General features: G+C 38.2%; 102 protein-coding genes, 3 tRNA genes, 2 pseudogenes and 2 riboswitches (2 of these 109 cut by a window edge). Of the genes and pseudogenes, 89 read left to right on the top strand and 18 right to left on the bottom strand.

The window, feature by feature from the left end; all coding sequences use genetic code 11:
• Both LQE94_RS06960 and LQE94_RS06955 read left to right on the top strand, forming a co-directional pair.
• Window positions 1-346: the end of a sensor histidine kinase gene (locus tag LQE94_RS06960; RefSeq protein WP_240577315.1), read on the top strand. It extends 2,354 nt beyond the left edge of the window; 346 of the gene's 2,700 nt are visible here — the last part of the coding sequence; its start codon lies off the left edge, out of view; it ends in the stop codon at window positions 344-346.
• On the top strand, window positions 339-1,040 hold the full coding sequence (locus LQE94_RS06955; RefSeq protein ID WP_240577314.1) for a response regulator: 702 nt from the start codon (window positions 339-341) through the stop codon (window positions 1,038-1,040). Before LQE94_RS06960 ends, LQE94_RS06955 begins: the two co-directional genes overlap by 8 nt.
• Before the next feature lie 298 nt (window positions 1,041-1,338).
• On the opposite strand, the gene LQE94_RS06950 is transcribed toward LQE94_RS06955, so the two are convergent.
• Window positions 1,339-2,094 carry an ABC transporter ATP-binding protein gene (locus LQE94_RS06950; RefSeq protein ID WP_240577313.1) on the bottom strand — a complete coding sequence of 252 codons (756 nt, stop codon included), beginning with the start codon at window positions 2,092-2,094 and terminating at the stop codon, window positions 1,339-1,341.
• Between the two features lie 31 nt (window positions 2,095-2,125).
• Window positions 2,126-2,596, bottom strand: a complete 471-nt coding sequence (locus tag LQE94_RS06945) for a helix-turn-helix domain-containing protein (RefSeq protein ID WP_240577312.1) — start codon at window positions 2,594-2,596, stop codon at window positions 2,126-2,128.
• A gap of 309 nt (window positions 2,597-2,905) precedes the next feature.
• Here LQE94_RS06945 and LQE94_RS06940 point away from each other — a divergent pair, with 309 nt between their 5' ends.
• The 11 genes and pseudogenes from LQE94_RS06940 (at window position 2,906) to LQE94_RS06890 (ending at window position 12,338) form a co-directional block, all read left to right on the top strand.
• A complete protein-coding gene (locus tag LQE94_RS06940) occupies window positions 2,906-3,100 on the top strand; it encodes a ribbon-helix-helix domain-containing protein (RefSeq protein WP_240577311.1) in 195 nt (64 codons plus the stop codon).
• 36 nt (window positions 3,101-3,136) lie between these two features.
• A complete protein-coding gene (locus LQE94_RS16200; RefSeq protein ID WP_276312709.1) occupies window positions 3,137-3,259 on the top strand; it encodes a hypothetical protein in 123 nt (40 codons plus the stop codon).
• Window positions 3,249-3,506 carry a hypothetical protein gene (locus LQE94_RS06935; protein ID WP_240577310.1) on the top strand — a complete coding sequence of 86 codons (258 nt, stop codon included), beginning with the start codon at window positions 3,249-3,251 and terminating at the stop codon, window positions 3,504-3,506. Before LQE94_RS16200 ends, LQE94_RS06935 begins: the two co-directional genes overlap by 11 nt.
• A 69-nt stretch (window positions 3,507-3,575) precedes the next feature.
• Window positions 3,576-3,866 (top strand): hypothetical protein, encoded by a 291-nt coding sequence (locus LQE94_RS06930; RefSeq protein ID WP_240577309.1) that lies wholly within the window; start codon window positions 3,576-3,578, stop codon window positions 3,864-3,866.
• Window positions 3,867-4,088: 222 nt separating this feature from the next.
• Complete coding sequence (locus LQE94_RS06925; protein ID WP_118724459.1) at window positions 4,089-4,601, top strand: CarD family transcriptional regulator; 513 nt, start codon at window positions 4,089-4,091, stop codon at window positions 4,599-4,601.
• Between the two features lie 774 nt (window positions 4,602-5,375).
• On the top strand, window positions 5,376-6,896 hold the full coding sequence (locus tag LQE94_RS06915) for a DUF5060 domain-containing protein (RefSeq protein WP_240577308.1): 1,521 nt from the start codon (window positions 5,376-5,378) through the stop codon (window positions 6,894-6,896).
• A 685-nt stretch (window positions 6,897-7,581) separates the two neighbouring features.
• Window positions 7,582-8,748: an MFS transporter gene (locus LQE94_RS06910; RefSeq protein WP_240577307.1), complete on the top strand. Its 1,167-nt coding sequence runs from the start codon at window positions 7,582-7,584 to the stop codon at window positions 8,746-8,748.
• A 293-nt stretch (window positions 8,749-9,041) separates the two neighbouring features.
• Window positions 9,042-9,138, top strand: a riboswitch (purine riboswitch).
• Between the two features lie 141 nt (window positions 9,139-9,279).
• Window positions 9,280-10,698, top strand: coding sequence for an NCS2 family permease (locus tag LQE94_RS06905; protein ID WP_118724520.1), 1,419 nt, complete (start codon window positions 9,280-9,282; stop codon window positions 10,696-10,698).
• A gap of 36 nt (window positions 10,699-10,734) precedes the next feature.
• Window positions 10,735-11,076, top strand: coding sequence for a hypothetical protein (locus LQE94_RS16525; RefSeq protein ID WP_330638898.1), 342 nt, complete (start codon window positions 10,735-10,737; stop codon window positions 11,074-11,076).
• A pseudogene (locus LQE94_RS06900) lies at window positions 11,015-11,605 on the top strand (amidohydrolase family protein); the annotation flags it as partial. The gene LQE94_RS16525 and the pseudogene LQE94_RS06900, both read left to right, overlap by 62 nt.
• Before the next feature lie 367 nt (window positions 11,606-11,972).
• Complete coding sequence (locus LQE94_RS06890) at window positions 11,973-12,338, top strand: BRO family protein (protein WP_240577306.1); 366 nt, start codon at window positions 11,973-11,975, stop codon at window positions 12,336-12,338.
• A gap of 257 nt (window positions 12,339-12,595) precedes the next feature.
• On the opposite strand, the gene LQE94_RS06885 is transcribed toward LQE94_RS06890, so the two are convergent.
• Both LQE94_RS06885 and LQE94_RS06880 read right to left on the bottom strand, forming a co-directional pair.
• Window positions 12,596-13,933, bottom strand: a complete 1,338-nt coding sequence (locus LQE94_RS06885; protein ID WP_117990586.1) for an MFS transporter — start codon at window positions 13,931-13,933, stop codon at window positions 12,596-12,598.
• 91 nt (window positions 13,934-14,024) lie between these two features.
• The gene (locus LQE94_RS06880; protein WP_118724464.1) at window positions 14,025-16,037 is read right to left on the bottom strand and encodes a beta-galactosidase; all 2,013 of its coding nucleotides are present in this window, start codon (window positions 16,035-16,037) and stop codon (window positions 14,025-14,027) included.
• Window positions 16,038-16,194: 157 nt separating this feature from the next.
• On the opposite strand from LQE94_RS06880, the gene LQE94_RS06875 reads away from it, so the two are divergent.
• The 10 genes and pseudogenes from LQE94_RS06875 to LQE94_RS06825 all read left to right on the top strand — a co-directional run bounded on the left by LQE94_RS06875 (window position 16,195) and on the right by LQE94_RS06825 (window position 26,445).
• Complete coding sequence (locus LQE94_RS06875; RefSeq protein WP_240577305.1) at window positions 16,195-17,400, top strand: AraC family transcriptional regulator; 1,206 nt, start codon at window positions 16,195-16,197, stop codon at window positions 17,398-17,400.
• A gap of 388 nt (window positions 17,401-17,788) precedes the next feature.
• Window positions 17,789-18,784 carry an ROK family protein gene (locus LQE94_RS06870; protein ID WP_240577304.1) on the top strand — a complete coding sequence of 332 codons (996 nt, stop codon included), beginning with the start codon at window positions 17,789-17,791 and terminating at the stop codon, window positions 18,782-18,784.
• A gap of 362 nt (window positions 18,785-19,146) precedes the next feature.
• Window positions 19,147-20,175 (top strand): zinc-dependent alcohol dehydrogenase, encoded by a 1,029-nt coding sequence (locus LQE94_RS06865; RefSeq protein WP_118724468.1) that lies wholly within the window; start codon window positions 19,147-19,149, stop codon window positions 20,173-20,175.
• 9 nt (window positions 20,176-20,184) lie between these two features.
• Entirely contained in the window at window positions 20,185-21,549 is a 1,365-nt protein-coding gene (locus tag LQE94_RS06860) for an MFS transporter (RefSeq protein WP_118724469.1), read from the top strand.
• Window positions 21,533-22,495: a carbohydrate kinase family protein gene (locus LQE94_RS06855; protein WP_240577303.1), complete on the top strand. Its 963-nt coding sequence runs from the start codon at window positions 21,533-21,535 to the stop codon at window positions 22,493-22,495. The genes LQE94_RS06860 and LQE94_RS06855 overlap by 17 nt, the downstream gene beginning before the upstream one ends.
• A 78-nt stretch (window positions 22,496-22,573) precedes the next feature.
• Window positions 22,574-22,726: a hypothetical protein gene (locus LQE94_RS06850; RefSeq protein WP_240577302.1), complete on the top strand. Its 153-nt coding sequence runs from the start codon at window positions 22,574-22,576 to the stop codon at window positions 22,724-22,726.
• Between the two features lie 439 nt (window positions 22,727-23,165).
• Complete coding sequence (locus LQE94_RS06840; RefSeq protein ID WP_118737862.1) at window positions 23,166-23,444, top strand: helix-turn-helix domain-containing protein; 279 nt, start codon at window positions 23,166-23,168, stop codon at window positions 23,442-23,444.
• A 14-nt stretch (window positions 23,445-23,458) separates the two neighbouring features.
• Window positions 23,459-24,137: pseudogene (locus tag LQE94_RS16425) on the top strand (ORF6N domain-containing protein); the annotation flags it as partial.
• A 98-nt stretch (window positions 24,138-24,235) separates the two neighbouring features.
• Window positions 24,236-25,558 (top strand): MATE family efflux transporter, encoded by a 1,323-nt coding sequence (locus LQE94_RS06830; RefSeq protein ID WP_118724473.1) that lies wholly within the window; start codon window positions 24,236-24,238, stop codon window positions 25,556-25,558.
• A gap of 8 nt (window positions 25,559-25,566) precedes the next feature.
• Window positions 25,567-26,445, top strand: a complete 879-nt coding sequence (locus LQE94_RS06825) for an AraC family transcriptional regulator (protein ID WP_118737861.1) — start codon at window positions 25,567-25,569, stop codon at window positions 26,443-26,445.
• A gap of 90 nt (window positions 26,446-26,535) precedes the next feature.
• On the opposite strand, the gene LQE94_RS06820 is transcribed toward LQE94_RS06825, so the two are convergent.
• The gene (locus LQE94_RS06820; protein ID WP_240577301.1) at window positions 26,536-27,543 is read right to left on the bottom strand and encodes a LacI family DNA-binding transcriptional regulator; all 1,008 of its coding nucleotides are present in this window, start codon (window positions 27,541-27,543) and stop codon (window positions 26,536-26,538) included.
• A gap of 273 nt (window positions 27,544-27,816) precedes the next feature.
• Between LQE94_RS06820 and LQE94_RS06815 the strand changes: the two genes are divergently transcribed.
• The 14 genes from LQE94_RS06815 to glgB all read left to right on the top strand — a co-directional run bounded on the left by LQE94_RS06815 (window position 27,817) and on the right by glgB (window position 52,539).
• A complete protein-coding gene (locus tag LQE94_RS06815; RefSeq protein WP_442920072.1) occupies window positions 27,817-29,058 on the top strand; it encodes an extracellular solute-binding protein in 1,242 nt (413 codons plus the stop codon).
• Window positions 29,059-29,070: 12 nt separating this feature from the next.
• Window positions 29,071-30,450: a carbohydrate ABC transporter permease gene (locus tag LQE94_RS06810; protein WP_240577299.1), complete on the top strand. Its 1,380-nt coding sequence runs from the start codon at window positions 29,071-29,073 to the stop codon at window positions 30,448-30,450.
• A gap of 2 nt (window positions 30,451-30,452) precedes the next feature.
• Entirely contained in the window at window positions 30,453-31,325 is an 873-nt protein-coding gene (locus LQE94_RS06805) for a sugar ABC transporter permease (protein WP_118224767.1), read from the top strand.
• Between the two features lie 8 nt (window positions 31,326-31,333).
• Window positions 31,334-33,271, top strand: a complete 1,938-nt coding sequence (pulA, locus tag LQE94_RS06800; protein ID WP_240577298.1) for a type I pullulanase — start codon at window positions 31,334-31,336, stop codon at window positions 33,269-33,271.
• A gap of 20 nt (window positions 33,272-33,291) precedes the next feature.
• A complete protein-coding gene (locus tag LQE94_RS06795) occupies window positions 33,292-35,244 on the top strand; it encodes an amylo-alpha-1,6-glucosidase (protein ID WP_240577297.1) in 1,953 nt (650 codons plus the stop codon).
• A gap of 4 nt (window positions 35,245-35,248) precedes the next feature.
• Window positions 35,249-37,003: a glycoside hydrolase family 13 protein gene (locus LQE94_RS06790; protein WP_240577296.1), complete on the top strand. Its 1,755-nt coding sequence runs from the start codon at window positions 35,249-35,251 to the stop codon at window positions 37,001-37,003.
• A gap of 70 nt (window positions 37,004-37,073) precedes the next feature.
• The gene (locus tag LQE94_RS06785) at window positions 37,074-38,705 is read left to right on the top strand and encodes a glycoside hydrolase family 13 protein (protein ID WP_240577327.1); all 1,632 of its coding nucleotides are present in this window, start codon (window positions 37,074-37,076) and stop codon (window positions 38,703-38,705) included.
• Between the two features lie 151 nt (window positions 38,706-38,856).
• Window positions 38,857-39,972: a heparan-alpha-glucosaminide N-acetyltransferase domain-containing protein gene (locus tag LQE94_RS06780; protein ID WP_240577295.1), complete on the top strand. Its 1,116-nt coding sequence runs from the start codon at window positions 38,857-38,859 to the stop codon at window positions 39,970-39,972.
• Window positions 39,973-40,145: 173 nt separating this feature from the next.
• Window positions 40,146-41,603, top strand: a complete 1,458-nt coding sequence (locus LQE94_RS06775) for an SPFH domain-containing protein (RefSeq protein WP_118737853.1) — start codon at window positions 40,146-40,148, stop codon at window positions 41,601-41,603.
• 156 nt (window positions 41,604-41,759) lie between these two features.
• On the top strand, window positions 41,760-42,389 hold the full coding sequence (gene upp, locus LQE94_RS06770; RefSeq protein ID WP_117990554.1) for a uracil phosphoribosyltransferase: 630 nt from the start codon (window positions 41,760-41,762) through the stop codon (window positions 42,387-42,389).
• 37 nt (window positions 42,390-42,426) lie between these two features.
• Window positions 42,427-42,597, top strand: a riboswitch (Lysine riboswitch).
• Between the two features lie 107 nt (window positions 42,598-42,704).
• Window positions 42,705-44,315: a Na+/H+ antiporter NhaC family protein gene (locus tag LQE94_RS06765; protein ID WP_118737873.1), complete on the top strand. Its 1,611-nt coding sequence runs from the start codon at window positions 42,705-42,707 to the stop codon at window positions 44,313-44,315.
• Between the two features lie 139 nt (window positions 44,316-44,454).
• Window positions 44,455-45,258, top strand: a complete 804-nt coding sequence (locus LQE94_RS06760) for a Cof-type HAD-IIB family hydrolase (protein ID WP_022075077.1) — start codon at window positions 44,455-44,457, stop codon at window positions 45,256-45,258.
• Window positions 45,259-45,972: 714 nt separating this feature from the next.
• Entirely contained in the window at window positions 45,973-50,283 is a 4,311-nt protein-coding gene (locus LQE94_RS06755; protein ID WP_240577294.1) for a hypothetical protein, read from the top strand.
• 273 nt (window positions 50,284-50,556) lie between these two features.
• Complete coding sequence (gene glgB / locus LQE94_RS06750; protein ID WP_240577293.1) at window positions 50,557-52,539, top strand: 1,4-alpha-glucan branching protein GlgB; 1,983 nt, start codon at window positions 50,557-50,559, stop codon at window positions 52,537-52,539.
• A 47-nt stretch (window positions 52,540-52,586) separates the two neighbouring features.
• On the opposite strand, the gene LQE94_RS06745 is transcribed toward glgB, so the two are convergent.
• From LQE94_RS06745 to LQE94_RS06705, 9 genes are all read right to left on the bottom strand, one after another.
• Entirely contained in the window at window positions 52,587-53,210 is a 624-nt protein-coding gene (locus tag LQE94_RS06745) for a V-type ATP synthase subunit D (protein WP_022075715.1), read from the bottom strand.
• 56 nt (window positions 53,211-53,266) lie between these two features.
• The gene (locus LQE94_RS06740; RefSeq protein ID WP_022075714.1) at window positions 53,267-54,658 is read right to left on the bottom strand and encodes a V-type ATP synthase subunit B; all 1,392 of its coding nucleotides are present in this window, start codon (window positions 54,656-54,658) and stop codon (window positions 53,267-53,269) included.
• Window positions 54,659-54,673: 15 nt separating this feature from the next.
• Window positions 54,674-56,440 (bottom strand): V-type ATP synthase subunit A, encoded by a 1,767-nt coding sequence (locus LQE94_RS06735; protein ID WP_118724486.1) that lies wholly within the window; start codon window positions 56,438-56,440, stop codon window positions 54,674-54,676.
• Window positions 56,433-57,020: a V-type ATP synthase subunit E gene (locus tag LQE94_RS06730; protein ID WP_240577292.1), complete on the bottom strand. Its 588-nt coding sequence runs from the start codon at window positions 57,018-57,020 to the stop codon at window positions 56,433-56,435. Before LQE94_RS06730 ends, LQE94_RS06735 begins: the two co-directional genes overlap by 8 nt.
• A gap of 12 nt (window positions 57,021-57,032) precedes the next feature.
• The gene (locus LQE94_RS06725) at window positions 57,033-57,341 is read right to left on the bottom strand and encodes a V-type ATP synthase subunit F (protein WP_022075711.1); all 309 of its coding nucleotides are present in this window, start codon (window positions 57,339-57,341) and stop codon (window positions 57,033-57,035) included.
• Window positions 57,342-57,393: 52 nt separating this feature from the next.
• Window positions 57,394-57,828 (bottom strand): ATP synthase subunit C, encoded by a 435-nt coding sequence (locus LQE94_RS06720; RefSeq protein ID WP_022075710.1) that lies wholly within the window; start codon window positions 57,826-57,828, stop codon window positions 57,394-57,396.
• Window positions 57,829-57,855: 27 nt separating this feature from the next.
• Window positions 57,856-59,802 (bottom strand): V-type ATP synthase subunit I, encoded by a 1,947-nt coding sequence (locus LQE94_RS06715; RefSeq protein WP_118738269.1) that lies wholly within the window; start codon window positions 59,800-59,802, stop codon window positions 57,856-57,858.
• The gene (locus tag LQE94_RS06710) at window positions 59,799-60,845 is read right to left on the bottom strand and encodes a V0D/AC39 family V-type ATPase subunit (protein WP_022075708.1); all 1,047 of its coding nucleotides are present in this window, start codon (window positions 60,843-60,845) and stop codon (window positions 59,799-59,801) included. Before LQE94_RS06710 ends, LQE94_RS06715 begins: the two co-directional genes overlap by 4 nt.
• A 75-nt stretch (window positions 60,846-60,920) precedes the next feature.
• On the bottom strand, window positions 60,921-61,232 hold the full coding sequence (locus LQE94_RS06705) for a hypothetical protein (RefSeq protein WP_022075707.1): 312 nt from the start codon (window positions 61,230-61,232) through the stop codon (window positions 60,921-60,923).
• A 269-nt stretch (window positions 61,233-61,501) separates the two neighbouring features.
• Here LQE94_RS06705 and trmB point away from each other — a divergent pair, with 269 nt between their 5' ends.
• From trmB to LQE94_RS06690, 3 genes are all read left to right on the top strand, one after another.
• A complete protein-coding gene (gene trmB, locus LQE94_RS06700; RefSeq protein WP_118738268.1) occupies window positions 61,502-62,155 on the top strand; it encodes a tRNA (guanosine(46)-N7)-methyltransferase TrmB in 654 nt (217 codons plus the stop codon).
• 393 nt (window positions 62,156-62,548) lie between these two features.
• Window positions 62,549-62,621, top strand: a tRNA-Lys gene (locus LQE94_RS06695).
• A gap of 201 nt (window positions 62,622-62,822) precedes the next feature.
• Complete coding sequence (locus tag LQE94_RS06690) at window positions 62,823-63,602, top strand: hypothetical protein (protein WP_118738272.1); 780 nt, start codon at window positions 62,823-62,825, stop codon at window positions 63,600-63,602.
• Window positions 63,603-63,693: 91 nt separating this feature from the next.
• On the opposite strand, the gene LQE94_RS06685 is transcribed toward LQE94_RS06690, so the two are convergent.
• Window positions 63,694-64,962, bottom strand: a complete 1,269-nt coding sequence (locus LQE94_RS06685; protein ID WP_118738267.1) for an ATP-binding protein — start codon at window positions 64,960-64,962, stop codon at window positions 63,694-63,696.
• A gap of 242 nt (window positions 64,963-65,204) precedes the next feature.
• On the opposite strand from LQE94_RS06685, the gene LQE94_RS06680 reads away from it, so the two are divergent.
• Window positions 65,205-66,194 (top strand): bifunctional (p)ppGpp synthetase/guanosine-3',5'-bis(diphosphate) 3'-pyrophosphohydrolase, encoded by a 990-nt coding sequence (locus tag LQE94_RS06680; protein ID WP_118738266.1) that lies wholly within the window; start codon window positions 65,205-65,207, stop codon window positions 66,192-66,194.
• A 98-nt stretch (window positions 66,195-66,292) separates the two neighbouring features.
• Here LQE94_RS06680 and LQE94_RS06675 read toward each other — a convergent pair whose 3' ends face one another.
• Entirely contained in the window at window positions 66,293-67,030 is a 738-nt protein-coding gene (locus LQE94_RS06675) for a GntR family transcriptional regulator (RefSeq protein ID WP_118738265.1), read from the bottom strand.
• 254 nt (window positions 67,031-67,284) lie between these two features.
• Here LQE94_RS06675 and LQE94_RS06670 point away from each other — a divergent pair, with 254 nt between their 5' ends.
• The 10 genes from LQE94_RS06670 (at window position 67,285) to LQE94_RS06625 (ending at window position 77,593) form a co-directional block, all read left to right on the top strand.
• A complete protein-coding gene (locus LQE94_RS06670) occupies window positions 67,285-68,070 on the top strand; it encodes a GNAT family N-acetyltransferase (protein ID WP_240577291.1) in 786 nt (261 codons plus the stop codon).
• Between the two features lie 9 nt (window positions 68,071-68,079).
• Window positions 68,080-69,507, top strand: a complete 1,428-nt coding sequence (locus LQE94_RS06665) for an MFS transporter (protein ID WP_118738263.1) — start codon at window positions 68,080-68,082, stop codon at window positions 69,505-69,507.
• A 34-nt stretch (window positions 69,508-69,541) separates the two neighbouring features.
• Window positions 69,542-70,405, top strand: a complete 864-nt coding sequence (locus tag LQE94_RS06660) for an SAM hydrolase/SAM-dependent halogenase family protein (protein WP_118738262.1) — start codon at window positions 69,542-69,544, stop codon at window positions 70,403-70,405.
• Window positions 70,406-70,407: 2 nt separating this feature from the next.
• Window positions 70,408-71,250, top strand: coding sequence for an SAM hydrolase/SAM-dependent halogenase family protein (locus LQE94_RS06655; RefSeq protein WP_118738261.1), 843 nt, complete (start codon window positions 70,408-70,410; stop codon window positions 71,248-71,250).
• Window positions 71,251-71,507: 257 nt separating this feature from the next.
• On the top strand, window positions 71,508-71,990 hold the full coding sequence (locus LQE94_RS06650) for a nucleoside deaminase (RefSeq protein ID WP_118738501.1): 483 nt from the start codon (window positions 71,508-71,510) through the stop codon (window positions 71,988-71,990).
• Between the two features lie 46 nt (window positions 71,991-72,036).
• The gene (locus tag LQE94_RS06645) at window positions 72,037-73,311 is read left to right on the top strand and encodes a cytosine permease (RefSeq protein WP_240577290.1); all 1,275 of its coding nucleotides are present in this window, start codon (window positions 72,037-72,039) and stop codon (window positions 73,309-73,311) included.
• 4 nt (window positions 73,312-73,315) lie between these two features.
• Complete coding sequence (locus tag LQE94_RS06640; protein ID WP_172696980.1) at window positions 73,316-73,489, top strand: hypothetical protein; 174 nt, start codon at window positions 73,316-73,318, stop codon at window positions 73,487-73,489.
• Between the two features lie 226 nt (window positions 73,490-73,715).
• Window positions 73,716-74,480 carry a GntR family transcriptional regulator gene (locus LQE94_RS06635; RefSeq protein ID WP_186864364.1) on the top strand — a complete coding sequence of 255 codons (765 nt, stop codon included), beginning with the start codon at window positions 73,716-73,718 and terminating at the stop codon, window positions 74,478-74,480.
• 307 nt (window positions 74,481-74,787) lie between these two features.
• Window positions 74,788-75,495, top strand: coding sequence for a response regulator transcription factor (locus LQE94_RS06630; protein ID WP_118737688.1), 708 nt, complete (start codon window positions 74,788-74,790; stop codon window positions 75,493-75,495).
• Window positions 75,467-77,593: a sensor histidine kinase gene (locus LQE94_RS06625; RefSeq protein ID WP_118737689.1), complete on the top strand. Its 2,127-nt coding sequence runs from the start codon at window positions 75,467-75,469 to the stop codon at window positions 77,591-77,593. Before LQE94_RS06630 ends, LQE94_RS06625 begins: the two co-directional genes overlap by 29 nt.
• A gap of 130 nt (window positions 77,594-77,723) precedes the next feature.
• Here LQE94_RS06625 and LQE94_RS06620 read toward each other — a convergent pair whose 3' ends face one another.
• Window positions 77,724-78,527 carry a ThuA domain-containing protein gene (locus LQE94_RS06620; RefSeq protein ID WP_240577289.1) on the bottom strand — a complete coding sequence of 268 codons (804 nt, stop codon included), beginning with the start codon at window positions 78,525-78,527 and terminating at the stop codon, window positions 77,724-77,726.
• A gap of 193 nt (window positions 78,528-78,720) precedes the next feature.
• Here LQE94_RS06620 and LQE94_RS06615 point away from each other — a divergent pair, with 193 nt between their 5' ends.
• The 19 genes from LQE94_RS06615 to nagB all read left to right on the top strand — a co-directional run bounded on the left by LQE94_RS06615 (window position 78,721) and on the right by nagB (window position 94,488).
• Window positions 78,721-79,608 carry an exonuclease domain-containing protein gene (locus LQE94_RS06615; protein ID WP_172696985.1) on the top strand — a complete coding sequence of 296 codons (888 nt, stop codon included), beginning with the start codon at window positions 78,721-78,723 and terminating at the stop codon, window positions 79,606-79,608.
• Window positions 79,609-79,741: 133 nt separating this feature from the next.
• On the top strand, window positions 79,742-80,983 hold the full coding sequence (locus tag LQE94_RS06610; protein WP_022075223.1) for an ammonium transporter: 1,242 nt from the start codon (window positions 79,742-79,744) through the stop codon (window positions 80,981-80,983).
• Between the two features lie 26 nt (window positions 80,984-81,009).
• Window positions 81,010-81,366, top strand: coding sequence for a P-II family nitrogen regulator (locus LQE94_RS06605; RefSeq protein WP_022075224.1), 357 nt, complete (start codon window positions 81,010-81,012; stop codon window positions 81,364-81,366).
• Window positions 81,367-81,506: 140 nt separating this feature from the next.
• Window positions 81,507-81,578, top strand: a tRNA-Glu gene (locus tag LQE94_RS06600).
• Window positions 81,579-81,615: 37 nt separating this feature from the next.
• A tRNA-Cys gene (locus LQE94_RS06595) sits at window positions 81,616-81,687 on the top strand.
• A gap of 216 nt (window positions 81,688-81,903) precedes the next feature.
• The gene (locus LQE94_RS06590; RefSeq protein ID WP_117991086.1) at window positions 81,904-83,709 is read left to right on the top strand and encodes a Na/Pi cotransporter family protein; all 1,806 of its coding nucleotides are present in this window, start codon (window positions 81,904-81,906) and stop codon (window positions 83,707-83,709) included.
• Window positions 83,710-83,879: 170 nt separating this feature from the next.
• Window positions 83,880-84,644 (top strand): GntR family transcriptional regulator, encoded by a 765-nt coding sequence (locus tag LQE94_RS06585; protein WP_118737692.1) that lies wholly within the window; start codon window positions 83,880-83,882, stop codon window positions 84,642-84,644.
• Window positions 84,645-84,783: 139 nt separating this feature from the next.
• Entirely contained in the window at window positions 84,784-85,503 is a 720-nt protein-coding gene (locus tag LQE94_RS06580) for a GntR family transcriptional regulator (protein WP_118737693.1), read from the top strand.
• A gap of 146 nt (window positions 85,504-85,649) precedes the next feature.
• Window positions 85,650-86,072 (top strand): PTS sugar transporter subunit IIA, encoded by a 423-nt coding sequence (locus tag LQE94_RS06575; RefSeq protein WP_022075228.1) that lies wholly within the window; start codon window positions 85,650-85,652, stop codon window positions 86,070-86,072.
• A 32-nt stretch (window positions 86,073-86,104) separates the two neighbouring features.
• On the top strand, window positions 86,105-86,578 hold the full coding sequence (locus LQE94_RS06570) for a PTS sugar transporter subunit IIB (RefSeq protein ID WP_022075229.1): 474 nt from the start codon (window positions 86,105-86,107) through the stop codon (window positions 86,576-86,578).
• Window positions 86,579-86,589: 11 nt separating this feature from the next.
• The gene (locus LQE94_RS06565) at window positions 86,590-87,357 is read left to right on the top strand and encodes a PTS mannose/fructose/sorbose/N-acetylgalactosamine transporter subunit IIC (protein ID WP_022075230.1); all 768 of its coding nucleotides are present in this window, start codon (window positions 86,590-86,592) and stop codon (window positions 87,355-87,357) included.
• Complete coding sequence (locus tag LQE94_RS06560; RefSeq protein WP_022075231.1) at window positions 87,344-88,171, top strand: PTS system mannose/fructose/sorbose family transporter subunit IID; 828 nt, start codon at window positions 87,344-87,346, stop codon at window positions 88,169-88,171. Before LQE94_RS06565 ends, LQE94_RS06560 begins: the two co-directional genes overlap by 14 nt.
• Window positions 88,172-88,194: 23 nt before the next feature.
• Window positions 88,195-89,196, top strand: a complete 1,002-nt coding sequence (locus LQE94_RS06555; protein ID WP_022075232.1) for an SIS domain-containing protein — start codon at window positions 88,195-88,197, stop codon at window positions 89,194-89,196.
• A gap of 60 nt (window positions 89,197-89,256) precedes the next feature.
• Entirely contained in the window at window positions 89,257-90,114 is an 858-nt protein-coding gene (locus LQE94_RS06550; RefSeq protein ID WP_022075233.1) for a PfkB family carbohydrate kinase, read from the top strand.
• A 2-nt stretch (window positions 90,115-90,116) separates the two neighbouring features.
• Entirely contained in the window at window positions 90,117-90,761 is a 645-nt protein-coding gene (locus LQE94_RS06545) for an HAD family hydrolase (protein WP_118737699.1), read from the top strand.
• An 84-nt stretch (window positions 90,762-90,845) separates the two neighbouring features.
• Window positions 90,846-91,859, top strand: a complete 1,014-nt coding sequence (locus LQE94_RS06540) for an SIS domain-containing protein (RefSeq protein WP_117542426.1) — start codon at window positions 90,846-90,848, stop codon at window positions 91,857-91,859.
• A gap of 68 nt (window positions 91,860-91,927) precedes the next feature.
• Window positions 91,928-92,887, top strand: a complete 960-nt coding sequence (gene pfkA / locus LQE94_RS06535; protein WP_240577288.1) for a 6-phosphofructokinase — start codon at window positions 91,928-91,930, stop codon at window positions 92,885-92,887.
• A gap of 35 nt (window positions 92,888-92,922) precedes the next feature.
• Complete coding sequence (locus LQE94_RS06530; RefSeq protein ID WP_022075237.1) at window positions 92,923-93,738, top strand: Cof-type HAD-IIB family hydrolase; 816 nt, start codon at window positions 92,923-92,925, stop codon at window positions 93,736-93,738.
• A gap of 18 nt (window positions 93,739-93,756) precedes the next feature.
• Window positions 93,757-94,488 carry a glucosamine-6-phosphate deaminase gene (gene nagB / locus LQE94_RS06525; protein WP_022075238.1) on the top strand — a complete coding sequence of 244 codons (732 nt, stop codon included), beginning with the start codon at window positions 93,757-93,759 and terminating at the stop codon, window positions 94,486-94,488.
• Window positions 94,489-94,534: 46 nt separating this feature from the next.
• Here nagB and LQE94_RS06520 read toward each other — a convergent pair whose 3' ends face one another.
• The gene (locus LQE94_RS06520; protein ID WP_240577287.1) at window positions 94,535-95,479 is read right to left on the bottom strand and encodes an AEC family transporter; all 945 of its coding nucleotides are present in this window, start codon (window positions 95,477-95,479) and stop codon (window positions 94,535-94,537) included.
• A gap of 724 nt (window positions 95,480-96,203) precedes the next feature.
• Here LQE94_RS06520 and LQE94_RS06515 point away from each other — a divergent pair.
• From LQE94_RS06515 to LQE94_RS06425, 19 genes are all read left to right on the top strand, one after another.
• Entirely contained in the window at window positions 96,204-98,117 is a 1,914-nt protein-coding gene (locus LQE94_RS06515; protein ID WP_240577286.1) for a BglG family transcription antiterminator, read from the top strand.
• Between the two features lie 316 nt (window positions 98,118-98,433).
• Window positions 98,434-98,745, top strand: coding sequence for a PTS sugar transporter subunit IIB (locus LQE94_RS06510; protein WP_022075241.1), 312 nt, complete (start codon window positions 98,434-98,436; stop codon window positions 98,743-98,745).
• Window positions 98,746-98,763: 18 nt separating this feature from the next.
• Entirely contained in the window at window positions 98,764-99,021 is a 258-nt protein-coding gene (locus LQE94_RS06505; protein WP_022075242.1) for an HPr family phosphocarrier protein, read from the top strand.
• A gap of 95 nt (window positions 99,022-99,116) precedes the next feature.
• On the top strand, window positions 99,117-100,739 hold the full coding sequence (ptsP, locus tag LQE94_RS06500; protein ID WP_240577285.1) for a phosphoenolpyruvate--protein phosphotransferase: 1,623 nt from the start codon (window positions 99,117-99,119) through the stop codon (window positions 100,737-100,739).
• Between the two features lie 438 nt (window positions 100,740-101,177).
• Window positions 101,178-103,313 (top strand): M28 family peptidase, encoded by a 2,136-nt coding sequence (locus tag LQE94_RS06495; protein WP_240577284.1) that lies wholly within the window; start codon window positions 101,178-101,180, stop codon window positions 103,311-103,313.
• Window positions 103,313-103,942 (top strand): GNAT family N-acetyltransferase, encoded by a 630-nt coding sequence (locus LQE94_RS06490; protein WP_022075245.1) that lies wholly within the window; start codon window positions 103,313-103,315, stop codon window positions 103,940-103,942. The genes LQE94_RS06495 and LQE94_RS06490 overlap by 1 nt, the downstream gene beginning before the upstream one ends.
• Before the next feature lie 56 nt (window positions 103,943-103,998).
• Window positions 103,999-105,300: an amidohydrolase gene (locus LQE94_RS06485; protein ID WP_240577283.1), complete on the top strand. Its 1,302-nt coding sequence runs from the start codon at window positions 103,999-104,001 to the stop codon at window positions 105,298-105,300.
• Window positions 105,284-105,892 (top strand): Maf family protein, encoded by a 609-nt coding sequence (locus LQE94_RS06480; RefSeq protein WP_240577282.1) that lies wholly within the window; start codon window positions 105,284-105,286, stop codon window positions 105,890-105,892. Before LQE94_RS06485 ends, LQE94_RS06480 begins: the two co-directional genes overlap by 17 nt.
• A 76-nt stretch (window positions 105,893-105,968) precedes the next feature.
• The gene (locus LQE94_RS06475; protein WP_276312708.1) at window positions 105,969-106,160 is read left to right on the top strand and encodes a DUF6472 family protein; all 192 of its coding nucleotides are present in this window, start codon (window positions 105,969-105,971) and stop codon (window positions 106,158-106,160) included.
• A 65-nt stretch (window positions 106,161-106,225) separates the two neighbouring features.
• Complete coding sequence (locus LQE94_RS06470; RefSeq protein ID WP_276312707.1) at window positions 106,226-106,966, top strand: copper homeostasis protein CutC; 741 nt, start codon at window positions 106,226-106,228, stop codon at window positions 106,964-106,966.
• A 572-nt stretch (window positions 106,967-107,538) separates the two neighbouring features.
• The gene (locus LQE94_RS06465) at window positions 107,539-108,204 is read left to right on the top strand and encodes a F0F1 ATP synthase subunit A (RefSeq protein ID WP_240577325.1); all 666 of its coding nucleotides are present in this window, start codon (window positions 107,539-107,541) and stop codon (window positions 108,202-108,204) included.
• Between the two features lie 81 nt (window positions 108,205-108,285).
• Complete coding sequence (atpE, locus tag LQE94_RS06460) at window positions 108,286-108,510, top strand: ATP synthase F0 subunit C (protein ID WP_022075251.1); 225 nt, start codon at window positions 108,286-108,288, stop codon at window positions 108,508-108,510.
• Window positions 108,511-108,556: 46 nt separating this feature from the next.
• On the top strand, window positions 108,557-109,060 hold the full coding sequence (atpF, locus tag LQE94_RS06455; protein ID WP_022075252.1) for a F0F1 ATP synthase subunit B: 504 nt from the start codon (window positions 108,557-108,559) through the stop codon (window positions 109,058-109,060).
• Window positions 109,038-109,574 carry an ATP synthase F1 subunit delta gene (gene atpH / locus LQE94_RS06450; RefSeq protein ID WP_022075253.1) on the top strand — a complete coding sequence of 179 codons (537 nt, stop codon included), beginning with the start codon at window positions 109,038-109,040 and terminating at the stop codon, window positions 109,572-109,574. The genes atpF and atpH overlap by 23 nt, the downstream gene beginning before the upstream one ends.
• Before the next feature lie 5 nt (window positions 109,575-109,579).
• Window positions 109,580-111,088 (top strand): F0F1 ATP synthase subunit alpha, encoded by a 1,509-nt coding sequence (gene atpA / locus LQE94_RS06445; protein WP_022075254.1) that lies wholly within the window; start codon window positions 109,580-109,582, stop codon window positions 111,086-111,088.
• A 1-nt stretch (window position 111,089) separates the two neighbouring features.
• On the top strand, window positions 111,090-111,986 hold the full coding sequence (gene atpG / locus LQE94_RS06440; RefSeq protein ID WP_022075255.1) for an ATP synthase F1 subunit gamma: 897 nt from the start codon (window positions 111,090-111,092) through the stop codon (window positions 111,984-111,986).
• A gap of 9 nt (window positions 111,987-111,995) precedes the next feature.
• Window positions 111,996-113,396 (top strand): F0F1 ATP synthase subunit beta, encoded by a 1,401-nt coding sequence (gene atpD, locus LQE94_RS06435; protein WP_022075256.1) that lies wholly within the window; start codon window positions 111,996-111,998, stop codon window positions 113,394-113,396.
• A gap of 12 nt (window positions 113,397-113,408) precedes the next feature.
• Window positions 113,409-113,828 carry an ATP synthase F1 subunit epsilon gene (atpC, locus tag LQE94_RS06430; RefSeq protein WP_240577281.1) on the top strand — a complete coding sequence of 140 codons (420 nt, stop codon included), beginning with the start codon at window positions 113,409-113,411 and terminating at the stop codon, window positions 113,826-113,828.
• A gap of 193 nt (window positions 113,829-114,021) precedes the next feature.
• Window positions 114,022-115,343 carry the 5' portion of a bifunctional diguanylate cyclase/phosphodiesterase gene (locus LQE94_RS06425; protein WP_240577280.1) on the top strand. 295 nt of this gene lie beyond the right edge of the window, so only the first 1,322 of its 1,617 coding nucleotides appear in the window; the start codon lies at window positions 114,022-114,024; the stop codon falls past the right edge of the window.

The following is a 115,343-nucleotide window of genomic DNA, read 5'->3' as shown; positions in this document are numbered from 1 at the left end:
GCTTATTGTTCAAGTAATCATCAATATTGTTGATAATGCTATCAAATATACACCTAAAAATTCTCATATTGTTATTCGGACAGAAAAGCAGGGAAAACAAGCAATCGTATCTATATCGGATGACGGAAACGGAATTGCTGACGAAATAAAGCCACGGATATTCGACATGTTTTACAGTGGTGCAAATCAAATCGCAGACAGCCGCCGAAGTTTAGGACTTGGATTATCTTTGTGCAAGTCCATTATTAACGCCCACGGCGGAGAACTTACTGTTTCAGATAATCTGCCGCACGGAACAGTATTTACATTTACATTACCGGCAGGGGAGGTCAAAGTATATGAATAAGTCACTAATATTAGTTGTAGAAGATGACACATCTGTCAGAAATTTAATTACAACAACCTTAAAAGCGCACGAATACCGATATCTGACGGCGCCCGATGGTCAATCGGCAATTTTAGAAGCATCTTCACACAATCCTGACATTGTTTTACTTGATTTAGGACTTCCTGATATGGATGGCATTGAAATTATTAAAAAAATTCGTACTTGGTCAAACATGCCAATTATCGTAATCAGTGCTCGCAGTGAAGATACCGATAAAATTGATGCGTTGGATGCTGGTGCAGATGATTATTTAACAAAGCCATTTTCTGTTGAAGAACTGCTTGCCAGACTACGAGTCACGCAAAGAAGGTTATTGATGATGCAAAAAGTATCCCCTGCCGAAGCGGTTGTTTTTGTAAACGGAAAACTTCGTGTAGATTATGCTGCAGGTTGTGCTTATTTGAATGAAGAAGAGTTGCATTTAACACCTATTGAATATAAGTTGCTTTGCCTGTTGACAAGAAATATAGGAAAAGTTCTGACCCATACTTTCCTTACGCAAAGCATTTGGGGAAGTAGTTGGGATAACGATATTTCCTCCCTTCGTGTGTTTATGGCAACACTTCGTAAAAAAATTGAGAAAGAACCGAACTCTCCACAATATATCCAAACACACATTGGTGTTGGGTATCGGATGCTGAAAGTTGATTGAACTTCACAACACCATAGTTAAAGTTGGAATATAAGTTGTAGATTTGTATACGAGACCCGTACGCACGGTTCAATGGGAGGGGCGAGAAAATATATTCTTCCTCTCCATATTAAATAACTAAACACAGACGGTAACTTTTGAATTTCTTCTAAGGGGGCTATTTAAGTATCGCTAAGTTTCACTTATATAAGCTAATAGGCAAAATTTAGTAGAATAACACGTAAAAAAGCACTGAAAATCGTTTGCTGACCGATTTATAGTGCTTTTTCTTTGACTACAAAGGAAAAATACAACGAATTTAGGTTTCGCGTAGTTTTGCATTTGAAGATCGCCATTTTCTTTTAGGTTCATGTATCCCACAATCGTCGCAGGAATTTGATTTTTCACCCGGATAAGTCTCTAATTGAAAGAGATTAATCATGCCGGGATTAAATTCATGGAAATTTAATGGTGCCTGGCACCAATGGTAGGCAATCGTAATATGATACTCTCTATTAATTTGTTTAAATAAATCTAATACTTTTCCTGCTGTCCGTACATCAAGACTTCCCGTAGGTTCATCTGCCAGTAAAATTTTACTCCGTTTCATCACCGCTCTGGCAATTGCTGCTCGTTGTTGTTCACCGCCGGAAATTTCATCCGGAAAATGTGTTTCATAACTGCTAATTTCAAGTTTTTTTGTAATGGATGTATATTCCCTTTCTATTACTGTTTCGTCTGAATTTATCATTGCACAAGGCAAAAAAATATTTTCTTTTACGGTCAATCCTGATAGTAAATTGTAATCTTGGAATATATAGGAAATCACTTGTTGACGGTATAATTCTTTTTCTTGTTCTTTCATAGATAATAAATTTTGTCCCTCAATTTTTACTTCACCGTCTGAAAAGCTTTCCATGCCGCCCAAAATACGCAATAAAGTGCTTTTTCCACTTCCAGAAGCACCCATGATTCCCAAAAACTCGCCATCCTCAACGATTAAATTCAAGTTATTTAAAATATATATATTATGAATATTATCATAAAATTTTTTACTGATATCATATTTAATCACACTTTCTTTATTTTTATAAAATGTTTATAAATCATTTTTTATTATTTTTTATATAAAATATAATTGCTATTGCAGTTGCAAGAAAAAGAATAATGATTGGTAATGTTATACCAGAAAAGATATTCCATAAAAATTCATTTTCCCATGAAATTTGGTTTATAAGCATAATTATGGCAAATGCGATAATATAAATTGAAGCACAGCCCAGTATGATATTTTTTGTTTTTTCTTTTTTGCGAATAGTATTTTCTAAATTCCTTTGTTGATTTTCTAAGGACTCTGCTTTTAGAGTGAGTGTATCTAATTCAGACGGTTTTAGAAGAAAATCAATCGATACATTAAAAATATCACTTAGTAGCTTTAGTTTGTCTGCATCAGGAATACATTGTCCGGACTCCCATTTTGAAATTGATTGCCTTGAAACATTTAGTTGTTCTGCTAGTTGTTCCTGTGTCAAATTATTGGCTTTTCTTAGATTTAATAGTTTTTCTGAAATATTCATATCAATACCTCCATTTTTTTAAATTTATTCTAGCAATATTTCTAATTGCAATCAATCAAGTAGTATAGGAATTACCGCAACCAGAAGTTGCAAAATGATAACATAGCGGAAGAAAGCCTATTAATGTTCTTTATTTCAGATTTCCGATACGAAATAGATCACGGAAATTGTATTTAAAAATTCTATGTAAGTTAAGATATATAATATTAATTTTTATGGCTTAATATCATGATTTTAAGTAAAAACATAATATATAACATATATTTAATCATTGTGTAAGCATAATATATGATTAAATGGAGGTGCAATATGGGTAATGATGATTTGGTTATTAAACCTAAAAAGCCAAAGGGAGAAGACGGATATAGAGTGTTTTCTATAAGAGTTAAAGAAGAAATTGTCGTTCAAATTGATACCATATCTATGAAAACAGGCAGAAGCAGAAATGAACTGATTGGTATACTTTTGGAGTATGCAATAGGACATTGTGTTATAGAAAAATAGAATGAAATGTATTTGTATAATTAAAAGGGGATTCAGATGATAAAAATTGCTATTTGTGATGATGAAAACGTTATTGCTAGCCAGATAGAAAATATTATTTGGAACATTTGTAAAGAGGAAAATGGAAATTTAATGGTGCCTGGCACCAATGGTAAGTGACAAGGCATATGCGAAGCTGCTTTTTTCAACGAATGAAATGCTGCAGAATCTGGAAGACAAATCGGATGCTTTTTACCGGAGACTCCTTGTTTTGGATATGAACCAGATGATTCCAAGAGATGAAAAAGATATACGTTTGAAAGAAAAGATTAAGGAAGAAGCGGATTATGCAATTCATATGGCAGTGACAGCACTGAAAAATGTCTATGAACGTGGGGAGCTTATTGAAAGTGAACACAGCAAATGATGTGTCCAGGAGCTGCGAAGGGCATCGGACAGTGTCTGTGCATTTCTGGATATAGAATATTTTTGGGGAATGGGATACATCACAGTAATCCTGTTTGCAATCGTACAGAATGGTGCTTTTCAGAATGATTTTGTAGACTTTTTCAGGACTCCATTCACGTGGTATCTTCGACTTTGCGAATGGTTGATGTACCCGACATATGATAATGGATTCAATCAAAAAATAGCACATACAAGTAGAGAAGCATGGGGTATCAGGATTCTGGTAATCGTAGCCGTGCTTTTTATTTTGGAAGTTGTCATGAAAATAATCGTGGAAGCAATAAACCGATACAAAAAAATGTGGGAAGTGTGTTGCTAAGAATGCATCTTAGAAAGAAGTTTGAGTACATGTAAATGCATGGTAATAATATCTAAAAAGAGAAGATACATTTTTAGTAAAAACCGCTTTTGCAATAAAAATGAAATAGTTTTATAATAAAATTAACAGTGGGAAGCGTAATAGTAACAGGAGATAATCAAAGCTCTTTTGTACGTTATACTTTTACGGAATAAAAGTGTTGGTCAGTAAGGAGAGAAGTTTATGAAATATGAAATTGGAGACTTGGTCAGTAAACCAGTTACAGGTATTTGTAAAATAGAGGATATTTTATATTTGAATCCGCAGGACGAAAGAAATAATAAATTGTATTATCTGATGAAACCAATTGAAGATGAAAAAGAAAAAATATATGTTCCGGTTTCAAACGCAGATTCAAGGCTGAGACTGTGTATGACAAAGAAAATGGCATGGAGTTTGATTAAACGAATTCCAGAGATTCCAACAGCATGGGTGAATAATGAAAAAATGAGAGAGCAGAATTATAAAGAAGCAGTAAAAGCAAATGAACCAGAAGCTTTAGTTTCTATTATAAAAATGATTTATCAGAGGAACCAGAAAAGACTTGCTCAGGGAAAAAAATGTACCGCAACGGATGCAAGATATTTTCAGACAGCAGAGAATTTATTATATATGGAATTGGGAGTGGCACTTGGAAAACCAAAGCAGGAAATATGTGAAACAATTATCGAGTATATTAACCAGAGCAAACTGTGAATTAGTGACGACGTAATATTCCCATGGCTGCTGATTTCCGGCAGATGGAGTTGCCATAGCTGCCCGGAGCAGCTGTTCTACTTTTCTCTACTCTATTTGTCTGTCCAGATAATTTCGGATACTTGTTCTGTGAAAAATTTCGTTCATTTTCTTACCTCCAATTTGTGTGCGAAAATTGTTTTTAATAATTTATGTGACATGCAATAACTATAAATGCAGGCAACGATTTCTGCGATCCAGACTACGTACCAGCCATGTGAAATGCCAGAGATTTTTATGAAAATCAAGAGGCAGAGAACTAATAAAATAAGTTGCCTTATAGCAGCACTGACCATATTAATGATGCCGTTTCCGGTGTATTTTGGAGACAGGGAGACACAGAAGAACTACAGAGAGTAAAGAACGGAGAAAAAATTTAATACACTGAACTTATAGAAGAGAACTGTTAGTGCGTCAAAGCATTAGCAGTTCTTTTTTCGTGTAAGGGAGGTGGTGCCGTTGGGCTGCGGAATACAATTTCTCGGATGAATCTATATCCGATACAAGGTCTGCAATTCTAATCTAAAACAAGGCAAATCTAAGGAGACAATATTATGGCATTTAAGAAATTTTGTTTTTGATTAGAAATAAAGTTCAGTAAAAAATTAAGCAAAATTCACTTAATTTAAACGTGAAATTAAGTTTTCCTGTTGTTATGATAATAAAAGAAACAGACAGGTCTTGCTGCGATATGGCAGAAGATGCGGGAAGATCATTGCGAAAAGGAGGAAAAAAATGAAGCAGTATGAAGTATTTGAACTGGTGCTGAACGGACAGCCGCCGGAAGGATCAGAAGCACTTGCGGAGGTGAATGCTGTTTTTTCACTGGACGGACAGGAAAAGGAAGTAAAAGGATTTTATGACGGAAACGGAGTCTATAAGGTTCGTTTTCTGCCAGAAAAATGTGGGGTCTATTCCTGGAAGGTGAGCGGTGCTGTCGTGGATGAGGGAACAGAAGAATGTGTTCCGGGAGATGGACACGGTCTGGTCCGTGCAGAAAAAACACACTTTGTCTATGAGGATGGAAGCCGATATATCCCATTTGGAACAACAATCTACGCTCTGGTTCATCAGGAGGATGCCCTTGTCAGGGAAACGATGGAGTCACTGAAGAAGGCTCCGTTCAATAAAGTGCGCCATTGCGTTTTCCCGAAATCCTATGAGTTCAATCAGAATGAACCGCCCTGTTTTGCATTTGAAAAGGACGGAGACGGCAAATGGGATGTGAATCGTCCGAATTACAAGTTCTGGGAAAGACTGGAAAAAGCAATCCTTGAACTTGCAGACATGGGTATTGAAACGGATCTGATTTTGTTCCACCCATATGACAGATGGGGGTTTGCAACAATGACTGCAGAGGAGAACGAGATCTATCTCAGATATGCGATTAGAAGATTGGCCGCTTTTCCCTCTGTCTGGTGGAGCATGGCAAATGAATATGATATCTGTTTCGCAAAGACTGTAGAAGACTGGGCGAGATTCGAGGAGATTATCAAAGAGGAGGATCCTTACGGTCATCTGCTCAGCAATCATTACTGCATGAAACCTTATGACAACAGCAGAGAGAACATTACTCATCTTAGTATGCAGAATATCCTGTTCTATAAAGCGCCCCAGTGGATTAGAGAATACAAAAAGCCTCTGATTTATGATGAGTGCTGCTATGAAGGGGATATCCATCTTTCCTGGGGAAATATTTCTGCGGAGGAAATGGTACATCGGTTCTGGTGTGCATATTGTGACGGGGCATTTGCGACCCATGGAGAGACTTTTCTTTCAGACGATGATGTGCTCTGGTGGGCAAAAGGCGGAAAACTCAAGGGAAAAAGTCCGGAAGGGATCGCGTTCCTTCGTGAAGTGATGGAAAGTCTGCCTGGGGCACTGGAACCCTGGGATGAACCGGTCTGGACTTTGTATGAGCCGGATCTTCAGGACGGTGATGCTCCTGCAGATCTGATGGAGAATCCCTTTTTTAAACTCGGTGCAAGTCTGACAGAGGCGGAAAGAGACGCTCTGAATCTGAAAGACAGTGCATACTGCGGACATTATGAGGAGAAAGCATTTATCAAATATTACGGTATACAGCAGCCGGGAAGATCCTGCATGTTCCTTCCGAAAAACCATACCTACAGAATCGAGCTGATCGATACAAGGGAGCGGAAGAAATCTGTTCTCATGAACGGGGCTTCCGGTACAGTGTGGTTTGATATGCCGGGGAAAGAAAAAATGGCGGTTTTTGCAATAGCGACGAGCTAAAGTCCGGGCTTGCCCGAGACCTTGGATGCCGATTGTACTGAAGATCTTCAAGACATGTGGAGACCGTGTGCCTCTTGAGCAATCGAAAACCAGATATCACGGAAAAACTCAGCGTGGATATGGATGATTACTACCGTATTGTAAATGGTAAAGATCTTAAATAAAACCGAATAATACACTGAATCAAAGCAGGATAGAAGCTGTTGATGCGTTAGAAGATAACGTGTCAGCAGCTTTTTCTTGTGGGTCGGATAGTAAAATGTAGGTGGATGTGGTAAAATGTAATGAACGTCTTGTCAAGAGATGAAAGTATTTCATATGGTTTTTCAACTGAACGATAAAGAACAAAAGAGTTTTTAAAGTACCTGTTTACCATAGTAGAAACGAATAAAAAAGTTGAACTTTTTCCGTGGACGAATGAGGTTCAGGCTGTGATATGGATAGTGGAATGTATCAAGATATTTTTGCTACAGAATTTGTTGATATGTTTCCACGAACAAACGGAGATATTTTGGTATAAACCATATTAGCTTGAATGGGTCTCCGATAACCGACATCAATCCGGACCTATCGAGCCAAGTGGAATATCGGGGAATATTGAGAGAACCATGGTATCATTTACAGATTACAAAAAAGTGTTAATAAGTTAAAATATGAATTATTAAAGAAAAGGAAGTTTACATCGATGTTTCAACTATTATTACTTATTATTTACTTATCATTTATTAGTTTGGGATTGCCGGATGCGTTGCTTGGAGCAGCGTGGCCATCCATGTATCGGGAATTACACGTGTCGATATCATATGCAGGTGCAATTTCGATGATCATTGCATTTGGAACCATTATTTCCAGTTTGCAGAGTGATCGACTGACGAGAAAATTAGGAACGGGAAAGGTAACTGCAATCAGCGTAGCGATGACGGCGGTCGCGTTATTTGGATTCTCCACCAGTCATTCTTTTGTGGCATTATGTTTGTGGGCGATTCCTTACGGACTCGGTGCGGGAAGCGTAGATGCTTCTCTGAATAATTATGTGGCATTACATTATGAGAGCAAGCACATGAGCTGGCTGCATTGTATGTGGGGAATCGGTGCGGCAGCAGGACCATACATTATGGGATATGTCCTGACAAACGGAAGAAGTTGGAATAGTGGATATCGAGTGATATCTGTATTGCAGATTATACTTACAATGATTTTGATCTTCAGCCTGCCTCTGTGGAAGAATCGACCAGAGATTATAGATGACAATGGACAAGAAGTCTCAGCAAAAGCCTTATCTTTAAGAGAAGTTATCCGAATACCGGGAGCAAAAGAAATCATGGTATGCTTTTTCTGTTACTGTGCATTGGAACAGACCGCGGGATTGTGGGCAAGCAGTTATCTGTCATTATATAAGGGTGTATCTGCAGAAACAGCAGCAACATTTGCAAGCATGTTTTACATAGGCATTACCATTGGACGTGCGCTAAGTGGATTTGTTACAATGAAATTAAATGATGTTCAGATGATTCGGTTAGGACAAGTGCTGATCGCGGTCGGAATCTTAATTATGTTCTTACCATTTGGTCAGACATTGTCATTGGTTGGTTTGATAGTGATCGGACTTGGATGTGCACCAATCTATCCATGTATAATCCACTCTACGCCAACGCATTTTGGTGCAGATAAATCACAGGCAATTATCGGGATACAGATGGCAAGTGCGTATGTGGGAACATTGTTGATGCCACCTGTTTTTGGGTTGATTGCAAATCATATCACGGTTGCGTTATTGCCGGTGTACTTATTTATTATTTTGATTTTGATGTTTGTGATGCATGAGGCGTTGACGAAGAAAACAAAGGAATAGATTATGAATTTATTATTGACAAACTTCAATTGATGCAATCAATTTTGGAAAAAGATAAGACAATAAGAGTTCTCAATGGTCTTCTGGATAAAAATGTAATTACACGAAGAGGAGCAGGACGCGGGGGAAAATATAGGGTGAATTAGAATGTGTCAAGGTCTCTGAAATGTGCATAAATACATAAAAATGCAAAAAATAAAAACAAAACATACAATATACACAAAAAACAATCGCGCTTTTTGAACATAAAATCAATGATAATTGTAAACAAATATATTATAATGGTATTAAATTAATTAATGCGAATGCTATTATGTATATGCTGGAGATTGGTCCAGTGTTTCTACCAACTACCGTAAAGGGTTGACTACATAATCTTATGTAGTGACTCTTTTTTTGTTTGCCTAAAAAGAGTTTTGTTTGATGCCCCTTTTTAGGCTAATATTTTTTATAGGGAGGAGGAATTTTTCATAACAAGAGCCGAACTGCATGGATGGCAGAATTGCAAAATGTGAAAGTGAGGTTATACTAATGGAAAAAAGGGATAGTTTTTTTGAAAGATTTTTTGGGATTTCACAAAGTGGTTCTACAATGAAAATTGAAATTTTAGCGGGAATAACAACATTTATTACAATCGCTTATATTCTCATTCTGAATCCACAGATTTTAGCAGACCCATATGTAATTATGGGAGATACTGTTATGGCAGGAAAGATTTCCAATGGTGTATTTATTGGTACTTGTATTGGTGCATTCATTGGAACAACATTATGTGCTCTGTATGCAAAGGTTCCGTTTGCACAAGCTCCGGGAATGGGACTGAATGCGTTTTTTGCTTATACCGTTGTATTAGCTATGGGATATACCTATAATCAGGCATTAGTAATTGTATTCATATCTGGTATTTTCTTTATTGTTATTACAGCAGTTGGACTTAGAGAAGCAATCATCCGTTCAATTCCGGATGCTGTAAAAATGGCGATAACGCCAGGAATTGGTTTATTTATTACGATTATCGGTTTGAAAAATTCTGGATTAGTTGTAGGAAATTCAGCAACACTTGTAAGTATGGTAGATTTTGCACAGTGGAGAAGTGAAGGTGGAGATGTTTCATTAATTTGTGGAGCACTTGTTGCACTGATCGGTCTGATTGTAATTGGTGTATTAAATGCACGAAATGTAAAAGGTTCTATTATCATTGGTATTTTAGTGGCAACTGTAGCAGGAATTCCTTTGGGAGTTACACAGTTATCTTCTTTTGATATGAATTTGGGCGCAAAATTCAGTGATTTTGCAGAAGTATCATTATTTAAAATGGACTTTGCAGGTTTATTTGCAGGGGACAATATAGTAAGCACATTCTTTACAGTAGTAATGCTTGTACTTAGTTTTTCTTTAGTTAATATGTTTGATTCTATTGGAACTCTGATGGGTGCTGCAAGACAGTCTGGTATGATTGATGAGAATGGAGAAATCCTTCACATGAAAGAAGCATTGATGTCAGATGCGATTTCAACAGCAGCAGGTGCTATGGTTGGTACATCTACAGTTACAACAGTAGTAGAATCCAGTGCAGGTATTGCCGCAGGTGGAAGAACAGGTATGACAAGCTTAGTAACAGCAGTAATGTTTCTTGCTTCAATCATATTTGCACCAATAGTAAGTATCGTACCGGGTCAGGCAACAGCTCCAGCTCTGATTTTTGTAGGTATTCTGATGCTTAGTAATATTAAAGAAGTTGATTTCAGTGAAATGTCAAATGCATTGCCAGCATTCTGTACAGTTGTATTTATGCCATTCACATATTCTATTGCAAATGGTGTAGCAGTTGGATTGATCACATATTGCTTTATGAAACTGTTTACAGGTAAAGCTCGTGAAATCAAAGCTTTGACATGGATTATTTCAATTATATTTATCTTACGTTATGCCTTTATGACATTGGGATAAAGCAGAAGGATTTTATTGTAGGAGGTTTAGTAGATAATGAATGAAAAAACAGATCCTAGAGCTTTAAGGGGGCAGATTGTATATTCTGAATCCTCTAACAAATTAAAGATTTGCGAAAATGGATATCTTGTATATAAAGCAAATAAAATTGAGGGAGTGTATTCGATACTTCCGGAAGAATACGAAGGAATACTGGTAGAGGATTATGGAGACAGAATCATCGTTCCTGGATTTGTAGATTTGCATGTACATGCACCACAATATGCTTTTCGTGGATTAGGTATGAACATGAAACGATTACCGGCGAAGAATTTATGGAGAGATTGCATGGGTACAGGAATTATGTCCAAAATCAGAATTCTATGGAGATGCATATGATCAGTTTGGGCTGTTTGGAAGAGACAGCAAGACGGTTATGGCTCATTGTGTACATTCAGATGAAAATGAGATCAGGAGGATGAAGGAAAATGGTGTGTTTATCGCACATTGTCCGGAATCTAATACGAATTTATCATCAGGAGTTGCACCTATCAGACAATATTTGGAAGAAGGAATGCATGTAGGATTAGGAAGTGATGTAGCTGCCGGATCTACGGAAAATATGTTTGTAGCTATGAGGTATGCAGTTCAGGCGTCAAAGTTGCGTTGGAGATTGAAAGACGAAAAATTGACCCAATTAACTATGCCTGAAGTATTTTATATGGCTACAAAAGGAGGCGGAGAATTTTTTGGTAAAGTAGGAAGCTTCGAAGCAGGGTATGAAATGGATGCAGTAGTGCTCGATGATAAACGATTGATTCATCCACAGGAGATGAATGTGGAACAGCGTTTAGAACGAATGATTTATTTGGCGGATGAACGAGAAGTTTATGCTAAATATGTAGCAGGAGAAAAAGTAGCTGATTAAAAAAGAGATTCTTTATAATTAACTAAAGATTGAGGGTCGGCGATAAGATTTCTCGCAAGAGGCAGACCCCCCCAATCTGCCTCTTGCGAGAGAATACCTTTTTCACCTCTTGGATTAGTATTTAATTAATGCAAATCCAAGAGGTTTATTTATGCAATTTTTACAAAGAAGTACTTGACAAGACCTCTTAAAAGTGAGATGAGTTGATATGGCAAATGATATGGTACAAAATCGCAACAGGCGTTGAAATTACAACAGGAACAGAACAAGCAGGAACGCAAAGAAATTATTGCATCGTATGAACGGTGATATATTTTTAGTCAATTTTAGATAATTTGAAGAACGGAATATAAAGGACTTTTGGAATATGGATAAGAAAACAATATATGCAATGAAAAATGCTTTTGATGAAATTGTAAAGATAATACAAGAAGAAGCTGTTGAATTTTGGTATGCAAGGGATTGGATGGCTCTTCTTGGATATGATCGCTGGGAAAATTTTCATAAGGCAATTGAAAGAGCGATAGATTCTTGTAAGGCTTCTGAAATAGAGCCAGCGGACCATTTTCGCAGCGTCACGAAAATGATTCAAATAGGTAGTGGGGCAGAAAGAGCGGTAAAGGATTACATGCTTACCAGATATGCATGTTATCTTATTGCTCAAAATGGCTATCCTAGAAAAGAAGAGATTGCGTTTGCTCAGAGCTATTTTGCTGTTCAGACAAGAAATTAGAGCGTAGGGTAAAGTCACAGGAAAAGAAGCTTGTTCAAGAATCTGGGGAATTGCCACAAACAAAGTGATTATTTGAGAAAACAGTGCTGTTACATATATACGAGAGTATCTACTGCCATGCAGGTGGACGCGAACATGAAGCAATCCTTAGTGTAGAAGACTGGAAAACTGCATAGAAAAAGTTGACCACATTGGTGCCTGACACCAATGTGGTCAAAGGGAGCATATCATTCTTTCCGCAATGTTAAAAAAATATGTTATTCTTTTGATTTACGGCGTTCCAGAAGATCTTTTTCAATCGTTGGATAGATTTTATCAATGTTTCCGTTTAAGATAGCGATGATTCCAACCAGTGTTACTGCGAGTGGAATATATGTATAAAGTGCTTTAATAGATTCAAGGGCACTTGCACTTTGTACAGTGGCACCACCAACATAATTACCGAGTGCCAGTCCCCATCCTACAACCGCTGAACCAATACCTGTTCCGATTTTCGTGCCGAAGCTTGTAGCGCTGAAAGTTAAACCTTCATTTCGAATACCATTTTTCCATTCGCCGTAGTCCGCAACATCAGCAACCATTGCATATATACCCGCAGAGTTGGGAACATGACCTATTCCTCTGACTGCAAGTCCAAGAAGTACCATTGGAAAACTTGTAGGAGCGAGCAAAATGATAAGATAGCCTGCGGCTTCAAGAATGTACCCAACTAACATACATTTCCATTTTCCAAATTTTCCGGCAAGTCCAGGGAAGGCAAAAAGCCCAATCATGATCGGTATGTAGTTTGCAAATGTCATGGTTCCGTACAGAGCGGAATTTCCCAGAAAATCTCTTGCAAAATATATGCCAACGCCTCCAGTCAAGCCCATATTAATAAAGTTTACCACAAAAAGAATTGTTATTACGATAAAATACTTGTTTTTGAGAAGGAGTATGAATGATTTCGCAATGCTGATATTGTCATCCGTATTCTTTTTGTTCTCAATATTTCTTTCCTTTGTTCCAAAAAATGTGATAAGAAGGCATATCATTCCCGCAATGCCGAATATAACAGACATTCCGGTCCATCCAAAATCTTCTACTAAAGGCATGGTAGTGTATGAAATAAGGATCATGACAGCATAAACAAGGATATAACGGATTGACGTCATACTTGTGCGGTCATCCTGCCTTCCTGTAATCAGCGCGGTTAATGTTGAATAAGCCAGATTACATGCAGTAAAGATAATTACTGCAAGCAGGATGTAAGTGACCACAGCGTAGGCGATTTTCCCATTTTCGGAAAGCCAGTTGGGAACTGAAAAAGTCAGGATAAGTCCAATACCCATGAGCGGTGCTGTAATGAGAACCCATGGCCGGGCCTTTCCCCATCGTGTATGTGTATGGTCAATGATAACACCCATACCCAGATCAGATACGCCATCAAGAATTCTTGTAATCAGCATGATTGTACCTACTACAGCGGCGCTGATTCCTACGCTGTCGGTATAATACAGAGTTAGAAATGATCCTACTACGGTCCATATAAAATTGCAGCCTACATCACCGAGTGCGAATGCGATTTTTTCCTTAAGTGAAACTTTATGATTCATTAAATTATCCTCCTTGTATTTTATATATTTCGGTATAGCATGTTTCTCAGAGGTTCATTACCGATTTGAGCCTTATGAGTGTATTTCGGGACTATTGTTCCGGAAGTGTCTTTTCTTCCAGGATCAAGACATCCCAGTCTTTCAGCCTGATTGCATCTCCCTTTTGGTAAGTGATTTCGCTTATAAGATCTGCAGCGGATTCATATGGGCATGTAAATTCCCGTTCCTCACTACTGTAATGGAGAATGAAATGAAGCTGAGTATTATCTGCGGATATTGCATTTTTGATTGTCACTGGCCATGTAAGCTCCGATACAGGGATGGAAGCATCTGCAAAGGCCTTTTTATAAATATCCTTGAGAACGCTTTTATCCGTGTAGCAGCCTATATAATATGCTACCCCGTTTCCGTAGTTATGGCGTGTTATTCCGGAATAGTTTCCCCAGTATTTGTGTTCATACTCCGCGAGACTTTCTGCTTTATCTGGTATCAGCAATTCAGCCAGATACTTTACCGGATGTCCAAGAATTCTGATTGTTCCCGGATATGTATATTGATTGCAGTTAATACCAAAACATTCCTGAAGGTGATGAGGTTGGGTATCAGAAAAGACTTTGACATATTCATCTGTTATAAATGATTTAAACGAACTTATGAGGACACCGCCGTCTTTTACAAAGTCATTCAAAATCTTCAATTTTTCTTCTGTGATACAGTACAGTGCCGGTGTAATGATAACTTTATATTTGGAGATATCAAGTGCATTGATATCGACCACATCACACTCTATGTTCATTTCATAAAGGCTGTCATACATCCAGCGAACCACATCGTTATAGGTGAGATCTTTATCAATGGGAAACCATTCAAATGCGGTCATAGAATGATTATCTACTATGAGAGCAACTTTGTTTGATTTTTTCAGTCCACACAGCTTTCTGCTGAGTTTTTTCCATGACTTCCCAATCTCACATGCTTCATAGTAAGGGGGATTAGGCTTGAGGTCATGGCTTAGAAGTCCTTTCCAGTATGTCTCGTATCCGCAATGGATAGAATGCCAGTTCCAATACAGGATTCCAAGTGCTCCGGATGCCAGATGGCTGAAGGCATGAAGCTTAAGCTGATCAGGATATGGAGTCCAATATTTAAACGCCTGTGCCTGGCACTCCATCACAAGATAGTTGTTGTCCTTCAGGCTTCTTGTAACGTCTCCTCCAAATGATATTTCAGCACCGGTCAGCTGGTCCTGCGTCGGATGATAGATATCCGATGCTGCAAGTGTGAGGGACTGTGAGGCCTCGTAAAAATTAATACTTCGTTGTACTCCGTATGAGTATCCGTCATGGGCTATAGGGGCTCCGAATTTTTTCCATGAAAAACCCAAGTTATTTGTAATAAACTGATCGGAACGTTTATAATCACTGATAATATCAGCCTGCCATTTCAGAAAATCCGCTGCCATAGAGCGTTGGAATTTTTCAAATTCTGACATTAATCCACCGTTGATACATCCTTTCAAATCCGGAAGATCATCCCAACTGGAGATAGAATTGCTCCAGTAAGCGAGACCGAACGTATCATTAAAGCGGTCTGTAGTAATGAATTTTTGTTTCAGATAATCGAGAAACAGCTTTTGGATTTCTTTGCCCATATTACCGTGGTGTTTTGCCTCATTATCAATCTGGTAACCTATTACATTTTTTTTATCTGCTGTATGTGCCGCTAGTTTACGGAGCATTTTCTCAGCATGATTGCGATAGGTGTGATTTAGCAGATTGATCAGCTGTCGGTATCCATAGCGCGCTCTTCCATCTTTTGTATCTACGAGAATGTCCGGATCTTTTTTAACAAGCCATGGCGGTACGGCATAGGTGGGGGTTCCGATAATGACCATCATTCCGGCTGCCTCTGTTTTCTCAATAACACGGTCGATATAGGAGAAATTGAAAATCCCTTCCTCCGGCTCAAGGGTGCTCCATGTGGATTCGGCAATACGAACTACATTCATTCCCGCCGACATCATCATGTCGATATCTTCGTCCATTCTTTCACCAGGAAGATATTCTGGATAATAAGCTGCGCCGAACAGCAGTGTTTTGTCCATTTGCTTTACCTCCTTCAAGTTTTTATGATAAAGATGATACATGGAAAATATACAATTTTATATTAAAAATTTTGGGGTTTTATCACAAATTTGTGAAAAATATGATAATATTATAAAAAATAAATAAAATAAACACCAAAAAAAGGAGATAAAACAGTTGAATGATCGTTATCTTTTACACTATGTAAGCAAACAGCTGAGAACCATCATACGTCAGTATACTTTAGAAGGAGAGATTACAGAAAAATTTACATATTGTGATCAGATGAAGGACGAATTCGGGGAGATGGAAATTTATAATTTATTTATTTCTGAAAAAAAGCGTCCGGTATCTCCGGTACTTTTGTCAAGCGGATATAAATTGACCTATGCGTTTATACCGACAAAAAGTTATGACTGTATTGTTGGTCCTGTCAGAATTTATCAGCAGAATCTGAATATTAAAACTGCCGAAAGGGAGGAGGATACAGGGAAGACAGATGCGTCCCTGCCGGTAGATCAAAGTTTCTTAGAGGACCAGATTCTGCTTATTTATAACCTCTATCGCGATCATCCTATTGACTGCGAAATTTTGTATATTGGGGAACGGCAAAATGTTGCATCGGACAATAAGGTGAAGCGGTATTTTTTAGATCTGATGTTTCAAAACCGTGAAAATGAGAAAAGACATAATCCTTATGATCAGGAAATGAGAGTGGTTCGCAGCATTGAACATGGTGATATCGAAAGATTGAAGCGGAGTATTACGGAGGACTATAAAGGAGAGATCGGAACTCTTGCAAAAGACCCCATGCGTCAGGTGAAAAATCTGGCTCTTGTAATACTTACGCTTGCCAGTCGCGCCGCAATCAGAGGAGGAGTTGTGTCGGAGACGGCATATTCTCTGTTTGACTCTTACAGTATCCAGATTGAGGAAAGCCAAAAAAGGGAGGAGGTAATCCAGCTTTTTCGAGCGGCGGAATTCGAATATGCCTATATGGTGAGGGAACTCAAGAGGAAAAAAGAACGCATGCAATATCCTGGCAGAAATCCGCATATCATTAAATGCAAAGCTTATGTCTCGGCGCATCTTAATGAAAAAATAAGTATTGGCAGCATCGCAGATGCTCTCCAATTAAATGCCAGTTATCTGTCAGGGCTTTTTAAAAAATGTGAAAATATGTCTCTTACAGAATATATCCGTGGCGAAAAAATACGGCAGGCAGAAAGTTTTTTGATGTATTCTGAGTATTCTTACAGTGAGATTGCCGCTTATCTGGGATTTTCGTCTCAGAGTCATCTTGGGAGATATTTTAAGAAGGAAGTCAATATGACAATGAAACAGTTTCGGGCGGCTTATGGAGTAAAAAAGACAATAGACTGATACAGATTGCCGGGAGAAGGAAATCTGTACCGGTCTATTTTAGAAAAATTTCAGAATTCCTTCAGCCCCGATTTCATCGGCATTTGTAAAAATTTATTGGTGCCTGGCACCAATGATACAGAACAGGGTGTATATCTAAAGTGTGGAAAGCTCCTTCGGGAATTTTTTGCTGTTTATAAGATAAATTCTGTCGGAGATTTATTATAAAACATTACTTTACAAGAAGAATAAAAAAGCATATAATTCTTTTATAATATATTTAATAAAAGAGGGTAAGAAAACGGAAAATAAAGATAAAAAAAATATAACAAGAAAAAAAATAATTAATTATGTGCTAAACAATCATGTTACATCCAAGGCGGGAATTGCAAAAGAGTTAAACTTGAGTATGCCGACTGTATTAGCAAATGTGAATGACTTGTTAGAAAAAAGGGTGTTGGAAGAAACTGGGGAATATGCTTCAACCGGTGGAAGGAAGGCAAAAAGTATAGGGATTAATAAGTCATACTGTCATGCAATGGGAATTTTGATTACAGCGAATCATGTAGAAATGGTATTAGTAAATCTTGGAGATGAGATTATAAAAAAAGATCGCATCCGTTTAAAATTTACGGCAGAATTATCCTATTGTACAGAGGTGGCACAAAAGGTCAAAACTTTTCTTGAAGGCGAATTAGCGAAGGATACGCTACTTGGGATTGGAGTGGCAATTCCAGGAATTATTGATCAGAAAGAACGGATCGTTTTAAAATCCCATGCTTTAGGTATAGAGAATTATAGTCTGCGCTTTTTAGAGCAGGCGCTGGAAATTCCAGTATATTTTGAAAACGATGCTAATGCTGCAATGCTTGCAGAAAAAAAGCAAAAGTATCCAAATGCGATATATCTGTCTTTGAACCATACCTTAGGAGGTGCATTCTGCATAGATGGAAAGCTGTTTCGAGGGCAGAACCAGAAAGCAGGGGAGTTTGGTCACATGATACTCGTTCCCGGTGGAAGAAAGTGTTATTGTGGTAAATCAGGATGTGCAGATGCATATTGTGCTGCAAGTGTACTGACACAAGATAACAGGCAGTCACTGGATGCATTTATGGAAAAAGTTGAAAGTGGTGATGAAAAAATTTTGCAGACATGGAATGAGTATCTGGATCATCTTGCTGTTTTGATATCAAATCTGCGGATGGCATATGATATGGATATCATACTAGGCGGTGATGTGGGAGGTGTATTGTCAGATTATATGATACCACTGGGAGAAAAAGTGATGGCATATAATGGCTTTGAGCATGATGTTTCATACTTGAAAAATTGTTCGTATAAGAAAGAAGCGTCGGCTGTTGGAGCTGCGAAATACTTTTTTACAAAACATATAGTAGAATTGTAGTAACTGTTCACAGGTAGGAATTTTCTGAACTGAAAATTCCGTACGGTACAGCTCCCACTGACAGGTTGCAAAGCGAATGCGGACGTTCGACTTGATATGTGTGAAAAACGAGAAGTTGTGTAAAATTAAAAAAAGATATTATAGTAAAAAACGGAAAGAAAACAGTAACTAAGGTTTTCTTTCCGCTTTTTTTGCGTGTTAATTGTGAAAAATATACAAAAAATGTGTTTTGAAATTATGAAATATATAAAAATATGAAAAAACATATTGACAAATTGTGTTTATGTGGCAATAATATAATTACTTTGATAAAACATTTTATAAAACATAAAACAAAACAATGTGAAAAGGAGGAAACAATTATGTTACAGCAGGTAATGACAAATCCAGGAGAAATTATTTTCAGAGAGGTTCCGGTTCCGGAGGTAAAGGAAAATCAGGTGTTGGTAAAGATTATGAATATTGGTATTTGTGGATCAGATATTCATGTTTATCATGGAAAACATCCGTTTACAAAATATCCGGTAACACAGGGACATGAGGTTTCCGGTGAGATTACAGAACTTGGAAAAAATGTCACAGAGTTTCATGTGGGACAGAAGGTGACGATAGAGCCTCAGGTATATTGTGGACATTGCTATCCATGTCGTCATGGAAAGTATAATCTCTGTGAGGAATTAAAAGTAATGGGATTTCAGACGACAGGAACAGCATCTGAGTATTTTGCAGTGGATGCATCTAAAGTAACACCTATTCCAGAAGATATGTCCTATGAAGAAGGCGCTATGATCGAACCTCTTGCTGTGGCAGTTCATGGTGTAAAACAGATAGGCGATGTGGCTGGCATGAATATTGCAGTCCTTGGAGCAGGACCGATTGGAAATCTCGTGGCACAGGCAGCAAAAGGAATGGGGGCAGCGAAAGTACTGATCACAGATATCAGTGATCTTAGACTGGCAAAAGCAAAAGAATGTGGAATTGATGTGTGTGTGAATACCCAAAATAAAGACTTTGGTGAGGCAATGATCGAAGCATTTGGACCGGACAAGGCGGATGTGATCTACGACTGTGCTGGAAACAATATCACAATGGGACAGGCAATTAAATATGCAAGAAAAGGAAGTACGATCGTATTGGTGGCTGTTTTTGCAGGAATGGCAGAAGTAGATCTTGCAGTGGCAAATGACCACGAACTTGACATTAAGAGCACGATGATGTACCGCCATGATGATTATATAGATGGAATCAGACTGGTAAATGAGGGCAAAGTTCATTTGAAACCGCTCATCTCAAAGACATTTGCTTTTAAAGATTATCTGAAGGCATACCAGTATATTGATGATAACCGCGAGACAACGATGAAAGTAATTATCAACGTCAGTGAAAAATAAGGAGTGTATATGGGAAGCGAAAACAAAAATGGAAAAGTACCGCTGATCAGTAAGATTGCATATGGGTTTGGTGATGTTGGATGTAATTTCAGCTGGATGTTCGTCAGTAATTTTCTGATGATATTTTATACAGACGTATTCGGAATCAGTATGGCGGCTGTGTCAGCACTTATGCTTTTTTCAAGATTCTGGGATGCAATCAATGATCCAATCGTCGGGGGACTTACAGATAAAACAAAATCGAGATGGGGACGGTACCGTCCATGGCTGTTAGTAGCGGCACCAATCACAGCGATTCTTCTTGTTATGACATTCTGGGCAAGACCCGACTGGCCGCAAAATGGAAAGATCATTTATATGGTAATTACATATTGTCTGTTGGTTTTAGGGTATACCTGTGTGAATATTCCATATGGAACCTTGTGTGGTGCTATGACACAGGATATTGATGAACGTGCAAAAATAAATACATCCCGTTCGGTTGCAGCGATGATTGCAATTGGTGTGTTAAATATTATCACAGTTCCACTGCTCAGTAAATTCGGCAGTCATAGTGCAAAGACAGGATATCTGACGGTTGCGGTCATATATGGATGTATTTTTACAGCCTGTCATTTCTTCTGCTTTGCGAAGACGAAAGAGGCAGTGATTACTCCGGAAAAAGAAAAAATTTCTGTAAAGATACAGTTGAAAGCAGTCATGCAGAACAGACCATATCTTCTTGCATTGGCAGGACAGATATTATTTGGATTTACATTGTATGGTAGAAACGCAGATATTCTGTATTATTTTACATATGTGGAAGGAAATGCCTCCTACTACACAACTTATTCGATGTGCATCATTATTCCTTCTATCATCGGGGCAGCCTGTTTTCAACCATTATTCCGCAAGTTGAATAACAAAGGAAGAACAGCATCTCTCTTTGCTTTATTTACAGGAATTTCCATGTTGTCTATGTTTTTCTTCAATGCCAAAGAATCACCGGCTATTTTTTATGCATTATCTGGTCTCACACAGTTTTTTTTCTCTGGATTTAATACCGCAATCTATGCAATTATTCCAGACTGTGTGGAATATGGGGAGTGGAAAACCGGACTTAGAAATGATGGTTTTCAGTATGCATTTATTTCACTTGGAAATAAAATCGGAATGGCAGTTGGAACAGCACTTTTAGCAGGATTACTTGGAAAATATGGTTATATTGCAAATCAGACACAAAATGCAATTGTACTTTCAATTATGAAACATGCATTTACGACGATTCCAGGTGCACTGTGGATTGTGACTGCGGTTGTATTATTTTTCTACCGGTTAAATAAAAAACGTTATAACGAGATTGTGGAGGAACTGAAAAATGGAAGAAAAAGTTGATATCGTGGCATTGGGAGAATTGCTGATTGATTTTACAGAAGCAGGACACAGTCAGGATGGGAGAAAATTGTTCGAACAGAATCCCGGCGGTGCTCCGGCAAATCTTCTAACCGTTGCAAGTCACTTTGGGTATCGCACATCTTTTATTGGAAAAGTTGGAAACGATATGCATGGTAAATTTTTAAAGAAGACATTGCAAAAGGAAGGAATCAATACAGATGCTATTGTTGAAGACCCGGGGTGTTTTACAACGTTGGCATTTGTGGAAATCGGTGAAAATGGAGAACGAAATTTTTCTTTTGCAAGAAAACCGGGTGCAGATACACAGTTAAAAAAAGAAGAACTGGATCAGACATTAATTTCAGGTTGTAGAATTTTTCATTTTGGACCATTATCGCTGACAGATGAACCGGCAGAAAGTACAACGATTGAAGCGGTAAAAATGGCAAAAGCAGCGGGTGCACTTATTTCCTATGATCCGAATTATCGCCCGTCTCTTTGGAAGAGCAAAGAGGATGCAGTGAAAAAAATGAAATCTGTCATAGAATTGGTAGATGTCATGAAGGTATCGGATGAAGAGAGTACTCTGTTGACAGAGGCGAAAAGTTATGAGCAGGCTGCAGATCAACTTCTTGCCATGGGACCAAAGCTGGTTGCCATTACATTGGGAGAACAGGGCGTTCTTATGGCAACAAAAAGCAGAAAAGAAATCATCAAAGCATTTCAGATACATGCGGTCGACACAACTGGGGCAGGTGATTCATTTTGGGGAGGCGTATTATGCAGTATTCTTTCTATGAATAAGAATGTTGAAAAAATGGAATGGGAAGAAATCAAAAAGTGTGCTGTTTTGGGAAATGCAGTTGCTGGATTGTGTGTGCAAAAGAGAGGTGGAATCCCTGCGATTCCGACGAAAGAGGCAGTGTTTGAATTTATGCAGAAATAATGAATGTATATGAACAAACTCGGGGCTGTAAAAATCCCTCTATTTTTAACAAGGATATAAGCAGGAAAACTTTCAAGATTGGGTTGTTTGGAAGAGACAGCAAGACGGTTATGGCTCATTGCGTACACTCCGACGAAAAAGAAATTAAAAGAACGAATGATTTATTTGGCGGATGAACGAGAAGTTTATGCTAAATATGTAGCTGGAGAAAAAGGTATTTCAATATATTGAAGAACAGGATGAAAAGAAATAACTTCATAATAATATCGAACTTAAGCAATGGCTGTTGGTGCGAAAGCATCAGCAGCTATTTTTTTACTTAAGGGAGTTGATACTTTGAGTAAATATTATTCTATACATGATCATTTCAGATTCAGAACTCAGAAAAGAATTTACAAAGCTTAGATATTCTGAAGAATATGCAAGATTGCTGAATATTTCAAATAATGTAACCAAACAGGCAATCAAAGATGCCTGTACTGCGTATAAGAATTTTTTCGAGTGTTTGCAAAGATTTCCAAGATTCAAGTCCAGAAAGAGATCAAAGCCAAAAATGAATTGGGTAAGACTTGTAAAAAATAATACAACATGACATAATCGGATTGACTAAAGAAACACCGATATTTATAATATAGACAAAATGAGAATGACATGGATGGAGGACAGGGTAATGGAGAAATCTGTAACACTTGAAGAGGCATTAAAAAGAATTGAGGAGTTGGAAAAAGAGAATGTAGAACTTCGGGAGGAATTGGAGTATTACAGAAATCGTAAATTAAGCGGTCGTCAGAAACATAACGCCAAGTGGAGGGCAATTTATAATGATTTTGTTGTTGGGTATGAGAGCGGTATGACGATGATAGAAATTGCGAAGAGGAACAATGTCAGTGAGAGGACGATTTATAGGTATAAAGCATATTATGACAAAATGAAGAAAAAAGAGGAATAGGCCAGTTTGCTGAATATGGATATGAACTTAAGGCTTTTAATCAGCAGGTAAAAAGAAATATAGAAAGATTTCAGAATGATATGATGTTTCAATTATCTGATAATGAAGTTAAATATTTGCGGTCACAATTTGTGACCGCAAATATAAGCAGCAAATCCCGCAGCAATCCTTACGTTTTTACGGAACAAGGTGTATACATGTTAATGACGGTACTAAAAGGAGAACTTGCAGCAAGACAAAGCATTGCATTGGTGAGAACCTTCAAAAGAATGAAAGATTACATTTTAGAAAATCGTGATTTAATAGGTCAGCGGGAAATACTTCAGTTAAGCATGGAAACTGCTAACAACAGAATAGAAATTAACAAAATTAACTCAGATATGATATCTATTGAAAAGCAGATTTCAGATGTTCAGAAGGCTTGAAGGATGTTGTGACAAAATCTGAGTTGGCTGATATGATGAACAGCTTTGTTTCAGACGATGATGATAAGTGGCTCATGTTTAATGCAAAATTCAGTAGTGCAGATGAGGTATATTCCATGATCGTTTTATCGTGTTGGATTATGGAACTGCTGATGAAAGGGTTTTCTTATGTGGTGCTTCATCAAAGGATGCAGGCGCTAGAATAACCAGTATTGTTGAAGATTATGGAATATCTAAATATGTCCCAGTGCTCTTTAAGATAAAGTAGAAATAGTGCAATTTTCACATGATATTATACAAGAATTACATAGAAATATATCGTATTATTGATATGGTATTCTTGAATTGTATGTGAGGAGAAAAACTATGGCAGCGGAAAGAAAAACATTAACACAGCTATCTGTGCCAATATGCTTAGAAACTTTATTTTATATGCTTTCAGGTATGGTTGATACGCTTATGCTATCATCTGTAAGTGATCAGGCTGTAGGAGCAGTGGGAACAGCAAATACATATATAGGTGTTTTTATTATTATGTTTGGAGTAATATCATCGGGTATGATAGCCGTTATGTCACAAAATATCGGAGCCGGAAGACCGGGGATAGCATATCAGGCAAGACAACTTGGACTTATATTCAACGCATTGATAGGTATCGTAATGTCTGTCGTTCTTGCTACTTTTTCTGGTGGGATACTTAGAATCGTAAGTATTGCTCCGGCTTTGCTTGAGCCGGCTGAAATATATCTTAGAATTGTTGGCGGCGCATGTTTTTTAAATGCACTGATTCCTATTTTCTCCAGTTATTTGAGAGTGTTTGGATATACAAAACATTCTTTGATAGGAACTGTTGTTGGAAATGTTCTCAATATAATACTTAATTCAGTATTTTTATTTGCATTCAACTGGGGTGTGATGGGAGTTGCTGTTGCCACGGTTATTTCGAGAGTTGTAAATCTTATTATTGTAGCCGGCATGGGGGCTGTACTTATAAAAGCAAAGCAGAGTCCTGAGCGAATTACATCAAGAAAGATATTTGCGCAGATTGTTAAGATTGGTTTTCCTTCTGCGCTTGAAACAGCACTTTACAACATCGCAATGACATTTATAGTGCGTTTTATGAATCAGATGGATGTGGATGGAATGAATGTTACAGCTCGTTCATATGCTGTACAGATTGCAAATTTCTCATATTGTGTGGGAGCTGCCCTTGCTCAGGCAAATGCAATTATGACCGGTTGGAGAATTGGAGCAAAAGAGTTTGAGGAATGTAACAGGGGGACGAGAAAAGCTGCGATATATGGTATCATCACAGCGACATGCTTTTCCGTGACCTTTGCATTTGCCGGACATTTTATCGTGCATATATTCACTGATGATTCACAGATGATAAATCTTGTGGTAAAGTTGTTAATAGTAGATATATTTCTTGAACTTGGAAGGGTAACAAACCTTGTATATGGGCAGGCGTTAAAAACGAGCGGAGACGCACTTTTTCCGGTTATATTAGGTGCGATATTTATGTATTTGTTTGCAGTTGGCGGAACCTATTTTCTCGGAATACACATGGGACTTCTGGCTGTAGGAGCATATATTGCTATGGCAGGTGACGAATGTGCGAGAGCTGTGGGAATGGTACTTAGATGGAAGAGTGGAAAATGGAAAAGTAAAGGTCTTGTAGAAGTATAGGAGAGATTATGTACTTTGAATTAAAAGAAAATAAACCACACGGTACAAAGGATGATCCGTTTAGTACATATCATATAAAAAATGGGGGACGATCATTTCAGATACCGGTACATTGGCATGATGAACTAGAAATTATATATGTAAAAAGTGGTTTTTTGACTGTAAGTATATCAGGAGAAAATTATATTGGAACTCCCGGGGATGCTTTTGTAGTGTCGCCGGGTAATCTGCATTTCATGGGTTCACAGACTGGTACAGTAGATTATTTTACTTTCCTTTTTCCGGTAGAATACATATCTTTTTGCATAAATGATATGTTAGATGATAAATTACTGAAGCCGCTAAAAAATGGTCATCTGATGATAGGACCAAGAGTAAAAGATACAGCAAAAGAACTGTGTGAGCAGTTGGTTGAGACACATATGGCAAAAAATAAGAAAATTGAGTCCGAAATAACTGCTCAGATAAAGACAAAAAGAATTCTTTTACAATTTATTCTTGAAATGTGGGAGAAGGGCTTTGTGATCGAAAATGATAAAAGTGGGAGAAATACTGTAGAAAAAGAAATGATTTCATATATACAGCAGAATTTTAAAGAAAAGATATCGTTGAAAGAATTTGGTGAGCTGTTTCATCTTTCAGAAAAATATATATCGCGATATTTTAAGGAACATTTTCATATTACACTCTCGCAATATATAACACATTTACGATTAGAATATGCAAAACAGCTGTTACAAGATACGGATACTCCTGTTACAGAGATTGCAATGCAGAGTGGATATCAGAATGTAAGCTATTTTATCAGAATCTTCAAAAAAACATACGGAGTTTCTCCGTTAAAATATAAAAAAATAAGCCAAGTACATGGATGGAATAGGATTTGAAAAAATATAAAAGATGCTATCCAAAAGGGTTAGGGAACAAGCAAAAGAGAGTTTCCTAGCCCTTTTTGTATAAAAATAACCAGATAAATATTATGATGTCACAGGTACTTCCCCTGTAGATTTCCGTTCAATTAGCTGCGCATGCAATAAAAATGTGCTGATTGAAATGTTGTTAAGTAGACTTGATAGTGCAAAAAAACCGCTTTTTCCAAGTTCAAGCCGATCTTGTCTGATTGTAGTCAATGGAGGAGATGTATATGCTGCAATCGGAATATCATCAAATCCAATAATACTGATATCCTCAGGCACCTTGTATCCTAGTTGTTGACACTGGATAAGGGCTGCATTGGCAAGAGTGTCCTGGCTACAGATGATAGCAGTCATTCCTTTTTCCAGAAACCGTGGCAGGTGCTTTTCCATACATTCAGACAAATAATAAGAGCAGCCGGTAGAATCAGAAGAAGTCTTCAGTCCATGCTGGTGCATGGCACGGAGAAAGGCTGCATGTCGTATCTGAAGAATCTGAGAGCCAAGAGAACCGCTGAGATAGGCAATCTTACGATGACCAAGTCCGGCAAGATAAGAGACAGCAAGTTCCATTCCCTCATCATTATCAATACCTACATAAGCAGTAGAGGGATTCCCGATAATATAGTTATCGAAAAGCACGGCAGGAGTGTGGCTGGTTTTAAAATCCTGAATCCAAGGGTCATTCAAGGAAAAGCCGATTACAAAAGCTCCTACGTAATTATGCTCCAACATAAAAACATCATAATGTTGGTTCCGTTGCATCTGAACGTCCACAGGTACGATTTCAATATCAAAACCGGCTGGTTCAGCCATTTGGCGAAAACCAAGCAGAATGTCATAGGCAAAATGATGTGGCTCTTCGTATTGTATATTCTCTTTTTCTGTTATAATACAGATTTTTTTTACGGGTTTCTTATAACGACGTAGTTTAGTATAACCGAGGGCTACAGCAGTTTCTAAAACCTGTTTCCGTAAAGTTTCGCTGATATCAGGTGCATCATTGAGTGCTTTGGATACAGTACTCTTGGAAATGTTCATCTTATCAGCAATATCTTGGATTGTAGTCATAATATGTGATCCTTTCATGAAGTAGGAAAATAAATCTTATTTTATTATATACAATGATATGGTAAAAAGCAATGAACTATAAGAAAAATAAAAGTTTAGACAAGTTTCGAAAACGGGAAAATAAAAAATAATGCACAAAAAACAAGGTGAAAAAATGTAAGAAATGACAAAAAATAAGTAGTGGATTGAAAAAAGATTGACGAAAAATTGAAAAAGACGTATATTGAGTTCAACGAAACAATACGAAACAAAGAAGCGAAAGGGAGAAAGATGATGAAAAGAAGACTGGCAACATTTCTAACAGGAATCATGACTGTAGCTCTGGTGGCAGCAGGACTAACCGGATGTGGGAGCAGTACGGCGGATAAAGGGTCAGAAAAAGTCAGACTGATGGTATGGTCTCCATCGGAAGATCAGTCAAAAGACAGTGGTGAATGGCTTCAGACAATGTGTAACAATTTTGCAAAAGAGCATCCGGAGTGGGATATTACATTTGTCTATGGAGTAGCTGACGAAGCGACTGCCGCAGATCAGGTGGCACAGGATCCGGAAGCAAGCGCAGATGTATTTATGTATGCAAATGATAGGATCACATCGCTTACAGATGCGGATGCAGTAGCAAAATTTGGTGGGAAATATAAGGAAGAGATTGAATCAACCAACTCGAAGGAACTTCTAGATTCGTTGAAGGTTGACGGAGAACTTTACGGGGTTCCGTTTACAACCAATACCTGGTATATGTTTTATGATAAGTCAGTGTTTTCAGAAGAAGATGTGAAAAATCTGGATACGATGCTGCAAAAAGGAACAGTATCCTTCCCATTTACTAATTCATGGTATCTTCCGGCGTTCTATCTGGGAAATGGATGCACCTTGTTTGGAGATGGAACAGACGAGTCAAAAGGAGTTGATTTTGCAGGAGAAAAGGCAGTGGATGCAACCAATTATGCAATTGATCTGGCAGCAAATCCAAATTTTAAAATTGACGCAGATGGATCAGGACTTGCAGGACTTCGTGATGGCAGTGTAAAGGCAATGTTTACCGGATCGTGGGATGCAAATGCAATAAAAGAAGCACTTGGAGATAATATGGGAGTGTCATCGCTTCCGACCTATACAATTAACGGACAAGAGAAGCAGATGCTTGCATATGCCGGTTCAAAGGCAATCGGAGTTAATGCACATAGTGAATATATGGAACAGGCAGTTGCACTTGCTGTTTATCTGGGAGGAAGTGATGCACAGAGAGCACACTACGAGATGAGAACCGTGATTCCATGTAATACAGAACTTTTGAAAGAAAAGGATATTGCATCCGATCCTCTTGTTCAGGCACAGAATGATACCTTTAACAATACATCCATACTTCAGCCATTCGTGGCATCCATGAGTAACTGTTGGACACCGGTTGAGAATATGGGAAAAGGAATTCGTAACAAGAGTGTGACACATGAAAATGCTAAAGAACAGACGGAAGAAATGAACGAAGCAATGAACAGCAATGGAATCAATTAAGAGGTAAGCGGAATGAGTATATTTAAGAAAAAAATCAATGAATTTCCAACGCCATATACCTGCAAAAATGCAGTGAAAAAAGGTGGATTAGAGACTAAGCTTTCCATGGTCCTGATGGGATTTGGAAACATCGTACACGGTCAGATTATCAAAGGTCTTTTGTATCTGGCAATTGAAATTGCCTACATCGTCTTTATGGCGGTAAATGGAATCGGATTTATAGGCGGTCTTCGGACACTTGGAACCGTGCAGCAGCAAGAGGTGTGGGATGAAGCAAAGCAAATTTATCTTTACACAAAAGGAGATCAGTCCGTTCTGATTCTACTTTATGGGGTGACGACAATCCTGCTGACGATTCTTATGATTTTGGTATGGAGAGGAACCCTGAAAAGTGCATATAAAGCAGAGTGTCTTCAGAAAGCAGGAATGCATGTGAATACATTTGCAGAAGATTTGAAGTCTCTTCTGCATGAGAATCTGTACCGTTTATTTATGACACCACCGACAACATTCATCTTTGTATTTACTGTACTTCCGTTGGTATTCATGATTTGTATGGCATTTACTAATTACAGCCGTATCGGAAACCATCTGATGCTGTTTGACTGGGTAGGACTTGATAACTTCAAGACATTATTTGATTCAGGAAGTATTCTTGGAAGTACTTTCTGGTCGGTTCTTGGATGGACAATTATCTGGGCATTTTTTGCAACTTTCAGCAACTATATTTTCGGAATGATTCTGTCCCTGCTGATCAATAGAAAGGGAACAAGAGCAAAAGGATTCTGGAGATTCTGTTTTGTTCTTTCCTGTGCAGTACCGATGTTTGTATCCATTTTGATCATGCGTACTATGTTACAGCCGGAAGGGGCAATCAACGTACTCCTTAGAAATGTAGGACTGATTGCAAGTGATGCAAGCCTTCCATTTTTTACAGATGCGACATGGGCGAGAGTGACTGTTATCATCATCAATATCTGGGTAGGTGTGCCGTATACTCTGCTTCAGCTGACCGGAGTGCTTCAGAACATTCCAGAAGAACTTTATGAAGCTGCAAAAGTAGATGGTGCAAATGCATTTCAGACATTTACCAAGATTACACTGCCGTACATGCTGTATGTGACAACACCATATTTGATTGTAACCTTTACAGGAAATGTCAATAACTTCAATGTCATTTATCTTCTTTCAGGAGGGGATCCGGTAACAAACCTTTCTTCAACTGCAGGTAAGACAGACCTTCTTGTTACATGGCTCTATAAACTGACAATTGACAAACAGTACTATAACATTGGTGCGGTAATTGGAATCATGACCTTTATCATTCTGGCAATTGGTGCACTTTTCACATACCGTAACAGTAAATCCTATAAAGAAGAAGGAGGATTTTAATCATGGCAGGAAAGAAATTACAATCTGCAAAAAAGAAGAAAATGATCAACAATACGATCGTACATATTGTTCTTGCGGTGTTGGCAATTATCTGGCTTTTCCCAATTGCATGGGTAATCCTGACGAGCTTCCGTGCGGAAAAAGGCTCTTACGTATCAACCTTCTTCCCGAAAGCATTTACGCTTGACAATTATATAAAATTATTTACTGATACATCCATTTTAAATTTCCCACAGATGTTTATGAACACGCTGTTTATCGCAATCTGTTCCTGTATTTTATCAGCATTTTATGTGCTGGCAGTTTCCTACTGTTTGTCCAGACTGAAATTTAAAATGAGAAAACCATATATGAACATGGCAATGATTTTAGGTCTGTTCCCGGGATTTATGTCCATGATCGCTGTGTACTTTATTTTAAAGGCGATGGGGCTTACAGAAGGAAGTCTGATTAAGCTGGCTCTGATTTTGTGTTATTCTGGTGGCGCGGGACTGGGCTTCCAGATTGCAAAAGGATTCTTTGATACGATTCCGGTTGCGATTGATGAGGCTGCACTTTTGGATGGATGTACCAGATGGCAGATTTTCAGTAGAATTACACTGCCACTTAGTAAGCCGATCATTGTATATACAGTACTGACATCTTTTATGGCTCCGTGGCTCGATTTCATTTTTGCGAAGGTAATCTGCCGAGCAAATTCAGACCAGTATACGATAGCAATCGGACTTTGGAAAATGTTGGAAAAAGAATACATTGACAGCTGGTACACCAGTTTTGCGGCTGGGGCAGTTCTGATTTCAATCCCAATCGCAATTCTCTTCTTGTTCATGCAGAGATACTATGTAGATGGCGTATCAGGTGCAGTGAAAGGATAAGGAAGACGATGAAAGATAAAATAGAATTAAAAAAATATTACTCTACAAAAGAATTTCTTGAAAATTATATTTATGAGGGAAATAATCTTGGCGTAGAATGTACAGAAGAAGGAACGACATTCCGTCTGTGGTCACCACAGGCGGAATGCGTTAGTTTAAACCTGTATCAGACAGGGGATGGAGGAAATGCATACGAGCAGATTCTGATGAAAAAAGAAGAAAAAGGTGTGTGGAGTTGGGAGAGTAAAGAAGAACTTCACGGCGTTTATTATGATTATCTGATTACCCGCGATGACGAAGAAGTCCGATCAGCAGACCCATATGCAAAGGCATGCGGAGTTAATGGATTGCGCAGCATGGCAGTGAATCTGAAAAAGACCAATCCAAAAGGCTGGGAAAAAGATCAGGCACCAGAAGAAGGACCGGAGCGAATTGTCTATGAACTTCATGTAAAAGAATTTTCATGGGATAAAGCAGGTGGGTTTCCGGAGGAATATCGCGGAAAATATAAAGCATTTACATGCAGACATACGACTTTGAACGAGGACGGAATTCATCCGACCGGGTTGGATTATTTAAAGGAACTCGGGGTGACACACATCCAGATTATGCCGATGTACGATTATGGTTCTGTAAATGAAGCGGGGGAGGATACGGAATTCAATTGGGGATATGACCCGGTTAATTACAATGTGCCAGAGGGCTCCTATGCGACAGATGCCAGACATGGAGAGGTGAGAATCAGAGAAATGAAAGAGATGATTCAGGCAATTCATGAAGCTGGTTTTGGTGTGATTATGGATGTGGTTTACAATCATACTTATTCATTAGATTCCTGGTTTCAGAGAACTGTACCTTGGTATTTTTACCGGGTATTTCCAGATGGAACAGCATCTGACGGCTCTGCCTGTGGGAATGATGTGGCAAGTGAAAGAGAGATGTGTGCAAAATACATTCTGAAGTCGGTGCTTTACTGGACAGAGGAATATCATATTGACGGATTCCGCTTTGACCTGATGGGACTTCTGGATGTAGATCTGATGAATCGGATCCGAAGTGAACTGGATCAGCGATACGGAAAAGGAAAGAAGATTATTTACGGAGAACCTTGGGCAGCAGATCAGTCGGCAGTAGAAGGCGGCAGAAAACTGGCAGCAAAAGAAAATATCGGACTTTTGGATGAAAATATCGGGGCTTTTTGTGACAGCACCCGAGATGGAATCAAAGGTTCTGCACTACGTGCAAAGGAAGCAGGGTTTATAAACGGCGCAGAAGGAAAAGAAGATGAAATGCTTGCAAGTGTGACAGCGTGGTGTGCAAATCCTTATCAAGCAGAAGGTTTTGAAAATGTGAAAGCACCTTCGCAGATTGTTACCTATGTATCGGCACACGACAATCATACATTATGGGATAAATTAAAAGAGACAGTCGTAGAGGAAAATGAATGTATGAGGCTGAATAAAATGGCAGCGGCAGTTTATATGACTTGTCAGGGAACATTGTTTTTCTTATCAGGAGAAGAATTTGCCCGTACAAAAGATGGACAGGATAATACCTTTAAGGCACCGATCACTCTAAACCGTCTCGACTGGGAAAAGGCATGGGAAAACAAGGAACTGGTTCATTATTATCAGGGGCTGATCGCACTTCGCAAACAGCTTTCTGGGCTTTGTGACAAATCAAAAGACAGTTATAAACGAATTACGGATATGTGGAAAGAAAAAGACGTAGTAGGATATACTGTGCTCAATGATAAAAAAGCAAGATGGAGCCAGGTGAAAATAATTTATAATGCAAGAAAAAGTAGTTATAAAGCAAAATTTTTGAATGATGGCTGGGAAATTTTAAGCAATGCGGATGACAGCTGGTGCTGGGAAAAAGGAACTTGTGTAGACAGACAGATAGAAGCCGCACCGCAGAGCGTGTTGATACTTGGACGTAAATAATGATTAAGGAGGAGTGGTGCATGAAATGGATTTATGGAAGACAGGATTGGAAAACGTTGGAGAGAGGACTTGAAAATTGCTATTTACTAACCAATGGTCTGGGAGGTTTTTCTTCGCTTACGATGACAGGAGCTGTGGCAAGAAATGATCATTCAGTATTCATGGCATGTGCGAAAGCTCCAAATCACAGAGTAAATATGGTTCATCGTATAAAAGAGGAGTTGGATATCGGAGAATCAAAATATGTTTTTTCAACTCAGGAATTTGCGGATGGAACAAAAGAAGAAGGATATCGCTATCTTACGGAATTTTCTTTTGAAACTCTTCCTGTATGGAATTATCTGATAAGTGGAGTGGAAATGGAAAAAGAGATTGCGATGGCACAGGGCAGCAATCGGATTGCAGTGAATTATCATCTGAAAAACCGAGGTCAGAAAGAGGCCGTTCTCTGTGTAACTCCGTTTTTTCAATTTGAACCTAAAGGGGAAGATTTGAAAGAAGATAAGATATTTTCAAGACAAGAGCAAAAGATTACCGATGGAAAGTATGATCTTTTCTTTGAAACAAATGGGAAAGTAGAGGGCTTTCAGGAAAAGAAAGAAACGTATTTTTATCGCTATGATGAATGTGACGGAAGACGGGAAAATGGAACCGCAAGCGCAGTGTATCAGATTAAAAAACGGGTAAAGCCAGGAGAAGAGACAGATTTGACAGTAATTTATTCGCTGGAAAGTCAGATTGGTATGGATGCAAAAAAATTATTTGATATAATTAAGGAAGAACAGATCCATCATCAAGAGAAGCTTATAAAGACTTCAGGTTTAAAAAATAAGCTGGCACAGACACTGGTATGTAGTGCAGACAAGTTCCTTTCGAACAGAGAGTCTACGGATGGATTGACCATTCTTGCAGGTTTCCCTTTTTTTGAGGATTGGGGAAGAGATACAATGATTGCACTTCCGGGAATCTGCATCTCCACAGGAAGATTTGAAAGTGTAAAATCAATTTTGCGGACCTTTGCATTTTATGAAAAGGATGGATTGATGCCAAATCTGTTTCCAGAGGGGGAGAATGAGCCACTTTATAATACTGTAGATGCAGCACTATTATTTATCAACTGCGTGTGGTTATATTATGAAAAAACTCAGGACATCAAATTTGTAGAGGAAATGTATCCGGTAATGCAAAGGATTATTTCCGGTTATGAGAGAGGAACAAATTTCAATATCCATATGGAAGAAGACGGTCTTATCAGTGCCGGAGCGGGGCTGGATCAGGTGACATGGATGGATGTACGTGTGGGAGAAATCCTTCCGACACCAAGACATGGGAAACCGGTGGAGATCAATGCTTACTGGTATAATGCGCTTTGTATTATGCAAAAGTTTTCAGAAGTTTTGAAGAAAAATGAAGAGCAGAAATATGGAGAACTCGCACAGAAAGTGAAAGAATCTTTTGCACGAGAATTCTGGATGGAGGAAAAACACTGCCTGAAGGATGTAATCTCAGAAACAAAGGCAGATACACAAATTCGCTGTAATCAGATATGGGCAGTGTCTATGCCGTTTACTATGCTGGACGTAGAGAAAGAAAGACAGATTGTAGATACAGTGTTTGAAAGGTTGTATACGCCTTATGGACTTCGGACATTAGATCCAAAAGACGAGGAGTTTCATGCAAGCTATGGTGGAGAGATGATAAAAAGAGATCTTGCTTATCATCAGGGAACCGTCTGGACTTTTCCGATGGGTGGATATTATTTCGCCTATCTAAAAGTAAATAAAGATTCAAGAGAAGCAAAAGAGATTGTGGCAAAGCAGTTGGAAGTGTTGGAAAGTGCAATGCGTGAAGGATGTATTGGCCAGCTTCCGGAAATTTATGATGGAGAGATTCCGGTTTCTTCAAAAGGATGTTTTGCACAGGCGTGGAGTGTAGGGGAAATCCTGCGCGTTTATGAAAAATTGGAGGAATAATAAGATGGAGTTTACCGGGGTATATCATAAAACATCAGAGCAGATGAGTTATCCTCTGGATGAGGACAGGCTGATCGTAAATATTAAGACCGGGTATGATGTAAAACAGGTATTTATTCATTACGGAGATCCTTATGAGGCAGGGATTCTGGGTGGAAATGAAAAATGGACAGGAAAAAGAGAGGAAATTATTTATAAAAAACGTCTGCCTTATCAAATCTGGTGGACAACAACGCTTCTTCCAGAATATAAACGATGTAAATATTATTTTGAACTGAGAACAGAAGAGGAAGTCTGGTATTATTTTGAAGACGGTTTCCTGACTGAAGAGCAGCTTCAGATGGATGGCCGTATGCAGCAGTGTTTTATTGTACCATGGATGAATCCCGCAGATATAAACCGCACACCTGCATGGGTGAATGATACGATCTGGTATCAGATTTTCCCGGACAGGTTTTGCAATGGGACACCGGAAAAGAATGGAAATGATATCACACCGTGGAGAAATCACGGAACAGTGACAAATCAGGAAAAATTCGGAGGAAATCTGGAGGGAATCCGTCAGAGACTACAGTATCTTCAGGAGCTGGGAATTACCGGAATTTATCTGAATCCGATCATGGAAGCAGAATCTAACCACAAATATGATACTACAGATTATACAAAGATTGATCCGGCTTTCGGCAATGAAGAAATGATGAAAGCACTTTGCAGGGAAGCGCACGAAAAAGGAATCCGTATTATGGTTGACGCAGTATTTAATCACTGCGGAAGAAAATTCGCGCCGTGGATGGATGTGCTGGAGCAGGGGAAAGACTCTCGTTATGCGGACTGGTTTATGATAGAAGACTGGGAAGAGATCGGAAAACGAGCAGACACAAGAGACAGGCGCTTTTACTCTTTCGCATTTGCAGATACGATGCCAAAATTAAATACGAATAATGAAGAAGTAATTGAGTATTTTTGCAAGGTCTGCGAGGAATGGATTCAAAAATTTGATATAGACGGAATCCGTTTTGATGTAGGAAATGAAGTATCACATCGGTTCTTAAAGCGGATGCGAGAACATTTAAAAGCGATAAAACCGGACATTTATCTGTTGGGAGAAATCTGGCACGATGCAAGCCAGTGGCTGCAAGGAGATGAATATGATTCCGTTATGAATTACCCGCTGCTCAGTGGAATCCATGACTTTTTTCTAGATAAAACGATGAAAAAAGAGGGGTTTGAATATATGGTAAATCGTTGCTATACTATGTATATGCAGCAGAATAACGATGTACTCTTCAATCTGCTGGATTCCCACGATACGGAGAGGCTTATGAACCGTTTTCATAATCTGGATAAATTCTATCAGCAGCTTGCAATTCTCTTCACACTTCCGGGAAGTCCTTGCATTTACTACGGAACAGAGATTGCGATGGAAGGTGCACATGACCCGGATTGTAGAAGATGTATGCCATGGAGTGAGATCGAAAGCAAAGAGAATCAGGAAAAAATTGCAATGATGCGGAAACTGATCATGCTTAGAAGAAACGAGAAAATGTGCAGAAGCCCGCATTTCCATTTTCCGGATACGTACAAAAATGATCGATGTGTAGAATATATAAAATTAGATGAAGAAGGTAATAAAATTGAGGTTCTATTAAATGCATCGGAGGAAGAAATAAAAGTAAAAGGGAATGGAAAAATTCTTTTTGCCCGAGAATTTGATGGAGAGATACTTGGTGTGAACGGAACACTCATTCGTAGAATTTAGAGAATATAAAGAAAGGAGAGGATATCCCGGTAGAACCAGATAATCTGCCGGTGAGATATCGAAATTGAGTATGGAAAATAAGAATAAATGGTGGAAAAATGCAGTTGTATATCAGATTTATCCGAAAAGCTTTCAAGATTCGGACGGAGATGGAATAGGTGATATTCCAGGAATTATCAGCAGACTGGATTATTTGAAAAAACTTGGAATAGATGCAATCTGGCTCTCACCGGTGTATCGTTCTCCACAGGATGACAATGGATATGATATTTCAGATTATCAAGATATTGAGCCAATGTTCGGAACAATGGAAGATATGGAACAGTTATTTGCGGAGGCAAAGAAACGCGGAATCCGAATTATGATGGATCTTGTATTGAATCATACTTCTGATGAACACAGATGGTTTTTGGAAGCAAAGAAAAGTAAAGACAATCCGTATCATGATTATTATGTGTGGCGTGACGGAGAAGAAGACGTTTATCCAAACGATATGAATTCTGTATTCGGCGGACCGGCATGGGAGTGGGTTCCGGAACTGGGACAGTATTATTTTCATCAATTTTCAGTGAAACAGCCGGATCTGAACTGGGAGAATCCGAAAGTGAGAAGAGAACTCTATGATATGATTCTCTGGTGGATGGAAAAAGGGGCAGGCGGATTTCGTCTGGATGTAATTGATCAGATTGCAAAAGAGCCAGATCTTAAGATCACAAATAATGGACCAAAGTTGCATGAATTTCTGCGTGAATTAAGCAGGGAAACATTTCAGAAGGGCGACATGATCACTGTAGGAGAAGCCTGGGGAGCAACACCGGAAATTGCAAAGAAATATAGTAATCCGGATGGAAGTGAATTTTCCATGGTTTTCCAGTTTGAGCACATTATGCTTGATCAGGAAGAAGGAAAGGAAAAATGGGACACGATTCCATTGAATCTGGTAAAGCTGAAAAAATGCCTTGCAAAGTGGCAGAATACTTTATATCAGGTAGGATGGAACAGTCTGTTCATGAATAACCATGATCTTCCTAGAATTGTGTCGCGCTGGGGAAATGACGGAAAATACAGAAAAGAGTCGGCAAAAATGCTGGCGACAATGCTTCATGGAATGCAGGGAACTCCTTACATTTACCAGGGAGAAGAGCTGGGAATGACGAATGTGCAGTTTGACAGCATTGAGGAATATGAAGATATTGAGACATTGAATATGTACAAAGAGCGTCTGGAAAAAGGATATCAGCCAGAAGAAATCATGCAGTCTATCTACGCAAGAAGCCGTGATAATGCCCGTACTCCGATGCAGTGGAGCGGGGATGAGAACGGAGGATTCACAACAGGAGAAGCATGGTTTGCCGTGAATCCAAATTATACCAGAATCAATGCCAAAGAGGCACTGGAAGACGAAAATTCGGTATTTTACTATTATCAGAAGCTGATTCGTTTAAGAAAAGAAAATGCAGTATTCGTGAATGGAAAATTTGAACTTCTTCTGCCGGAAGATGAGAGAATTTTCGCCTATACGAGAACAGATGAGCATACAAAGATGCTGGTATGTACAAACTTTACGGATGAGGAAGTTAGCTGCCCATTGCTTGAGGAGTGGAAAGCCGGGGAAGTCTGGATCCGGAATTATGAGGACGAAAGAGAAGGAAATATATTGCGTCCTTATGAGGCGGTGATAATTGCATTTACTGGCAAATAGATTGAGTTTATTTCTTTTTGAAAAAATGCGTTTTACAAAAATAAAAACAGAATTGAACAACGGATGCCTCAATGATAAACTGTTTGTATAAGCATATAACGATAAATATGATGCACTAATAATAGGTACAACAGTGAAAGAGGTGAGAAATATGTTATCTTTACAGGACAGAGAAGTGAACACAGGACGACAGCGGGAACTTGATCTGGTAAAAGGTTTCCTAATGATCATGATAGTATTTATACATTCATTTCAGACAATAGCAGGCGTGGAAGCAGCAGAATCGAATGTACATAAAATTATGTTTACACTGTTTATGCCGACAGGTGCTTGCTTATATTTATTTACTATGGGATTTGGAAGTGTTTTTACACGACATTCTAAGCCTGAAGATATGGTTAAAAATGGTGTGAGACTGTTATTGTATCAGGGATTAAGTAATTTATGTTATGCAGCAGCTTTGTTAATTAGTTTCAATATTAGAAATATGATTACAGGAGAAGTCGCAGGCAGCAGAGAATTATATGCACAAAACATGTATGCAGCACTTACATTTGTAAATATATTTTTTATATCAGGTATGTGTTATCTTGTGCTTGCGATATATAGAAAATTAAATGTAAAGATCAGTGGATATGTAATCAGTGCTGTAATAGTAGGAATCGTATCACCATTTACAAAGATGTTGGTTTCTGAAAATCAGGTACTTAACTGGATTTTGGATATGACGTTTGGAGGAAAAGGTGAAACAAGCTTTTGTTTCTTTCCGTATTTGAGTTATGTATTTTTAGGATATGTTTTTGGAAAAGTGATCAGAAGAGTTCCTGAAGATGAAAAAGGAGATTTTTATAAAAAGAGTGGTATAATATGTGGAATTATAGCAGTGATATGGTTTGCATGCTGCATAATGACACACCCTACAGTTGATAGATTTTTTAACTATATGATTGAACAGTACAGAACGCCGGGACTGGCAAAAGTAGTCGGAAGCTTTTGCAGTATCATGTTTGTATTTGCAATTGCATTTTGGATTATGCCGATGATAGAAAAATGGAAATTTGGATATAACAAATTGTGTTATTATTCAAAACAAATATCTAAGATATATGCAGTGCATATCGGTGTGTATTATGTGATTTGTGGTTTCGCTGCATTTTCCGGATTTAATGTAAAAGAGTGTTTGATATGGTCGGTTATAGTGCTGATAGTAACTGATTTGCTTGTACAAGGATACTTAATAATTATGAATAAGATAAAAAGAGTGTGACAATATAAATAGGTAGAAAGGCTCAACGCCGGTGCAGATTTTGCACCGGCGTTTCTTTTTTGGTTATCAAAATTCACTTACTAGCATAAGTGATAGTGAAATTATGTGGATTTCAACTTATTATAAGTGTAAGATAATAATAGGCGAATTATTCTATGGAAGGAGATATAGGTATGGGACTTATTAAAGCAGTTGCAGGAGCGGTAGGCGGAACAATGGCAGATCAATGGAAAGAGTTTTTCTATTGTGAAGCAATGGATAAAAATGTCATGGTGAGGAAAGGACAGAAGCAGACGAGTTCTCGTTCTTCTAATAAAAAAGGCAATGACAATATTATTACAAATGGTAGTGGAATCGCTGTGGCAGATGGTCAGTGTATGATTATTGTAGAACAGGGAAAAGTAGTAGAGATATGTGCAGAATCCGGACAGTTTACATATGATACATCTACAGAGCCAAGTATTTTCTCCGGTAATCTTGAAGATAGTATTTCAAAGACATTTGCAACAATCGGAAAACGATTTACATTTGGCGGCGATACAGGTAAAGATCAGCGTGTTTATTATTTTAATACAAAAGAGTTGATTGATAATAAATTCGGTACGCCAAATCCGATTCCGTTCCGTGTTGTAGATTCTAAGATAGGTCTGGATATTGATGTAGCAGTACGATGTTCAGGTGTTTATTCTTACCGAATCAGTGACCCGTTGTTGTTCTACACAAATGTGTGCGGTAATGTGGAGAATGAGTATACGAGAGAAGAAATTGACAGACAGTTAAAAACAGAGTTTATCAGTGCTTTGCAGCCGGCATTTGGACGGCTTTCTGATATGGAGCTGCGTCCGAATCAAATTGTAAATCATACTACAGAGCTGGAAAATGCTATGAATGAAACATTGTCAGCAAAATGGAGTGAGCTTCGTGGACTGAAGGTAGTAAGTATTGCACTTGGTTCGGTGACACTTCCGGAAGAAGATGCAGAGTTGATCAAACAGGCACAGCGTACAGCAATGCTTCAGAATCCAACAATGGCAGCAGCAACTATGGTAGGCGCTCAGGCAGATGCGATGAAAGCAGCAGCAAGCAACGAAGGCGGTGCTATGAATGGCTTTATCGGTATGGGTATGGCTATGAATGCAGGTGGCGGAATGAATGCCCAGAATTTATTTGCAATGGGAGCCCAGCAAGAGGAAGCAAGACGAAGAGAAGAGCTTGAAAGACAGGCGGCGCAAGCAGCACAGACTCCGCCTCCACAGGCAGCACCGGCAGCGGACAGCTGGCAGTGTACATGTGGCGCAACAGTTACAGGAAAGTTCTGTCCGGAATGTGGTTCAAAGAAACCAGAGCCAAAGCCGGCAGCAGATAGCTGGCAGTGTGCATGTGGCGCAACAGTTACAGGAAAATTCTGTCCGGAATGTGGCAGCCCAAAACCGGTACAGGAAGAGGGATGGACATGTTCGTGCGGAGCAGTAAATAAAGGAAAGTTCTGTTCAGAATGTGGAGCAAAAAAACCGGCAGCGGCACCATTGTATCGTTGTGATAAATGCGGTTGGGAACCTGAAGATCCGAAGAATCCGCCAAAATTCTGCCCAGAGTGCGGAGATCCATTTAATGATGCTGATATTCAGTAGAAAGATTGCGCAGTGATTCTGATAGGAATATGTCAGCTTCGCTGACCAGAATCACGCGCCAAGTTTCACGGACGTTCGACTTGAATAGAAAAAGGTGGTTTCAATACATAAAAATTGTTATAATAAAAGGTACAACTACAATGGAGGACGTAGAAAATGAGTAATGTAATTGAGATGACACACCCGCTGATCCAGCACAAGATTTCAAGATTGAGAGATAAGAATACAGGAACAGCAGAATTCCGTGCACTTGTAGAAGAGATTGCAATGCTGATGGGGTATGAGGCATTAAAGGATCTGCCACTTGAAGATGTTGAGGTTGAGACTCCGATTGAAACATGCATGACACCTCAGATTGCCGGAAAGAAATTTGCTATTGTACCGATCTTACGTGCAGGTTTGGGAATGGTAAATGGTATTCAGGCTTTAGTGCCGACAGCAAAGATTGGACATATTGGTCTGTATCGTGACGAGGAGACACACGAGCCACATGAGTATTATTGTAAGCTGCCGGATCCGATTGAAGAGCGTTTGATCGTTGTTACAGATCCGATGCTTGCTACAGGCGGTTCAGCAGTTGCAGCAGTTGATTTTATTAAAAAACATGGCGGTAAGAAGATTAAATTCATGGCTATTATCGCTGCTCCGGAAGGAATTAAACGTCTGATGGATGCACATCCGGATATTCAGTTGTATGTAGGCCATATCGACAGAGAGCTGAATAAAGCTGCTTACATCTGCCCAGGACTCGGAGATGCCGGGGATCGTATTTTTGGTACAAAATAGGGGTAGTTTTTTAAAATAAACTATGCTATTATATAAAATGTTTGATAGAGGCGCGGTGATAAGAGTATCCGGCTGGCAATAGTCAAGGGAAGACTGTCAGTAGGAGAAAGGAGAAGCCGCCGAAGGAATGATATTTCCCTGATATGATTCCTGGGCCGGATGCAGAATATGCTTCGGACTGTCACAGGCGTGGAGAGCTATCGAGGATATATGGATTTTTTGATTTATTTATGCCGCGGGCGACTCACCAACAAAGAGATGCCAGCGGCATTTCTTTGTCTAAAAATGGTTGGAGAAGGAGAAGAAAGAGAAAAAATGAGAAACAAGAGAAAAATGAGCGGGTTGCTCCTGGTTGCAATGAGCATATTATGTTTTAGTTCGATAACAGTATTTGCAGCAGACACATCCGCAGAGTATGTACCAGCAATGTATGCATCAATCTGGTCGTTAGTGCCTCCGGTTATTGCGATTGTATTGGCACTTATTACAAAAGAAGTGTATAGTTCATTGTTTGTTGGAGTTTTGATCGGAGGAGCTTTTTGGGCGGGATTCAAACCGGAAGCCACGATATTACATGTATTTCAGGATGGAGTGGTAGGTGTTCTCACTGACAGCTATAATATGGGTATTCTGATATTTTTGGTAATCCTTGGTGTTATGGTATGCATGATGAATAAAGCAGGTGGTTCAGCAGCATTTGGACGTTGGGCTAAAGAGCATATTAAGACAAGGGCAGGTGCACAGCTTACAACAATCGCACTTGGAATTTTGATTTTTATCGATGATTATTTTAACTGTCTGACAGTTGGAAGTGTTATGCGTCCGGTAACAGATAGTCACAATGTGTCACGTGCAAAACTTGCATATTTAATTGATGCAACAGCAGCGCCGATATGTATTATCGCACCGATTTCATCATGGGCAGCAGCAGTAACAGGATTTGTAAAGGGAGAGGACGGATTTTCAATCTTTATTCGTGCGATTCCATATAACTATTATGCAATCCTTACAATTATTATGATGGTGACTTTGGTTCTGGCAAAAGAAGATTATGGTCCTATGAAAGAACATGAGGACAATGCAATTGCGGGCGATCTTTATACAACGGATGACAGACCATATGAGAGTGCACAGGAAAATGTTATTTATAACAAGGGAAAGGTCATTGATCTGGTATTCCCAATTATTTCACTTATTATTTGCTGTGTTATAGGAATGATCTATTCAGGCGGGTTCTTCTCAGGAACAGGATTTGTAGAAGCATTTTCAGGAAGTGATGCATCTGTTGGACTGATGCTTGGAAGTTTCTTTGCAATGGTAATCACAATTGCATTTTATGCAGTAAGAAAAGTTCTGCGTTTTTCGGATTCTATGGCTTGTATTCCGGATGGATTTAAAGCTATGGTTCCTGCAATCCTAATTCTCACATTTGCCTGGACACTAAAATCAATGACAGATAGCCTTGGTGCAGCTGAATATGTAGCGTCAATCATGAATTCGGCAGCAAGCGGATTGTTAAATCTTCTTCCTGCAATTATATTCCTTGTAGGATGCTTCCTGGCATTTGCAACTGGTACTTCGTGGGGAACATTCGGAATCTTGATTCCTATTGTAGTTGCTGTATTCCAGGGAACAAATGAAACAATGATGATCATTTCCATTTCAGCTTGTATGGCAGGAGCTGTATGCGGAGATCATTGTTCGCCAATTTCAGATACAACAATTATGGCTTCAGCAGGAGCACAGTGCAATCATGTAAATCACGTATCAACACAGTTGCCATATGCAATGACAGTTGCTGCTGTTTCATGTATCACATATGTAATTGCAGGTGTGATACAGAATGCGGTTATTTGCCTGGTAATCGGAATTGCATTGCAGATTTTGGTGCTTCTTGCAATTCGAAACCATACAAGAAATAAATAAAATAAAAAAATAGTAGTAGAAAAGAGACTGACTTTTTGGGCACCTCCTAAAAACGAGAGTCTCTTTTTCTTTGACTAAATATAAATCTGCGTTATAATTACTTCAAATCAGGTAAAGCAAGCGAAGGGAGAAGAAACGAATGAAACCAATATTTTTTATAGATTATGATAATACAATTTTCAGTCATCAGACATGGCAGATTCCAGAAAGTACATTATGTGCACTTGAACAATTGCAAAAGGACGGATATAAATTAGTTATTGCAAGTGGAAGAGCATTTCGAAATAATTCACTTCCCGAAGAATTTCAAGGACGTATAACTCCGGATTGTCTGGTTAGTGCAAATGGCGCGATTGTTGAGATAGAAGGAAAATTAGTGAAAGAAAAATATTTTGATAAGGATTTACAGAGAAGAATATTAGACTACGTTGTAGAAAAAAATTATTGCCTGTTATCTGGACAGGGTAATGATTGGTGTACTTCCAGCATCGAGCGATTCAAGGAGATTGCATCTCCAAAACAGCAGCAGTTATTGCCAAAGAGTGGGGACGCATACAAGGCGTTATATGAAAAACAGATTCCGTCTATGTTTCTGGCAGATACAAAAGAAGCAATTGCTGATGTGCAGGAACATTTTCCAGAGACAAAGCTTTTGTGTATGGGGGATGAGCTTGGTGGTGCAGATATGATTCCAAAAGAGAATGGAAAGGTTAAAGGTGCAAAGTGTGTTATGGACTATTATCATGCATCCTGGGATGATATTATTGCAATTGGGGATAGTATGAATGATATAGAGTTGATTCAGGCGGCTGGATTTGGGATTGCTATGGGTAATGCGATGGATGAGGTGCAGGAAGCAGCAGATTATGTTGCAAAGCATATTGATCAGAATGGATTTGCGGATGCGGTTTCCAAAGCAAGAGAAGAGATAGCTAAAAGATAAAAAGAATTATCAGAAAAAATAGAATAATTTCAATGCGAAGAAAGAAAATTTAAAATAAAACGCATAAAATATTGACAAAATAACATTTAAGTGTTAAACTATAGGCAATTCGAAAGAAGGAAATATTATAGAGTAGGAGGTAGAGGTCCAATGGACGATATTAGTTCGATTACAACTCAATATGTTAGTGGTATGGCGGATGAAAGGTCCAATAATAAGAGATCTTTACAATAATCCAGCAGACATATTGAACATAGATACCACATAAGATAGGATTTCATAAGATGTGTAAAGAAACATCAGATGTAAATCAGATCAAATAGCGAGATACCTGATTATAGATGGAATAATTAAGTAAGTATTTGGAATATCGAAGGAAGGGTACTGCAGGTATTGAACAGTTATAGAAAGAATAATTCGGGAGATAGCGCGGAAATAAAATAATAAAAAATTGAATAGAGAAAAAGAAATAGAAAATGCATCTGCAATGTCAATTGTGGATGCATTTTTTTGACATTGTGAAGCACTTATGGTAAACTAAGAAATAATTATCGGGGAGTCTACCCTTTGATAATTATAAGTAGGATAAATATAAAAAATATTGAGTTACAAAATCAATAAGAGGCACTAAGAATGCAGAGGCATTCTTGAATTTAAGAGAGTATAAATAATTTAGAGAAAGAAACGACAGAGTAAGTTTACGAGGTGAGTACAGTGGACAAGTATGAGTATAAGCTGAAGACAGAACAAATGCTTGAACTGATGGAAGATGGTGCATACAGCAGAGCAGCAGAACTTGCAGATAGTATTGACTGGCGAAGAGTTCGTAATACTACAATGCTGATGAATGTAAGTGACATATATGAAAAAAGCAGAGATTATCATAAGAGTTTCGAAGTCTTGAAAATTGCTTATCATAGGGCAGAAGGAAGTAGAAAGATCGTATATCGCCTGTGTACACTTGCATTAAAAACAAGAAATGTAGATGAGGCAATAGATTATTATGATGAGTTCCTTCATATTGCACCGAAGGATCCAAATCAGTATATTTTAAAATACCAGATTTTAAAAGTACAGAGAGCTCCGATCGAGCAACAGATTGATGCACTCGAATCATTTAAAAAGGCAGAGTATGTGGAAGAGTGGGCATATGAGCTTGCTAAATTATACGAACGGGCAGGCAAGATTACGGAGTGTCTGGAAGAGTGTGATGATCTGATTTTATGGTTCAGCGAAGGAAAATATGTATATCAGGCGATGGAACTGAAGATGCGTTATAAACCGCTGACACCATCACAGCAGGAAAAGTATAATAGAAGATACGAAAAGCCAGGAACTACTACAGAAGAATTACCTGATTTAAATAACGTGGATGAGAATGGTGTTAAGGTGGCAGCGAAATCTGTTACTACAACACAAGAGCAGACTGAGGAAGATGCAGTTAAGACAGAGGAAAAAGCAGAATCAGATAAATCAGCAGAGAGTGAACAGGATATTAAGATTCCGGTAGTTGAAGAAACTTTAGCGAACAAATTTGTAGATGAGGATGTTGTAAAAGCAGAGGTTCGTGCAAAAGCGAAAGCAGAGATTTTAGGAGAAGCAGATTCTTTTGAGCCTACTTCAATTGATTCATTAACAGAGTCGATAAGAAAAGCAGCAGAGACAGAAACTGTGGAGCAAGAGAAGTTAGAGGAAAAAGAAGAACAAGAGTCGGAAGAAATTGCAGAAAAAACAGAATCTTCCGAAGACGTGAAGGAACAGGTGCTTGATCCAAAAGCAGATTCCGTTGAAGTAAAAACAGAATCAGAAGTCGAGGAGAAACAACCGGAGAAGAAAAAAATCGGTAATACAATGCGTTTAGATGAGGCATTGAAGGCTTTATTACACATTGGTGGTTCAGATAGCGGTTCTAGAGAAAGTTCAGACGAAGAAGCTGAGAAAAAAGATGATGATTTGTCAGATTTGAATGATGCAATTGAAGATATTGAAGATGTTGTAGATTTAAGTCTGGTGCAGAGGGTAGAACAGAAGCGAGTACAGAAAAAAGCGCTGGAAGCAGTGAAAGATGTCAAGGTTGATTCAGATTTGGAAGAACTTAGTATGAAAAAATTAAAATCTAAACCTGAAACGACAGTAAATCTGGATGATACATTGCCAATGAATCTGGATGATACAGTAGAAATGTCGCCGGAAGAGATAATAGCTATGTATGGTGGAACCGAGGAAGCTATCGAGGAAGAACCAGAAGCCGAGGAGATTATCGAACCGGAAGAGGAAGAAATCATCGAGGAAGAACCGGAAGCCGAGGAGATCATCGAACCGGAAGAGGAAGAAATCCTCGAGGAAGAGCCGGAAGCCGAAGAGATTATCGAACCGAAAGAGGAAGAAATTATCGAGGAAGAGCCGGAAGCCGAGGAGATTATTGAACCGGAAGAGGAAGAAATTATCGAGGAAGAGCCGGAAGCCGAAGAGATTATCGAACCGGAAGAGGAAGAAATTATCGAGGAAGAGCCGGAAGCCGAGGAGATTATTGAACCGGAAGAGGAAGAAATTATCGAAGAAGAGCCGGAAGCCGAGGAAGTTATTGAACCAGAATATGCTGAGGAAGAAACGATAGATGAGGATGAAATTTTCGAAGTAGAACAGGTCCTTGAGGCAAAATATATTGAGCCGGAAGATGAGGAAGAAGATCAGCTGGATAATCAAGTGACAGCAAGAATGAGCCTTGAAGAATTGTTTGCTGCATGGGATGAAGAGGATGCCTTGGCAGAAGCGGAAGAATTTGAAGAACCGGAAGCCGAGGAGATTATTGAACCGGAAGCTGAAGAAGTCATCGAGGAAGAGCCAGAAGCCGAGGAGATTATCGAACCGGAAGAGGAAGAAATCCTCGAAGAAGAACCGGAAGCTGAAGAAACAGAGGAAATATCAGAAGAAGATATTTTGAATTTAGATTCGGCAGAAGAATGGTCAGATGATGAGCTGACAGATGCATTTGAAGAAAATTTAGATAATAAAGCGGAATCGGTAGAAAAAATAGATGAAGCATTGAATGAAGCTGAGTCTGTGAAGGATATCAAGCAGGCAGAGCCTGAGAAAGAGGAAACAATGAGCGTAGAAAGAAAGACAGGAGAGCCAATCTTACCACCAGACATACAACGTCTGATAGACGAGATTGAAGGTGTAATTCCAAGAGAAGATGAAGAACCAATGTCAGAAAGCAGCACATCTGCTTCCAAAATGCAGGAGCGTATGCCAGAAGATAACATGGAACAGGAAATGGACATGTTAAGGGTAGATGACTCAGATGAATATGAAGATGAGTATGAAGATGAATATGCAGATGAATTTCCGGTAGAGGAAGAAGAAAGTTTGGAAGCTGTTCAACCACAGGGAGGTTATACTCAGGAATTTGAAAGAATTATGGATGATCGTTTTGCGTCGTTTGAAGCAGAAGAAGATTATTCAGATGAGCTTGGAGATCTTTATCCGGATATGGAAGATGATATTTCGGACGAGGTTGATGCAATTGCTCTGGAAGAAGAGGCTTTTGAACAAGAAACAGAAATTGATTCGCCAGAGTATGAGGACGATGAGTATCCGGAAGAAGAATACGAAGACGAGTATGAGGACGATGAGTATCCGGAAGAAGAATACGAAGACGAGTACGAGGACGACGAGTATCCGGAAGAAGAATACGAAGACGAATACGACGAGTATCCGGAAGAGGAATACGAAGACGAGTACGAGGATGACGAGTATCCGGAAGAGGAATACGAAGACGAGTACGAGGATGACGAGTATCCGGAAGAGGAATACGAAGACGAGTACGAGGATGACGAGTATCCGGAAGAAGAATACGAAGACGAGTACGAGGATGACGAGTATCCGGAAGAGGAATACGAAGACGAGTACGAGGACGACGAGTATCCAGAAGATGAATACGAAGACGAATATGAATACGAGGATGATGAAGAATATGGTGCAGCTGATGCAGCAGCACAATTCGAAGCAGAATTCCGTCCGCAGTCATCAAATGATGAATATGACGATCGCTTGATGGATGATGAAGATGATGATGCTGGTGTTAATTTCCTTTCTAAGACAGCACCGCTTAGTAGAAAAGAAACAGCAAAATTAATTGCTACAGGTAAGACAGCACCGCTTCCATTGGATGAGATTTCTAATGCATTATCTATTTCTGATACAGGATTCCTTGTTCATAACAGACATGAGTTACTTTCAGAATCAGGAAAGAAAAAAACAGAATTAACAGCAGATCAGAAGAGATTATTCTCTTACTTCGTTCCTGTTCGAGGAATGAGTGAGCAGTTAGTAGATGTTTTGGAACAGGATAAAAATTGTACAAATAGACGTGGAACATCAAGAACAGGAAACTTGTTGATCATTGGTAACAAGGGAAATGGTAAAACTGTTCTGGCAGTAGATGTTGTAAAGGCAATTCAGAGACAGAGAAATATTCATCAGGGTAAGGTTGCTATTGTAACCGGAGAATCGTTGAATAAGAAGAAAATAGGAGAGATTTTCCGTAAGTTATATGGCGGGGCCCTCATTATTGAAAAAGCAGGTAAGCTTAATGAAAGAACAGTTGCAAAATTAAATAAAGTTATGGAACAGGATACAGGAGAACTTCTTATCGTATTAGAAGATCAGAGAAAACCACTGGATAGATTGTTATCTTCTAACCGTGAGTTCCGAAAGAAATTTACAAGCCGCCTGGAGGTTCCGATTTTTATTAATGATGAGTTGGTAACATTTGGTCAGACTTATGCACAGGAAAATGGTTACCGTATTGATGAGATGGGATTGCTTGCTTTATATAGTCGTATTGATGCATTACAAAGAGAAGATCATTTTGTAACAGTTGCTGAAGTAAAAGAAATTATGGATGAGGCAATGGAACATTCAAAGAAGGCATCTGCAAGAAAACTTGTAAAACGTGTATTTGGAAAAGGTACAGATGAAGCAGATCGAATTCTGCTGACAGAAAAAGATTTCCATATTTAATATAAGAGCAATAAAAAAGAGGTTGTTTTATCACTGAAAAAAGTGATGAGACAACCTCTTTTTTTCTTTTATCAGAGAATTTTTTCGTTTTATCTGACATTGTCTTTTAGTTATAAAATCAAGTATCTTTATAGTAAAAACAATTAAAGAAAAATGTTAAAAATTTTAGAAAAAACACGCTAAAACTCTCGATTCGACACGCTTTTCTCTTTTATTTTTCTATCATATCAAGTATAATAAGATTATATAAAATACGAGTTGCGAGGTGGCTTTATGGCAAACAATATGACAGAGGAAAAGACAGTTCAGCCATACGAAATTGGGGAGTTGGACCAATATTTGTTTGGAAATGGAACACACTATGAATTATATAAAAAGATGGGTGCACATCTGGTTACAGTAGATGGAGTCAAGGGTGTGTACTTTGCAGTGTGGGCACCACATGCAAAGAGCGTGTCTGTAATTGGAGAATTTAATGAGTGGGATTTAAATGCTGACATGATGCAGCGTCATGATCCAATGGGAATTTATACAAAACTTGTACCGGGTGCAAAAGAAGGACAGTTGTACAAATTCTGTATTGAGACACAGAACGGGGCAAAAATTGATAAGGCAGATCCATTTGCAAATTATGCAGAACTCAGACCGGGGAATGCATCTAGGATCACCGATATTTCGAATTTGAATTGGAGTGATTCTTCATGGATGAAGAAACGAGAAAAGTGGGATGAGAAAACGAACCCAATGTCTATTTATGAAGTGCATATGGGTTCTTGGATGAGACATCCGGGAAGAGAAGATGAAGGATTCTATACATATCGTGAATTTGCAGAGAGAATCTCGGAATATGTAAAGGATATGGGATATACACACGTGGAGCTGATGGGAATTTCGGAGTATCCATATGATGGCTCCTGGGGTTATCAGGTGACAGGATATTATGCACCGACTTCTCGTTATGGAACGCCGGAAGATTTTGCTTATATGATTGATTATCTGCATAAGAATGATATTGGTGTTATTCTTGACTGGGTACCGGCACATTTTCCAAAAGATGCACATGGGCTGGCTGATTTTGACGGACAGCCATTGTTTGAATATGCAGACCCAAGAAAGGGAGAACATCCTGATTGGGGAACAAAGATTTTTGATTATGAAAAACCAGAAGTACAGAACTTTTTGATTGGAAGTGCATTATTCTGGATTGAACATTTCCATGTAGATGGATTACGTGTAGATGCAGTAGCATCTATGTTGTATTTAGATTATGGAAAAGAAGCCGGACAGTGGATACCGAATAAATTCGGCGGCAATGAGAATCTGGAAGCAATTCAGTTCTTTAAACATCTGAATTCAGTGGTACTTGGCAGAAATCATGGCAGTGTAATGATTGCAGAAGAGTCTACTGCATGGCCGAAGGTGACAGGAGATCCGGAGAAGGATAGCCTTGGATTTAGCTTAAAATGGAATATGGGCTGGATGCATGATTTTACAGAATATATGAAACTGGATCCGCTGTTCCGTAAAAATGCACATTATATGATGACATTCTCAATGGAGTATGCTTATAGTGAAGACTATATTCTTGTATTGTCTCATGATGAAGTTGTTCATTTGAAATGCTCTATGTTGAATAAGATGCCGGGAGAAGGATTGGACAAGTTCCGTAACCTGAAAGTGGCATATGCATTTATGGCAGGGCATCCTGGTAAGAAGCTATTGTTTATGGGACAGGAATTTGCACAGCTTCGTGAGTGGAGTGAGGAACGTGAATTAGACTGGTATCTGCTGGCGGAAGAACCACATCAGCATATTCAGAACTGGGTACAGGATTTACTTCATTTGTATAGAGACCAGAAAGCATTGTATGAATTAGATACGCAGCCAAGTGGCTTCCAGTGGATCAATAAAGACGATGTATTCAGAAGTATTTTCAGTTTTGTAAGATATTCAAAGGATAGAAAGAAGAGTTTATTATTCATATGTAACTTTACTCCGGTAGAACGTCCGGATTATCGTGTCGGAGTACCAAGAGGATGTCAGTATAAATTAATTTTGGATAGTGAAGATCAGAGATATGGTGGACAGGACAGAAAAATAGGTTCTGTAGTCCGCGCAACGAAACAGGAATGCGATGGACAGGATTATTCATTCGCATACCCATTAGCCGGATATGGAGTGGCAGTGTTTGAGTTTGACGGAAACATAAGAACAACGAAAAAGACTCATGGAAAGCCAAGAAAGAAAAGAAAATAGCAGATGATTTGAAAAACCAATAAGAAAAGAAGGGTGGAGCAAGTGCCCTAACCCTTCTTTTCTTTCATGCGTTTGATAACTTTTAGACGTGTGAATTCTTCACGTTCTTTTTCTTCCAATGCATTACTAATCGTATAAACAAGATTTGTATACATCGGAATTGTAATATTTTGAAGTGCATTTGCGCGCTTCTGTGTCTTCTTTATGTTTGTTGCAAGACGATAAGCTGCATTTTCGACCATAGATAATTTAACGGTCAAATCTTTTACCTTCTGAAACGCCTTTGTGGCAAGGTCGATGGACTCCCTAGTTGTGCTAAATGAATAGGTTGGCATAACATTGGCGGGAGTATATTTTACATGGGGAATCTCCGTACCCATAATACTTCGAGTCTGTATCACAATAGAATTTTCGATTGGAACTGTATATGCAAGCTGGGAAACCAGGTTAATTCCATGTTCGATATTTGCACGCTGCAGACATTGGTATGCATAGGTAAAGGTCGAATCAATCTCGTCCTGAATATCGCGGGCTTCGTCGATAAGATCCATCAGCTCCCGGATCAGGATGTTTCGTTTTTTGTCCATCAGATCGTAGCCTTGCTGTGCCAATGCCAAAGAATTTTTGGCAAGCATCAGATTTCCTTTTGTGGGAAATGTACGAGGATCCATGAAATCCCTCCTTTCATCTGAAAAATTGATAGTGCATTGATGTTAAAGATGAAAAGCTATTCTTCCTCAGTCTGCATAGGATGATAGTATTTATCCAGAATTTTAGTATCTACACGGTCTAACTCTTCTTTTGGCAATCTGCCAAGCAGTTCCCAACCGAGGTCTAAGGTTTCTTCTATTGTCCGGTTTTCATTTACGCCTTGTCCGATGTAACGGGTTTCAAATTCTTTACCAAATTCCAAATATTTTTTGTCGATTGGAGAAAGCTCATCCTCGCCGATAACAGAGGCTAGGTTACGGGCATCTCCAACTTTTGCATAAGCAGAGAAGAGCTGATTGGCGAGATCTTGATGATCTTCTCTTGTATATCCTTTACCGATACCATCTTTCATCAGACGTGACAGAGATGGAAGAATATTGATCGGTGGATAAATGGACTGTCCATGCAATTGTCGCTCTAATACGATCTGCCCTTCGGTGATATATCCGGTCAGGTCAGGGATTGGATGTGTGATATCATCATTTGGCATTGTGAGGATCGGGAGTTGGGTAACAGAACCATTCACACCTTTTACGATGCCGGCACGTTCATAAATAGTTGCCAGTTCACTGTACAAATATCCTGGGAATCCTTTACGGCTTGGGATTTCTCCTTTTGATGATGAAACCTCTCGCATTGCTTCTGCGAAAGAAGTCATGTCGGTAAGGATAACGAGGATATGCATATTTTGCTCAAATGCAAGATATTCGGCAACGGTCAATGCAACCTTCGGTGTGATCAGACGCTCCACTACCGGATCGTTTGCCATATTCAAAAACATGGCTACGTGGTCGGCAACTCCGCTGTCTTCAAAAGTGCGGCGGAAGAAATCAGCAACATCATGCTTAACACCCATTGCGGCAAATACAATCGCAAACTGTTCGTCGGAATTTTCTCCCAGAGAAGCCTGTTTTACAATTTGTGCGGCAAGCTGGTCGTGTGGAAGTCCATTTCCTGAGAAAATCGGAAGCTTTTGTCCACGAATCAAAGTGGTTAATCCATCAATCGCAGAAATACCGGTACGGATATAGTTACGTGGATATTCACGTTCTACCGGATTTAAAGGAAGTCCGTTGACATCTCGTTTTAATGAAGAATGGATTGGACCGAGGTCATCGATTGGCTGTCCGATACCATTGAAGGTGCGGCCAAGCATATCCGGGGATAATGCAATCTCCATCGGATGACCGGTCAGTTTGGTATGTGTATTTTTTAAAGACATATTTTCGGAACCTTCAAAAACCTGAATGACGGCTTTGTCTTCATAAAGTTCAATAATACGTCCGATTTTACGTTCTGTTCCATCTACGACAAATTCTACGATTTCATCATAAAAAGCGTCCTGTATGCCCTCCAGTGCAACAAGAGGACCATTGATACTGCTTAAGCCTAAATATTCAATTGACATAGTATAGTTTCCTCCTTATGCATTCTTTTCCAGTACATGTTGATAGAACGCGTCAATATCACGATGATACTGTTTAAACATTTCAAGCCGGTCATTCGGCACATCATATTTGATGGCGATAACGCGGTCAAATATATTTTCTGATTTGAGAACAGACATTGGATGCCCCATAGTTACAAGAGCTCTTGCCTGTTTGTAAAGATACAAAATCGTATCCATCATAAGAAACTGTTTTTCCAGTGAAACGCAGGTATCATCTTTGTGGAATGCATTTTGCTGCAGGAATCCAAGACGGATAACACGTGCGATTTCAAGAATCAGCTTCTGGTCATCAGGAAGTACATCACTACCAATCAGCTTGACAATCTCCAAAAGACTGCTCTCTGAATTTAAAAGTGCCATCAGGCGGTTGCGGTAGTCCACAAATTTAGGAGAAACATGATCCTGATACCAAGGTGATAAATCTCCCAGATATTCGCTGTAGCTTGTCAGCCAGTGGATTGCCGGGAAATGTCTCGCATAAGCAAGACTTTTATCCAGTCCCCAGAAGCAGCGGACAAATCGTTTGGTATTCTGCGTTACCGGTTCAGAGAAATCACCACCCTGAGGTGATACTGCACCAATGATAGTAACAGAACCATCTGTTCCATTTAAGTTATGCATCATACCGGCACGCTCGTAAAAAGCTGACAGACGGGATGCAAGATAAGCGGGGAAACCTTCCTCGGCAGGCATTTCCTCCAGACGTCCGGAAAGTTCTCTAAGCGCTTCAGCCCAACGAGATGTAGAGTCAGCCATAATCGCTACATCATATCCCATATCGCGATAATATTCAGCCAGTGTCAATCCCGTGTAAATAGAAGCTTCACGTGCGGCTACAGGCATGTTGGAAGTGTTGGCAATCAATGTGGTACGGTCCATCAAAGGGTTACCGCTTCGAGGATCTACCAACTGGCTGAATTCTTCCAGAACCTGCGTCATTTCGTTGCCTCGTTCGCCACAACCGATATAGATGATGATGTCGGCATTAGACCATTTGGCAATCTGATGCTGAGTCATTGTTTTACCGGTACCAAATCCACCAGGGACAGCAGCAGTTCCGCCTTTTGCAATTGGGAACATCGTATCAATGATTCTCTGTCCTGTAATCAGCGGAGTAGAAGCCGGAAAACGATGATGAGTTGGTCTTGCAACTCGGATAGGCCAGCGTTGTGTCATAGTAAGTTCTTTTGTAGTGCCGTCATTTAATTGCAGAGTAATAAGAGTCTCATCAATTGTGTAAGCTCCGTCGGGAACAACATGGACAACGGTTCCTTCCACTTCCGGTGGAACCATGCATTTATGAACGATGGCACGAGTCTCCGGAACCTCTGCGATAATATCTCCGCCACGAAGAAAATCTCCTTCTTTTACGGTGATGTGTGCTTCCCATTTCTTTTCACGGTCCAGAGAATCAACAGTGACACCGCGAGTGATAAAAGCTCCGCCGCTCTTGGCGATTTCTTCAAGAGGACGTTCGATACCATCAAAAATATTATTTAAGATTCCAGGGGCAAGGGTGACTGATACGGCACTTCCGCTGGCAACGACTTCCTCGCCGGGACGTAGACCGCTGGTCTCTTCATACACCTGGACAGTTGTCATATCTTTTGTCAGGGCAATTACTTCTCCGACAAGTTTTTCCTTTCCTACATAAACCATCTCGGACATGCGAAATCCTGTATTTCCCTTCAGATAAATGACGGGACCATTGATTCCGTAGATTGTAGCAGTATTAAGCAATTCCGTCACCTCCTGAGAATAAGAATTTATCATATTCATCTCGTAATTGTGTTTTAAATGAATGATCGATCAAAATATTTCTGTCGCGGATGACACAGCGGACTCCACCAATAAAATCTTCTGTACTGATTGTAAGCTGTGTGCCCGTAGCTTTCTCCAGAGAGGATTTTAAGGATTCATCTGACGGGTTAATATAAATCGTCATAGAAGATCCGTTCGCAAATGTAAGAGCATCCCGGATACAGCGAATCAAGAAATCCGGATAATCTGCTGAATTCATATAATCATGGACAAGCTCCAGAGTCTCTTTAAAAATCTTATCTTTCAGATCCTGCTGGATTTTGCTCTGCTCACGTTTTAAGTCAAGCTGTGCTTTGGCAAGCGATTGATTGATCTGCTGTTTTGCATTGATCGTCTCTGTTTTAATACGGATCTCAGATTGTCTTTGAGCTTCTACTTTGTGATCCTGTAATACTTTTTCAAGAGCATCCCGGTACGAGTCAATAATCTCATTGCCCTGAGCCCGGGCCTCCTCCATGGAGGTCGCCTGTAAATGTGCAATTTTTTCTTCTAAAGTCAAGGTACTACCTCCCTATAATTTTAATCCGATTGCTTCTGTGATATAAGAAGTGATAAAGTCTTTCTTTCGTCCGGTACCATGTCGGTCAGGAATCTCGATCAAAAGAGGCATCTTTCGCTCCAGACGGAATTGATCAATGATGTCTGGAAATTCCTGACCGAATTTTTCTGTCAGGAGGACGATACCAATTGTTTTGTCGAGCAAGACCTTCTCCAATTCTTCACGAAGTTCGTCACGTTCATGGACAACAACACCATCTACGCCGGCAAGACGCATGCCGGTATAGGTGTCGACGTTGTCACTGATTAAATACATTTTCATAAAATACTCCATTCCGGCTGCTGTATTAAATACCTGCAGCCCAAGCGGTGTTTTACAACTTTCCTAAAATCATGAAGGAGATAATCAGTCCATACAGACAAACACCTTCTGCAAGACCTACGAAAATTAAAGATTTACCAAGTACGCTGGAATCTTCACTGATTGCACCAAGAGCAGCACTTGCAGCACTTGCTACGGCGATACCGCCACCGATACAAGAAAGTCCTGTAACAAGAGCGGCTGCGATATATCCAAGTCCTGTTGCAAGTGAACCGGAAGTAGCTGCTGCATCAGCGGCGTGTACAGTTGGTCCGCCAAGCATCATGATCGATGCGATGGCAAAAGCACCAAAGAAGAAAAATGCGTTGACACCGATAGTACGTTTATAACGTTTTTTGTTTTTTTCTCCGATTAAGTAATATCCAAAAGGAATGATGATGCTCAGTACGAGAGCGACGATAAAAATAAGTTTTGTTGCAGTTGTCATAATAAACGCCTCCTATAAAATGATAATTTATTTCTTTGAGTTTGATTCAGTTTTTTGTGAATATGGTGAAAATGCATGTCCGGAACCACTGTAGAATCGACTGAACATTTCATAATATTCCAGACGAAGAACCTGGATACCGACGATTAATCCCTCCATACCACACACGAACAAGTTACCGAGTACAATGACGATCCAGTTCGGATTACCCTCTTCGACACCGGCAAGCATCAGTACAACTTCCATCATTGCAGCATGACTGACAGCGAAAGCACCGATACGGACAAAGGACAAGGTGTTGGAGAAGTAGCTGAGCAGTGTTTCAAATAATTCAAAAAATCCCTGAATGAGGAACATTGCTTTGCTTTCTTCCATTTTGTTACTTTTCTTTTCAATCTTCTTTGTGAGTGGCTCACGGAATAAGATTAAAAGAAGAGGAATGCCAAACATAATGGCAAGAACCCATCCGGCAGGGGTTTTATGCCCTGTCATAAATAAAACGATAACAGCTACAATGGAAGCATAGAATACAAGTCCTGCAACACCATTGATATCAAACCAGGTAGCTTCTACATCGTGGCTACGAGCCGCATTTATAATATGGAGGATCATAGCAAATATAATGACACCCATACCAAAAGCAACAGCGACAATAAATACGGTGTTTAACTTACCGATAAAAGGTAATGTCGTCATATGGTCGATTGGTCTTAACCAAAGCGGCTGAATGATATCTTCAAATCCGAAAATGCTTCCGAATAAAAATCCAAAAATGGTGGAGAAGAAACCGGCACAGGATACAATTCCTGCCAGAGGAATCTTCTTAAAGTGATATAAAAGTCCGCCTCCGATCAAGAGGAGAAGTCCCTGACCAACATCACCGAACATTGCACCAAAGATGAAGGAATAAGTCAATGCAACGAAAATGGTAGGATCCATTTCATTGTGCGCAGGCAAACCATACATCTGTACATACATTTCAAAAGGTTTAAATAATTTTGGATTTTCCAGTTTCGTTGGCGGTTCTCCAAAATATTTATCCCGTTCTTCCTCTACAACAACAAAGACTTTGTCATCATTTTTAATTTCTTCTGTAAATTTTTCGACATCATCTTCTGCCATCCATCCGCATAAAATGTAATAATCTTCTTTGTTTTCTTCCATGCGGGCTGCCATCTTACGAACATCAAAGTTATTAGAAAGCTCTTGCAGACGTTTTTGTGCAGCAACCAGCTGAGGTCCCTGTTTTGTAAGGAAATCGGCAATTTGTTGATTTAGAGCTTCAATCTCTTTTTGTGATTTATCAATCTCACGTGAAAGTGCTCGATATGCCTGTGAAGGTGTTCCTTTGTATTCATCTGTTAAAGTGATTCGCTCAAAATGAAGCGAACGGAAAATAGCATCCGCTTTCGGGGCTTCACCAGGCGATACGAAGTAAGCTCCGTATACATAAGTATCATCACGTTCGCCTTCTACATAAATAGCATCCAGGTCATCAGCCAGATATTTCTGCATTTTATGATAATATTCAATAGGAAGTTTTCCAAAGCGGTAAGCAATAAATCGATAATTCAGAACCTCTTGAATGTTGCAGTCCAATGGCTGGAAAGGCGAAATAATCTGTTGTTTCTGCTGAGCAGCTCCAATAGCCTGCTTCTGTTTTTCTTTTTTCTCTTGCAAATGTTCATACTCTTCATTTGCAGTACGTACAAGTTCAAACATATCGTCCAGAGCAAGTGTCGCATCTGGTTTGATCTTGTCGGGATTGTCCAGATAGCCAACAAATTTATTAGCCATACTAAGAGCATCCCGATATGGATTGAGTTCAACAAATGGTCGGAGATTGTCGACTGTTTTTAATTCAGACAATGCCGATTCCAATTGGATTTCATATTTGGAAAGGTATGTGTCGGTCACGCGGTCGATATCATTTCGAGGACCCGAAATGTTGATAAATTTCATTTTTACAATCATAGAGTTTTACCTCCAATATACGCTAACGTTTCACCAGGAGACAAATGGTAACGCACACATTCCATGGCGGTTGTCAGCTTTCTTAATTCTTCTTCTTTTAAGAACAGATACGTATTGAGCGTAGCAATAGAATAAGGATTCCTGCGTCGGTCTACCGTGTAAAGATGGTAAAGACAATCACGATACATCTGTTCAATTGTTAGTGTTTCATTGAAATCATAGTGCCTCCAGTAAGAAGTTTTTCGTAGAATATGATCAAATTCTTCTACAGAAGGTGCTTCAACCAGTTCTTTAACAAGTTCGGTTGAAAGTTTATAATGAATCGGTACTAATAATGCATAAATGTCTACCGGTTTCATTTCATAATATTTCTTTGCTCGATAAATCCATTGAAGATTTAACAGATCAATCTTTGAACCATAATCTCTTGTAAGAATCTCAAGCTCTTTTTTCTTTAAAACTTTTTTTCGCTTTTTCCAGACCTTGGCAAATGCATATTGATCCAGAGCAAGGTCGTAATCAAAAAGAGTAATGTTAGGTTTTTCCTTTAATCGCTTCAATGGTTCATAATATTCCGTATCTTTCAAATTCTCGATTAATTCATCCGTTGTACGTGATGTGATCAGTTTATCGATAGAAATCTGAGAATATTTATCGAAGAAATTCTTCTTATAATTTAAATCAAAAGGCTCGGAGTAATGATTGATCACAATACGGAAGCAATAATTGATCAAATCTACTTCATAGCGGGAAACATAAAGTTCCAGAAATTTTCGTTGTTCCAGCCCGCAAAAACGATAGATTTTAGAATAATCATAATATAATTGTCCAATTAAAACTTTCTCAATATTACCGCGATGAAGCTGCTCGTCAGACAAATCATTTAATACAAAGCTGTAAGAAGATTTCTCTTTTAGATAAGAAACAATTTCCGGGACGCTGTGAAGCTCGGCAATTTCTTCGAAATTTTTATCATTCAGAAGCCTTGCTTCCATTGCACGAATCTTAGTTACAATACCACTGTATGCCAGTAAATTTCCCATGTTTGTCACCTCGTTTGCATGAAAATGTGTTGTTACTTATAGTAAAATGTAAACAATGATGTGAAAACCTGTGATCTACACGGTCGTAATACGTGCTAAGATTTCCTGTGCATATTGCGAATGCCTTTCTTTATAATTCTTCTGCAAGGCAATGGTTGCAGAATTGTTATCACTACTTTGACCATTTAAAACATTTTGTGTATCAGTTTCCAGATGATCACGGATCTTTTGAATCTCGGACATGGTACGACTTTCTAATTCAATATCAAAGAGCCGTCGTTTTTCCTGATATTCTTTATCCAAAACTTCCTTTTGTGCCTCAGCATGCTCCACAATGGAAGAAGCGGCCGATTCGATTTCGGATAGTTTTTTTACAATAGAATCCATAAGAAGCCTCCCTTGTTGATTTTTACTTGTGATGTTTTTATCATACACCTTTTTGAAAAAAATACAATAAAAATAGCGGAATACAAACGATAAAATTATACAAAATCACCAGAAAAACAGAGGGCGAAAAAATATTATCAAAAATTGACCGGTAGGATTGGTTTATGATATGATGAAAAAAATTAAAAATAAAAATGATAAAAATGATGGAAAATAGCAGGTCAAACGAAGAATTACCTGATGAATGTTAGATAGTAGGAGGAAACAGTATGAGACTTAGAAATATTCCAAGAGCGGAAAGTACAATAGAGGCACATGATGTGGTAATCAATCAGCCGGAGGCAGAACGAGGAAAGTGGGCAAAGGTATTTGGGAATAGTAAACCAATTCATATTGAGATTGGGATGGGAAAAGGTCAATTTCTGCTAAATATGGCACTGGCTCATCCAGATGTAAACTATATTGGAATCGAACGTTATTCAAGCGTACTGCTTAGAGCAGTGGAAAAATTTGACAGAGATGAATACAGAGAACTTGAAAATATCCGTTTTATTTGTATGGATGCAAAAGAATTGGATAAAGTATTTGCACCGGAAGAAGTGGATAAAATTTATCTGAATTTTTCAGATCCATGGCCAAAAGCAAGACATGCAAAACGAAGACTGACATCGAAAGAATTTTTGAAAAGATATGAAGGAATCCTTGCTCAGCATGGAAAAGTTGAATTTAAGACAGACAACACAGAGCTGTTTGATTTTTCCTTAGAACAGATAGAAGAAGCAGAAGGCTGGGAGCTGCTTGCACATACCTTTGATCTGCATCACAATGAAGAGATGAATAAAGGCAATATTATGACCGAGTATGAAGCAAAATTTTCAGCAAAAGGTCAGCCGATCAATAAGTTGATTGCAACAAGGAAATAAAAAAGTAGTTGTTACATATAATATAAAAAGCTTACGTTACTGTTCACAATCTAAAGTGAGCAGTAGCGGTGTTTGTGGGGATGTGTAAATGAAGAAAAAACGCAGAACCTGGAAAGTAGCGTTGAGTCAAAAGCTATATTGTAATGTAAAGTGGAATAAAATTGTGGTGTGTGTGAAGGACTCATTGGACGAAGTAAGCAAGGTCTTGAATTCTATAGGAAGAAAATGTTAAAGTAGCTTGTTTGAAAATGTAATTATTACCTTTGATAGGTGCAAAAATTAAAAAAATGTTCGAAATATGAAAAAAATATAAAAAAATACTTGCATTTTTTAAAAGCCTCCGATATAATATCTATTGTGTCACAGATGAGGCATACAAATTTAATAAAAGATGCGCGATTAGCTCAGTTGGTAGAGCACCTGACTCTTAATCAGGGTGTCCAGGGTTCGAACCCCTGATCGCGCACTCGGGAATCACTGTTTTTGACGGCTGCGAACGTCGGGGGCGGTGGTTTTTTTCATATTCTTCTTTAGTAATTTTGCAGGACTTATGTTATACTGTGGATAAATCAAAATGCAGAGGAGAGGATGCAAATGGGAATCTATTTGAATGGGACAACAGCATATACTTTGTACAAAAGTGAAACAGTTTGATGAAAGGAAGCGTATGAATAACAAAAGAAAGCAAATTATAAAAATAGTTATACCATTAATAATTGCATTATTGTCTGTTTTTGTATTCGCTCGATTCACAACATCTACAGAATATCATGCCAAAACAATACAGTCTTTGAATGAAAAGAAGACAACGGTTATGGAATTGACAGCGGCTTCCACGGCAGCTTCAGCGGCAATCACGTTGATTCCGGGAGATACAGGAACTCCGATTGCGGAAAAACTGGCAGATTTGAGCTCGTATTTTCTGGTTGTATTATGTGCATTATTTTTGGAAAAATATTTGCTGACGATAACGGGCTATGCAGCATTTATGATATTAATACCAATTGCCTGTGTATTATATTCGGCGAGTGAGATATTTAAACGGAACATATGGAAGCAGTTTGCATATAAGTTGGTGTTATTTGGACTTGGTATCTATCTGATTGTGCCGGTCAGTGTAAAGGTATCGGATATGATAGAGACAACATATCAGACATCTATTGAGCAAACAATCGATTCGGCAAAACAGACGACAGAAGAAATCAAAGATAGTAGCGACGAAGAGGAAAGTAGTGGTGTGAGTGGATTTATTTCCAAAGTGAAAGATGGAGTATCGGACACAACGGCTAAAATACAAAATGTGTTGAATAATTTTATTGAGGCGTTGGCGGTTATGATCGTAACTTCATGTTTGATTCCGATATTGGTAATGATATTCTTTGTGTGGATTATTAAGAGCATGCTGGGAATGGATATGACCGGATGGAAGCGGATTGAGAGAATATAGGTATGGCCCCAGACAGGGACGGAGTTTCATGGTTCTTTTGCTGAGCAAAAGACCATGAAACTCCGTCCCTGTCTGGTCTATACCTGTCTGGTTAGTTATCCAACAACCATTTCCAAATAGGAATTACCTCAATATTGATTCCATCGCAATCAATAACAGCCTCTTCGCTATTAGTAATGAGAATACATTTGGCGTTGGAGATAAAATTATTTAGCTTCACAAAGGCTCTGGTTTCACGTTCTCTTGTATCTATGTTATCCAGAACCTGCATACTGACCTGGATAGCAAGATTGTCTAATGGTACATAAAAGTCAATTTCTACATTATTCTCAAAGAAATAGACATTTTCGGTACCATAACGTCGCATCAGTTCGATTGCAACAAGATTTTCCAGTTGAGCAGATTTGCAGTCTAGCAGCATAAGTCCTAGAAGTCCGGTATCCATAAAGTAATACTTAGGAGAAGTCTCTTTTTCTACAAGTTTGGCGGCATAGTTTTGCAGAGTAAAGAGCAGGTAGGAGTCTGTCATATAATTGACATAGTTTATTACGGTTTGTTTACCGATAGACATTCCACTACTTTTTAATATATTAGTCAGTCGGTTATACGATAAAGGTTTTGTGACAGATTCTGCAATTTTCTTTAAAATCAGCCTTATTGCGAAATCGTTGGTGATTTTATTTCTGGTTATAATATCACCAAGATATACGGTTTGATAGATGCTGTTCAAAAAAGCCCTTTTGTTCTTTATTTCAACTAATTCAGGAAACGCTCCATAAGTTACGTATTCGTTATATTGATTTTGGACATCTGCCCTGTCTTTGGTGCTAATAACATCCAGATAATTCTTTGTCATATTATTTGCAATTAGATATTCAGAGAAAGAATATGGATAAACATTCATAATAACAAAGCGCCCACCTAAAGTAGAAGCTATTTCGTTACTTAGCATTTTACTATTACTGCCAGTAATATTGATTCGATATTTCATATCCGCAATTCTGCGAACGAACTTTTCCCATCCGTTAATATTTTGAATCTCGTCTAAAAATAGATATGGTTTGACATCAGTTCCGGATAGTTCTAATCCGATTTCTAAAATGAGATTTAGATCTTCAGCAGTCATTTCCAAAAGACGCTCATCTTCAAAATTTACATAAACAATTTGGGACAAGGGAATTCCATTGTCTTCTAATTGCTTTATTTGTTGATACATCATATATGACTTTCCGGTTCTTCTGATACCAACAAAGCAATAATTGACATTGGTTTCTAGAGAATACTGTCTTGTTATTAATGGATTGTTGAGATAAATATCTTTTTGATCAATCATGATTTGTTTTATAGTATCTCGATTCATAATATATGTCACCTCTTTCTATATGAGATAATTATATATCAATATTGTCTTGTATACAAGACAATATCATGAATGAGTTGTCTTGTTTAATGAGGATGGAGATATAAATAGTATATGCGTATTGATGGGGATTATAACAGGGACCAAACAGGAACCAGACAGGGACGGAGTTTAATGGCTTGTATTTTGACGAAATATGGGTTAAATTGTTCTATATAAATGCTGACAGAGGGGATGATATCATGATTAAATTAAATGACTACCTGTACTCAGGAGATACCATATTCCGTATCCTGGATAAGTACATAGCAGATTTGCGAAAAGAAGCAAAGCGGACGCACAATGCGATTGATCTGACACATTGTAATTTTTTACTTCAGATCAGAGGTCTGTTGGAGCATAATGATTTCCTGACGGCACAGTCACAGCAAATCCGGGAGTTTTATAAATATATGGCAAAAGAATATCCATTCCTTGCATTTACTTTTAAAGGACGTATTAAATCATTAATTAGGGCAGAGGCAAAGTTTAATGGTTATATAGTAGAATATATTTATGATTACTATGTGGAAAGAGGAACGTATCCGTCTGTATCAGAAATCAAGGATCGGTTGAGTTGTTTTCGTGATTTTATTGCATATCGTATTGTCATCTCAATGCCAAAATGCCATTATCCAAATGAAGAAAAACGGAAAGCAGAGGAGTTAAAATGTTTGTACGAAATTGCAAATGTATTGCCGGGATTTTTGGAGGAACGCGGATTTACTGCTGAATCGGCATATGGTGTAAAGATAAGTGAATCACCACTTCTGAATGAGGAAGTGAAACCTTATTATCGAGATTATATTTCCAATCAAAGTGCAAACGGCTATCAGTCGTTACATATTACTTTTTTTGATAATTCATCCAGAAGCTTTATGGAAGTCCAGATTCGAACAAAAACAATGGACGATATTGCAGAAATAGGACAAGCAAATCATACAGCATATGAGAAGAAACAAAAAGAAGAACGTGCAAGGCGAGACGTAATTCCAAAAGGAGAGTGCAGATATTTTGATGAAGCATATGAACGAGGAATGGCTCTGCTGGGAATAGAACTGAATAAATTAGATGTTAATATGTTTGGGGCAGTGGATAACAATTTAATTAATGATGGATGTGGATTATATCGCGGACGACTGATTCTGCCGTATGAACATTTGTCACGTTTTCAAAATGATTTAATAGATTAGAACCAGATATGGGAGCCGATTGGGACGGAGGTTAATGGCTTTTTTTGCGAGCAAAAAGCCATTAAACTCCGTCCCAATCGGCTCCTCATCTGGTTCCCCTATCTGTTGGATTTGCGATAAAGAGGAAAATGTAGTTGATAATATTCTGGTAAAACGTAAAATTTGTTGCGCGCCAGAGGTTGATTTTCCTTAGTGTAATGAATCGATTCTAATAAAAGTGCCGGAGTTTGTTCAGGGACTTTTAGAAAGTCAGTTTCCATATGATTAACATAAATTAATTTAATCGTTGTGTCCATTCGTTCTGTATGTGTAAATAATGTCTTCAATATAACTTCACGAATAGAGTCTTCTTGAGCAGTGTCCAAAAGAAGCAAATCAAAAAAAGTTGCCGGAATCTGTGTGAAGGAATAACTTAAGACAGTTTGATCGGAATGGAATACACAGTTGCATGCTAAAACTAAATCACAGGTTGTGAGTTCTAGTTTATCTCTTGCAATATCCGTTGGAGCACCGTAATTATAAGATAGTATCGTATCTGTTATAGGAAGCTTACATTGGGTTAGAAGCGGATGTTCCAAAAGATTTGTAGGGGAGGATGGAGAATGGGGAGCTATTAAAGTTCCTTTTCCTTGAGATTTAATAATCATACCATCTTCTTGCAAAATAGCAAGAGCTTGCCGAAGAGTATTTCTGCTGACACCATATTTCTGAGATAGAGCAGTTTCTCCAGGGAGATATTCTCCAGGTGGATAAGTTCCGTCCATAATATCCTTATATAGAGAATTGTACACATCTAAATATACGGGAATATTATCGGTATATAGTCGTGTTTGCATTATTCGACCTCCTTTGTTCAATCTTGATGAACAAGTTAATCATATCATGTTTTTTTTGTCTGTGCAATTATAATTCTGATAAGTAGGAAATGAAAAGAGACTGGAAATACAAAATGCACAAGATTGTATGTTAAACCTTGTGAGAAAGTTATAAAAATTAAAAAAGTATGGAGGAAATGTTGACAAACAGATAAAAACAATGCTAATCTTTGGACAAGATGAACATGTTCAACAAGATAAGAGGGGGAGGATACATGATACGTCTTTGCGAAGAAAAAGACAGAGGGCAATTATTAAACTATTTGCAAGAAAATCCGATTTATCATACATTTTTGCTTGCAGATATGGAACAATATGGATTTAATCATTCATTTCAACAGATTTATGTGCAGGAAGAAAATGGAGAATGTCAAGGTGTTTACTTGCGGTATTATCATAATTTGATTCTTGCAGGTGAACCGGACTACATAGATGGCAGGGCGGTTGCACAGTTAGTAAATGGAGAAATTAGAACCATAATGGGAAGAGGGGAACTTGTCAAACAAGTTTTAGATTATTTGGATAGTACATGGAACATGGTAGAAAGTAATTTGTATGTACAGCCTATTCCAGTACAAATTTTGGAAAAACCAATGGCAAATCTGAGAATTGCAAAATTGGATGATGTGGATGCTATTTATCAGTTTTTGATGAGTTTTCCAGAGTTTGTAGCACCATATGGTGAAAAGGCGATGATTGTAAATCGTATTACAAATAATGAAGGAATTCATGTACTACTTGAAGAAAATGGGAAAATTATTGCACACGGAAATAGTGCAGCAAAAACAGAAAAATCCTGTATGCTGGGAGGAATTTGTGTAGATCCCGCATATAGAGGAAATGGGTATGCACAGAAGGTTTTATCTGTATTAAGTGAATACATACATCGAGAAGGAAAAATGCCTTGCATTTTTGCACCAGCAGATTCAGAATACTCAATTTTCGAAAAGACTGGATTTGAAATTTATGGGACATGGGCGGTTGTAAACCGCATTAAGTAGGAGGGACTCATGGAAACGATAAATAAGAAATTGAAAACAAAGGATATTTTAGGTTATACGATAGGATCTATTGGTGATAGTACATCATACAATTTTATTTTATCATTTTTATCTTTTTTTATGACAACAGTTGCAGGGGTGAGTCCAGCAGTAGCTGGAGCTATTATTTCAATTGCGATTGCGTGGGATGCTATTACTGATCCGATTATTGGGTATATTGTAGATAATTCTAGAAGTAGCAAGGGAAAACGTCGCCCTTGGATTTTGCGATCAGTAGTTCCGCTCGGTGCTTCTATGGTACTATTATTTTTAAAAGTGGACTTTCCGGCTGCACAAAAAAACTTGTATTATTTGATTTTAGTCCTTGTTTTCTGGACAGCGTATACAGCATTTAATATTCCATACTATTCTTTTGGATCAGTACTTACAGATGTTGATAGCGAGCGTGTAAAATTGGCAGCTTTTCGTGAAGTACTTGGATATGTTGGAATTTTTTGTGCAAGTTCTGTTCCTACTTTTATTGTTGGAAAAATGGTGGCGAGTGGTTTCTCAGATGCAAATTCATGGTTTACAGTAGGTGTGATCACAGCAGTTATTTCTGTCATTACAATTTCATTAATGTGGTGGATGACTAAAGGTAAAGAGCCAATAGAAGAGGTCGCTGAGACTGAGAAGATGAATATAAAAGGATTTTTCGTACAGATTTGGAGTCTGATGAAGATGAAACCGTATGTGCTTGTAATTCTTTGTGCACTTTTAACTAATGTATACATGACATTATTTAACTCTAGTCTGATGTATTATGTAACGTACAACATGGGGTTGGCTGAAACACAAGCATCACTGATGTTTACAGCTATGAATATCGTATCAATTGTATTTATTCCATTTGTAACAAAAGGGGTGGAAATTTTTAGTAAAAGTAAGGTGTATGTTGGTTGTACTATTTTCAGTGGAAGTATTATGATACTTACAATGTTTACTGGTATTCCTAATATTGCAATGGGATGTGTTTATGTAGTACTGGTTGGTGTAGGAACTTGTGCTTATTGGATGTGTATTTTTAACTTTTTATATGACGTTGTAGATTATGATGAATTTCAGCGAGGAAAAAAACGTGACGGAATTATTATGTCTTATTACTCGTTTTTGTTAAAACTTGGTGGTTCTGTTGCTGCAGCGGTACAGGGCATACTATTGGAACAGAGTGGATTCAATCCAACTTTAGCTATGCAGGGAGAAAATGCACTGAATATGATAAAAATAATGTTTACTATTCTTCCAGGTGTATGTTTATTTGGAGCTGGTGTAGTTATGGCAGTGACTCCATTAAAAGATAAGAGAATGAGTGCGTTAAGAGCAGCTTTAGAGAAGAAACGATTAGGAGAAAGCTATTCAGTAGAAGGCTTTAAAGAATTATTAGATAATCAACAATAGACTGATATAAAATTTAAAATTGAGGAGGAAAACAATGAATTCGAAAGCAGCAATTGTAATGCAAACAGATTTTACAAAAGATATTTCCGTCTGTACTATGCAGGGCGTGTGTATGATGGTGGATCCGACATTACGTGTTTTTGATAATACACATGATATTAAGAGTTTTGATACATATCAGGCTTCTACGTGTTTAAGTTACGTAGTTGATTTCTGGCCAGCAGGCACAGTTTTTGTTTCTGTTGTAGATCCAGGTGTGGGAACAGATCGAAGAGCGTGTGTCGCAAAATTAAAAAATGGTAGTTATGTTGTAACTCCGGATAATGGGACTCTTACACATGTGGCAAAATATATCGGTGTAGAAGCTGTTCGTGTAATTAATGAAGAAGCTCATCGGTTAAAAACCACAGCACAGTGTAACATTTTTCATGGAAGAGATGTATTTGCATACTGTGCTGCAAAACTGGCGGCAGGAATTATTACTTATGAAGAAGTTGGGCCAGAGTATCCGATTGAGGAAATTGTTTTACATGAGATTATTCCGTATCAGTGGGAAGGAAATAAATTTTTTGGAATGATTGATACTGCGGATTATCATTTTGGATTAATTTGTAGTAACATTCCGGCAGATGTATTTGAAAAAGCAGGAGTTTCCTATGGAGATTTATTAAATGTTAAAATTAGAAAACAAGGACAAGAAGAGCCGGTATTTTCTGGAGAAGTGCCATTTTGCGATTCGTTTGGTTCAGTAGCCGAAGGAGAACCACTTTTAATGGTTAGTGAGACACTTCAGATACAAATTGCAATTAATTATGAAAATATGTCAGAAAAATATGGAATTCAAGTAGGTCCAAACTGGACAATAGAGATGGAGCTTTGTGAAAAAGGGGAAAAATAGATATGAAAAAACCAACAATAGTTATGCAATCGGATTTTGGGATTGATTCAGGATTAGTTGCGTGTATGCATGGAATGTGCCGTTTAGTAGATTCAGAATTGGAAACACATGATATTACTCATTTAATTCCAGCTTTTGATATTGAAGCAGCTTCTTATTGTTTACAATATACAGTTCCGTTTTGGCCAGATGGTACGGTTTTTGTATCGGTAGTAGATCCGGGAGTTGGGACAAGTCGCAAGGCATCTGTTGCAAAATTAAAAAATGGAAGTTATGTTGTGACTCCAGATAATGGAACATTGACTTATCTGAAAAAAAGAATTGGAGTAGAAGCAATACGAGAAATTAACGAGGAAATAAATCGTTATCCATTAACAAAAGATGTGCATACTTTCCATGGAAGAGATTTATTTGCATATTGTGCAGCAAGACTTGCATCAGGAGTGATTTCCTTTGAAGAAGTCGGACCGGCATATCCAGTTGAAGAAATTGTATGTCATGAGTTAAAATGGGCGAAAATTTCAGAAGGTTTGGTGGAGACAGAAATTAAGAGTTATGACCCATTCGGAAGTGCTGAATTAACTGTTGAAAATAAAGAATTTCAAGAAGCTGGATTCCGAATAGGAGACAAAGTAAGAATGGTTCTTCTAGATGGAGAAGAACAGATACTTGATACAGTGATACCATATGAAAAATCTTTTGGATATGTAGAAAAAGGTGAAGATGTTATCTTTAATGATTTAGCTTCATATGTTACTATTGCAGCTAATGAAGCCTACTTTATGAAAAAATATAAGTTGGATCCAGAAAAAACATACCAGGTACGTTTGATAAAAGAATATTAACCCAGATAGGGAACCAGACAGTGAGCCGGACAGGGACGGAGTTTAGTGGCTTTTTTGCATAGCAAAAAGCCACTAAACTCCGTCCCTGTCCGGCTCACTGTCTGGTTACTTATATATTTTTATAAGTAATAATTATAAATAGTATAAAAAATGTTGTTGAAGAATTGTTATACCCATGATATATTAAATTTGTAATAGATAAGAGGTATTACCTTATACCTAAAAGAACGAAAATATATTAGGAGGAGTAAAAAGATATGAAACAGTCACATGAATACTATTTAGAGCGTTGTATCGAAGTTTCAAAACATTCACGCGAATCAGGAAATACACCATTTGGAGCATTACTTGTTGATGCGGAAGGAAACATTTTGATGGAACAGGAGAATGTAGAAATTTCAACACACAAAGCAACAGGACATGCGGAGACTCAGTTGATTGAGAGAGCGTCTATGGAATATAGCAAAGAATTTTTATGGAATTGTACATTATATACAACAGCAGAGCCATGTGCAATGTGTGCAGGAGCAATGTACTGGGCAAATATCGGAACTGTTGTATATGCAATGACAGAAAAAGATTTGTTGGCGCTTACAGGTTCAGATGAGCAGAATCCGACGTTTGATCTTCCATGTCGCGAAGTATTTGCCCGTGGGCAGAAAGATATTACTGTTATCGGACCTTTCCCAGAGTTGGCACCGAAGGTAGCAGAGGTTCATAAGGATTACTGGAACAATTAAACAGCAAAAATAAAAGACAATGGAATGAAGACGTGAGGGCAGAAGCATGGAAAAAGAAAAGCAGATAGATAAAGAATATTCACTTTCTACCGTACCACAGGAAGAACGTAAAAGTTACGCCAGCTTGACAATTATCTGGATGGGATTTGTATTTGTAGTAACAAGTATGATGGCCGGAGGAGGTTTGGCAGAAGGATTAGACTTCCAACATATTTTGTTAGCTACTTTAATAGGAAATGTTTTCCTTTGCCTGATTGCATGTTTGGTAAGTTATATTGCATGCAAGACGGGATTAACATTTGCACTGATGACAAGATACAGTTTTGGTGAAAAAGGATCACGAATCGCATCCTTCTTTGTACCAATCGTAAACCTTGGCTGGTATACGATACAGGCTGCAACATATGGACATTTTGTTGCAACAGTTCTTCATTGTGGACAAGTTGGAGAGTACATCTGTATGGCATTAAGTGCAGTAATCATGGGAATTTTCTCATTTAAAGGAATCAAAGCAATCACAATCCTTGGATATGTTGCAATTCCGGCAATCATTTTCCTTTCTCTTGGAACATCACTTAAAGGAATCAATATGGTTGGTCTGGCAGGAGTAATCGGATTCACACCGGAAGGAAGCATTTCACTCGGAAGCGGAATCACAGCAATTATCGGAACATGGATTCTTTCTACAGCAACATGTATTGCAGACATCATGCGTTATGCAAAATCGACAAAAGCTGCAGTAGGAGCAAATTTGACAGGGCTTTTGATTGGTAATGTATTTATGATTTTGTGTGGAGCAATTACAACAATTGCTGTTGGAACCAGTGATTTGACAGAAGTTCTTCTTGCTATGGGACTTGTTATTCCAAGTTTAATTCTGATGACAACAAACATTTTTACAACAAATGCATCAAACCTGTATTCAACATCATTGAACTTGTCAAATGCGTTGAAAACAGACAGAAAGAAGATTATTGTTGTATTGCTTGTTCTTTCTGCATTAGCTACACTGACAAAACCATATCAGATTGGCTTCCTGTTCAGTTTTCTTGATCTGCTCGGAACAGTTGTACCACCACTTGCAGGAATAATCCTGGTAGATTTTTATTTGCTTCATAAAAAGAACTATCCAATGCTCGAAGAAACAGAGTTTAAGAACTTTAATGTAATGACTTGGATTTCGTGGGTTGTTTCTATTGTTTTAGCAAATGTTCTTCCTATTGGATTACCATCTTTGACAGGACTGGTTCTCGGCGGAATTATTTACTTCATTTTAATGAAATTAACAGGCAAAAAAGTATTCAGAAAAATAGGAGAATAAGCCAATGAAAAATATGTTGAAATATAAGATTGCAGCTTTGATCGGAATTATATTAATGGGATGTGGATCTTTTATGACATGTCTTTCTACATCCGCAGGTGTTGTCATGGCAGGAAATGTATTATTGGTGATTAGTATGGTTATCACAATCTATGCATTCAATGTGTGGCAGCCGTAGAGGCAATGTTTAGTGTAATACAGTAGAATAAAAAGATAATCAAAATTGTTACTGTTCAGTTGATGGGCAGTAACAATTTTTTGCGATTTAAAATGGCGAGATGCGCTGCAGGTCAAAGGTACTGTAAATAGTAACCTATTAGGTGTATAAAAAGCATGATTCAACTGGAAATGCTTGACGATATGTATTAGATGCGAGTATGATTTTAAGTAGGAGATGAAATGGTATGGCGATTAAAAAAGTAAAGAAATTAGATTTAAAACAGACAGTAAAGGACATGTTGCTGGATCATATTTCGCAGATGGATCTTTCTGTAGAAACAAAGCTTCCAAGAGAAGAAGAGTTGGCACTTATGTTTGGTGTCAGCCGTATTACAATCCGTAGTGTTCTGGATGATCTTGCAAATGAAGGAATAATTACAAGAAAACATGGAAAAGGGACCTTCGTAAATCCTGTATCGGCAGGGATTCAAGTTAGTTTTAACCCAGTTATGCATTTCTCAGATATGATTCGAAACAGTGGATATACACCGTCTGTCAAGATTATTGAATGTCGTACGGAAGCTGCCTCTAAAGAAGTAGCACTGGCATTGAAAATAAAAGAAGGGCAGGATGTGATCGTCTGTGTAAAGGCATTTTTCGCAGATGATAAGTTATGTTCTATTGTGCAGGATTATGTAGATATTGAATTGCTGCCAGATTATGAAGATATGACAACAGAAGATATGGATTCGTTATTTTATTATATTTACCATAAAACCGGACATACGATTCAATGGGACAAAACAGAGATTCAGGTAATCTACAGTAAGGAAATTCCAGAAATACATCATATTGTAAAAAAATATGGCGGGGATGATAAATCCTATCTTTTGCTCAAGGGTATTAATTATGATGAAAGAGACAGAGAAACGTTGTATGCGTTGGAGTATGTAGATACGGATTTGATTAAGTTTAATCAGATACGGAAGAAGGTAATTACGTATTCATAGAACCAGATAGGGACGGGTGAGCCAGACAGGGACGGAGTTTAATGAGCCGATTGGGGACGGAGTTTGATGGCTTTTTTGCGAGAAAAAAAGCCATCAAACTCCGTCCCCAATCGGCTCTAGTACGTTAAAGCGAGAAATTCAATTGTAGACTCTTTAGAAAATCTTTCGAATTTCTGCATGCTGTTTTTTAAGATTAGATTTTATGCTATTTACAACATAAAAAGAAAAGCAAAAAGCGAGGAGGTGCCGGATATGGTATACTTGGAAAGGCAGCGAAAGTATGGGAAAGTGAGAGGTATATAAGAGTATGGAAATGAATCATGTGCTGATCGTTGAAGACGATAAGGAAATCCGAGAGGGTGTTGAAATATATTTGAAAAGCCAGGGATATGTAGTGTTCCAGGCAGCAGACGGAGTTGAGGGACTGGAAGTAATTGAGAAGGAAGAAATCCATCTGGCGATTGTGGATGTGATGATGCCAAGAATGGATGGGATCCAGATGACGGTAAAGCTTCGGGAAAAATACGATTTCCCAGTAATTTTTCTGTCTGCAAAATCAGAAGAAGTCGATAAAATCATAGGGCTTAATATGGGAGCTGATGATTATGTGACAAAACCATTTACTCCATTGGAACTGCTTGCAAGAGTAAATTCACAGCTTCGCAGATACCGAAGATTTATGGAAAAATTAGGCGATAAAGAAAAGACGCAGAACATTCACGTTATCGGAGGGCTTGAATTAGATGAAGACCGTGTGGAAGTCCGTGTGGACGGGGAACTTGTAAAAGTAACTCCGATGGAATATAAAATTTTATTATTGTTAATGAAAAATCCTGGAAGGGTGTTCTCTGCAGACGAGATTTATGAACGTGTGTGGAATGAACGTGCAGTCAACACAGATACAATCATGGTGCATGTGCGAAATATTCGTGAAAAGATTGAGATTAACCCGAAGGAACCAAAATATTTGAAGGTGGTGTGGGGAGTTGGATACAAAATTGAAAAACAGGCATAAATTAGCTATATTTTTTATCATGATTACAATATTGATCCCGTCATTGGCAATGATGACCGGGTATTTTAGCTGGTATCAGATGAGAACTGAGACGAAGACAAAAGCATTTAAAAATGCAGAGAAATCGTCAGATTTTCTGGGACATTTTCTGGAGAGTACATATCTGCTCTATAATACAGAAAGTGGAAGAAAGTACGCAGATGATGTTGAAAAATCTCTGTATGATTCCTACAATGCAGAAATGTCAAGGTATTCACATTTTAATTCTTATCTGGACTATCGGGTGCTTGATGAAAATGGCGGTGATATTGAAAAAAGTACGGTCAGTTCAGGGAAGAATCTGACAGAAGGCAATCTAAAAAATTATGCCCTTGGAATGATTATTTCCTATGATGCAAATGGGAAACCAAGTGTCAACATTAAGCAAAGCGATTATGCAAAAGAACAGACAGTAACCATGCGAAAGCTTATCGGGAATTATTTTCAGGACAGCTGGCTGTCTTATTGTGAAGTGACGATTTATCCTGATACAGATGAGGATTATGAGGAAGTATCCTTGCAGACACCGAAGAATCGAACATACTTGTTTGCAATGTCAACGGAGAATCTGAAGGAGTATATCAATGATTATAAAATCGCAAATCCGGATTCTTATTATGCACCAGGTGAAATGAATGATACAATTTTGTTGTGGATGCTGGCTGTAGCGGCTGCGGCATGGCTATATCCTTGTTTCAAGACTTTTCAGACAGGAAATGAAAAAATCTTCCATGCTCCGTTGGAGGTGACTGTGATAGCAGTTTTTGTGCTGATTGAAGTCTTGATGAATCAAAGCGGAGCATTGTTAAGCCGAAGGAAAGGGTATCCGGATTTCTTAGACTGGATGGTGTGGCTTGGAACATTTGCAGCCACATATTGGATTGCAGCGAGCCTTAGAAGAGTCATATCGCTGGGAATAAAAGGATACTTGAAACAGCAGACCATGGTCGGACGCCATTGGGAGAAAATTAAAACGATAGGGAGTAACGGAGAAGATACTGCAAAATCCCTTGGGAAAAAATTTAAAGCATTTGTTGCAAAAGTATGGAAATCACTGCAGGAAGTAGATCTGACGGATAAGAGCAACAAGATTTTACTCAGAATTGTTATTTGCAACTTTGCCGTATTATTTTTAGTAAGTCTTTTCTGGGACTATCGCATACAGGCACTTGTCATATATTCCGTTATATTATTCTTCATTTTGCGGAAATATTACAAAGATATAAAGCGAAAATATGCCAGACTTTTAGAAGCAACCGGAGAATTGGCAAAAGGCAACATGAATGTGGAGATCAAGGAAGATCTTGGCATGTTCAATCCATTTAAACCAGAGATTGAAAAGATTCAGGAAGGCTACAAAAAAGCAGTTGAAGAGGAAATAAAAAGCCAACGTATGAAGACCGAACTCATTACAAATGTGTCCCACGATTTGAAAACGCCACTAACAGCGATCATTACTTATATTAATCTTCTGAAAGAAGAAAAAGATGAAGAGAAAAAGAAAGAGTATGTCGATGTGCTGGAACGAAAATCCATGCGTCTGAAAGTATTGATTGAAGATTTGTTCGATATTAGTAAGGCAAGCAGCAAAAATGTAATATTGAATTTGACGGACGTTGATGTTGTGAACCTGTTTAAACAGGTGAAACTGGAACTGGATGAAAAAATTGAAAAAACAGAACTGGAATTTAAATGTAATTATCCGGAAGAAAAAATGACGGCTGTTTTGGATGGACAAAAGACATACCGGATCTTTGAAAACCTGATTGTGAACGCCACAAAATATGCAATGCCACATACAAGGGTATTTGTGGATATTTTTAGAGAAGAAAATGAAATCGTAGTACAGATGAAAAATGTTTCGAAAGATGAATTGACATTCAATCCACAGGAGATTACTGAGCGTTTTGTACGCGGTGATGAATCCAGAAATTCCGAGGGCTCCGGTCTGGGACTCGCAATTGTAAGAAGCTTTACAGAATTGCAAGGTGGACACTTCCATGTTGAGACAGAGGCAGATCTGTTTAAGGCAGAGATACGGTGGCCGTGGAAAAAATAGGATGATTTAAATATAAGGAAAATGAGCCGATTAGGGACGGAGTTTAATGGCTTTTTTGCTCGCAAAAAGCCATTAAACTCCGTCCCTAATCGGCTCAAAATCGCCCCCACCCGTTTGTGGGGGCGAGCGACTATTTCTGATACTTACTTTCCGGTGACACCTCTACATGGGGGCATTCGATTTTTCCTTTAATCGGAGCAGCAGGTGCAGCCCAACGGATTGCATTTTTAATAATCTGTAGAACATGTGGGTTATGATAAGTAGGATTTGTCTCGTGTCCAGGCTGGAAATAGAACACTTTACCATAACCTCTTGTCCATGTACAGCCAGAACGGAAGACTTCTCCTCCGCGGAACCAGCCGGTGAAGATAACATCATCCGGTTTTGGAATATCAAAGTATTCTCCGTACATTTCTTCCACATCTAATTCGAAACTTGCAGGTATACCCTGTGCAATCGGATGAGTCGGTGAAGTTGTGAAAATACGTTCAAAATCACCCTCACGCCACTGTAAAGTGCAGCTTGTACCAAGCAGGAGACGAAGTGGCTTACAAAGGTGGGCAGAATGCAGGGCGATAAATCCCATTCCGCGAAGCACACGATCCTGAATCTTGCGGGCAAGGTCGTCTGGTACTGCATCATGTCCGACATGAGCCCACCAGACTAAAACATCTGTCTTTTCAAGAAGCTCATCAGGCAGTCCAAATTCCGGCATATCAAGAGTGACAAGTGTCACAGACACATCGTCCATCTGTGAAATATAATCTTTCAATGTTCCACCAAGTCCGAGCGGATAAGCTTCTTTGATTGCTTTGGAGCCTTTTGCGTGATACTTTTCAACTTCTTCTCGTTTGTCTTCCGGAATCTTAACAAAACGATAATCCGGAGTCGTCATTTCCTGAAGCTTTTCATACCAAATTGTAATGTTTATCATGGAATAGTAACCTCACTTTCTAAAAACTAATCTTATTATAACAGATTTGCAGATAAATTCACGTATAAATCTGTTATAAAAATGTAAATGGGTTGCCTGAAAACTCAGAATATGATATTGTTTTTCTGGCTGAAATAACAAATGCTAAGCTCAAAAATACTTCGCTAAGTGTTTAAAGTAGGGAGTGAATCCGTTGGAAAATACAAAAAAAAAATATAGAAAGAAAACAAACAAAAAAGAACAGGCAAAAGAAACTCTTGTTGTAAGAGATATTTTAAAGGAAGAAACAGTTGCCTTTCTGGATACAGAATTTCTTACGTCTCAGCGTAAAGGTGGTGCACCATCAAAACTAGTATCAATAGGATTTGTAATCTGCCGCAAGGATTTTAAAGAAGTGGACAGATTTCATTCGTATATCTATATGGATGATGAATTGCATAATCGTTTCCGAGAAGTGACAGGAATTACGGAAGAAGATTTGCTAAATGCACCAGAATATGAAATGGTGATGGAAGAAGCTGCACAGCGTATGGCCATCTGGAATGTAACGAGAATTTTTGTCTGGGGGCCGGATCAGACGGTTATTCAGAGAGACCTTCAGGCATATCGGGGGGATATTTCTAAACGAGCAAGAAAATCGGTCAATCGAATGATACGTATGATCAAGGATATCGAAGGCATTTATTCCAAAAAGTTAAAAATACACAATATAGGAATCGCTAATTTGAAATTACTCTGTGGACTTGGTTCGGAAGTGAGTCATGATGCATTAGATGATTCAATTGATTTGAAAGAAGTAGTACAATATCTTGATACAAAGGGATGTCCGGATTATATGGTACAGGCAATGAAAACGTACTTATCGGACAAGGAATTGTATTGCCGTTATCGCAGATTTCATGAGAAATGGGATGAAGTACCTGAAAATCTGCTTGAAAAAAGTAAGGAATTGCTGTTGGAGTTAGAGAAGATCAATTCGATGGAAGCGAAAGCACTGCGAGATGATATTCATGTAATATGTACAGGGAAAGATACTATATTTCCTACACCGGAAGAATATCTAGAACAAGAGTTGTTATAAAATATTATACTTGCGAATAACATAGTATTGTGGTAGAGTAATGAGCAGACGGACGAGGGCGTTTGAAGTATGGAGATACTTTGAACGCTCTTTTTTTGTTTGTTGTATAGAAAAAGAAAGAGGAGGATGAAACATGAACACGGGAGATACAGCATTTATGATGATTTGCACAGCATTTGTGTTTTTTATGACACCCGGACTGGCGTTTTTTTATGGAGGACTTGTCAGACGAAAAAATGTCGTTAATACAATGATGGCATGTGTGGCAATTATGGGATTGTCAGTAGTTATGTGGACATTATTCGGATATTCATTATCATTTGGTGGAAATCATGGAGGAATTATCGGAGATTTCCGCTGGTTTGGGCTAAATGGAGTTGGAATGGAGCCAGGACCATACGCAGATACGATACCGCATTTGGTATTCTGTGCATTTCAAATGATGTTTGCGATGATCACACCTGCTCTGATTACAGGCTCTCTTGTAGGAAGAATGAGATTTAAGGCATTGTTCTTATTTGTAGCATTGTGGTCAGTTGTAGTATACTATCCATTGGCACACATGGTATGGGGAGAAGGTGGATTACTGGCAGCAATCGGTTCTGTAGATTTTGCAGGCGGCGATGTAGTACATATCAGTTCTGGTATTACGGCACTGACATTGGCAATTATTCTTGGACGCCGTAGAGGCTACGAAGTGATGACATATCGAATCCACAATATTCCGTTTGTTGTATTAGGTGCAACAATTCTCTGGTTTGGCTGGTTCGGATTCAATGCAGGAAGTGCACTTGAAGCAAATGGTTTGGCAGCACATGCTTTTATGACATCCGCAATTTCAGCTGCAGCGGCATTGCTTTCATGGATGCTCTTAGATGTATTACATAATGGAAAATCAACGTTGGTTGGTGCAGCAACAGGTCTTGTTGTTGGTTTGGTGGCAATCACACCAGGTGCAGGATTTGTTCCAATCTGGTCCTCCTTTATCATAGGAGCATTGGTAAGTCCAATCTGTTACTATGGAGTTGCATTAATAAAGAAAAAACTGAAAATAGATGATGCGTTGGATGCTTTTGGCTGTCATGGAATAGGAGGAATCTGGGGCGGAATCGCAACAGGTATTTTCGCACAGAGCTCAATCAATGACGTTGCCCGCTGGGATGGATTAGTATTCGGAGACTATCATCTGTTTGTAGCACAAATCGTAGGAATCATCATTACAATGATAATTGCTGTTGTAGGAACATTGATTTGCGTAGCTATAGTAAAAATATTTACGCCTCTTCGCGTAGATGTAAAAGATGAGCAGGTAGGTCTGGATATTTCACAACATGGAGAAAGTGCATACCCAAGCTTCAATGGATTGGATCAGTAAAATAGTTGTTTAGGAGGTCACTCAAAATGATGATTAAAATAGATGCAATTGTGAGAGAAGAAAAGTTTGAAGATGTCAAACAGGCATTGCAGGATATAGAAGTGAATGGAATAACAGTGTCGCAGGTAATGGGGTGTGGTGCTCAACGAGGATACACAGAAATCGTACGTGGTATGGAAATTGGGATTCAAATGAGACCAAAAATAAAATTTGAAATTGTTGTTTCTTCTGAAGAGTGGGAGAAGAAAACGATTGATGCGATACAGAAAGCGGCATATACAGGAGAAATGGGAGATGGAAAGATATTCAGTTATGAAATTCGTTCGGCATTGAAAATCCGTACAAAAGAGACTGGATATGATGCCATTCAAGTGACAGAATAAAGGAAAAGTCAGCTTTACATTACAATAATAATGAGGATATTGAAAAAAGATAAAAAAAATTAAAAAAAAGCTTGCATTTTTCAAAGTGCTATGATAATATAAATTTCGGCTGTTACAGACGGCACAGCCGAAATGAATAAGGCTCCATGGTCAAGCGGTTAAGACATCGCCCTTTCACGGCGGTAACACGGGTTCGATTCCCGTTGGAGTCATTTAAAGTGCTTTATGCACTTTTTACATATAGAATAAGGCGCAGTAGCCAAGTGGTAAGGCGTGGGTCTGCAACACCCTGATTCATCGGTTCAAATCCGATCTGTGCCTCTTACAAAAAGCTCGAAAACACGTAGTTTTCGAGCTTTTTTGTTCTGTATTCATACAAATGATTATCAAAGAAAAATGTTGTAATCCGATTATTGATATGGCATAATAAAAATGGCAATGTTAAAAATATGCCAAAAAAAAGTAAATAATAAGTAAAAAAATAGTACAGAAGATGTCGTCCCCGGACATTAAAAGGGGACATCAAAGGAGAAAGTTATGGCAATCGTTTCAATGATTTTATCTTTGTTGAGTGGAGTGGCGCTGTTTTTGTTTGGAATGTCACTTATGGGAGATGGACTAAAGTCTGTCGCAGGTAATAAGCTGGAAGCATTTCTTTACAAGATGACGAATACTCCGCTGAAGGGAGTCGCACTTGGTACCGGAGTAACCAGTGTTATTCAATCTTCCTCTGCAACTACGGTTATGGTAATCGGTTTTGTAAACTCCGGTATGATGAAGCTAAAACAGGCTATCGGTATCATCATGGGAGCTAATATTGGAACCAGTATTACAGGATGGATTTTATGTCTCTCCTATATTCAAGGTTCCAACGGAGTGGCAAGTCTTTTATCTACAGCAACAATTTCTGCAGTAGTGGCAGTAATTGGTATTATCCTGCGTATGTTCGGTAAAAGAACAGTGCATAAGAATCTTGGTAATATCATGTTGGGATTTTCAATCTTGATGACAGGTATGCAGACCATGAGTGGGGCTGTGGCACCATTGAAAGAAAGTCCGGTATTCGTAGATATGCTTACAATGTTCTCGAATCCATTGGCAGGTATTTTAGTAGGTATCTTATTTACAGCAGTATTGCAGAGTGCATCCGCAACAGTCGGTGTACTGCAGGCATTATCAGTAACAGGATTATTAACATTTGCAAGTGCATTTCCGATTGTTCTTGGAATTGGTGTAGGTGCTGCCTGTCCAGTTTTAATTTCAGCTATTGGAGCTAATAAGAACGGTAAAAGAACAGCACTTGTATATTTGATGAATGATTTATTCGGTTTGGTTGTATGGTCAGTTATTTTCTATACAGTGAATGCATTTGTTCATTTTACATTTATGGACATGATTATGTCACCAGTAAGCATAGCGTTGTTAAACACAGTATTCCGTGTAGCAACTGTATGTGTGCTCTTCCCATTTATTCCGAAGCTTGAGCAGTTAGTCTGCTATCTTGTAAAAGACAGTGCGGAAGAATTGGAAGATGAAGCGGATTTTGACTTGTTGGAAGAACGTTTGATCAATTATCCGGCATTAGCTATCGGACAGTGTCACAGAGCTATGAATGGAATGGCAAAGAAGCTTCGTAAGAATGTAAACAGAGCGATGAACCTGATCAATAATTATCAGCAGGATAAGTTTGATAAGGTACAGCGCAAAGAAGATTTGATAGATAAATACGAAAGCCGACTTGGTGAGTATCTTATTAAACTGACAAAACACGAGATGAATACACTGCAGACTACACAGGTATCCTTGTATCTGCATACAATCAATGACTTTGAACGAATTGGAGATCATGCATCTTATATCGCACATTTATCGAATGAGATGCACGATAATCATATTCAATTTTCACAGTCGGCATGGGATGAATTAAATGTGGTAATGGAAGCTGTCCGTGAAGAAATCAATATAACATGTAATGCATTTATGAATGACGATAAAGAGGCCGCTGAACGTGTGGCACCATTGGGGATGCTTATTACAAAAATGTGTGACGAGTTGAAACTGCACCATGTAGCACGTCTTAGTGATGGAATTTGTGGTCTGGAAGAGGGAACGGTATTCAATGATATTTTGAATAGTTTTAACCGTATTGCAGCACACTGTGCCAGTGCAATGGTAGCGTTGATGAAGAGTGGAGAGGTAGATTCAGATCCACATATCCATGACTCTAAGATTTATCCATCGAATAGTCCGCGATATCTTGAGTATCTGAAAGAGTATTGCGAAAAATATGATATGAAAAATGAAGATCATGTGTTAAGCATGGAGCCTGAAGAAATTGAATAAGTTAGAGTGAAGAAAAGAAACTTGTAGAAATTGTATGATTTTGCAGGTTTCTTTTTTTGAATTAAAATAATTATCGTGCTTTTGAAAAATATCTGATATAATATATTGTATAGATACATCATATGACATATTTAGAGTCTCGTTAATAAAAAAAGAGAGGGCTATCGTAAATGATAAAATTAAATAGTGCGATACCACTGTATCAACAAGTGGCAGAAGATTTGAAAAATAGAATAGAACAAGGTGAGTTTTGTTCGGGACAATCTATTCCAAGTGAAGCAAAATTGTGTGAACAATACGAAGTTAGCAGAATTACAATTAGAAATGCAATTGCAGAACTGGTTGAACAAGAAATTTTAGTGAAATATCAAGGTAAGGGTGTGTTTGTACGTACACCTAAAATTTCCTCGAGTTTGACAACATTCAAAGGCTTTACATATTTTTGTCAAGAAAATCATATAAAAACTTATACAAAGATTCTTGAAAATAAAGTGATTTCAGCTAACGCGGTGATGGCAAAAAAATTAGAACTAAAAGATGGGGAAAAGCTTGTATATTTGAAGCGCCTACGACACGTAAATGATAGACCTGTTATGATAGAACATGTATATTTGCCATATTCGAAATATGGATTTCTTTCAAAAATAGATATGGAAAATTGTTCGCTTTATGAGAAAATAACAGAGAAAACAGGATTACAGATAGAAGATAATTGTTATACTTCGATTATGCTTGAAACTAATATAACAACAGAAGAAGAGATTGTTTTGATGGGACTTTCAGAACCAGATGCAGTATTTGTATTAACAGAAACGGTTTATATGAATACAGGAAATCCGCTACATATTACAAAACAGGTACTTTTGGGGGATTATTTTAAATTTTTTATGTCAAATAAAGTAAATCAGTTATCGATGAATTGGAAAAAAATGTAACGGTAGTTATCTATAATAATTTCGGAGAGAAGAGTATATTGTATGGATTTTTAGAAGATATTATAGACATTGAATAATAAATGTTATATAATGTATTATTATGTAACATAATGCATTGTGATGAATAGGGAGAAGCAATATGGAAAAAAATAACAATATAAATCCAGACAGTATGATTCCGATGTATAAGCAAATAGTGAATCTATTAAATGAAAAAATTGAAAAAGGTGAATTAAAACCTGGAGATAAACTTCCATCAGAAGCTGAACTAATGCAGGCATATTCTGTAAGTAGAATAACCATTCGTTCAGCAATCAGCGAGTTAGAAGAAGATGGTCTCGTAATCAGATCTCGAGGAAAAGGGACCTTTATTGCATCTAAGAAAGCTATGTATTCGGCAGATGATACGGTTGGATTTACACATTCATGTCAGCAGGAGGGAAAACAAGCTACTACAAAAGTGGTGGATGTGTCATGGATATATCCGACGATGTCAGACACACAATATCTAGATATAGAAGAGGATACAACGATTTTATGCACAAAGCGTTTACGCTTTGTAGATGATGTTCCTACAATGATTGAAACCAACCATTATGGAAAAGGATTCTCGTTTTTGGAAGGAGAAGATTTAAACCAGTCGTTGTATGATATTTTACAAAAACATAAAATTACACTTGGAAAAAGCATCCGTACATTAGAAGTTGTATATGCAAATGCTCAGGAAGCAAGTTTATTGAATATAAAAAAGGGAGAAGCATTGTTACTTTTTACAGATAAGCATCAAGATGAAAAAGGAAAACCATTGTTTGTATCAAAACAAGTGTATTGTACAGAACGATTAAAATTCTATCTTTAAAATAAAAATTAGAAAATAAAAATTAGTGCTTTTGCATAAAAAATGCAGAAGTGCTATTTTTTTATTGACAGAAATAGCACACAGTAGTAAACTTATTGTAACGAGATGTTATATGATGTTATATCACAAGAACAGGAGGAGTGATAATGAACAAAATATTGCTTGCTAGTCATGGCCCCTTGGCAAACGGAATGAAAAAGACAGCGGAATTTTTAATGGGGCAAAATGAAAATGTAGAAACTCTATGCGCTTATGTAGATGAGCAATCTAAGGATCTTCCGGCAATGGTAGAAAAGTGGATGAACGAAAGAAATCCAGAAGACCAGTGGGTTGTTATCACAGATATATTTGGCGGAAGTATCAATAACGAATTTATGATAAGAGCACAAGAGGGGGGATATTGGTTAATAGCAGGAATGAATCTCCCATTAGTTCTTAGCTTGTGGTATGAAACGGAAAATCTGACAGAGAAACAACTGGAAACTAATATTTCAGAAGCAAGTGAAGGTATTGTTTTATGTAATAAATTATTGTCTGAGGACAAAGCAGAGGAAGACGATGAATTTTAGAATCAATTAAAACGAGATACGGAGGATGTAAAATGATTAAATTATTAAGAGTAGATCACAGATTATTGCATGGTCAGGTCGCTATGGCGTGGACACAATCGTTAGATTCAGATTGTATTTTAATTGCGAATGATGCGGTTGTGAATGATAATATTCGGAAAACAACAATGAAATTGGCTAAGCCAAATGGGGTGAAGCTTGTTATGAAAAATATTGAAGATTCCATCGCTGCATTAAATGCGGGTGTTACAGATAAATATAAATTATTTATCGTTGTAGAGAGTATTGAGGATGCATATCGATTGGCCAAAGGATATGCAGGAATACGATCTATCAATCTTGGCGGTTGTAAGCCAAAGGAAGACATTGTTAAGACACTTTATAAGACAATTCCAGTTACTGCCCGGGATGAGGAAATGTTAAAAGAGTTGTTAAACGATGGAATTGAAATTGAAATCAGGCAGGTGCCTGGTGAACAGAAAGTAAAAGTATCAGAGAACATGTGAGGAGGAAAATTATGTTAGTTCAGGCAATTCTAATAGGGTTGATTGCCATGTTTGTTACCTTTGAGTGGATGTTTGGAACAAACTTAGGATCACGTCCAATCATTACAGGAATGCTTATTGGATTGGTTATGGGTGATTTGAAAACAGGAATCATTCTTGGTGCAACCCTTGAGATGGTATTTATTGGTTCTATTACACTTGGAGCAGCAGTTCCACCAGACGTAATCACAGGTGGTATTTTAGGTGCTGCATTTGCAATTTCAACGGGAAAAGGTGCAGATGTAGCGCTGGCTCTGGCATTCCCAATTGCAACGTTATATTTGGTTGTTGACAATGTACTTACACTTGGAATACTTCCATTCTTTTTACATAAAGCTGATAACTATATAGAAAAAGGCGATTTTAAAGGAATGGAGCGAATGCATATACTAGGTGGATTTGTGGTGAAAAGTTTACCAAGAGGAATTATATGTGCAGTAGCATTTTATCTTGGAACACCAGTTATGAACCGAGTTCTTGAAGCGATTCCTGAGTTTGTTCAGAATGGACTTGTGGCAGCAGCAGGATTTATTCCGGCACTTGGAATTGCTCTGCTTGCACAGATGATTTTGTCTAAGAAAACAATGGTATATTTTATTCTTGGATTTGCATTAGCTGCTTACCTTAAGATTCCAATGCTTGGAATTGCAATGATGGCAGGATGTTTAGCAGTTATCCTTGTGCAGATGCAGGGAACACAGAAAGTAGCAGTACAGGAGGTGGAAGATGATGACTTCTAATACAGCAGAACAGAAGAATGTAATTGGAAAGAAGGAATTAAGATCAATCTTTTTACGTTCGTTATCTTTGGAATACTCATGGAATTATGAGAGACAACAGAATATGGGATATTGTTTTGCAATGCTTCCTGCGATTAAAAAGATTTATCAGAAAAAAGAAGATCAGATAGCAGCAGCAAAACGCCACATGGAATTTTTTAATACAACACCATACATTTCAACGGCGGTATTTGGAATTTCAACAGCAATGGAAGAGAGCAACGCTAGAAATGAAGATTTCGATACATCATCTATTAACAATGTAAAGGTTGCATTGATGGGACCATTAGCAGGTATTGGAGATTCTATGTTCTGGGGAACACTTCGAGTAATTGCAACAGGAATAGGTACATCCCTTGCTATGCAAGGTAGTATCCTAGGACCACTTTTATTTTGGCTTATATTCAACGTGCCGGCATTTGCAGTTCGATATATTTGCTTAAAATTCGGATATAAATTTGGAACAAGTTTTCTGAATAAAATTGAAGAATCAGGTATGATGCCTAAATTGACATTTGGTGCAGCAGTACTTGGACTTATGGTAATTGGTGCAATGATACCGAGTATGATAACGGTTAATATTGCTGGAGCTATCGGAAGTGGCGATGCAGCAGTAAAGGTACAGGAAATCTTAGATGGTATTATGCCAAACCTCGTTCCATTTGCAATGACATTAGGAATTTATGGGCTTTTACAGAAAAAAGTCAAAGTTTCATGGATATTGATCGTGCTTATGGTCGTAGGAATTGTTGGAGCACTTTTAGGTATTTTTTAATTTAGATTTAGGAGGAAATTATCATGATGGTAAAGTTTGATGAAAACCAGATTTTGAAAAACGGAGAATATATTTATGCTCAGAGAGCAGAGATTGAAAAAATAGCAGATGCTGTTTGTGAGAAAGGGTTTGACAATATTTTGTTTACTTCTTCAGGTGGTTCACTTGCTATGATGCAGCCTTTTGACTATATGATTTCAGTAATGTCCAATCTGAATGTACAATCACAGGTTTCAGCAGAACTTCTTGTTGAGGGAAATAATCATCTTACAGATAAGACATTAGTATTTATGGCATCAAAATCAGGAGATACAAAAGAGACAGTTGCAGCAGCTAAGTATGTCAAAGAAAAAGGAGCAACGATTGTGTCTGTTTTAGGAGTTGACAATTCGCCGCTGGGTGAGTTATCAGATTATTCAGTTGTATACAAAGACGGAAGACCACAAGAGTATGTTTTGTATATGCTAATCGGAAAATTGTTGGAAAATAAAGGATTCTTTAATGATTACAAACAGTTTGCAGATGAATTGAAGAATCTTCCGGCAGCTCTGGTATCTGTAGGCAAAGCAAGTGAGCCAAAAGCAAGAGCATATGCAGAGAAGTATAAAGATGATCCATATCAGATTTGGATTGGCTCAGGTAATTTGTGGGGACCTACATATTCATTTGCAATGTGCGTATTAGAGGAATCACAGTGGCTGAGAACAAAATCTGTAACATCTCCGGAATTTTTCCACGGAACAATTGAATTGGTGGAAAAAGGAGTTTGTGTAGCCTTAAATATGACAGAAGGACAGACTAGAAAATTGGATCAGCGAGTAAAAGATTTTGTAGGACAGTATACAGATGACTTTACAGTATTTGATACAGCAGATTATGAATTGCCTGGTATTAGTGACAAATTTAGATGGATGCTTTCTCCGGTTGTGATTAACGCGGTATTGTCCAGAGTGAGCAAGAATTTTGAACAAATTAGAGATCATTCACTTGATATTAGACGTTACTATAGAAAAGTAGAATATTAGATTAATGAGTAGGATACCGCGAATAGAATTTGCGGTGTCCTTTTTTAGAGGTAAAAAAATATGAAAATAGCAGGAATCGGCGATAATGTAATAGATCGTTATATGAATATGGGGATTATGTTCCCAGGTGGGAATGCAGTTAACGTTGCTGCTCATGCAGCACTTCTTGGCGCAGAGGCTGCATATGTAGGAAGCATCGGAGCAGACAGAGAAGGAAAAATATTGAAAAATGCTTTGGAAAGTTTAGGAGTAGATTTATCTCAATGTATCTTTGATCCGGAAGCAACAACAAAAAAATGTGATGTGAATGTAATTGATGGTGAAAGACATTATATAGGATGTGATTTGGGGACAAAATGGGCACATACAACGACAATTCGTACAGAAGATGTGGAATATCTAAAAACTTTTGACGTGATCCATACAAGTTGTAATGCCAAATTGCATGAAGATGTATATAAATTAAAAGATTTAACAGGAATGGTGACCTTTGATTTTTCAGTAAAAGATAAATATCGTACAGAAGAGTTTTTAAATATGACATGTCCATACTTGGAATTGGGACAATTTTCCTGCGACCATATGGAAGAACCAGAAATACAGGAACTATTAAAAAAAGTTTATGCGCATGGGTGCAAAAATGTAATTGCGACTATGGGTGGCCGTGGACAGATTTTTTACAATGGAAGCGAATTTATAAAAGGAAAAGTCTATTTTGTAGAACCTGTTGACACAATGGGAGCAGGTGATTCTTATCTTGCGGCATTGATTGTATCTTTGCTGAAAAAAGGATGGAAAAAGGGCGTTGTTTTGCAGGCAGATGTGATAAAGGCAGCCATGGATGATGCAGCACATTATTCATCAGACAACTGCTTGCGAGAGGGTGGCTTTGGGTTTAAAAATCAGATTGAGGAATAGAAATGAAATATATTATTTTTGATTTAGATGGAACATTGAGTCGAACAGATAAATTTATGATTCCATCAATTGAATTGGCAATGGAAAAAATGAATATACCAGTTTGGACAGAAGATGCTATTCGCTGCACGATAGGTGAACCGGTAGAAGTGACCAATCTCAAATTTTTTGGACAGAAAAAAAGCGAAGAAGCGGATAATTTCTGGAAATTAGTATCTGGTTATTATAGAACAATATTTCATAATTCTGTTGAGGAATATGAAGGTGTAGGAGATATGCTGGATTCTCTTCATGAAAGAGGATATAAAACAGCAGTATGCTCAAACGCCGATGAAGAGTATATAGAAGAGGTATTGGACAAACTTGATTTGCGTGAAAAAATAGATCGAGTAAGACCTATTATTCCAGGAAAAGGAAAAGTGGAATCATTAGCCCGTTTTTTACAGGATGAAAATCCAGAGTTCGCAATATTAGTAGGTGATAGGTGTTATGACTTTGAAGCAGCGCAGGCAAATCGTATTTTGTTTGTTGCCTGTAAATATGGATGTGGAACAGAGGAAGAGCTGAAAATGGCAGATTATTCTATAAATGAGCCACGGGAACTATTGGATATTTTGAATGAAATAAAAAAATTTTTAAAAAATTAAAAAAACTACTTTACATATAATGTTATATGATGTATTATTACATCAACGAACAAGATAACACTTAAATTTAAGGAGGAAAATAAGATGTTTAATTTTGATGTACCACGTTACGAAAAAGTTGTAGGAGATGCAATTGCATTAAGACCACAGATTGAGAAAGCAGTTGATGAGATTTGCAAGGAGGGGTATTCAAACATTTTCTTTATTGGATGCGGCGGAACTTATGCACATTCACTTCCAATGAAATATTGGTTTGATACAACTTCAGAGATTGAAACACACTCAGTAATTGCAGCAGAATTCATGGTATCAGGACATAAGAGATTCACAAAAGATTCAGTATGTGTATTCTCTACAAGAAGTGGAAATACAAAAGAGATTGTAGCAGCAATCAAATATTGTAAAGAAGCAGGAGCAAGAACTCTGGTATATGTATCAAATGATAATACACCAGCTTGTGAATATGCAGATTATAAGTTCTTCAGTTTCGCAGAAGATGATTGCCTGTGTGAAGCAATTTATACATATATGATTACATTACTGGCAAGATTCAAAAAGAATGCAGGAGAATTTGATAAATATGATGAGTTTGTAGAGCAGTACAGCAAGATTGTTCCATATCTCTTGAAAGCAAAAGAGCAGTATGAAGATAGATGTGCAAAAATGGCAGTAGAACATAAAGATACAGATTATCATATGGTAATCGGATCTGGAATGCTTTGGGGAGAAGCTTACGACTATGCAATGTGTATCCTCGAAGAGATGCAGTGGATTAAAACAAAATCTATCCATGCAGCAGAATATTTCCATGGAACACTGGAACTTGTAGAAGAAGATACAAGCTTAATCCTCTTCTACGGAGAAGATGAGACAAGACCATTAATGGATCGTGTTAAAAACTTCTCTGAGAAAGTAACAAAAGTTATTAATATTTTTGATACAAAAGAAGTTGAACTTCCATTTACAGATGCTGAATACAGAAAAATTGTTTCTCCAATGATCATGTATGCGATTACAGAAAGATTAAGTTGCCATCTTGAAAAAGAGAGAAATCATCCACTTACAACTAGAAGATACTATCGTCAGATGGAATACTAATAAATATAAAATAAACGAAAGGGAGGCAGGTGGAACTGCTTCCCTTTTGCAATAGGAAGGTGAACAAAATGAAAAAAATAGGAGTACTTACCAGTGGAGGAGACGCTCCGGGAATGAATGCAGCAATTCGTGCAGTTGTAAAAACAGCAATTGCAAATGGAATTCAACCGATAGGATTTATTAAAGGATATAATGGGATTCTTGAAAAAAATTATCATGTTATGGATCGAGAAAGTGTTTCAGGAATAATTCATTCGGGCGGAACCATTTTAAAGACAGCAAGATGTATGGAGTTTTATGAAGCGTCATATCGTGAAAAAGCATTTCATAATGCAAAAGAAATCGGATTAGATGGCTTGGTTGTAATAGGGGGAGATGGTTCATATCGAGGAGCAGGATATTTGTCAGAATTAGGTTTACCTTGTATTGGGGTTCCGGGAACAATAGACAATGATATTGCTTCAACAGAATATACAATTGGATATGATACAGCAATGAATACTGTAGTAGAATGTGTAGACAAATTAAATGATACGTGTCAGTCACATGAGCGGTGTAGTGTAGTCGAAGTAATGGGAAGACATGCAGGACATATTGCATTAAATACAGGTATTGCAACAGGAGCTGTCCAGATTATCACGGAAGAGATTCCTACCCCAATTGATGATGTTGTAGAAAATATTAAAAAGATTCGTGAGTCAGGAAAAGATCATTTTATTGTTATTGTTTCAGAAGGGTACGGAAACCCTGTAGAAATAGCTACGCAGATTCAGGAAAAAACAGGAATTGATAGTCGTGCCACAATATTAGGGCATATTCAAAGAGGTGGAAATCCGACATTGAAAGATAGGGTAAACGCAACTCGCATGGGATATTATGCAGTAAAGCTTCTTGAAGAGGGCAAAACCAATCGTGTAGTTGCTTTGCAACAGGGAAATCTAGTAGATTATGATATCCAAGAAGCGCTGAAGATGAAGAAACCATTGGATATGGATTTATATAATATGATGGTGGAAATTAGCTTTTAAGAAACATAATAAATTGAATATTGGAGAGATATAGAATGAAATATAAAGTTCTTGTTCTTGATTTAGATGGAACATTAACAAATTCAAAGAAAAAAATTACAGATTATACTAAGAAAATATTATTAAATTTACAGAAAAAAGGAGTACATATTGTACTTGCATCAGGTCGTCCAGAGTATGGAATCTGGCCGATAGCAAAAGAGTTGGAATTAGAAAAATATGGTGGCTATATTCTTGCGTTTAATGGAGGAAAGATTGTAGAGTGTAGTACAAAAAAAACAATATTTGAACGAACAATAGAATATTCGTATGTTCAAGAAATTTATGAGCAGGTAAAGGATAAAAAAGTAGCACTTCTCACATATGAAAATGATTCATTGATAACAGAAACGCCGAAAGATTTTTATGTAGAAAAAGAATCTTTTATTAATAAGATGAAAATAAAAGGAGTAGAAGATTTTATACAATATATTTCCTTCCCAATTACAAAATGTCTTATTACAGGTGATGGAACTTATTTAGAAAGATTAGAGAAAAAATTACAAGAATATTTTAAAGATGAGTTAAGTATATATCGATCTGAACCGTTTTTCCTGGAAATTATGCCACCTTTAATTGATAAAGCAAAATCTTTAGAAAAGCTCTTGCGATATCTGGATTGTTCTCGAAAAGAGATGGTAGCATGTGGAGATGGGCTAAATGATCTTACGATGATTGAATATGCAGGAATAGGTGTGGCAATGGATAATGCACAACCAGTGTTAAAAGAAAAATCTGATTTTGTTACACTTTCAAATGATCAAGATGGTGTTGCTGAGGCAGTAAAACATTTTTGGAAAGAAATCGCATAAAAATAAAGGAGACCCAATATGAGGATCATAGAAGCACAGGATTATAAAGATATGAGTAGAAAAGCGGCAAATGTTATTTCTGCACAAATGATATTAAAGCCGGAATCAGTCATCGGATTAGCAACAGGATCTACTCCGATAGGAGTTTATGACCAATTGACAGAATGGTATAAAAAAGGAGATTTAGATTTTTCGAAAATACATACAGTAAATTTGGATGAATATAAGGGGATTGATGCAGAAAATAAGCAGAGTTATCATTACTTTATGAATCAGCATTTATTTTCAAGAGTAAACATTGAATTACAGAATACATTTGTGCCGGATGGAATGAATGAGAATCAAGATGAAGAGTGTCAAAGATATGAGAACCTAATTGCAGGTCTGGGTGGTATTGATCTTCAGTTATTAGGATTAGGACACAATGGTCATATTGGTTTTAATGAACCAGCTGAAGTTTTTGTAAAACAAACACACTGTGTTTCTTTATCAGAGAAAACGATTCAAGCAAATCAACGTTTTTTTGAATCGAAAGAACAGGTGCCGAAACAGGCATATACCATGGGAATAGGAACAATTATGTCAGCTAGAAAAATTCTCATTATTATTAGTGGAGAAGATAAAGCAGAGGCAGTGAAAAAATCGTTTGGAGAGGAGATATCGCCACATGTGCCGGCATCAATACTTCAATTACATCATGATGTAACAGTGATTGCAGATAAAGCAGCATTGAGTAAGTTAGATATATAAAAAATCACCGGCAGAATCGTTTGAACAGATTCTGCCGGTGGTTTTTTCAAATTAATTCAAGTGTTTTTAAAATATACAGCCACCCTGTCACGGTAAAGGAACTAAACAATGTTGTCAGCATAACAACACTGGATGTTAATACACCTTCATGCCCCATATTACGAGACATGACATAGCAGGCAACAGTTGTTCCTGAGCCGAGCATTACGAGTATCGCAAGTAATTCTTCGTTTCGAAATCCAAGCAAAACTGCAATCGGAAGAAATATGGTACAAAGACCGATAAGTTTGATAAAAGTTGCGGTAACTGCAGGTTTTGCCTTGCCAAGAGCCTTGTGAATATCAAACATAGCTCCCATAGCCATTAACCCAAGCGGTGTTGCGGTAGCTCCAATGCTGGTTGCAGTCTTATTTAAAATCTGTGGCATTGGTATTTTTAGTGCAGACCATACAAATCCGGCAACAATACCAAGAATAATCGGATTTGTGAGAATCCCGATCAGAGTCTTTTTCAGAACCTTCGAGTCAAGGCCTTTTTGTTCCGGCTGGAAAAATGACAGGACAATAACTGCCATAATATTATAGAGAGGAACGCTTCCGATAATCATAAGCGGAGCCATACCGGTATTGCCGTATATATTTTGAATAAATGCAATACCGAGAATGGCGGCACTGCTTCGGTAAGACGCCTGAATAAACTCTCCCTGAATGGTTTTATCTTTCCAAAGAAGAGAAAAAAGCGCAACTAAAATAATACTCAGCAGTGTTGCTATAAAACAGAAAAGAACGAATTTACCATTCCAGGCACTTTTAAAGTCAACTTTTGCCAAATCAGCAAATAGCATAACCGGGAGTGGGACACGAAATACAAAAGCATTCATTTTCGTGGCAAATTCTTCATCAATCCAGTTCAATTTTCGAAAAAATAGTCCCAGAACCATAAGTAAAAAGATTGGGACAGTAGCATTCAAGCTAAAAATTAAATTATCCATTTAAATAAGCCTCCTAAAACATATGATTATCATAGCATATGTTGAAGGAAATGGCGTGTTTTTTGTATAAAACAAAATGTGGATGTTAAAAAAGAACAAACTAAAATCCACTGCACTATCATAATAATTGTAGTACAGTGGACTTTAAATTATTTCATCCATCGGATGTTGTCCTCCTTATTTATTTGATATCTATTTAAAACTATTATCTCAAATAGTATTCTTATGGTATTTTATTTTAATTTCCCATTGGATTTTACCTCTTTCACGTATTTGGATATTCAGTTTTTATTTAGTATCCCATTGGATTTTACCTCTTTCGTTAAATTTGTATTCGAATATTTTATTTAACGTCCCATTGGATTTTACCTCTTTCATTAAATTAAATATTGTTCTTTTATGTCTGTCCCATTGGACTTTACCTCTCTTTCATTAATATTGTGTCTGTTTTAAATTACTCTTTCTGGTGGTCCGTACCTCTTTCTTTAAATTTTATCTTTAAATAAGATTTATTTTCTGAGGAGTTTTTTGTTCTCCTTGTTTTGTTGTCTTTATAATATCTTACTATGCTGAAAAAGTCAATAGGAAATCAGAAAAAATATTAAAAATATTTAAATTAACAGATAATAAGAAAGAAAAGTGGTAAAAAACAGATTTAAAAAACAAGGTGAAAGTATGTTACAATGAGAATATGTAAGGAAATCGTTGCGAAAGGAGTCAGAGGATGTTCAATTCACAGGAACAGAAGATTTTACATTTATTAGTAAAAGCGGAATATATGACAGCAACAGAATTGTCAGAAAAGCTCGGTATTGGTGTTAAAACGGTAAGAACAAGAATTAAAGAGTTAAATTCACAGCTGACGCAATATGATGTGGCGATTTCTTCAAAGCCACGTTATGGATATTATTTGAATAAGGAAGAAAAAGAACAGATAGAGGTACTCTTGAAAAATGGAATCCATGATGAAGGACAAATTCCGGCAACATCAAGGGAACGTATTCATTATTTACTTGCATATTTGTTGAATCAGAAGGATTATGTGAAGTCAGAGAATTTATGTGAGTTTCTTTATATTTCGAAAGGAACTCTTACGAATTCGCTTCGTCAGGTAGAGGAAGTTTATCAAAAATATCATATTACGATAGATAAGAAGCCGAACTATGGAATTAAGGTTAAGGGACGAGAATTTGATATCCGTCAATGTATGATGGATGTGTTTGTTAAAAAGGACGGCTTAGAAGGTGTTGGAAGAATTTATCAGACGCAGGAGATTCAGTCGCTTGGCAAACACGTTTATCAGTGTATGCAAAAGTACGGGATAGAATTTTCGGAAATCGCATATAATGATTTTATTGAGCATATTTATATTGCGATTCGAAGAATCCGTCAAGGACAATTTGTGGAGGAGATGCAGGGTCTGAAAACAGGACAAGCCGAGACGGAGTTTATTAAAGAACTGGCAGAGTTTATTGAAGGAGAATATCATGTGACATTTCCAAAAGTGGAGCAGGAGTATCTGTTGCTGCAATTGGCGGGAAAAGGTATAGTGAAGGAAGGACAGCGGCAAGACAATTTTGTGATGCAAAGCGAGATGGATGAGCTTGTAGATCAGATGTTGAATATGGTCTACAGAGAATTTCAAATTGATTTTCGCAATAATCTGGGACTGCGTATGGAATTGAATCAACATCTGGTTCCGCTTAGTATTCGATTAAAGTATCATATTTTTTTCAGAAATCCGATGCTGGAAGAAATTAAAAAGAATTATATTTTTGCGTATACAGTCGCATTTCAAGTGTCATCTATTTTGAAAGAATACTATGAATGTGATATTTCCGAGGATGAAATAGGAGAACTGGCTGAAATTTTTGAACTGGCTCTTGAGCAGAGGGAGAGTGACAAGAAGAAATATTCCATTCTAATCGTATGCGCTTCGGGACGAAGCAGTTCGCAGCTTTTGAAATACCGATATAGCCAGGAGTTCAAAGAAAATATCAAAGAAATATATGTATGTAATCTGTATGAAGTGGAAACATTTGATTTTTCAAAAGTAGATTATGTTTTTACAACTGTTCCAATTCAGACATATGTACCGGTGCCGATTTTAGAAGTGAGTTCTTTCTTAAAAGAGAGCGATATTACAGCGGTCAGAAAGTTGTTTGAGCAGGAAAGCAAAGAGTTTTTGAGAAAATATTATCGGCCGGAATTATTTTTTACAGATATACACGGAACAACAAGAGATGAAGTGTTGGCAAAATTATGTGGTCGTGTGGAGATGGCTACGAGAAAGAATACTGTATGGGGAAATATTGTATCAGCGGCAGATTTATTTGCATCTGTATTAAGCAGAGAGGAATTGTCTCCTACAGACTATGGCAATCTGGTTGCAATTCCGCATCCTGATAAAGTATTTTTGGAAACTACGTTAGTGGCAGTAGCTATATTAGAAAAGCCGATAATCTGGAATAGAGAACAGGTGCAAATAATTATTTTGACTCTGATAGGAAGTGAGGAAGATCCGGACATTCAAAAATTTTATGAAGCAACTACGGATTTATTGCTGAGGACAGAAGATATTTCAGAGCTTATACACAGAAGAACATTTGACTCTTTAATTGGAATGCTGAAAAAATAAAAATGTCTGATCTGATTATATCAGATGTGAGATGACTCCCACCTCTGTAGGTGGCGAGTAACAAATCAGTATCAGTGGTGGGAGTCAATCCCCCATCTGATATAGCCTCCGGCAGGATTGCAGAGATGCGCAGAAGAAGTATGTCATGCATTGCATGACGCGCATCTCGCAGCAAGAATGCAGAGGCATTCTTGAATTTTTTAAATCCAGGTTAGAATAGTAATACAAAAATTGCCACATTAAATGTGGCTTTTTTTTCGTTGGAGTTTTATGTAAAGGAATGGTAAAGTAGGGATTAAGAGAGAGAGGAAACGATATGAAGTACATTACATTACTTTGTAACGCCGGGATGTCTACCAGTCTCATGGTTAATAAAATGAGAAGGATAGCGACAGAGCAGAATATAGAAGTAGAGATTCATGCGATGGCAGAGTTTGCATTTCAAAAGTATGACAAGCCAACCGATGTATTGCTTCTTGGACCACAGGTCAGATATAAGTATGATGTCTTGAAAGAACAGTTTGAATCGACCGGAACCCCAATTGCGGTAATCGACTCTCAGGCTTATGCATCGATGGATGCAGAGGCAGTGTTAAAAACAGCATTAAATATGATAAAAGAAAGATAATAAGAGGAGGACAAAACAATGGCAAAATTTACTTATGTAATCACAGATGAGGTAGGACTTCACGCAAGACCAGCAGGACTTCTGGTTAAGAAAGCAAAAGAGCTTGGAGCAAAAATCACACTTGCATGCAATGGAAAAACAGCAGATGCTACAAAGATCATGGCAATCATGGCTATGGGAGTTATGAAAGATATGGAAGTTGAAGTAACTGTTGAAGGTGACAATGCTGATGCAGCAGCTACAGAATTAGAAGCATTCTTCAAAGAAAATCTGTAATTAGAAGAATAAGAAGCATTTGAATAACTGTTCGGTACAGAAATAGGGTGTGCTGGACAGTTATAAATTTATTATTAAGTTAAGGCGGGGTCATTATGGAAATTATTCAGGGAAAAGCTATTTTCGGTGGAATTGCAATCGGTCCGATTTCGTTTTTTGCAAAAGAGCAGAAACAGGTAAAACGTACAAAAGTTGAGGATACAGAAGCTGAAATTGCACGCTATGAAGCAGCATTGGCAACAGCAATTGAACAGTTGGGAGCATTGTATGAGAAAGCCCTCAAAGAAGTGGGCGAATCTGAAGCACAGATTTTTGAAGTACATCAGATGATGTTGGAAGACGATGATTACAATGATTCTGTTAAAAATATTATTACTAGTCAGGGACTTAATGCAGAGTATGCAGTAGCTACTACAGGAGACAATTTTTCGACAATGTTTGCAGCAATGGATGATGAATATTTCCAGGCAAGAGCTGTGGACGTTAAAGATATTTCTGAACGTATCATTAATATTTTGATGGGAATCGGAGAAGCGAAAGTGTCTGATGAGCCATCTATTATTGTTGCAGAGGATCTTGCACCTAGCGAGACTGTTCAGATGGATAAGAGTAAATTACTTGGTTTTGTTACAAGACTTGGGTCTTCTAATTCTCATACAGCAATTCTTGCAAGAACAATGAATATTCCTGCTCTGATTCAAGTAGATATTAAAGAAGAATGGAATGGAAAACAGGCGATCATTGATGGATTCAGTGGTAAATTTATTATCGAACCAGAAGCAGATGTATTGGAAGAGTATCAGAAGAAACAGGCAGAACAACAGGAAAGAAGACGTCTTCTTGCAGAACAGAAGGGTAAACCGACTGTGACAAAGAGCGGAAAAGCAATTAAGCTTTTTGCAAATATTGGTTCTGTATCAGATCTTCAATCTGTAATGGAAAATGATGCAGCTGGAATAGGATTGTTCCGAAGTGAATTCCTTTATCTGGAGTCTGATACATATCCGACAGAAGAGGAACAGTTTAAGGCTTACAAGATGGTAGCAGAGACGATGGCAGGTAAGAAGGTTATTATTCGTACATTGGATATCGGAGCTGATAAACAGGTAGATTATTTTGAGTTAGATAAAGAAGAAAACCCGGCAATGGGACTTCGTGCTATCCGCATCTGCCTGACAAGACCGGAAATCTTTAAGACACAGTTGCGTGCACTTTTAAGAGCAAGTGCATTTGGTAATATCGCAGTGATGTATCCAATGATCATTTCTGTTGAAGAAGTTCGCAAGATTAAAGCTATTATGGAAGAAGTAAAGGCTGAACTGGATGAAGCAGGAATCCCATATGGCAATGTAGAACAGGGAATTATGATTGAGACGCCTGCAGCAGTAATTTTAAGTGATCTGCTTGCAAAGGAAGTTGATTTCTTTAGTATTGGTACAAATGATTTAACACAGTATACATTAGCAATTGACCGTCAGAATGCAAAATTAGATGAGTTCTATAATCCTCATCATGAAGCAGTTTTAAGAATGATTCAGATGGTTGTTGAAAATGCTCATAAGGCCGGAATCTGGGCTGGAATCTGTGGAGAACTTGGAGCAGATCTGGAACTTACCGACAGATTTATGGAGATGGGTGTAGATGAATTGTCAGTATCTCCAACATTTATCTATCCTGTAAGACAGAAAATCAGAGAATATGACGGAGAGACAAAATAGGTTACTGTTCACAGTACCTGTGAACAGTAACGCATCTCGCCATTTTAAATCGCCTTTGGCGATGGGCGAGATGCCGTTCAAGATAAAACGTGCATCCTCCGTGCCAATCAGCGTAGTGATTGACACGGGAGTGAACAGTAACCAAAATAGTTGCCGTGCTCATAGAAATTTGAATAATGGCATAATTAAATAAGGTTATATGGTAGCTCATATAAATATAGAGGCATCCCGGCGTTTCCGCCAGGATGCCTCTTGCTGTTCACAAATACTGTGAACAGTAACTATTTGGCAATTTTTTAAAGAGAGACAGAGATAAAAATATATTGAGAATATACCAGAGTGCGTTATAATGGGGAATAGAAAACAAAAGATTATCATTGCGTGTTCTTATGGAACAGACAGTTTATAGATTTAGTCAGAAAAGAAAGAAGATGCATCATGGAAGTAATAAAACAGAAAGAATTGTGGGAAGAGCAGCTGCAGACATGTTTGAGCAAGTTGGATGTTGAATATTCGTATCAACTTGCAAAACGAATGGAAAAGGAAAAAACAAATCCGGTGCTGGGATATCGAACAGCAGGCTCAAAGGCAGAGATTGCCACAGGTAATATGTTGTATGAGGAAATGAAACGGATTGGTTTGTCGGATGTGACAAAAGATGAATTCCGTCTGGATTCGTGGGAGTTTGAGAAAGCTGTTTTGAAATTCAAAGACAAAAAAGGGAAGGAATATAGTTGTCAGTTAGGAGCGTATCAGACCAACTTTGTAACGGATGGATTTCAAGAGTATGATATTGTATATGTGAATAAAGGAACTGCCGAAGATTATGAAGGGATGGATGTAGAAGGTAAATTAGTTCTTGCAGAAATCAATCAGCGGGATGAATGGTGGATTAATTATCCTGCTTATCAGGCATATTTGAAAGGTGCGGTCGGATTTATTGCAGTGCAGGAGCATGGATATGGAGAAAAATACGATACCTCTCTAAATGCACAGGATATCGCAGGTCCGGAATATGCGGCAGCATTTTCCATGTCACAGGCAGATGCAAAGAAGTTAAAAGAATGTATGGGAATATCGGCTGAGTATAATATGGGTTCAACATGTGTGGAAGTAAAACAGCCAATTTCAGCAAAAGTATGGTTGGATGCCAAATCTATGGTTCGGCGAAATGTACCGGCATATAATATTGTGGGAAAGATTCCGGGAGAAGAGACGGAACAGATGATTTTGTTGACGGCACACTATGATTCATATTTTGATGGATTTCAGGATGACAATGCCGCAGTCGCAATGATTATCGGAATGGCGAAGGCAATGTTGGAGGGCGGTTATCGCCCGGCACATACGATTGTGGTTTGCGCGGTGGCTGCAGAAGAGTGGGGTGTATCAGATTCTAAATTTGACTGGTCAACCGGTGCATACAATCAGGTCTTTCGAGTGCATCCGGAGTGGAGGGGACATATAATCGCGGATTTGAATTTTGAATTGCCGGCACATGCACATCACAGTCGAGATGCAATCCGAGGAACATATGAATATGCGGATTATTTCGAACAGTTTATAAAACAGATTGATGTACCGAAAAAAGCATATCCGGATGGAATAACGGTATTGTATCCGATTGAGACATGGTCGGATGATTTTTCCATCTCAATTGCAGGAATTCCTTCGCTGGTAAATGATTTCAGTGACGGACCATTTATGGAAAATTATTATCACTCTCAGTATGACAATGAAGAACTGTATGAAGAACCGGTGTATCGTTTTCACCATGAATTGTATTTGAGATTGATCTTGGAAATGGACAAACTGGTACTTCCGCCGCTGAATTTTGGAAGGATGTTTAAGGCAATGAAAGAAAGTCTGGATGAGAAGGAGATATTGCAGGAAACAGAGAATGCTGTGATTCAGGAAAAAGAACATTCAGACGAGGTGAAGGACAATCCGATTCATGTATTAGAAAGACTGATAGATTGCGGAATCTACCAGGCAGACGAGATATACGAGTGGATACAGAGGGTAAATCTGGAATATCAAAATTTGGAATCAAAGGAAGAACGAAAAGTTTATCGGGAGCAATATTCGAAAAAGGGAGAAGTATTGCTTCAAATTTATCAAAAAACACAAGATTATTTTACGCGTCTGGATTGGGAAGATGAGGTAAAATTTCCACAGGAGGCGGTGAAACGCAATATCAGGGAACTTAAGTGTGCGTTGGATGCGTTGAAAGAGGGAAAAATTCATGATACACTGGAATCCATTTATAAAGTAGATAATAACTGTTTTGCATTTTTGTTTGATGATGAAGTGTATTATCATTTTACAGAATATATTTTACACCAGCCGAAGGAACGATTAATGTGGGGCGCAGGGAGAATCTGGCACCATGAGAATCTTTATGGAATCGTGCAACGGTTGAGAGGTAAGATGAAGGAAGAGAATCCGAAATTGAATGAGGAAATAAGACGATTGGAAGCAGCTATTTACAGACAGAAAAATTGTTATGAGGATGATATTCGATACATGATTCGTTCGTTGGAGAAAATCCGAAAAATGATGGGAGAGTTATAATGGATAATTTATATAAAGTACAAGAAGAGGATTTGGAGAGATTAAAGCGAATACTGACGGTATGTTTTGCAGAAGATCCGCTCTATTGTACGTTGATTGAAGATGAAGAAACAAGGGAACGACTTTTACCGGAGCTGTTTGAGAGTGACTTGACAGAATTTTTTGAAACCTGTGACATCTATTCCGATAGTGAGGAACTCAACAGCATTCTTGTAGTGTCGGATGAGACGGAGCATCAGAATCCAATCTACCATTATCTGGCACAGCTTAGAGGAACGATTAGAACAGACGAAAGCTTGATCAAAGAGGACCACAGCCTGAAAACATTCTGGAATTTTGCACTTGGCAAGGATTATTTGAATGCAAGCTGGACAAGTCAGCTCCATCAGACAAAGAGGATACATATTATATATTTAGCGGTTGCACCGAGCCATCAGCATCATGGACTGGCAGAACATTTGATGAAAGAATTGATCGAACATGCAGAAAAGAATGATTTGATGCTGTCCTTAGAGACGCACAATCCGCAGAATGTACCGTTTTATGAGCATCTTGGATTTAAAGTATATGGTGTGGTGGAAAATTCACATTTTGATTTGAAGCAGTATTGTATGATCCGGGAAATATAATCTCAAAAGTTAGAATATGAAAGAAATTTTACTAGGAAAATGAGGTAATAGTGAGTATGGATACAAGAAAACAGATTACGACATGGGTGGATACAAATAGAGAAGACCTGATTGAGACAGCAAATGAAATTTTTAAACATCCTGAAATTTCTTTGGAGGAGAAGGTGTCTTCGAAGATTTTGGCAGATTATCTTGAAAAGCAGGGATTTACGGTGACTTGGGGAATTGCCGGATTTGAGACAGCATTTGTCGCTGAATGGGGATATGGTAAGCCGGTTCTCGGATTCCTGGCAGAGTATGATGCCTTGCCGGGACTTGGACAGGAAACCTGCAGTACACGAAAAGCAATCGAAGGACCGGGACACGGATGTGGTCATAATTTACTTGGAACTGCATGTGCCGGGGCAGCCGGAGCACTTAAAAGCTGGATGGAAACGGAAGAAAAAGAAGGAACGATACGTGTATATGGATGCCCGGCAGAGGAGATTGTAATTGGTAAGATTCGTATGAATGAGGCGGGAGTGTTTGATGATTTATCCGCAGCGATCACATGGCATCCGTTTGATCGAAATCGTGTGAGTTACGATATCTGGCAGGCTCAGGATATTAAAAACTATAAATTTTACGGAAAAGCTGCACATGCCTCAAAGCATCCGGAAATGGGAAGGAGTGCACTTGACGCAGCAGAATTGATGAATGTGGGAGTAAATTATTTGCGGGAACATGTGGCAGATGATGTACGGATGCATTACACTTATACCAATACGGATGGTCCGGCTAATATTGTACCGCCATATGCTTCAACAAATTATTTTATCCGTTCAGCAAAGTGGGAGAGAACAAAAGATGCATCTGAGAGGGTAGATAATTGTGCAAAAGGTGCGGCACTTATGACTGGAACAAGAGTCGAAATTGAACGTGTGACAAAGAATAAGGAAATGAAAGTGAATCGTGTCCTGGCAGAGACATTTTATCATGCAATGGAACAAATCCAGACACCGGAGTATACAGATGAAGAAATTTTATTTGCAAAAGAAATCAGCGAAGAGGCGGGGCTGGAAAATGATGGAGTGTATTTCACAGGATTAGAGCCTTTAGAAGAAAAACCGGTTATCTTATCGATTGGAACAGATGTGTCTGACGTAAGCCATACAGTTCCAACAGTAATGTTGAGCGCAGCGGCAATGTGTAAAGGAACGCCATTGCATCACTGGGCAGCTACAGCACAGGTTGGCATGAGTATTGGGGAAAAAGCGATGCTGTATGTGGCGGAGTGTATGGCACTGGGGGCAACAGAGCTGGTGAAACAGCCGGAATTATTGAAGAAAGCGTGGGAATTACATGACAAAACAAAATAAAAAGCGAATCGTGCTTGGATCGGCTTCGCCAAGACGAAAAGAGTTATTAGAGCGGATTGGCGTAGAATTCGAAATTAAAACAAGTGATAAGGAAGAAATATATGAAAGTGCAATTCCGACAGAAATTGTTCAGGAACTGGCATTGATGAAAGCAGGAAATGTGGCAATGGAGCTGGAAGAAGCGGAAGGAAATGTGATAGATACAATTGTAATCGGAGCGGATACGGTTGTTGTTCATGATAATAAAATATTGGGAAAACCGTCAGATGAAGCGGAGGCATTTCACATGTTAAAGAGTCTGGCAGGAGATACACATCAGGTTTATACAGGAGTTGCAATGCTTGTGTATGGAGAAGATGGCGAAGCCAAAGAAATTTGTCATGCAGAAAGGACAGAGGTATTTGTACATGAAATGAGTGATGAGGAGATTCGGAACTACATTGCGAGTGGAGAACCGATGGACAAAGCAGGTGCATATGGAATTCAGGGAAAATTTGCTGCATACATCGACAAGATAGAAGGAGATTATTATAATGTGGTCGGACTTCCGGTGGCGTATGTATATCAGCAGTTGAAAGCATTGGATGCATAAATAACGTTGATAATAAGAAAATTACCGGGATATGTGAATAATAAGTGTGAAAAAAATGGTCCGGAGGTGGATAACTTTGCAGAAAAAGAAGAGCAATGTGAATTGTGAGAGTTGTATGAATTATGAGTATGACGAAGAATATGAATACTATGTTTGTGCACAAAATTTGGATGAGGACGAAATGTATCGATTCGTTCAGGGAAGCTTTCATGATTGTCCATATTATCAGTTTGGAGACGAATACCGCATTGTGAGAAAGCAGATGTAAAAATAAAATTGAAAATGCGAGCAGAGCGAATATTGAATTGTTATGAAAGTAGAGGAATGATCAAATTGAAAAAAATAATATTAGAGGCATGTGTAGATAGTGTACAGTCTGCTATTTATGCACAAGAAGGCGGCGCAGACAGATTGGAGCTGTGCAGTAATTTGCTTATTGGCGGGGTGTTGCCGGGAAAAGCATTATATGATCAGGTGAGAAAGAACACAGATATTCCGGTACGTGTACTGCTTCGTCCAAGATATGGGGATTATTGTTATGACGGATATGAGTTTGAGCAATTAAAAGAAGAAGTACAGATGTATTGTGAGGCGGGTGCTGACGGAATCGTCATTGGTTTGTTACGTCCAGATGGCAACTTGGATGTGGAAAGAATGGAAGAGTTGATTAAACTAGCAGGAAATAAAAAGAAAACACTACATCGGGCATTTGATGTGTGTGTAAATCCAATGAAGGCATTGGAAGAGGCAATAGAAATCGGCTTTGATACGATTCTTACAAGTGGTCAGAAAGAAACTGCGTGGGAAGGAAGAACAATTCTGAAAGAATTACAAGAAAAATCCCAGAGCAGAATTGAGATTCTTGCAGCGTCCGGGATTAGTGCAGAGGCAATCAAGAAGCTGATTCCATATACTGGGATTATGTCTTATCATATGTCAGGGAAGATTGTGCTGAACAGTCAGATGGAATATCGAAAAAAGGGAGTAAGTATTGGGATGCCGGGAGAGGATGAGTATGTGATCTGGCAGACTGCGAAGGAGAAGATAGCGGAAGCGAGAGGGATTGCTATTTAGTTCATTAAGTGGCAATACGTTCCTTACAAAAAATTCACAGTAATAACAGAAACAGTCCTACAATCTATTGGGGAGAATGTGAGTGAAAGTATTTATATGCGTTAAAAAATGATAAAAGTAAATGGATGAAATATATATGAATAAAGAAAGCAGTGTGCAAATTTCACAAAAATTCACATTTTTTCGTGGTAAATAGAATAAATACGTGACGACAAATTTGGGAATGTGTTTCCGTACAAAAAAAATGGAAGAAAAAATGCATGAAAAAGAGAAATAAATCAATAAAAATAAAAGGAATTTTGAATAAAAATTCCATGAAAAAATGATAAAAAGTAGAAGTAAAAACAGCAATAACAAAAGATTGACAAAAGAATTTTGTGGGAGTATATTTACAATAGCTTTTGAGAGATACAATCTTAAAAGATGCGATAAGGCAAAAGTTCTTCTGTGAAAGAAGTTCTTTTTTTGTACCTAAAATGAGGAGTTTCTTCTTATTAAATGGAACCTTATCGTAAATAACAATTTGATAAAGAAAGGGAGGGAGCGATACGGGCAATTTGACAGACAGGTTGCTGGAAGAACTGCAGTGTGAGACGGTCATAAAGATTCCATTCTTGAATGGGTTGCTGGATATTAAGGAATCGATAGTCGTCACATGGATTATCATGGCAGTGATAGTCGCCTTGTGTATCATCTTTGTGAGAAATCTAAAAGTTGAGAATCCGGGGAAAGGGCAGTTGTTATTAGAATCCGCTATTAGCACGGGTCAGAACTTCTTCGAAGATGTCATGGGTAAGGAAAACAGAAAATATATTCCATACTTATTGACTGTTCTGATTTATATTGGAATTTCAAACATTATAGGTCTTTTTGGGTTTAAGCCGCCGACAAAAGATTTGAATGTTACAGCAGCCATAGCAATTATGAGTATGATTCTTATTGAGTATTCAGGAATTCATAAAAATGGAGTGAAGCATTGGGTGAAGCATTTTGCTGAACCAGTACCATTTGTAGCACCGATTATGATTTTGGAAATTGTAATCAGACCGCTGTCGCTTTGTATGCGATTATTTGGTAATGTGTTGGGAGCATTTGTTATTATGGAACTTTTGAAGACAGTAGTTCCGGTTTTGGCTCCTATCCCATTTAGTTTTTATTTTGATATATTCGATGGATTATTACAGGCTTATGTATTTGTGTTCCTGACAGCATTGTTTATGAATGAAGAACAGGAATAACTTATTAGATTCACAGAGAGTTGTGCAAAGAATAATAAAATTACAATCATTTGGTGAAAAAAGAAAAAGGAGATTAGAATTATGGGAACAATTATTGCAATTGGAGCAGGTATCGCAGTATTAGCAGGTTTAGGAGCAGGAGTTGGTATTGGTATTGCAACAGCAAAAGCTGTTGATGCTATCGCAAGACAGCCGGAAGCAGAAAGCAAAATCAGTAAGAACTTAATCCTTGGTTGTGCACTTGCAGAGGCAACTGCTATTTATGGTTTCATTATTGGTCTGTTAATTATCTTAATGCTGAAATAAGAAGTTGTTTAGCAAGACGAGTAAAGAAGAAAGGCAGGTGTAAAAGGTGATACAGTTTAATGCAAGCCTTATCTATACCATTATAAACCTTGTGATTTTTTATCTTTTACTGAAAAAGTTCTTATTTAAACCGGTTATGGGCATTATGGAAAAACGTGAAAAAATGATTGCTGATGGACTTCAGAATGCAACAGATACACAGAATGAAGCAAAGCAGTTAAAGGCAGATTATGAGAAAGCCCTGAGCGGAGCAAAAGAACAATCCAGCCAGATTGTTGATAAAGCACATGCAGAAGCTAAGAAAGAATACAATCGTATTTTATCAGAGGCAAATGAAAAAGCAGGAATTATGCTGGAAAATGCGAAGAAGACAATCGAGGTTGAACGTCAGCAGACAATGAATACATTGCAGTCAGAAATTGCGGGACTTGCAATGCAGGCAGCTAAGAAGATTGTTGATGAAAAGACAGAGAATCAAGGAAACAAAGGAATTTATGATCAGTTTCTGGAAGGAGTAGGTGAAGCTCATGGAAACACAGACATCGATTAAACGGATGTACCGCTCATCAATGTCAGGACATTATGCGCGAGTGTTGTATGAGCTTAACGTTCCAAAAACAGATATAGAGAAAACAAAAGAAACATTTGCAGAAGTACCACAGTTGAGAGAAGTATTTATCAATCCAACGATTTCTGCAAAAATAAAAATGAGCGTCATCGATCAGGTGTTTCCGGAGAGTATGAAGAATTTCCTGAAAGTCGTATGTAAAAATCAGCGTGTCAATCTGATTAATGAGATATTTGATGCGTATGATGAATATTGCGATGAACAGGCTCATATTCTGACGGCAGTATTGACCTGTGTAGAGCCTCCAAGTGAGGAACAGCTCGATAAGATGAAGGTATTCCTTTGTGACAAATATCAGAAAGCAGATGTGAAGATTCAAATTGTAGAAGATACGTCTCTTCTTGGTGGATTTATTCTTCATGTTGAAAATGATGAGTATGACTGGAGTCTGAAAGGAAGACTGACACGATTAGAACAAAAATTGACCTGGAGGTGAACAAGGTGAGTTCAATCAATTCAGAAGAAATCATTTCTATTCTGAAAAATGAAATAGAGAATTTTGATCAGATCAGTAAGGACAGCGAAGTCGGTACTGTAATTACAGTCGGTGACGGAATCGCAACCATTTACGGGATTGATCACGCCATGTACGGGGAAATTCTTACCTTTGAAAATGGTCTGAAGGGAATGGTTCAGGATATCCAGAAAGATGCTATCGGATGTATCTTGTTTGGCCATGACACAGAGATCAAAGAAGGAACAAAAGTTGCTCGAACAGGGAAAAAGGCCGGTGTTCCGGTCGGAGATAAATTTATCGGACGAGTTGTCAATGCACTCGGCGAGCCAATTGACGGAGCAGGTGAGATTGAAGCAGATGGTTATCGCCCAATCGAAAATGAAGCACCTGGTATTATTGACCGTAAATCGGTAAGTGTACCAATGGAGACAGGTATTCTGTCAATCGATTCTATGTTCCCGATTGGACGTGGACAGCGTGAGTTGATCATTGGAGACCGTCAGACTGGTAAAACTTCAATTGCTACCGATACAATTTTGAACCAGAAGGGAAAAGATGTAATCTGTATCTATGTTGCAATTGGTCAGAAAGCATCTACAGTTGCTAAGGTAGTAAATACATTTAAAGAAGCAGGTGCGATGGATTACACAATCGTTGTTGCTTCAACAGCGAGTGATTGTGCACCACTTCAATATATTTCTCCATATGCAGGAACTGCTATGGCTGAATATTATATGCACAAAGGAAAAGATGTATTAATCATATACGATGATCTTTCAAAACATGCCGTTGCTTACCGTGCATTATCATTGTTACTTGGACGTTCGCCTGGACGTGAAGCATATCCTGGAGACGTATTTTATCTGCATTCAAGACTGTTGGAGCGTTCCAGCCGTTTGAGTGATGCACTTGGCGGAGGTTCTATTACAGCACTTCCAATTATTGAAACACAGGCTGGTGATGTGTCTGCATACATCCCTACAAACGTAATTTCTATTACAGACGGACAGATTTTCCTTGAAAGTGATTTGTTTGCATCTGGTATGCGTCCGGCGGTTAACGTTGGTTTGTCTGTATCCCGTGTAGGTGGAGATGCACAGACAAAAGCAATGAAGAAGGCAGCAGGAAGTCTTCGTATCGATCTTGCCCAGTATCGTGAGATGGAAGTATTTACGCAGTTCAGTTCAGATTTGGATGCTGCAACAAAAGAACAGCTGGAATATGGTAGCGGTTTGATGGAACTTTTGAAGCAGCCATTAGGAGCACCGATGGGATTGGCAGAAAAAGTTATTACATTATGTACTGCAAGAAATAAAGTGATGCTTGGAGTTGAAAAAGCAAAAATTAAAGAATTCCAGCACGATATGTTGCAGTATTTTGCAACAGAACATCCTGAAATCGGCAAAGAAATTGAAGAGACAAAGGTATTGTCCGATGAACTGGCAGAGAAGATTGTAGAGACTGCAAAGGAATTTAAGAAGAGCAGGTGTTAAGATGGCAAATATCAGAGAAATACAGACTCGTATTAATAGTGTAAAAGACACGATGAAGATTACAAATGCCATGTATATGATTTCTTCGACAAAGATGCGTCAGGCAAAGAAAAAACTGGCTGACACAGAGCCGTATTTCTATGGCTTGCAGGGAGAAATTTCACGAATTCTCCGACATGTACCGGAGATGGAGAAGCAACGGTTTTTTGATCTTCGAGAAGAGATTCCGCCAGAGAAGCGTAAGATCGCATCAATCGTAGTAACTGCGGATAAAGGTCTGGCAGGAGCCTACAATCACAATGTGGTGAAGGCAGAAGAAGAGATACTTGCAGGTCCGGGAGAGCACAAATTATTTGTTGTAGGTGAGTTGGGAAGACATTATTTTGCTAAAAGTGGAGTAAAGATTGACACAAATTTCCAGTACACTGTACAGAAACCAACGATGCACCGGGCAAGAGATATTGCCGCAACTCTTCTTGAACAGTTTGAAAATGGAGAGCTGGACGAAGTATATATTGTATATACACGAATGGAAAATTCAATTCAGTCTGAAGTGGAGAAGGTTCGTCTGCTTCCGCTGGAGAGAAGCTCATTCAACGAGATGAAGATGCCGCTTAACGTGTATCGTGAAGCGATTGCATTGTATCCATCTGCACAGGCAGTGATGGACATTATTATACCAAACTATATTGTAGGTATGATTTATGGTTGTCTGGTTGAGGCATATGCAAGTGAGCATAATGCTCGAATGACTGCGATGCAGACAGCAACAGACAGTGCACAGGATATTATCAGAGAACTTTCTATTGAATATAACAGAGCCAGACAGGCTGCAATCACTCAGGAAATTACTGAGGTCTGCAGTGGCGCAAATGCGCAGAAGCGGAAAAGGAAGTGAGAATAGCATATGAATAAAGGACGAATTGTACAGGTTATGGGACCTGTCGTTGACGTATTATTTGAAGATGGAAATCTTCCTAGCATCAAAGATGCTTTGGAGGTAGAAAATAATGGTAAAGTCTGCGTTATGGAAGTTGCACAGCATCTTGGAAACAATGAAGTGCGCTGCCTGATGCTGGCTGCAAGTGAAGGACTTCATAAAGATATGGAAGTAACTGCAACAGGAGCAGGTATCCGCGTTCCTGTTGGAGATCAGACACTTGGACGTTTGTTCAATGTGCTTGGTGAAACGATTGATAACGGAGACAAAATCGAAGACGATGCTCAGAAATGGGTTATCCATCGCGATCCTCCGACATTTGAAGAACAGAGTCCGGTTGTAGAGATTCTGGAAACTGGTATTAAAGTTATTGACCTTCTTGCTCCATATGCAAAAGGTGGTAAGATTGGTCTGTTCGGTGGTGCCGGTGTAGGTAAGACTGTATTGATTCAGGAATTGATCCATAACGTTGCAACAGAGCATGGTGGATATTCTATTTTTACCGGTGTAGGAGAGCGTTCTCGTGAAGGTAATGACCTTTGGACAGAGATGAAAGCTTCAGGAGTTCTGGAGAAGACAGCATTGGTATTTGGTCAGATGAACGAGCCACCTGGAGCACGTATGCGTGTGGCAGAGACAGGACTGACAATGGCTGAATATTTCAGAGATGAGGAACATCAGAATGTGCTGTTATTCATCGATAACATTTTCCGTTTTACACAGGCTGGTTCAGAGGTATCCGCATTGCTTGGACGTATGCCTTCAGCCGTAGGTTATCAGCCTACACTTGCAACAGAAATGGGTGAGTTACAGGAACGTATTGCATCTACAAAGAATGGATCAATTACATCTGTACAGGCAGTATATGTACCTGCAGATGATTTGACTGACCCGGCTCCTGCAACAACATTTGCCCATTTGGATGCAACAACTGTACTTTCACGTAAAGTTGTAGAACAGGGAATTTATCCGGCGGTAGATCCACTGGAATCAAGTTCACGTATTTTGGAAGCGGATATTGTAGGTGAGGAGCATTATAGAATTGCCAATCAGGTAAAAGCAATTTTGCAGAAATATAAAGAGTTGCAGGATATCATCGCAATTCTTGGTATGGAAGAGCTTTCTGATGAAGATAAGGCAACAGTTATGCGTGCAAGAAAGATTCAGAAATTCTTGTCACAGCCATTCTCCGTTGCAGAAACATTTACAGGAATTCATGGAAAATATGTGCCTTTGAATGAGACAATCCGTGGATTTAAAGCTATTATTGATGGAGATATGGATCAATATCCGGAAAATGCATTCTTTAATGTCGGAACAATTGACGATGTTATTGAGAAAGCGAAGACAATGAGCTCAGAAGAGTAAAGGAGTGCGCATATGGAAACATTTGGTCTGAAAATAATTGCAAGTGACCGTGTGTTTTACGAAGGACGATGCAGGCAAATCGTTGTACCGGCGTATGATGGCGGTACAATAGGAATTTTGCCAAACCATGAGAATATGGTGATTGCAGTAGATGTCGGAGTTGCCTGCATGGAAATTGAGCCGGGGGACTGGCGTGAGGTAGCTGTCGGAAGTGGTTTTATGGAGATTGTTAATAACCGTGTAACCGTGCTTGTGCAGACAGCAGAGCGTCCGGAAGAGATTGATATCCGTCATGCACAGGAACAAAAAGAACGTGCACAGGAGCAGCTGCGTCAGAAACAGAGTATTCAGGAATACTATCATACGCAGGCTTCTCTTGCCAGGGCGATGAACCGTTTGAAAGTATCACATGGAAAGCATTGGAATGTGTAAATATTGTGGATAATCATAAAAGAACTGTACAAAAAGACTTTTTATGTCGGAATTGTATGGTTCTTTTTTTGTTGTTAAAAATATTTGTAAAAAAAGTAACAGAAATGTAACACATAGGAGTGCGTAGTGTTGCTTTTTTCACATTATTATACTAAAATATACTTTAGCTGAATTGATATTAGGGAGAATTACAATGAGTGAAAAAGATAAATTACGTTCGATGGTAGAGCTGATGAATGATGCTTTGAGAACAGTACGTGATTACTATGATTCAGAATATGCATATTACATTGAACGGGATGATGAAGAAATTACAATGGTCTACGAGTGGTGTGCGGAGAATATTCCGTGGCAGAGAGACCGAATCAAAATGTTATCCCCAGATCAGTTTCCAAAATGGCTGAGAGAGGAAGTTACAGATACCACAGAAGACAGCTACAGTGTATTTTATCCGATGGGTGATAATCAGAAGGCAATACTGGCAGTTGTGAATGTTCACAGAGGAGGGTGCGATCTTTCTTTATTGCGTTCGCTGCTTCCGTATATTTCACAGACAACAGTTTTACAGAAATTACAAAGACAGCAGGAATATTTAAGTTACCATGATGACCTGACAGGCTTGCTGAACAGGAATAGCTTTGTGGGATATCTTTCAGAAGTGAATCAAGAAGCGTTAAAATCTTTGGGTGCGGTTTCTGTCGATGTAAATGGCCTGAAGAATTTTAATAAAGAGTTTGGAAGGGAATATGGAGACGAGGTTGTTATCCGAGTAGGAGAAGTACTGGAAGAGTTTTTTAAAGGATTTATGGTTTATCGTATGACAGGAGACGAATACCTGATTCTTGCGGAGAATATTTCATATGAAGGATTCATGAATCGTATCCACAGCAGCAGAGACAAATTAGACAATATCAGTCTAGGACTGGTTACGATGGGATATGCCTGGGAAAAACTGGATATCAATATAGATAATCTTGTTATGGATGCAGGGAATATGATGCGTAAAGAAAAACGTAAATATTATAAAAATCTGAAAAAAGGTCATCATGAACCGATTATTAAGCAGGATTTGTTAGATGATATTGAGCAGGGTAATTTTATTGTATGTTTAAAACCAGTGCTGGAGGCGGAATCAGAAGAGGTTGTCGGAGCCGAAGCAGTTGTGAGATATCATCACAAAGATTTGGGAATTGTGGATCCGGGGCGTTACCTGACACTTTTGGAGGAAACAAAGCTTTCGCATTATCTGGATTTGTATGTGTTTGAAGAAGTGTGTAAGACACTTCGCAGATGGGAGAATGAAGATCGGATGATGTTGCCGATTTCTGTCAATTTCTCAGGAGCCACTTTGCGATATGAGAGTGTTGGAGATAAGATCCTGAAGATAATTGAAAAATATCATGTGTCAAGCGAGTATTTGCAAGTGGAAGTATCGGAAACAAATCAGGAGATGAATCCAGAGATGCTTGCTGAGACAAGTAATAAAATTCGAAAAGCGAATGTGAGAGTCCTTTT

Source organism: Mediterraneibacter sp. NSJ-151 (assembly GCF_022487435.1).
Classification (GTDB): Bacteria; Bacillota; Clostridia; order Lachnospirales; family Lachnospiraceae; genus Schaedlerella; species Schaedlerella hominis.
This window is presented reverse-complemented; position numbering and strand designations above follow the sequence as displayed.

What these genes read in the sequence shown, in the direction of transcription:
- LQE94_RS06635 (WP_186864364.1), top strand. Translation starts at nt 73,716, where the DNA reads ATGGCGATTAAAAAAGTAAAGAAATTAGATTTAAAACAGACAGTAAAG.
- atpE (WP_022075251.1), top strand. Translation starts at nt 108,286, where the DNA reads ATGGGAACAATTATTGCAATTGGAGCAGGTATCGCAGTATTAGCAGGT.
- atpD (WP_022075256.1), top strand. Translation starts at nt 111,996, where the DNA reads ATGAATAAAGGACGAATTGTACAGGTTATGGGACCTGTCGTTGACGTA.
- LQE94_RS06745 (WP_022075715.1), bottom strand. Translation starts at nt 53,210, where the DNA reads ATGGATCCTCGTACATTTCCCACAAAAGGAAATCTGATGCTTGCCAAA.
- LQE94_RS06575 (WP_022075228.1), top strand. Translation starts at nt 85,650, where the DNA reads ATGAACAAAATATTGCTTGCTAGTCATGGCCCCTTGGCAAACGGAATG.
- LQE94_RS06485 (WP_240577283.1), top strand. Translation starts at nt 103,999, where the DNA reads ATGGATACAAGAAAACAGATTACGACATGGGTGGATACAAATAGAGAA.
- LQE94_RS06945 (WP_240577312.1), bottom strand. Translation starts at nt 2,596, where the DNA reads ATGAATATTTCAGAAAAACTATTAAATCTAAGAAAAGCCAATAATTTG.
- LQE94_RS06480 (WP_240577282.1), top strand. Translation starts at nt 105,284, where the DNA reads ATGACAAAACAAAATAAAAAGCGAATCGTGCTTGGATCGGCTTCGCCA.
- LQE94_RS06880 (WP_118724464.1), bottom strand. Translation starts at nt 16,037, where the DNA reads ATGGACAAAACACTGCTGTTCGGCGCAGCTTATTATCCAGAATATCTT.
- LQE94_RS06790 (WP_240577296.1), top strand. Translation starts at nt 35,249, where the DNA reads ATGGAGTTTACCGGGGTATATCATAAAACATCAGAGCAGATGAGTTAT.
- LQE94_RS06885 (WP_117990586.1), bottom strand. Translation starts at nt 13,933, where the DNA reads ATGAATCATAAAGTTTCACTTAAGGAAAAAATCGCATTCGCACTCGGT.
- LQE94_RS06815 (WP_442920072.1), top strand. Translation starts at nt 27,817, where the DNA reads ATGAAAAGAAGACTGGCAACATTTCTAACAGGAATCATGACTGTAGCT.
- LQE94_RS06860 (WP_118724469.1), top strand. Translation starts at nt 20,185, where the DNA reads ATGGGAAGCGAAAACAAAAATGGAAAAGTACCGCTGATCAGTAAGATT.
- LQE94_RS06630 (WP_118737688.1), top strand. Translation starts at nt 74,788, where the DNA reads ATGGAAATGAATCATGTGCTGATCGTTGAAGACGATAAGGAAATCCGA.
- LQE94_RS06765 (WP_118737873.1), top strand. Translation starts at nt 42,705, where the DNA reads ATGAGAAACAAGAGAAAAATGAGCGGGTTGCTCCTGGTTGCAATGAGC.
- LQE94_RS06550 (WP_022075233.1), top strand. Translation starts at nt 89,257, where the DNA reads ATGAAAATAGCAGGAATCGGCGATAATGTAATAGATCGTTATATGAAT.
- LQE94_RS06915 (WP_240577308.1), top strand. Translation starts at nt 5,376, where the DNA reads ATGAAGCAGTATGAAGTATTTGAACTGGTGCTGAACGGACAGCCGCCG.
- LQE94_RS06930 (WP_240577309.1), top strand. Translation starts at nt 3,576, where the DNA reads ATGGGATACATCACAGTAATCCTGTTTGCAATCGTACAGAATGGTGCT.
- atpH (WP_022075253.1), top strand. Translation starts at nt 109,038, where the DNA reads ATGGAAACACAGACATCGATTAAACGGATGTACCGCTCATCAATGTCA.
- LQE94_RS06805 (WP_118224767.1), top strand. Translation starts at nt 30,453, where the DNA reads ATGGCAGGAAAGAAATTACAATCTGCAAAAAAGAAGAAAATGATCAAC.
- LQE94_RS06530 (WP_022075237.1), top strand. Translation starts at nt 92,923, where the DNA reads ATGAAATATAAAGTTCTTGTTCTTGATTTAGATGGAACATTAACAAAT.
- LQE94_RS06655 (WP_118738261.1), top strand. Translation starts at nt 70,408, where the DNA reads ATGAAAAAACCAACAATAGTTATGCAATCGGATTTTGGGATTGATTCA.
- LQE94_RS06855 (WP_240577303.1), top strand. Translation starts at nt 21,533, where the DNA reads ATGGAAGAAAAAGTTGATATCGTGGCATTGGGAGAATTGCTGATTGAT.
- LQE94_RS06865 (WP_118724468.1), top strand. Translation starts at nt 19,147, where the DNA reads ATGTTACAGCAGGTAATGACAAATCCAGGAGAAATTATTTTCAGAGAG.
- LQE94_RS06955 (WP_240577314.1), top strand. Translation starts at nt 339, where the DNA reads ATGAATAAGTCACTAATATTAGTTGTAGAAGATGACACATCTGTCAGA.
- LQE94_RS06705 (WP_022075707.1), bottom strand. Translation starts at nt 61,232, where the DNA reads ATGGATTCTATTGTAAAAAAACTATCCGAAATCGAATCGGCCGCTTCT.
- atpC (WP_240577281.1), top strand. Translation starts at nt 113,409, where the DNA reads ATGGAAACATTTGGTCTGAAAATAATTGCAAGTGACCGTGTGTTTTAC.
- LQE94_RS06510 (WP_022075241.1), top strand. Translation starts at nt 98,434, where the DNA reads ATGAAGTACATTACATTACTTTGTAACGCCGGGATGTCTACCAGTCTC.
- nagB (WP_022075238.1), top strand. Translation starts at nt 93,757, where the DNA reads ATGAGGATCATAGAAGCACAGGATTATAAAGATATGAGTAGAAAAGCG.
- LQE94_RS06925 (WP_118724459.1), top strand. Translation starts at nt 4,089, where the DNA reads ATGAAATATGAAATTGGAGACTTGGTCAGTAAACCAGTTACAGGTATT.
- pulA (WP_240577298.1), top strand. Translation starts at nt 31,334, where the DNA reads ATGAAAGATAAAATAGAATTAAAAAAATATTACTCTACAAAAGAATTT.
- LQE94_RS06650 (WP_118738501.1), top strand. Translation starts at nt 71,508, where the DNA reads ATGAAACAGTCACATGAATACTATTTAGAGCGTTGTATCGAAGTTTCA.
- LQE94_RS06810 (WP_240577299.1), top strand. Translation starts at nt 29,071, where the DNA reads ATGAGTATATTTAAGAAAAAAATCAATGAATTTCCAACGCCATATACC.
- glgB (WP_240577293.1), top strand. Translation starts at nt 50,557, where the DNA reads ATGGCAAACAATATGACAGAGGAAAAGACAGTTCAGCCATACGAAATT.
- LQE94_RS06490 (WP_022075245.1), top strand. Translation starts at nt 103,313, where the DNA reads ATGGATAATTTATATAAAGTACAAGAAGAGGATTTGGAGAGATTAAAG.
- LQE94_RS06760 (WP_022075077.1), top strand. Translation starts at nt 44,455, where the DNA reads ATGAAACCAATATTTTTTATAGATTATGATAATACAATTTTCAGTCAT.
- LQE94_RS16525 (WP_330638898.1), top strand. Translation starts at nt 10,735, where the DNA reads ATGAATGAAAAAACAGATCCTAGAGCTTTAAGGGGGCAGATTGTATAT.
- LQE94_RS06830 (WP_118724473.1), top strand. Translation starts at nt 24,236, where the DNA reads ATGGCAGCGGAAAGAAAAACATTAACACAGCTATCTGTGCCAATATGC.
- LQE94_RS06710 (WP_022075708.1), bottom strand. Translation starts at nt 60,845, where the DNA reads ATGGGAAATTTACTGGCATACAGTGGTATTGTAACTAAGATTCGTGCA.
- LQE94_RS06555 (WP_022075232.1), top strand. Translation starts at nt 88,195, where the DNA reads ATGATGGTAAAGTTTGATGAAAACCAGATTTTGAAAAACGGAGAATAT.
- LQE94_RS06785 (WP_240577327.1), top strand. Translation starts at nt 37,074, where the DNA reads ATGGAAAATAAGAATAAATGGTGGAAAAATGCAGTTGTATATCAGATT.
- LQE94_RS06585 (WP_118737692.1), top strand. Translation starts at nt 83,880, where the DNA reads ATGATAAAATTAAATAGTGCGATACCACTGTATCAACAAGTGGCAGAA.
- upp (WP_117990554.1), top strand. Translation starts at nt 41,760, where the DNA reads ATGAGTAATGTAATTGAGATGACACACCCGCTGATCCAGCACAAGATT.
- pfkA (WP_240577288.1), top strand. Translation starts at nt 91,928, where the DNA reads ATGAAAAAAATAGGAGTACTTACCAGTGGAGGAGACGCTCCGGGAATG.
- LQE94_RS06620 (WP_240577289.1), bottom strand. Translation starts at nt 78,527, where the DNA reads ATGATAAACATTACAATTTGGTATGAAAAGCTTCAGGAAATGACGACT.
- LQE94_RS06645 (WP_240577290.1), top strand. Translation starts at nt 72,037, where the DNA reads ATGGAAAAAGAAAAGCAGATAGATAAAGAATATTCACTTTCTACCGTA.
- LQE94_RS06890 (WP_240577306.1), top strand. Translation starts at nt 11,973, where the DNA reads ATGGATAAGAAAACAATATATGCAATGAAAAATGCTTTTGATGAAATT.
- LQE94_RS06520 (WP_240577287.1), bottom strand. Translation starts at nt 95,479, where the DNA reads ATGGATAATTTAATTTTTAGCTTGAATGCTACTGTCCCAATCTTTTTA.
- trmB (WP_118738268.1), top strand. Translation starts at nt 61,502, where the DNA reads ATGAGACTTAGAAATATTCCAAGAGCGGAAAGTACAATAGAGGCACAT.
- LQE94_RS06590 (WP_117991086.1), top strand. Translation starts at nt 81,904, where the DNA reads ATGGCAATCGTTTCAATGATTTTATCTTTGTTGAGTGGAGTGGCGCTG.
- LQE94_RS06715 (WP_118738269.1), bottom strand. Translation starts at nt 59,802, where the DNA reads ATGATTGTAAAAATGAAATTTATCAACATTTCGGGTCCTCGAAATGAT.
- LQE94_RS06675 (WP_118738265.1), bottom strand. Translation starts at nt 67,030, where the DNA reads ATGCAAACACGACTATATACCGATAATATTCCCGTATATTTAGATGTG.
- LQE94_RS06670 (WP_240577291.1), top strand. Translation starts at nt 67,285, where the DNA reads ATGATACGTCTTTGCGAAGAAAAAGACAGAGGGCAATTATTAAACTAT.
- LQE94_RS06685 (WP_118738267.1), bottom strand. Translation starts at nt 64,962, where the DNA reads ATGAATCGAGATACTATAAAACAAATCATGATTGATCAAAAAGATATT.
- LQE94_RS06570 (WP_022075229.1), top strand. Translation starts at nt 86,105, where the DNA reads ATGATTAAATTATTAAGAGTAGATCACAGATTATTGCATGGTCAGGTC.
- LQE94_RS06935 (WP_240577310.1), top strand. Translation starts at nt 3,249, where the DNA reads ATGGTAAGTGACAAGGCATATGCGAAGCTGCTTTTTTCAACGAATGAA.
- LQE94_RS06690 (WP_118738272.1), top strand. Translation starts at nt 62,823, where the DNA reads ATGAATAACAAAAGAAAGCAAATTATAAAAATAGTTATACCATTAATA.
- LQE94_RS06795 (WP_240577297.1), top strand. Translation starts at nt 33,292, where the DNA reads ATGAAATGGATTTATGGAAGACAGGATTGGAAAACGTTGGAGAGAGGA.
- LQE94_RS06640 (WP_172696980.1), top strand. Translation starts at nt 73,316, where the DNA reads ATGAAAAATATGTTGAAATATAAGATTGCAGCTTTGATCGGAATTATA.
- LQE94_RS06870 (WP_240577304.1), top strand. Translation starts at nt 17,789, where the DNA reads ATGCCGACTGTATTAGCAAATGTGAATGACTTGTTAGAAAAAAGGGTG.
- LQE94_RS06565 (WP_022075230.1), top strand. Translation starts at nt 86,590, where the DNA reads ATGTTAGTTCAGGCAATTCTAATAGGGTTGATTGCCATGTTTGTTACC.
- LQE94_RS06820 (WP_240577301.1), bottom strand. Translation starts at nt 27,543, where the DNA reads ATGACTACAATCCAAGATATTGCTGATAAGATGAACATTTCCAAGAGT.
- atpG (WP_022075255.1), top strand. Translation starts at nt 111,090, where the DNA reads ATGGCAAATATCAGAGAAATACAGACTCGTATTAATAGTGTAAAAGAC.
- ptsP (WP_240577285.1), top strand. Translation starts at nt 99,117, where the DNA reads ATGGAAATTATTCAGGGAAAAGCTATTTTCGGTGGAATTGCAATCGGT.
- LQE94_RS06910 (WP_240577307.1), top strand. Translation starts at nt 7,582, where the DNA reads ATGTTTCAACTATTATTACTTATTATTTACTTATCATTTATTAGTTTG.
- LQE94_RS06840 (WP_118737862.1), top strand. Translation starts at nt 23,166, where the DNA reads ATGGAGAAATCTGTAACACTTGAAGAGGCATTAAAAAGAATTGAGGAG.
- LQE94_RS06940 (WP_240577311.1), top strand. Translation starts at nt 2,906, where the DNA reads ATGGGTAATGATGATTTGGTTATTAAACCTAAAAAGCCAAAGGGAGAA.
- LQE94_RS06775 (WP_118737853.1), top strand. Translation starts at nt 40,146, where the DNA reads ATGGGACTTATTAAAGCAGTTGCAGGAGCGGTAGGCGGAACAATGGCA.
- LQE94_RS06740 (WP_022075714.1), bottom strand. Translation starts at nt 54,658, where the DNA reads ATGTCAATTGAATATTTAGGCTTAAGCAGTATCAATGGTCCTCTTGTT.
- LQE94_RS06720 (WP_022075710.1), bottom strand. Translation starts at nt 57,828, where the DNA reads ATGACAACTGCAACAAAACTTATTTTTATCGTCGCTCTCGTACTGAGC.
- LQE94_RS06580 (WP_118737693.1), top strand. Translation starts at nt 84,784, where the DNA reads ATGGAAAAAAATAACAATATAAATCCAGACAGTATGATTCCGATGTAT.
- LQE94_RS06905 (WP_118724520.1), top strand. Translation starts at nt 9,280, where the DNA reads ATGGAAAAAAGGGATAGTTTTTTTGAAAGATTTTTTGGGATTTCACAA.
- LQE94_RS06560 (WP_022075231.1), top strand. Translation starts at nt 87,344, where the DNA reads ATGATGACTTCTAATACAGCAGAACAGAAGAATGTAATTGGAAAGAAG.
- LQE94_RS16200 (WP_276312709.1), top strand. Translation starts at nt 3,137, where the DNA reads ATGATAAAAATTGCTATTTGTGATGATGAAAACGTTATTGCTAGCCAG.
- LQE94_RS06495 (WP_240577284.1), top strand. Translation starts at nt 101,178, where the DNA reads ATGGAAGTAATAAAACAGAAAGAATTGTGGGAAGAGCAGCTGCAGACA.
- LQE94_RS06545 (WP_118737699.1), top strand. Translation starts at nt 90,117, where the DNA reads ATGAAATATATTATTTTTGATTTAGATGGAACATTGAGTCGAACAGAT.
- LQE94_RS06505 (WP_022075242.1), top strand. Translation starts at nt 98,764, where the DNA reads ATGGCAAAATTTACTTATGTAATCACAGATGAGGTAGGACTTCACGCA.
- LQE94_RS06665 (WP_118738263.1), top strand. Translation starts at nt 68,080, where the DNA reads ATGGAAACGATAAATAAGAAATTGAAAACAAAGGATATTTTAGGTTAT.
- LQE94_RS06780 (WP_240577295.1), top strand. Translation starts at nt 38,857, where the DNA reads ATGTTATCTTTACAGGACAGAGAAGTGAACACAGGACGACAGCGGGAA.
- LQE94_RS06540 (WP_117542426.1), top strand. Translation starts at nt 90,846, where the DNA reads ATGTTTAATTTTGATGTACCACGTTACGAAAAAGTTGTAGGAGATGCA.
- LQE94_RS06515 (WP_240577286.1), top strand. Translation starts at nt 96,204, where the DNA reads ATGTTCAATTCACAGGAACAGAAGATTTTACATTTATTAGTAAAAGCG.
- LQE94_RS06660 (WP_118738262.1), top strand. Translation starts at nt 69,542, where the DNA reads ATGAATTCGAAAGCAGCAATTGTAATGCAAACAGATTTTACAAAAGAT.
- LQE94_RS06605 (WP_022075224.1), top strand. Translation starts at nt 81,010, where the DNA reads ATGATGATTAAAATAGATGCAATTGTGAGAGAAGAAAAGTTTGAAGAT.
- LQE94_RS06825 (WP_118737861.1), top strand. Translation starts at nt 25,567, where the DNA reads ATGTACTTTGAATTAAAAGAAAATAAACCACACGGTACAAAGGATGAT.
- LQE94_RS06725 (WP_022075711.1), bottom strand. Translation starts at nt 57,341, where the DNA reads ATGAAAATGTATTTAATCAGTGACAACGTCGACACCTATACCGGCATG.
- LQE94_RS06610 (WP_022075223.1), top strand. Translation starts at nt 79,742, where the DNA reads ATGAACACGGGAGATACAGCATTTATGATGATTTGCACAGCATTTGTG.
- LQE94_RS06680 (WP_118738266.1), top strand. Translation starts at nt 65,205, where the DNA reads ATGATTAAATTAAATGACTACCTGTACTCAGGAGATACCATATTCCGT.